At 65.6% G+C, this 114359-nt stretch carries 100 protein-coding genes and 6 tRNA genes (1 of these 106 running past the window's edge); 58 read left to right on the forward strand and 48 right to left on the reverse strand.

Annotation, left to right across the window (positions count from 1 at the left end; translation table 11 throughout):
- Positions 1 to 430 precede the first annotated feature (430 nt).
- Positions 431 to 1114, reverse strand: a complete 684-nt coding sequence (locus A3ES_RS0102155) for a GntR family transcriptional regulator (protein WP_020385127.1) — start codon at positions 1112 to 1114, stop codon at positions 431 to 433.
- 81 nt (positions 1115 to 1195) lie between these two features.
- On the opposite strand from A3ES_RS0102155, the gene A3ES_RS0102160 reads away from it, so the two are divergent.
- The 7 genes from A3ES_RS0102160 (at position 1196) to A3ES_RS0102190 (ending at position 11838) form a co-directional block, all read left to right on the forward strand.
- A complete protein-coding gene (locus A3ES_RS0102160; RefSeq protein WP_020385128.1) occupies positions 1196 to 3967 on the forward strand; it encodes a UxaA family hydrolase in 2772 nt (923 codons plus the stop codon).
- Positions 3968 to 4083: 116 nt separating this feature from the next.
- Positions 4084 to 4881 carry a fumarylacetoacetate hydrolase family protein gene (locus A3ES_RS0102165; RefSeq protein WP_237744835.1) on the forward strand — a complete coding sequence of 266 codons (798 nt, stop codon included), beginning with the start codon at positions 4084 to 4086 and terminating at the stop codon, positions 4879 to 4881.
- Positions 4878 to 6332, forward strand: a complete 1455-nt coding sequence (locus A3ES_RS0102170; RefSeq protein ID WP_020385130.1) for an aldehyde dehydrogenase (NADP(+)) — start codon at positions 4878 to 4880, stop codon at positions 6330 to 6332. Before A3ES_RS0102165 ends, A3ES_RS0102170 begins: the two co-directional genes overlap by 4 nt.
- A 37-nt stretch (positions 6333 to 6369) precedes the next feature.
- Entirely contained in the window at positions 6370 to 8247 is a 1878-nt protein-coding gene (locus tag A3ES_RS0102175; protein WP_020385131.1) for an IlvD/Edd family dehydratase, read from the forward strand.
- Positions 8247 to 9581: a nickel pincer cofactor-dependent isomerase, group 22 gene (locus tag A3ES_RS0102180; protein WP_020385132.1), complete on the forward strand. Its 1335-nt coding sequence runs from the start codon at positions 8247 to 8249 to the stop codon at positions 9579 to 9581. The genes A3ES_RS0102175 and A3ES_RS0102180 overlap by 1 nt, the downstream gene beginning before the upstream one ends.
- Entirely contained in the window at positions 9578 to 10453 is an 876-nt protein-coding gene (locus A3ES_RS0102185) for a U32 family peptidase (protein WP_020385133.1), read from the forward strand. The genes A3ES_RS0102180 and A3ES_RS0102185 overlap by 4 nt, the downstream gene beginning before the upstream one ends.
- Positions 10450 to 11838 (forward strand): FAD-binding oxidoreductase, encoded by a 1389-nt coding sequence (locus A3ES_RS0102190; protein WP_020385134.1) that lies wholly within the window; start codon positions 10450 to 10452, stop codon positions 11836 to 11838. The genes A3ES_RS0102185 and A3ES_RS0102190 overlap by 4 nt, the downstream gene beginning before the upstream one ends.
- A gap of 407 nt (positions 11839 to 12245) precedes the next feature.
- On the opposite strand, the gene A3ES_RS53675 is transcribed toward A3ES_RS0102190, so the two are convergent.
- A tRNA-Glu gene (locus tag A3ES_RS53675) sits at positions 12246 to 12318 on the reverse strand.
- A gap of 125 nt (positions 12319 to 12443) precedes the next feature.
- Between A3ES_RS53675 and A3ES_RS0102200 the strand changes: the two genes are divergently transcribed.
- Complete coding sequence (locus tag A3ES_RS0102200; RefSeq protein ID WP_020385136.1) at positions 12444 to 13253, forward strand: MBL fold metallo-hydrolase; 810 nt, start codon at positions 12444 to 12446, stop codon at positions 13251 to 13253.
- A 13-nt stretch (positions 13254 to 13266) separates the two neighbouring features.
- Here A3ES_RS0102200 and A3ES_RS0102205 read toward each other — a convergent pair.
- The 7 genes from A3ES_RS0102205 to A3ES_RS53685 form a co-directional block, all read right to left on the reverse strand.
- Positions 13267 to 13356, reverse strand: a tRNA-Ser gene (locus A3ES_RS0102205).
- Between the two features lie 145 nt (positions 13357 to 13501).
- A complete protein-coding gene (locus A3ES_RS0102210; protein WP_020385137.1) occupies positions 13502 to 14695 on the reverse strand; it encodes an RtcB family protein in 1194 nt (397 codons plus the stop codon).
- Positions 14696 to 14911: 216 nt separating this feature from the next.
- Positions 14912 to 14984: transfer RNA gene (locus A3ES_RS53680), tRNA-Gln, on the reverse strand.
- Positions 14985 to 15015: 31 nt separating this feature from the next.
- Complete coding sequence (locus A3ES_RS0102215) at positions 15016 to 15462, reverse strand: HNH endonuclease (RefSeq protein WP_020385138.1); 447 nt, start codon at positions 15460 to 15462, stop codon at positions 15016 to 15018.
- Positions 15463 to 15631: 169 nt separating this feature from the next.
- Positions 15632 to 15705 (reverse strand) — tRNA-Arg (locus A3ES_RS0102220).
- Between the two features lie 150 nt (positions 15706 to 15855).
- A tRNA-Pro gene (locus A3ES_RS0102225) sits at positions 15856 to 15931 on the reverse strand.
- A 237-nt stretch (positions 15932 to 16168) separates the two neighbouring features.
- Complete coding sequence (locus tag A3ES_RS53685; protein WP_157630276.1) at positions 16169 to 16312, reverse strand: hypothetical protein; 144 nt, start codon at positions 16310 to 16312, stop codon at positions 16169 to 16171.
- Between the two features lie 180 nt (positions 16313 to 16492).
- Between A3ES_RS53685 and A3ES_RS0102230 the strand changes: the two genes are divergently transcribed.
- Both A3ES_RS0102230 and A3ES_RS0102235 read left to right on the forward strand, forming a co-directional pair.
- The gene (locus tag A3ES_RS0102230) at positions 16493 to 16888 is read left to right on the forward strand and encodes an NUDIX hydrolase (RefSeq protein ID WP_020385139.1); all 396 of its coding nucleotides are present in this window, start codon (positions 16493 to 16495) and stop codon (positions 16886 to 16888) included.
- Positions 16889 to 16958: 70 nt separating this feature from the next.
- Positions 16959 to 17034, forward strand: a tRNA-Thr gene (locus A3ES_RS0102235).
- Between the two features lie 1532 nt (positions 17035 to 18566).
- Here the strand turns inward: A3ES_RS0102235 and A3ES_RS0102240 are convergent.
- Both A3ES_RS0102240 and A3ES_RS53690 read right to left on the reverse strand, forming a co-directional pair.
- Positions 18567 to 19340 carry a hypothetical protein gene (locus A3ES_RS0102240; protein WP_020385140.1) on the reverse strand — a complete coding sequence of 258 codons (774 nt, stop codon included), beginning with the start codon at positions 19338 to 19340 and terminating at the stop codon, positions 18567 to 18569.
- A gap of 116 nt (positions 19341 to 19456) precedes the next feature.
- On the reverse strand, positions 19457 to 19618 hold the full coding sequence (locus A3ES_RS53690; RefSeq protein WP_020385141.1) for a DNA ligase-like domain-containing protein: 162 nt from the start codon (positions 19616 to 19618) through the stop codon (positions 19457 to 19459).
- A gap of 411 nt (positions 19619 to 20029) precedes the next feature.
- On the opposite strand from A3ES_RS53690, the gene A3ES_RS0102255 reads away from it, so the two are divergent.
- From A3ES_RS0102255 to A3ES_RS0102270, 4 genes are all read left to right on the forward strand, one after another.
- Complete coding sequence (locus A3ES_RS0102255) at positions 20030 to 23440, forward strand: helicase-related protein (protein WP_020385144.1); 3411 nt, start codon at positions 20030 to 20032, stop codon at positions 23438 to 23440.
- Between the two features lie 160 nt (positions 23441 to 23600).
- Positions 23601 to 26363 (forward strand): DUF1156 domain-containing protein, encoded by a 2763-nt coding sequence (locus A3ES_RS0102260; protein ID WP_237744836.1) that lies wholly within the window; start codon positions 23601 to 23603, stop codon positions 26361 to 26363.
- Positions 26360 to 28036 carry a DUF262 domain-containing protein gene (locus tag A3ES_RS0102265; protein ID WP_020385146.1) on the forward strand — a complete coding sequence of 559 codons (1677 nt, stop codon included), beginning with the start codon at positions 26360 to 26362 and terminating at the stop codon, positions 28034 to 28036. The genes A3ES_RS0102260 and A3ES_RS0102265 overlap by 4 nt, the downstream gene beginning before the upstream one ends.
- A gap of 1 nt (position 28037) precedes the next feature.
- Positions 28038 to 31388 (forward strand): Swt1 family HEPN domain-containing protein, encoded by a 3351-nt coding sequence (locus A3ES_RS0102270; protein WP_020385147.1) that lies wholly within the window; start codon positions 28038 to 28040, stop codon positions 31386 to 31388.
- A 602-nt stretch (positions 31389 to 31990) separates the two neighbouring features.
- Here A3ES_RS0102270 and A3ES_RS0102275 read toward each other — a convergent pair.
- From A3ES_RS0102275 to A3ES_RS0102310, 8 genes are all read right to left on the reverse strand, one after another.
- On the reverse strand, positions 31991 to 32833 hold the full coding sequence (locus A3ES_RS0102275; protein ID WP_157630277.1) for a hypothetical protein: 843 nt from the start codon (positions 32831 to 32833) through the stop codon (positions 31991 to 31993).
- Between the two features lie 722 nt (positions 32834 to 33555).
- Entirely contained in the window at positions 33556 to 34251 is a 696-nt protein-coding gene (locus A3ES_RS53695; protein ID WP_157630278.1) for a hypothetical protein, read from the reverse strand.
- 120 nt (positions 34252 to 34371) lie between these two features.
- Positions 34372 to 35682 (reverse strand): hypothetical protein, encoded by a 1311-nt coding sequence (locus A3ES_RS0102280; RefSeq protein ID WP_026162489.1) that lies wholly within the window; start codon positions 35680 to 35682, stop codon positions 34372 to 34374.
- Between the two features lie 335 nt (positions 35683 to 36017).
- Entirely contained in the window at positions 36018 to 38099 is a 2082-nt protein-coding gene (gene fxlM, locus A3ES_RS0102285; RefSeq protein WP_020385149.1) for a methyltransferase, FxLD system, read from the reverse strand.
- Positions 38100 to 38117: 18 nt separating this feature from the next.
- On the reverse strand, positions 38118 to 39365 hold the full coding sequence (locus A3ES_RS45940; RefSeq protein ID WP_020385150.1) for a lanthionine synthetase C family protein: 1248 nt from the start codon (positions 39363 to 39365) through the stop codon (positions 38118 to 38120).
- Positions 39362 to 42454 (reverse strand): lantibiotic dehydratase, encoded by a 3093-nt coding sequence (locus tag A3ES_RS0102295; RefSeq protein ID WP_169501734.1) that lies wholly within the window; start codon positions 42452 to 42454, stop codon positions 39362 to 39364. The genes A3ES_RS45940 and A3ES_RS0102295 overlap by 4 nt, the downstream gene beginning before the upstream one ends.
- 103 nt (positions 42455 to 42557) lie before the next feature.
- Positions 42558 to 42719 carry an FxLD family lanthipeptide gene (locus tag A3ES_RS52300; RefSeq protein WP_020385153.1) on the reverse strand — a complete coding sequence of 54 codons (162 nt, stop codon included), beginning with the start codon at positions 42717 to 42719 and terminating at the stop codon, positions 42558 to 42560.
- Positions 42703 to 43068 (reverse strand): hypothetical protein, encoded by a 366-nt coding sequence (locus tag A3ES_RS0102310; RefSeq protein WP_020385154.1) that lies wholly within the window; start codon positions 43066 to 43068, stop codon positions 42703 to 42705. Before A3ES_RS0102310 ends, A3ES_RS52300 begins: the two co-directional genes overlap by 17 nt.
- A 346-nt stretch (positions 43069 to 43414) precedes the next feature.
- Here A3ES_RS0102310 and A3ES_RS54930 point away from each other — a divergent pair, with 346 nt between their 5' ends.
- Complete coding sequence (locus A3ES_RS54930) at positions 43415 to 43600, forward strand: hypothetical protein (protein ID WP_169501736.1); 186 nt, start codon at positions 43415 to 43417, stop codon at positions 43598 to 43600.
- Between the two features lie 158 nt (positions 43601 to 43758).
- On the opposite strand, the gene A3ES_RS0102320 is transcribed toward A3ES_RS54930, so the two are convergent.
- The 4 genes from A3ES_RS0102320 to A3ES_RS0102335 all read right to left on the reverse strand — a co-directional run bounded on the left by A3ES_RS0102320 (position 43759) and on the right by A3ES_RS0102335 (position 46494).
- Positions 43759 to 44148 (reverse strand): hypothetical protein, encoded by a 390-nt coding sequence (locus tag A3ES_RS0102320; protein WP_020385156.1) that lies wholly within the window; start codon positions 44146 to 44148, stop codon positions 43759 to 43761.
- A gap of 53 nt (positions 44149 to 44201) precedes the next feature.
- The gene (locus tag A3ES_RS53700; RefSeq protein ID WP_157630279.1) at positions 44202 to 44369 is read right to left on the reverse strand and encodes a hypothetical protein; all 168 of its coding nucleotides are present in this window, start codon (positions 44367 to 44369) and stop codon (positions 44202 to 44204) included.
- A gap of 245 nt (positions 44370 to 44614) precedes the next feature.
- Entirely contained in the window at positions 44615 to 45166 is a 552-nt protein-coding gene (locus A3ES_RS0102330) for a GNAT family N-acetyltransferase (protein WP_020385158.1), read from the reverse strand.
- The gene (locus A3ES_RS0102335; protein WP_020385159.1) at positions 45163 to 46494 is read right to left on the reverse strand and encodes a helix-turn-helix domain-containing protein; all 1332 of its coding nucleotides are present in this window, start codon (positions 46492 to 46494) and stop codon (positions 45163 to 45165) included. Before A3ES_RS0102335 ends, A3ES_RS0102330 begins: the two co-directional genes overlap by 4 nt.
- A gap of 190 nt (positions 46495 to 46684) precedes the next feature.
- On the opposite strand from A3ES_RS0102335, the gene A3ES_RS0102340 reads away from it, so the two are divergent.
- Positions 46685 to 47455, forward strand: a complete 771-nt coding sequence (locus A3ES_RS0102340; protein ID WP_026162491.1) for a GntR family transcriptional regulator — start codon at positions 46685 to 46687, stop codon at positions 47453 to 47455.
- Positions 47452 to 48111, forward strand: coding sequence for a YdcF family protein (locus A3ES_RS0102345; RefSeq protein ID WP_040453882.1), 660 nt, complete (start codon positions 47452 to 47454; stop codon positions 48109 to 48111). Before A3ES_RS0102340 ends, A3ES_RS0102345 begins: the two co-directional genes overlap by 4 nt.
- 238 nt (positions 48112 to 48349) lie before the next feature.
- Here A3ES_RS0102345 and A3ES_RS45945 read toward each other — a convergent pair whose 3' ends face one another.
- Complete coding sequence (locus A3ES_RS45945) at positions 48350 to 49267, reverse strand: SAM-dependent methyltransferase (protein WP_020385162.1); 918 nt, start codon at positions 49265 to 49267, stop codon at positions 48350 to 48352.
- Between the two features lie 503 nt (positions 49268 to 49770).
- On the opposite strand from A3ES_RS45945, the gene A3ES_RS0102355 reads away from it, so the two are divergent.
- Positions 49771 to 50667: a helix-turn-helix domain-containing protein gene (locus A3ES_RS0102355; protein ID WP_083933142.1), complete on the forward strand. Its 897-nt coding sequence runs from the start codon at positions 49771 to 49773 to the stop codon at positions 50665 to 50667.
- Here the strand turns inward: A3ES_RS0102355 and A3ES_RS52305 are convergent.
- From A3ES_RS52305 to A3ES_RS54935, 3 genes are all read right to left on the reverse strand, one after another.
- Positions 50664 to 50978, reverse strand: coding sequence for a DUF397 domain-containing protein (locus tag A3ES_RS52305; protein ID WP_083933144.1), 315 nt, complete (start codon positions 50976 to 50978; stop codon positions 50664 to 50666). The two genes, A3ES_RS0102355 and A3ES_RS52305, sit on opposite strands and share 4 nt — an antisense overlap.
- A gap of 301 nt (positions 50979 to 51279) precedes the next feature.
- Positions 51280 to 51486, reverse strand: coding sequence for a hypothetical protein (locus A3ES_RS45950; RefSeq protein ID WP_020385164.1), 207 nt, complete (start codon positions 51484 to 51486; stop codon positions 51280 to 51282).
- Between the two features lie 41 nt (positions 51487 to 51527).
- Complete coding sequence (locus tag A3ES_RS54935; RefSeq protein WP_169501732.1) at positions 51528 to 51704, reverse strand: hypothetical protein; 177 nt, start codon at positions 51702 to 51704, stop codon at positions 51528 to 51530.
- A gap of 342 nt (positions 51705 to 52046) precedes the next feature.
- Between A3ES_RS54935 and A3ES_RS0102365 the strand changes: the two genes are divergently transcribed.
- Positions 52047 to 53894, forward strand: coding sequence for a hypothetical protein (locus tag A3ES_RS0102365; RefSeq protein ID WP_020385166.1), 1848 nt, complete (start codon positions 52047 to 52049; stop codon positions 53892 to 53894).
- 21 nt (positions 53895 to 53915) lie between these two features.
- Here A3ES_RS0102365 and A3ES_RS45955 read toward each other — a convergent pair whose 3' ends face one another.
- From A3ES_RS45955 to A3ES_RS45960, 3 genes are all read right to left on the reverse strand, one after another.
- Positions 53916 to 54773 (reverse strand): inositol monophosphatase family protein, encoded by an 858-nt coding sequence (locus tag A3ES_RS45955; RefSeq protein WP_020385167.1) that lies wholly within the window; start codon positions 54771 to 54773, stop codon positions 53916 to 53918.
- Positions 54774 to 55151: 378 nt separating this feature from the next.
- Entirely contained in the window at positions 55152 to 56051 is a 900-nt protein-coding gene (locus A3ES_RS0102375) for an aminoglycoside phosphotransferase family protein (RefSeq protein WP_020385168.1), read from the reverse strand.
- Positions 56052 to 57569, reverse strand: coding sequence for an NsdA family TPR-like regulatory protein (locus A3ES_RS45960; protein WP_157630280.1), 1518 nt, complete (start codon positions 57567 to 57569; stop codon positions 56052 to 56054).
- Between the two features lie 446 nt (positions 57570 to 58015).
- On the opposite strand from A3ES_RS45960, the gene A3ES_RS0102390 reads away from it, so the two are divergent.
- The 14 genes from A3ES_RS0102390 (at position 58016) to A3ES_RS0102460 (ending at position 67498) form a co-directional block, all read left to right on the forward strand.
- Positions 58016 to 58210: a hypothetical protein gene (locus A3ES_RS0102390; protein WP_020385171.1), complete on the forward strand. Its 195-nt coding sequence runs from the start codon at positions 58016 to 58018 to the stop codon at positions 58208 to 58210.
- 1 nt (position 58211) lies between these two features.
- Positions 58212 to 58520: a hypothetical protein gene (locus A3ES_RS0102395; RefSeq protein ID WP_020385172.1), complete on the forward strand. Its 309-nt coding sequence runs from the start codon at positions 58212 to 58214 to the stop codon at positions 58518 to 58520.
- Between the two features lie 340 nt (positions 58521 to 58860).
- Positions 58861 to 60162, forward strand: coding sequence for a hypothetical protein (locus A3ES_RS0102400; protein WP_020385173.1), 1302 nt, complete (start codon positions 58861 to 58863; stop codon positions 60160 to 60162).
- Positions 60159 to 61382, forward strand: coding sequence for a metallophosphoesterase (locus A3ES_RS45965; protein ID WP_020385174.1), 1224 nt, complete (start codon positions 60159 to 60161; stop codon positions 61380 to 61382). Before A3ES_RS0102400 ends, A3ES_RS45965 begins: the two co-directional genes overlap by 4 nt.
- Complete coding sequence (gene dcd / locus A3ES_RS0102410) at positions 61379 to 61912, forward strand: dCTP deaminase (protein WP_020385175.1); 534 nt, start codon at positions 61379 to 61381, stop codon at positions 61910 to 61912. The genes A3ES_RS45965 and dcd overlap by 4 nt, the downstream gene beginning before the upstream one ends.
- On the forward strand, positions 61909 to 62445 hold the full coding sequence (locus A3ES_RS0102415) for a dCTP deaminase (protein ID WP_020385176.1): 537 nt from the start codon (positions 61909 to 61911) through the stop codon (positions 62443 to 62445). Before dcd ends, A3ES_RS0102415 begins: the two co-directional genes overlap by 4 nt.
- The gene (locus A3ES_RS0102420) at positions 62442 to 63569 is read left to right on the forward strand and encodes a glycosyltransferase family 4 protein (RefSeq protein ID WP_020385177.1); all 1128 of its coding nucleotides are present in this window, start codon (positions 62442 to 62444) and stop codon (positions 63567 to 63569) included. Before A3ES_RS0102415 ends, A3ES_RS0102420 begins: the two co-directional genes overlap by 4 nt.
- A gap of 357 nt (positions 63570 to 63926) precedes the next feature.
- Positions 63927 to 64964 (forward strand): serine hydrolase domain-containing protein, encoded by a 1038-nt coding sequence (locus A3ES_RS0102430; protein WP_020385179.1) that lies wholly within the window; start codon positions 63927 to 63929, stop codon positions 64962 to 64964.
- Between the two features lie 194 nt (positions 64965 to 65158).
- Positions 65159 to 65497, forward strand: a complete 339-nt coding sequence (locus A3ES_RS45970; protein WP_020385180.1) for a hypothetical protein — start codon at positions 65159 to 65161, stop codon at positions 65495 to 65497.
- Between the two features lie 55 nt (positions 65498 to 65552).
- A complete protein-coding gene (locus A3ES_RS0102440; RefSeq protein ID WP_020385181.1) occupies positions 65553 to 65912 on the forward strand; it encodes a hypothetical protein in 360 nt (119 codons plus the stop codon).
- Entirely contained in the window at positions 65909 to 66397 is a 489-nt protein-coding gene (locus A3ES_RS0102445; RefSeq protein ID WP_020385182.1) for a MerR family transcriptional regulator, read from the forward strand. The genes A3ES_RS0102440 and A3ES_RS0102445 overlap by 4 nt, the downstream gene beginning before the upstream one ends.
- Positions 66384 to 66722: a hypothetical protein gene (locus tag A3ES_RS0102450; protein WP_020385183.1), complete on the forward strand. Its 339-nt coding sequence runs from the start codon at positions 66384 to 66386 to the stop codon at positions 66720 to 66722. Before A3ES_RS0102445 ends, A3ES_RS0102450 begins: the two co-directional genes overlap by 14 nt.
- 3 nt (positions 66723 to 66725) lie before the next feature.
- Positions 66726 to 67064, forward strand: coding sequence for a YnfA family protein (locus A3ES_RS0102455; RefSeq protein WP_020385184.1), 339 nt, complete (start codon positions 66726 to 66728; stop codon positions 67062 to 67064).
- Positions 67061 to 67498: an ester cyclase gene (locus tag A3ES_RS0102460; protein ID WP_020385185.1), complete on the forward strand. Its 438-nt coding sequence runs from the start codon at positions 67061 to 67063 to the stop codon at positions 67496 to 67498. Before A3ES_RS0102455 ends, A3ES_RS0102460 begins: the two co-directional genes overlap by 4 nt.
- Here A3ES_RS0102460 and A3ES_RS0102465 read toward each other — a convergent pair.
- Positions 67476 to 68240: a sulfite exporter TauE/SafE family protein gene (locus tag A3ES_RS0102465; RefSeq protein ID WP_202806424.1), complete on the reverse strand. Its 765-nt coding sequence runs from the start codon at positions 68238 to 68240 to the stop codon at positions 67476 to 67478. The two genes, A3ES_RS0102460 and A3ES_RS0102465, sit on opposite strands and share 23 nt — an antisense overlap.
- Before the next feature lie 202 nt (positions 68241 to 68442).
- Between A3ES_RS0102465 and A3ES_RS0102470 the strand changes: the two genes are divergently transcribed.
- On the forward strand, positions 68443 to 68853 hold the full coding sequence (locus A3ES_RS0102470) for a YkvA family protein (RefSeq protein WP_020385187.1): 411 nt from the start codon (positions 68443 to 68445) through the stop codon (positions 68851 to 68853).
- A gap of 22 nt (positions 68854 to 68875) precedes the next feature.
- Positions 68876 to 69601, forward strand: coding sequence for a sulfite exporter TauE/SafE family protein (locus tag A3ES_RS0102475; protein WP_020385188.1), 726 nt, complete (start codon positions 68876 to 68878; stop codon positions 69599 to 69601).
- A gap of 591 nt (positions 69602 to 70192) precedes the next feature.
- Here A3ES_RS0102475 and A3ES_RS50915 read toward each other — a convergent pair.
- The 3 genes from A3ES_RS50915 to A3ES_RS50920 all read right to left on the reverse strand — a co-directional run bounded on the left by A3ES_RS50915 (position 70193) and on the right by A3ES_RS50920 (position 72839).
- Positions 70193 to 70633, reverse strand: a complete 441-nt coding sequence (locus A3ES_RS50915; protein ID WP_157630281.1) for a hypothetical protein — start codon at positions 70631 to 70633, stop codon at positions 70193 to 70195.
- Between the two features lie 29 nt (positions 70634 to 70662).
- A complete protein-coding gene (locus tag A3ES_RS0102490) occupies positions 70663 to 71820 on the reverse strand; it encodes a hypothetical protein (protein WP_020385191.1) in 1158 nt (385 codons plus the stop codon).
- A gap of 113 nt (positions 71821 to 71933) precedes the next feature.
- Entirely contained in the window at positions 71934 to 72839 is a 906-nt protein-coding gene (locus tag A3ES_RS50920; protein WP_020385192.1) for an AbiTii domain-containing protein, read from the reverse strand.
- Positions 72840 to 73078: 239 nt separating this feature from the next.
- Here A3ES_RS50920 and A3ES_RS0102500 point away from each other — a divergent pair, with 239 nt between their 5' ends.
- The 3 genes from A3ES_RS0102500 (at position 73079) to A3ES_RS0102510 (ending at position 76774) form a co-directional block, all read left to right on the forward strand.
- A complete protein-coding gene (locus tag A3ES_RS0102500; protein ID WP_157630282.1) occupies positions 73079 to 74338 on the forward strand; it encodes an MFS transporter in 1260 nt (419 codons plus the stop codon).
- 167 nt (positions 74339 to 74505) lie between these two features.
- Entirely contained in the window at positions 74506 to 75840 is a 1335-nt protein-coding gene (locus A3ES_RS0102505) for a GGDEF domain-containing protein (RefSeq protein WP_020385194.1), read from the forward strand.
- 475 nt (positions 75841 to 76315) lie between these two features.
- Positions 76316 to 76774, forward strand: a complete 459-nt coding sequence (locus A3ES_RS0102510) for a hypothetical protein (protein WP_020385195.1) — start codon at positions 76316 to 76318, stop codon at positions 76772 to 76774.
- 335 nt (positions 76775 to 77109) lie between these two features.
- On the opposite strand, the gene trxA is transcribed toward A3ES_RS0102510, so the two are convergent.
- The 3 genes from trxA to A3ES_RS0102530 all read right to left on the reverse strand — a co-directional run bounded on the left by trxA (position 77110) and on the right by A3ES_RS0102530 (position 80332).
- Entirely contained in the window at positions 77110 to 77448 is a 339-nt protein-coding gene (trxA, locus tag A3ES_RS0102520) for a thioredoxin (protein ID WP_020385197.1), read from the reverse strand.
- 17 nt (positions 77449 to 77465) lie between these two features.
- Positions 77466 to 78440: a thioredoxin-disulfide reductase gene (gene trxB / locus A3ES_RS0102525; RefSeq protein ID WP_020385198.1), complete on the reverse strand. Its 975-nt coding sequence runs from the start codon at positions 78438 to 78440 to the stop codon at positions 77466 to 77468.
- A 104-nt stretch (positions 78441 to 78544) separates the two neighbouring features.
- On the reverse strand, positions 78545 to 80332 hold the full coding sequence (locus tag A3ES_RS0102530) for a cytochrome c biogenesis protein CcdA (protein ID WP_020385199.1): 1788 nt from the start codon (positions 80330 to 80332) through the stop codon (positions 78545 to 78547).
- A gap of 414 nt (positions 80333 to 80746) precedes the next feature.
- On the opposite strand from A3ES_RS0102530, the gene A3ES_RS0102535 reads away from it, so the two are divergent.
- From A3ES_RS0102535 to A3ES_RS50925, 8 genes are all read left to right on the forward strand, one after another.
- The gene (locus A3ES_RS0102535; RefSeq protein WP_020385200.1) at positions 80747 to 81412 is read left to right on the forward strand and encodes a fasciclin domain-containing protein; all 666 of its coding nucleotides are present in this window, start codon (positions 80747 to 80749) and stop codon (positions 81410 to 81412) included.
- A gap of 199 nt (positions 81413 to 81611) precedes the next feature.
- Complete coding sequence (locus A3ES_RS0102540; RefSeq protein ID WP_020385201.1) at positions 81612 to 82361, forward strand: anti-sigma factor; 750 nt, start codon at positions 81612 to 81614, stop codon at positions 82359 to 82361.
- Between the two features lie 259 nt (positions 82362 to 82620).
- Positions 82621 to 82893, forward strand: a complete 273-nt coding sequence (locus A3ES_RS0102545) for a twin-arginine translocation signal domain-containing protein (RefSeq protein WP_020385202.1) — start codon at positions 82621 to 82623, stop codon at positions 82891 to 82893.
- A gap of 76 nt (positions 82894 to 82969) precedes the next feature.
- The gene (locus tag A3ES_RS0102550) at positions 82970 to 84349 is read left to right on the forward strand and encodes a DUF4331 domain-containing protein (protein ID WP_020385203.1); all 1380 of its coding nucleotides are present in this window, start codon (positions 82970 to 82972) and stop codon (positions 84347 to 84349) included.
- A complete protein-coding gene (locus A3ES_RS0102555; protein WP_020385204.1) occupies positions 84346 to 84798 on the forward strand; it encodes a hypothetical protein in 453 nt (150 codons plus the stop codon). The genes A3ES_RS0102550 and A3ES_RS0102555 overlap by 4 nt, the downstream gene beginning before the upstream one ends.
- Positions 84799 to 85006: 208 nt before the next feature.
- Positions 85007 to 85591: an ECF RNA polymerase sigma factor SigK gene (gene sigK / locus A3ES_RS0102560; protein WP_020385205.1), complete on the forward strand. Its 585-nt coding sequence runs from the start codon at positions 85007 to 85009 to the stop codon at positions 85589 to 85591.
- A gap of 7 nt (positions 85592 to 85598) precedes the next feature.
- The gene (locus tag A3ES_RS0102565; RefSeq protein ID WP_020385206.1) at positions 85599 to 86342 is read left to right on the forward strand and encodes an anti-sigma factor; all 744 of its coding nucleotides are present in this window, start codon (positions 85599 to 85601) and stop codon (positions 86340 to 86342) included.
- A gap of 590 nt (positions 86343 to 86932) precedes the next feature.
- The gene (locus A3ES_RS50925) at positions 86933 to 87718 is read left to right on the forward strand and encodes a GAF and ANTAR domain-containing protein (RefSeq protein WP_237744837.1); all 786 of its coding nucleotides are present in this window, start codon (positions 86933 to 86935) and stop codon (positions 87716 to 87718) included.
- A 214-nt stretch (positions 87719 to 87932) separates the two neighbouring features.
- Here A3ES_RS50925 and A3ES_RS0102575 read toward each other — a convergent pair whose 3' ends face one another.
- Positions 87933 to 88922, reverse strand: a complete 990-nt coding sequence (locus A3ES_RS0102575) for a ferritin-like domain-containing protein (RefSeq protein ID WP_026162498.1) — start codon at positions 88920 to 88922, stop codon at positions 87933 to 87935.
- Between the two features lie 599 nt (positions 88923 to 89521).
- On the opposite strand from A3ES_RS0102575, the gene A3ES_RS0102580 reads away from it, so the two are divergent.
- The 4 genes from A3ES_RS0102580 (at position 89522) to A3ES_RS0102595 (ending at position 92986) form a co-directional block, all read left to right on the forward strand.
- Positions 89522 to 90757 (forward strand): Nramp family divalent metal transporter, encoded by a 1236-nt coding sequence (locus A3ES_RS0102580; RefSeq protein ID WP_026162499.1) that lies wholly within the window; start codon positions 89522 to 89524, stop codon positions 90755 to 90757.
- 81 nt (positions 90758 to 90838) lie between these two features.
- The gene (locus tag A3ES_RS0102585) at positions 90839 to 91717 is read left to right on the forward strand and encodes a DUF4394 domain-containing protein (RefSeq protein WP_020385210.1); all 879 of its coding nucleotides are present in this window, start codon (positions 90839 to 90841) and stop codon (positions 91715 to 91717) included.
- Between the two features lie 55 nt (positions 91718 to 91772).
- A complete protein-coding gene (locus A3ES_RS0102590) occupies positions 91773 to 92330 on the forward strand; it encodes a sigma-70 family RNA polymerase sigma factor (protein ID WP_020385211.1) in 558 nt (185 codons plus the stop codon).
- Positions 92327 to 92986, forward strand: a complete 660-nt coding sequence (locus A3ES_RS0102595; protein ID WP_020385212.1) for an anti-sigma factor family protein — start codon at positions 92327 to 92329, stop codon at positions 92984 to 92986. Before A3ES_RS0102590 ends, A3ES_RS0102595 begins: the two co-directional genes overlap by 4 nt.
- A gap of 51 nt (positions 92987 to 93037) precedes the next feature.
- Here the strand turns inward: A3ES_RS0102595 and A3ES_RS0102600 are convergent, their stop codons facing one another.
- The 3 genes from A3ES_RS0102600 to A3ES_RS53390 all read right to left on the reverse strand — a co-directional run bounded on the left by A3ES_RS0102600 (position 93038) and on the right by A3ES_RS53390 (position 95124).
- Positions 93038 to 93667 (reverse strand): ferritin-like domain-containing protein, encoded by a 630-nt coding sequence (locus tag A3ES_RS0102600; RefSeq protein ID WP_020385213.1) that lies wholly within the window; start codon positions 93665 to 93667, stop codon positions 93038 to 93040.
- A 12-nt stretch (positions 93668 to 93679) separates the two neighbouring features.
- Complete coding sequence (locus tag A3ES_RS0102605) at positions 93680 to 94342, reverse strand: ferritin-like domain-containing protein (protein ID WP_020385214.1); 663 nt, start codon at positions 94340 to 94342, stop codon at positions 93680 to 93682.
- A gap of 68 nt (positions 94343 to 94410) precedes the next feature.
- On the reverse strand, positions 94411 to 95124 hold the full coding sequence (locus tag A3ES_RS53390; protein ID WP_157630283.1) for a class E sortase: 714 nt from the start codon (positions 95122 to 95124) through the stop codon (positions 94411 to 94413).
- Positions 95125 to 95284: 160 nt separating this feature from the next.
- On the opposite strand from A3ES_RS53390, the gene A3ES_RS45995 reads away from it, so the two are divergent.
- From A3ES_RS45995 to A3ES_RS0102625, 3 genes are all read left to right on the forward strand, one after another.
- Positions 95285 to 95497 carry a twin-arginine translocase TatA/TatE family subunit gene (locus A3ES_RS45995; protein ID WP_020385216.1) on the forward strand — a complete coding sequence of 71 codons (213 nt, stop codon included), beginning with the start codon at positions 95285 to 95287 and terminating at the stop codon, positions 95495 to 95497.
- 1 nt (position 95498) lies between these two features.
- Positions 95499 to 95819, forward strand: coding sequence for a sec-independent translocase (locus A3ES_RS0102620; RefSeq protein ID WP_020385217.1), 321 nt, complete (start codon positions 95499 to 95501; stop codon positions 95817 to 95819).
- Positions 95820 to 96046: 227 nt separating this feature from the next.
- Positions 96047 to 96967, forward strand: a complete 921-nt coding sequence (locus tag A3ES_RS0102625) for a ferritin family protein (protein ID WP_020385218.1) — start codon at positions 96047 to 96049, stop codon at positions 96965 to 96967.
- A gap of 5 nt (positions 96968 to 96972) precedes the next feature.
- On the opposite strand, the gene A3ES_RS0102630 is transcribed toward A3ES_RS0102625, so the two are convergent.
- From A3ES_RS0102630 to A3ES_RS0102640, 3 genes are all read right to left on the reverse strand, one after another.
- Positions 96973 to 98223 carry a site-specific integrase gene (locus tag A3ES_RS0102630; protein ID WP_157630284.1) on the reverse strand — a complete coding sequence of 417 codons (1251 nt, stop codon included), beginning with the start codon at positions 98221 to 98223 and terminating at the stop codon, positions 96973 to 96975.
- Positions 98224 to 98641: 418 nt separating this feature from the next.
- On the reverse strand, positions 98642 to 98977 hold the full coding sequence (locus tag A3ES_RS0102635) for a helix-turn-helix domain-containing protein (protein ID WP_020385220.1): 336 nt from the start codon (positions 98975 to 98977) through the stop codon (positions 98642 to 98644).
- Positions 98974 to 100071, reverse strand: coding sequence for a tyrosine-type recombinase/integrase (locus A3ES_RS0102640; protein WP_420323121.1), 1098 nt, complete (start codon positions 100069 to 100071; stop codon positions 98974 to 98976). Before A3ES_RS0102640 ends, A3ES_RS0102635 begins: the two co-directional genes overlap by 4 nt.
- 417 nt (positions 100072 to 100488) lie before the next feature.
- Here A3ES_RS0102640 and A3ES_RS0102645 point away from each other — a divergent pair, with 417 nt between their 5' ends.
- The 3 genes from A3ES_RS0102645 (at position 100489) to A3ES_RS53705 (ending at position 109142) form a co-directional block, all read left to right on the forward strand.
- Complete coding sequence (locus tag A3ES_RS0102645) at positions 100489 to 107100, forward strand: ATP-binding protein (protein WP_020385222.1); 6612 nt, start codon at positions 100489 to 100491, stop codon at positions 107098 to 107100.
- A gap of 165 nt (positions 107101 to 107265) precedes the next feature.
- Entirely contained in the window at positions 107266 to 108543 is a 1278-nt protein-coding gene (locus A3ES_RS50935; protein WP_083933148.1) for a PIN domain-containing protein, read from the forward strand.
- A gap of 224 nt (positions 108544 to 108767) precedes the next feature.
- Positions 108768 to 109142: a hypothetical protein gene (locus tag A3ES_RS53705; protein ID WP_020385224.1), complete on the forward strand. Its 375-nt coding sequence runs from the start codon at positions 108768 to 108770 to the stop codon at positions 109140 to 109142.
- A gap of 7 nt (positions 109143 to 109149) precedes the next feature.
- Here A3ES_RS53705 and cutA read toward each other — a convergent pair whose 3' ends face one another.
- From cutA to A3ES_RS0102670, 3 genes are all read right to left on the reverse strand, one after another.
- A complete protein-coding gene (gene cutA, locus A3ES_RS46005; protein ID WP_020385225.1) occupies positions 109150 to 109485 on the reverse strand; it encodes a divalent cation tolerance protein CutA in 336 nt (111 codons plus the stop codon).
- A gap of 118 nt (positions 109486 to 109603) precedes the next feature.
- Positions 109604 to 109882 carry a hypothetical protein gene (locus A3ES_RS53710; RefSeq protein WP_157630285.1) on the reverse strand — a complete coding sequence of 93 codons (279 nt, stop codon included), beginning with the start codon at positions 109880 to 109882 and terminating at the stop codon, positions 109604 to 109606.
- 313 nt (positions 109883 to 110195) lie between these two features.
- On the reverse strand, positions 110196 to 110447 hold the full coding sequence (locus A3ES_RS0102670; RefSeq protein ID WP_020385227.1) for a hypothetical protein: 252 nt from the start codon (positions 110445 to 110447) through the stop codon (positions 110196 to 110198).
- Positions 110448 to 110702: 255 nt separating this feature from the next.
- Between A3ES_RS0102670 and A3ES_RS0102675 the strand changes: the two genes are divergently transcribed.
- The gene (locus A3ES_RS0102675; protein WP_157630286.1) at positions 110703 to 111593 is read left to right on the forward strand and encodes a DUF2726 domain-containing protein; all 891 of its coding nucleotides are present in this window, start codon (positions 110703 to 110705) and stop codon (positions 111591 to 111593) included.
- A gap of 1064 nt (positions 111594 to 112657) precedes the next feature.
- Positions 112658 to 113059: a hypothetical protein gene (locus tag A3ES_RS0102685; protein WP_020385230.1), complete on the forward strand. Its 402-nt coding sequence runs from the start codon at positions 112658 to 112660 to the stop codon at positions 113057 to 113059.
- Positions 113060 to 113130: 71 nt separating this feature from the next.
- Here A3ES_RS0102685 and A3ES_RS0102690 read toward each other — a convergent pair whose 3' ends face one another.
- Positions 113131 to 114359, reverse strand: the end of a protein-coding gene (locus tag A3ES_RS0102690) for a hypothetical protein (protein ID WP_157630287.1). Its footprint extends 2053 nt past the window's final position; 1229 of the gene's 3282 nt are visible here — the last part of the coding sequence; its start codon lies beyond the right edge, outside the window; the stop codon is at positions 113131 to 113133.

Raw genomic sequence — 114359 nt, forward strand, 5'->3', positions numbered from 1 at the left:
AACCGGATCAACGTCAATGCCTACGAGGTGCCGCGGGAGATGCGCGAACGCCTCAAGCTCACCTACCCGGTCGAGCAGTTTCCCTACGGAGCCGCCGAGACCACCGAGAGCACCGACCTTGACCACGTCACGCCGTACGACTTCTCCGATACCGGGCCNCCGGGGCAGACCAGTATCGCGAACCTCGCCCCGCTGCGGCGCTACAGCCACCGGGTCAAGACGCTCGGCCAGTGGGCGGTCGAGCGCCTCGACGACGGCGCCCTGGAATGGACCACCCGGCACGGCTTCAAGTTCCGGGTCGACCACACCGGGACGCACGCGCTGGAACCCTAGGAAAATCACCTGAGGCCGGCAGGCAGCAGCACGCGATCGGCGTCCGGCGGAGCCCTCACGGGTAGCGGCAGGCCCATGCCGACCGCCGGGCCGGGTGTTACTGGTCGTAGACCTTGCGGAGGCGGTGGCTCATCGAGTTCTCGAGGTGGTCGGTCATGGCGGACTCGGCTGCGGTGGGGTCGCCGGAGGTGATGGCTTCGACGATCTGGCGGTGTTCGACCAGTACTTCGGGGCCGGTGTCGCGGTCGTAGTGGAGGCGGAAGATGTGCAGGTGGCAGTGGGTTCGCTGGAAAGCGAGCCGCACCTGCTCGCTCCCTGACAAGCCCGCGATCAGTGAGTGGAAGCGGTTGTCGTGTGCCGTGAGGGACTTGTAGCCGGCGTAGTCGACCGAGGTCGGCTCCACCGCCTTCGCGAGTTCGGCGCGAAGGCGGTCGCGGCCGGCATCGTCGATGAGTTCGGCTGCCCGTCGGGAAGCCCACGGCTCCAGTAGCAGCCGGAAGCGATAGAGATCATCGAACTCGGCCAAGCTCAGCAGCGGAGTCGCCCGGTACCCCTTGAGCGGCTCCTTGTCCGCCAGCCCCTCCGACTCCAGCCGCGCGAGCGCCTCGCGGACCGGCGTGGACGACACCTGGAAGTCCCGCGCCAGCCCGTCGATGGAGATCCGCGCGCCCGGCTGGATCGCGTGGTCCATCAGCATCGTCTTGATCGCCTCGTACACGTCGTCGGCCAGCATCTGCCGGCGCAGCAGCCGGCGATCCTGCGGCTCGAGTATCTGGTTCATCGGGCTCCCTTCTCCAGGGACTGGTCGTGCCCTTGACCCAGCCCGCGCAGTTCGGCAGGGTGGCACTGGTAATCATGCATCATGCACGATTCCAGCGCAGCCAGCCACCCGGAGGCGGAAACCTTGCTCAGGTTCGACGAGATCGGCGTACTGCCCGAGCCGGGCGACAACGTCGCCATCTCCTCGCGTCGCCTCGACGCGGGCACCGTGATCGACTTCGCCGGTACGCCGGTGCCGCTGCCGAACACCGTGCTCGAAGGCCACCGTTTGGTTGCCCGCCCGATCGCCACCGGCGAGCCGCTGCTGTCGTGGAACACCCCGTTCGCCCGAGCCCTCCGCGACCTCGAGGTCGGCGACTACGTCTGTACTCCGACCAGCCTCGCCGCCGTGTCGGCCAGGGGCATCGAAGGACTCCCTGCCGAGCCCAGTGCCAAGAACGAACCCCTCGACCCGTACGAACTCGACGAGTCGGCCCTCAATCTCGGTCAGCAGGTCACGTCGGTCGAGCAGCCCGGCACGTTCCTTGGCTACCCGCGAGAGCAAGGCCCGGCCGGCACGCGCAATCACGTCGTACTGATGGCGACGAGTTCTCGCAGCAGTGGTTTTGTCACCGAGCTCGCCAAGCGCTTCGACGGTGCTGAAGGGTTCGACGGCGTAGTACCGGTTGCTCATACCGAAGGCGGAGAGGACGGTACGCCGAACAACCTGCATTTCCTGCTGGCCACGTTGGCGGGGTTCGCGTTGAATCCCAACGTCGGGGCGGTGCTGATTGTCGAAACCGATGGCGAACTGGTGTCGGGGCAGGCGATCAAGGACTTCATGGCGGAGCAGGGTTATCCGCCGATTCGTGTTCCGCATGCGTACTTCACCCGGAAAGCTGGGTTCGAGGCGGACCTGACGGCTGCGGGCCGGTTGGTCGAGCCGTGGTTGCCGGTCGTTGCTGGGCAGGAGAGGCAGGAGGTTCCGCTCGCGGATCTCTGGATCGGCTTGCAGTGCGGTGGTTCTGATGCGTTCTCGGGGGTCAGTGCGAACCCGTTGTCGGGTGCTGTCGGGCGTGAGGTGATCCGGCACGGCGGCATCGCGGTACTGGCTGAGACCGATGAGCTGATCGGTGCCGAGGGCTACGTTCTCAAGAACGTCCGGGACTTGCCGACGGCCAGGAGATTTCTCCGGACGGTGCAGTCGTTCAAGGAACGGGTCGGCTGGCATGGGCATACGGCCGAGGGCAATCCGTCCGGTGGCAACGTATATCGCGGTCTCTACAACATCGTGCTCAAGTCCGTCGGGGCCGCGCGCAAGCTGGATCGCGATGTCCGGCTGGATCACGTGATCGACTACGCCGAACGGCTGCCCGGCCATGGGTTCGTCTTCATGGACAGCCCCGGCAATGATCTGGAGTCCGTCGCCGGCCAGGTCGCGAGCGGCTGCAACCTGATCTTCTTCACCACCGGGAACGGCTCGATCACCAACTTTCCGTTCGTGCCGACGATCAAGTTCGTCACCACGTCGACGCGGTACGAGCTGCTGCACGCCGAGATGGACGTCGACGCCGGCCGCTACCTGACCGGTACGCCGATGGACGACCTCACCGCCGAGACGTTCGATCTCACCGTCCGAGTCGCCTCAGGCGAACCCAGCGCAGGCGAACGCGCCGGCCACAGCCAGGTCTCCATCTGGCGCAACTGGCGCCAGAACGGCCCCCGCGAAGGCATCTCCATCACCCCCGACGGCCGCACTACCCGCAACCTCCTAGACCTCCCCGCCGAAGACCGAGACGCACCCCTCCCCGCCACCCCCCTCCCATTCACCACCCCCGCTTCTCTCGCCTTCGCGCCGTTAGGCGCGCTTCGCTTGCTGCGGGTGGACGATCGGGTCGTTCCCGAAGCAGTCGGCCTCATCCTCCCGACAAGCTTGTGTTCCGGGCAGATCGCTCTCCGACTAGCGGCACAAGCAGAACTGGAGCGATGGGCCGGCGACGCCGTCACGCGGATGGTCGCACTCCCGCACACCGAGGGATGCGGCTCCAGCGGCGGCGCCTCCGAGGAAACGTTCGCGCGTACGATGCTCGGCTACCTCCTCCACCCCAACACCCGCATGGCCCTCCTCCTTGAGCACGGCTGCGAGAAGACGCACAACGACTACTTCCGCGCCCGCCTCGTCGAGGCCGGCGCCGACCCGTCACGCTTCGGCTGGGCGAGCATCCAGGCCGACGGCGGACTCGACGCCGTCACCAACCGCGTCCGCGACTGGTTCGGCAGCTTCGACCTCCCCGCACCTGAAGAAACCCCGAGCACGATCGGCGAACTGACCATCGCCCTCGAAGCCCGCGGCCCACTCACCCCCGAGACCGCCGAGGCGCTGGCCCTGACCGGCCGCGAAATCGTCGCGGCCGGCGGCTCAGTCGTGCTCTCGTCCAGAGGCGCTCTCCTGGCCGACGAGACCTTCCGGTACGCCGCCTTCGGCTCGCCCGCCGCGGTAGGCCCGACGATTGCCCACGGTCAACGGTTCACTGCCAAGGGCTGGCACGTGATGCGGATGCCAGGCACCGACTGGATGGAGACCGTGACCGGCTACGGTGCAGGCGGCGTCCAGCAGGTGCTCGCACATGTTGCCAGCGGCACCTTGTCGGCCCAGCGGTTCGTCCCGGTGGTGGAGTTCAGCACAGACCCGGAGACAGTCGCGCAGTACGGTGACGACCTGGATGCAGTTGCCTCAGGCAATGCAGAGGATCAGGCAACGGTCGCGCTGGAAACCCTGGCAGCAGTGGCGAGCAGGCAGTTGGTCCCGAAGGCGGTTGCTTCCGGCAACGTCGGCTTCCAGATCACCCGCGGCCTGCTCGGCACCTCGATGTGACCTCGGCTCGAAAGGTGGAACCAATGCATTTGGTCCGGTACCAGCTCCCTGGACAACGGCCCCAGCCCGGCGTCCGAATCGGTGACACGGTGGCACCGGTTCAGGGGCTCACCAGTGTGGCGGAGCTCCTTCGCCTGAGCACGGAGGAGCTCCGCTCGGCAACCGGCCAGCTCGGCGACGGCGTACCGGTGTCCGAGGTGAAGCTCCTGCCGCCCCTCGACGGGCGCGGCGAGGTGTGGTGCGCCGGCGTCACGTACGAGCGGTCCCGCGGCGCGCGGATGGAGGAGAGCACCGAGCAGTCTGTCTACGACCGCGTGTACTCCGCCCCGCGTCCCGAGTTGTTCCCCAAGTCGCCAGCGTGGCGGCTCGTCACAGACGGCGAGCAGATCGGTATCCGCGACGACTCCGGCCACGACGTCCCCGAACCCGAGCTCGCGATCGTGGCGAACAGCCGCGGCGAGATCGTCGGCTTCACCGTCTGCAACGACGTCAGCTCCCGCTCGATCGAGGGCGAGAACCCGCTCTACATCCCGCAGGCGAAGGTCTTCGCCGGCGGCTGCGCGCTGGCCACCGGGATCCGCCCGGCTTGGGAGATCGAGGATGCGAAGAATCTCACCATCGACCTCGCGATCCGCCGCGACGGCGACGACGTGTTCACCGGTACGACGTCGACCAAGCAGCTGATCCGCGAGCTGCAGGACCTGATCGACGTCCTGTTCGCGCCCAACGAGTTCCCCGACGGCGTGATCCTCGCGACGGGGACCGGAATCGTGCCCGAACTGGACTTCGCGCTGCGGGCCGGCGACGAAGTGGCGATCTCGATCAGCGAGGTCGGCACGCTGACGAATACGGTGGCTATCGGCCGGGAACCATTTGCCTTCCTGGCAACGCAAACTCTGGAGGAGAACCGATGACCCCCGACACCACCCCAGCCGAGCTTGAGCAGGCTCTGAGCGACGCGGCGGCCGCAGCCGGGCCGCTGGCCGCGTCGGAGCCCGCAGTACGGGCCGACTGGATTCGTGCGACGGCTGATGCGCTGGATGCGGCCGTGGACGACCTGGTGCCGATCGCGATGCGTGAGACATCACTGCCCGAGGCCCGGCTGCGTGGCGAGGTCGCGCGGAGTAGCGGTCAGCTGCGGATGTTCGCCGACGCGCTCGCCGAGGGATCGTTGCTCGAGGTCACCATCGACACCGCCGACCCGGACGCCAAGCCGGTACCGCGGCCGGATCTGCGCCGGGTACTGGTACCGCTCGGGCCGGTGCTCGTGTTTGCCGCCAGCAACTTCCCGTTCGCGTTCAGTGTCTGTGGTGGCGACACCGCTTCGGCGCTCGCGGCCGGCTGCCCAGTGATCGTCAAGGCACACCCGGGTCACCCGGAGTTGTCGGTGCGGACAGCTGAGGTGATGATCGAGGCACTGCGAGTCGCTGGCGCACCGGCGGGGACGCTGGGATTGGTCCAGGGGTACGACGTCGGCGTGACCGCGTTGAAGGATCCGCGGATCACGGCCGCGGGGTTCACCGGTTCGGTGCCGGCCGGGAAGGCGTTGCACGAGATCGCGGTGACGCGGCCGGAGCCGATCCCGTTCTACGGCGAGCTCGGCAGCCTCAACCCGGTCTTCGTCACCCAGGCAGCAGTCGATGCCCGGGGCAACGAGATCGCGACCGGGTACGTCGGGTCGTTCACGCTCGGGGTCGGTCAGTTCTGCACCAAGCCCGGGCTGCTCTTCCTGCCGGCCGGCCACGGTCTGCAGGACCAGTTGATCGAGGCAACCGACGGGGTCGCGCAGGCGCCGATGCTGAACGACCGGATCGCGTCGGGCTTCTCGTCCGGGCTCGACCGGTTGCGCAAGGTCGACGGCATCCGGGTGCTGAGCGATGGCGGCGCGACACTGCTCGGTACGACGGTCGCCGAGTTGCTGGAGCGTCGCGAGGCGATCCTGGAGGAGTGCTTCGGCCCGGTGTCGATCGTCGTCGAGTACTCCTCGGTCGAGGAACTGACCGCCGCGGTCGAGGCCTTCGAGGGCAACCTGACCGCCACCCTGCACGCGGAGGAGGACGCGGACGCCGACCTGGCCCGCGCGCTCCTCCCGAAGCTGACCGAACGAGCCGGCCGAGTCCTCTGGAACGGCTGGTCCACCGGCGTCGCCGTCTCCTGGGCCCAGCACCACGGCGGCCCGTTCCCGTCGACAGTCGGCTCGATCCACACCAGCGTCGGCGTCACCGCCGCCCGCCGCTTCCAACGCCCCGTCACCTACCAGAACACCCCCGACACCGTCCTCCCCGCCGTCCTGCAAAACACCAACCCCGCAGGCATCCCCCGCCGAATCAACGGAACGATCACCACCGCCGAAGTTCCTCGATGACCACCCCACCGACCGCCCTCACCGCGGAGGTTTCCCCATGAGCGACAACCCGAGCGACCCCACCCCATCCACACCCGCAGACGCCGGCGCGGGCGGCGAGCCGACTCTCGAGAAGACCGGCCGCCCGGAGGGCGCTTCGCCAAGCACGGAGGGCGCGTCCACTCCGCCTTCCCCAACCCCCGCCGCCGCAGGCGGCGGGACCGGGCGGCGGAGCTTTGATCACTGGTTCGGGGAGAAGGATCGGAACGGGTTCATCCACCGGTCCTGGATGCGGGCTCAGGGGTTCTCCGACGAGGTGTTCGACGGGCGGCCGGTGATCGGGATCTGTAACACCTGGTCCGAGCTCACTCCCTGCAACGCGCACCTGCGCCGCCTCGCGGAGTCGGTCAAGCGCGGCGTCTGGCAAGCGGGCGGATTTCCGCTGGAGTTCCCGGTGATGTCGCTCGGCGAGACGATGTTGCGCCCCACCGCGATGCTCTTCCGCAACCTGCTCAGCATGGACGTCGAGGAGTCCCTCCGCGGCAACCCGATCGACGGCGCGATCCTGCTGACCGGCTGCGACAAGACCACCCCCGGCTCCATCATGGGCGCCGCCTCGGTCGACCTGCCGACGCTGGTGGTGACCGGCGGCCCCATGCTCAACGGCAAGTTCCGCGGCTGCGACATCGGCTCCGGTACTGCGGTCTGGCGGTTCACCCAGGACGTCAACGCCGGCCGGATGACGCAGGAGGACTACGCCGCCGCCGAATCCGGCATGTCCCGCAGCAACGGCCACTGCATGACGATGGGTACGGCGTCCACGATGGCCTGCATGGCCGAAGCGCTCGGTCTCCAGTTGACCGGCTCGGCCGCGATCCCCGCCGTCGACTCCCGCCGCTACGCGATCGCCCAGCAGGCCGGCCAGCGGATCGTCCAGATGGTCGAGGAAGACCTCAAGCCGAGCGACATCCTGACCCGCGACGCGTTCGCGAACGCAGTACGGGCCAACGCCGCGATCGGCGGTTCCACCAACGCCGTGATCCACCTGCTCGCGATCGCGGGCCGCGCCGGCGTCGACCTCACCCTGGACGACATGGACGAGTGGGCCCGCGGCGTACCGTGGCTCGTCGACCTGCAGCCGTCGGGCAAGTACCTGATGGAGGACTTCTACTACGCGGGCGGCCTGCCGGCGGTGATGCGTGAGATCCTCCCGCTGCTGAAGGCCGACGCGATCACCGTGACGGGCAAGACGATCGGCGAGAATGTCGCGAACACGGAGCGCACGGTCGACACGGACGTGATCCGTGCCGTCGGTGATCCGCTCGGCAGCGGCGCCGGAACCGCAGTACTGAAAGGGAATCTGGCCCCGGACGGTGCCGTGGTCAAGCAATCCGCGGCGTCCGAGCGATTGTTGCAGCATCGCGGTAAAGCCCTCGTGTTCAGCAGCATCGAGGAGTACGACCTGGCCGTCGACGACCCGGACCTCGACGTCGACGCCGACACCGTGCTCGTCCTCCAGAACGCCGGTCCCCGCGGCTATCCCGGCATGCCCGAGGTCGGCAACATGACGATCCCGCGCAAGCTCGCCGAACAAGGTGTCGAGGACATGGTCCGGATCTCGGACGCCCGGATGAGCGGTACGGCGTACGGGACCGTGGTCCTGCACGTCGCGCCCGAGGCGGCCGTCGGTGGTCCGCTCGCCCTGGTCCGGACGGGTGACTGGATCGAGCTCGACGTACCGGCGCGGACCTTGCATCTGGACGTCTCCGAGGAGGAACTGGCCAAGCGCCGCGCGGACTGGCAGGCTCCACCCGCGCCGACCGATCGCGGTTGGGCCCGCCTCTACGTCGACCATGTCACCCAGGCCAACCAAGGCTGCGATCTCGACTTCCTCGTCGGTCGCAGCGGCTCGGCCGTAGCCCGCCAGAGTCACTGATGTCGGGCGGCGTTCCGTCTGCTGGCGGGCCGTGGGGGCCTTTCGAGGCAATCCGCGGCCTGCGACCCGCGGGTGCCCTCCCGCAGGTCACTCCCATCCGCAGCCTGCTCCACGATGTCCCCACCGAGCAGGACCCGTACTCCGCTGCGCAGGCCGCCCTGGCACCGTTGGCCGCGGCAATCAAACCCGGAGCACGCATCGCGGTGACGGCGGGCAGCCGTGGCATCCACGACCTGGTGACCGTCGTCCGTGCGACTGTCGACTGGCTGCGAACGGCCGGCGCGGAGCCGTTCGTAGTACCGGCGATGGGATCGCATGGTGGTGCGACCGCCGAAGGTCAGCGGGAAATGCTTGCTGGGTTGGGGGTGACGCCCGAGTCCGTCGGTTGCCCGATCGAGGCGACCATGGAGACGGTTGTCCTCGGCAACTTGCCGGACGGGACTCCGGTGCATCACGACGCACTGGCGGCCAAGGCTGACGGGGTGCTGCTGATCAACCGGGTGAAACCGCATACGGACTTCCATGGACCGGTCGAGAGCGGGCTGGGGAAGATCCTGGCGATCGGGCTCGGCAATCATCAAGGCGCGGCCGCCCTGCATGCCGGCGGAATTCCGTTGCTCGGGTCATCCATCGAGGCAGCGGCCCGGATGGTGATTGCTTCCGGCAAGATCCTGGGTGGGCTCGCGATTCTCGAGAACGCCTATGAACAGACCGCCGCCGTCGCGCTGGTTGGTGCCGAAGGCATCGCGGGTGTAGCGGAGAACGCCTTGCTGGCGAGGGCTGGGAGTCTGATGGCGCGGTTGCCGTTCGACTCGCTCGACGTGCTCGTGGTGGACGAGATGGGCAAGGACAAGTCGGGTACGGGGATGGACACGAACGTGCTCGGGCGATGCTGGGTGCACGGCATTCCCGAGTTCGAGTCGCCGTCGATCGCCGCGGTGAGCGTGCATCGCTTGTCGGAGGCGTCGCACGGGAACGCGTCGGGGCTCGGGTTGGCGGACGTGATTCCGGCGTCGATGCTCGAGCAGATCGACCTGCGGGCGAGCTATGTGAACGCGTTGACCTCGGGCTCCGGGGGAGCGCGGCGATCCCGGTTGCCGATGGTGCTGGAGGACGACGCGGCCGCGGTACTGGGTGCGGTGACGATGAGCGGACGGCGGGACTGGTCCGAGTTGAGACTCGCCCGGATCAAGGACACCTTGTCGCCGAACGAGTTGATGGTGACGCCGGCGCTGCTGGCCGAGGTGGTGGACCGGTTCGATCTGGAGATCACCGGGACCGCCCGGGAACTGACCGATGCGACGGGATCGCTGACTGGCTGGGGAGAACGATGAACCTGCGGGAAGCCCATGCGCTACTGGCCGACCGGGGCCTGGTCACCCCGGCTCGGGACTTCGCCTCGACGCGGCGGTTCGGCGACGGGGCGCAGTACAAGGTGGAGATTCCGAGTTGTGAGGGTCCGGCCGTGATGCGGACCGTGCTCGACGAGGCGTCGGCGCGCGGCGTCACGGTGCATCGCGTCTCGCAGGGCAGCGGCGTGATGATGCTGACCGACGGTGAGATCGACGAGATGCTTGTCCTCGGCGCCGACCACGATGTCGAGGTCTGCCTCTTCCTCGGACCGCGCGGCGCTTGGGACACGGGCGGTCAGGCCAAGGTCTCGGCCGCCGTCGGTGGTGTTGCTCGCGGCAACGACATGGTTGCCGCGTCGCTGTGTGACGCGTATCGGGCGGTTGAGCTCGGCGTACGGAGTCTGCTGGTCGGCGATCTGGGCGTGCTGGAGTTGCTCGGCCTGCTGAAGAAGGAAGGCGAGCTGCCGGCCGATCTGGTGCTGAAGACCTCGGTGCTGATGCCGTTGCCCAACGCATCGACCGCAGCGCTGTACGAACGGCTGGGTGCGACCAGCCTGAACGTGTCGACTGATCTCCCGATCAGCGTGCTCGCCGAGATCCGGTCGGTGACGACTGTGCCGATCGACATGTACATCGAGGTACCGGACGATCAGGGCGGTCATGTGCGGTTCTACGACGTGCCCGACGTGGTGCGGGTCGCGGCGCCGGTCTACCTGAAGATGGGACTGCGCAACGCGCCGAACATCTACCCGGCCGGCGCTCACCTGGCCGCGACGTCTGAGGCGCTCGGGCGTGAACGCGTCCGTCGCGCTGAGCTGGTCTTGCGACTGCTGGCCGAACAGGATGAGGAATGAGCTCCGACTTGCTGGTCGCGCGGTTGCGGGCCTCGCTGGGGGAGAAGGGGGTCGTCACCGACCCCGACGTACTGGACAGCCATCGCAACGATCACGCGACCTTCTGCAAGGCCGGAGTACCGCTCGTTCTGGTGCGGCCCGCGTCCACCGCAGAGGTGCAGGAGGTACTGCGGGCCGCGGGGGAGTACGGCGTACCGGTGGTGACGCAGGGCGCGCGGACTGGGTTGTCTGGTGCTGCGAATGCGCTCGACGGGTGTCTGTTGCTGTCGACCTCGCGGCTGAACCAGATCCTGGAGATCTCGGTTGAGGACCAAGTCGCGGTCGTGCAGCCGGGGGTCGTGAACTCCGAGTTGTCGCGCGCCGTTTTGGACCAAGGGCTCTTCTATCCACCGGATCCGTCGTCCTGGGAGATGTCAACGATCGGTGGCAACATCGCGACCAACGCGGGCGGGTTGTGCTGTGTGAAGTACGGCGTGACCGGCGACTTCGTTCGTGGTCTGGAAGTGGTGCTCGCATCCGGCGAGGTGGTGCGTACCGGGCGGCGGACCGTGAAAGGTGTCGCGGGCTACGACCTGACACGGCTGATCGTGGGCTCGGAAGGAACGCTGGGTGTCGTCACCGAGGCGACGCTTGCGTTGCGGCCGGCTCCTGAGGCGGCGCTGACCGCGGCCGCCACCTTCCTGACGATCGAGGACGGGATCGCCGCGGCGGCTGCTGTGATGGCGTCGGGGTTGCGCCCCTCGTTGCTGGAGTTTCTCGACGGGCCGACGGCTCGGGCGATCCAGGACTATCGAGACATGGGGTTGCCCGCCGATGTGGGCTCGCTGTTGATCGCGCAGTCGGATCGCGGTCCTCGAGCGGCTGAGGACGTAGCTCAGATCGCCCGCATCTGCACGGCTTTCGGGGCAGTCGAGGTGGCTGAGGCCTCCGATGCGGAGGAGTCGCGGATGTTGCTGGAGGCCCGTCGCCTGGTGAACGCGGCGCTCGAGCCGCTCGGCGTGACGCTGGTCGACGACGTCGCAGTACCGCGCAGCAAGCTGGTGGCTCTGCTGAAAGGGGTCGCGGAGATCGGTACGAAGTACGACGTGCTGATCTGTTGCCCAGGGCACGTAGGTGACGGCAACATGCACCCGACCGTGGTCTTCGACCGCGACGACGCGGCAGCCGAAGCTCGGGCTCTGGAAGCCTTCGGCGAAGTGATGAACCTCGGCCTGGCCCTCGGCGGCACGATCACCGGCGAACACGGCATCGGAACGCTCAAGGCCCGCTGGCTGGAACAGGAACTCGGCCCCGTCGGCCTCGACCTGCACCGCCGGATCAAACAGGTCTTCGATCCCCAAAACCTGCTGAACCCCGGCAAGGTGCTACTGGACGACGCTGGCTGAGAACGGCATCGCACCACGGCGTGAAGGATTTTTGCCGCTCCGTGGCAACTATCCTTCACGCGAGTCTCCCTGCCTGGAGTCGAACCAGGGACCCAGCCTTCGGAGGGCCGGGCGTGCATCCGTCACCAGAGAGCTTCCCGGGTACGCCGCCGCGCTGGCTCGACGTACCCGGAAGCTGTCACTCGTCGACTGAGACGACACGCACCCAGTCGGAGCAGTCGCCTTCACACCACACGTGATCGCCCGAGCGGGCGATCCGATCGCGCTGAACATGCCCACAGGCAAGCTGCACGCGCCGCAGGGCGTGACCCTGCCGGACCGGAGCACCGGTCCTACCGCCAGGAATCTTCTTCCGCTTGTTTCTGAGATCGGCCATGGCCGGTCCTCCTTTCTTGCTGATTGATGAATGGAGTGCAGGAGACCGGATTCGAACCGGCGACCTTCCGGCTGAGAACCGGACGTCCTACCCACTAGACCAACGGGGCTTGCTGTGTGCACGTGCGATCCGGCGCACGGTAAGGCGCCGGATACGGTCGGTGGTCTTCGGCGCCAGGTGTTGACTCGTTGCCTTGGGCAGGCAGACCATCCGAAAAGGAGGGGACATCATGGAAATCCATCGGATCGGACGCGACGCAGTTGTTCTGAACGATCAGCTCGAGGTGCCGGGGCTCGGCTTCCTGGCGGTGAATGCCTTTGTCCTGCAGGCGGCTGAGCCGGTCGTCGTCGATACCGGGCTCAGCCTTCCCGACCGGAACTTCGTGGAGGTGCTCGGCTCGGTGGTCGACCCGGCCGACGTGCGCTGGATCTGGCTGACGCACCCGGACCGCGACCACACCGGCGGGCTCTTCGATCTGCTCGAAGCCGCTCCACAGGCGCGAGTGATTACGACCTTCGTCGGCGCGGGCATCCTCTCGACCCAGCGGCCGTTGCCGTTGGACCGGGTCTATCTGCTCAACCCCGGCCAGTCGCTGGACGTCGGCGATCGCACGCTGACAGGCTTCCGCCCACCCCTGTACGACAGTCCCGCGACCGTAGGCTTCTACGACGACCGATCGCAGATCTGCTTCAGCTCCGACTGTTTCGGCGCTCCTCTGCCGACCAGTGAGCTGGCTGGCGGCAGTGAGGTCAGGGACGTTCCGCGAGATGCGCTCCGCGCCGGCCAGTTGCTCTGGGCCACGCTCGACAGCCCGTGGGTGCACAACGTGGATCAGATGAGGTTCCTCGGCACCGTCGATCCTGTACGCGCCATGGATCCGTCGTTCATCCTCAGCACGCACCTGCCACCCGCCGCCGGGCAGACCGCGGAGTTCCTCGACATGCTCACCATCGCGCCGACCTCCGATCCGTTCATCGGCCCCGACCAGCACGCGCTGGAGGAGATGCTCGCCAGCTTCGAGCCCGCCAGCAGCGCGTAGTACGACAAGTTCGCGGTGAGGGCGAGATTCGAACTCGCGGACCAGCCAGCGGCCGATCGACGGTTTAGCAAACCGCTGCCCCTGCCATCAGGCGGACCTCACCTCGACCCGGCCGCCGTCTCCCCTGACGACGGCGGCCGAGACCCACCGAGGCTGTGGACAACCCAAGCTCCAGCCAGCCCCTCGCTTGTACGCTTAGTTATGAAGGAAGATGCGCACGACGGGCCACGCACACCGCCCCGACGGCATCAACCCTTGACGCAGATGACCTGCTTGAGGTGGGCGACGACCTCGACCAGGTCCGACTGGGCGGCGATGACCGACTCGATGTCCTTGTACGCCGCCGGCAGTTCGTCCAGCACGCCGGCGTCCTTGCGGGACTCCACCCCGGCGGTCTGGGCGATCAGGTCGTCGACCGTGTAGCGGCGCTTCGCCTCGTTGCGGCTCATCCGCCGGCCTGCCCCGTGCGAGGCCGAGTAGAAGGACTGCTCCGAGCCGAGCCCGCGAACGACGTACGAGCCGGTTCCCATCGAACCCGGGATCAGCCCGAGATCACCGGCCCCCGCCCGGATCGCGCCCTTGCGGGTGACGAGCAGGTCGAGCCCGTCGATCGTCTCCTCGGCCACGTAGTTGTGGTGGCACGAGATCGGCTTCTCGAAGGTGATCTGCTGCTCGAACGACTCCCGCACCGCCTGCATCACCAGGGCGAGCATGACCGCGCGGTTGCGCGAGGCGTACTCCTGCGCCCAGGTGAGGTCCTGGCGATAAGCGTCCATCTCCGGCGTACCGGCCAGGAACACCGCCAGATCGCGGTCCGGCAGATCGGCGTTGTGCGGCATCGCCTTCGCGATCCGCATGTGCCGCTCGGCCAGCTCCTTGCCGATGTTGCGCGAGCCCGAGTGCAGCATCAGCCAGACCCGGTCATCGTCATCGAGGCAGACCTCGATGAAGTGGTTGCCGCCACCCAGCGAACCCATCTGCTGGTGCGCCTTCTTCTCCCGGTCCTGTACTCCGTCGTGCAGGCTGGTGAACGATCCCCAGAACCGGTCCCAGCCACGATCGAGCCCGAGCTTCCGCACGCTGACCGGGTACTCATGCGCCCGGAAACCGACCGGTACTGCGGCCTCGATCCGCGACCGGATCTCCGCCAGGTCATCCGGCAGATCCGAAGCGGTCAACGACGTGAGCACACCCTCCATGCCACACCCGATGTCCACCCCGACCGCGGCCGGCGACACCGCCTGGTACATCGCGATCACCGAGCCGACGGTCGCACCCTTGCCCAGGTGCACATCCGGCATCACCCGGACGCCGTACACCCACGGCAGCGCCGCGATGTTCCGCAACTGCTGCAGCGCCTGCGCCCCGACCTCATGCTCCTGAGCCCACATCAGAGTGGAGCTCTTGGCCCCACTCAGCTCGACGGGGTACTGAACGTTCATCTCCCCACTCCTTTGTCTGGTTGCGGTGAGCCTGGGATTTGAACCCAGACATCCTGTGAAGGATCGGCCGTTTTCGAGACGGCTGCCGGTAGGCCTACGCTCGGCTTAGCTCACCTCGCGTGGAGATCCCGGGTGTCGAACCCGGTGAAGCGACCGTGCGAGGGTCACTCGCGTGCCGACGCGATCCCCGTACTGCGCTGGCGTACGCAGTACCAGCTGCCAGGGCAGGGCTCGAACCTGCGGGACCTCGGGTCAGAACCGAGGGTGGGATTCCATCACCCACCTGGCATCGCCCTGACGCGGCACCGGTGGGTACGGCGTCAGAGTGCTAACTCAGCACGCGAAGGGATCCACGGCTGCCACAGCAGTGGCATCCCGGCTTCCTCGGGCGTGCGGCAGCCCTTCTTCTCGTTGCACGAGGCGTGGGCGGCGACAGCGTTCAGCCACTCGCCGCGTCCGCCACGAGACCGCGGTACGACGTGGTCCATCGTCGTGGCGCCCACTTGGCCGCAGTACGCACAGCGGTACTTGTCACGCTTCAGTACGCCGGCACGCGTGTACTGCAGCCGTCCCGACGCGTAGCGCCACTTGGTGACGACGTACCGGACCAGGCGCAGTACGCGGGGAAAGGGGAACGGACCGATGCTGGCGCCGTCGTGCGCTTCCTCGACCACCGCGACCTCCCGGACGAGCATCCGGATGGCGTGCTGGACCGACACGACGTGGAGCTGCTCATATGAGGCGTTGAGCACTATGACACCGCTCATGCTTGGTTCCTCCTCTCCTCCAGTGTGCCCGACAGGTAGTTGCCGGGTCGGCTTTCACGGTGCGGCTCCAGGGACTCGAACCCTGAACCTTCTGGTCCTAAGCCAGACGCCTCTCCCAAACCTCCGGGGTCACATCCCGGTGCCTCGATCGCTTCAGCCTCGGACACAGCACGCCCGGCAGGACTCGAACCTGCAACCTCCTGCTTCGTAGGCAGGCACTCTCTCCAGTTGAGCTACGGGCGTACGCCGGCCCTGCGCCGGATCGACTGCGGATTTCCGGCGCAGGGCACGTACGTGGTCGGCGGCGGCTGGGCCAGATCCTCACCTGACGCGCCTGTCGCCGACCTGGTTTTGGCGCTCGCTCGGCCGGTAGCTGAGCTTGCTGCGGGCGCCTGGTCGAGCTGGGGAGACTCGAACTCCCGTTCCCCTCATCCCAAATGAGGTGGCCTGGCCGCTGGCCTACAGCCCGTCTCCCCGGCGCCCTTCATGAGGGGCGCCGGGGTATTGCAATGGCATATCCAGTTGTCAATTCTTCGAATTGCTGTTCGTGAACAGCAACAAAGCATCGGTGGAAGGAATCGAACCCTCATAGCACGGGTTTGGAATCCGGCTCGCTGTCCATAGCTCACCGACGTGGGGTGGAAAACAAAAGAGCCGCCTCGATCCGGGGTCTCCCGGGTCTGGCGGCTCCTGACGATCTGGATGATCAGTCAGGTGGACCGCCGTACGTCGGGCTCAGGCTCGCCGCGAGCTGGCGCGAATCGGCATACTGGTGCACGGATCGCAGGCAAGCAGGCGCGGCGTTGCGCTCTTCGCGCCACGCCATCCTGAACTCTTGCTTGCCGGTCACGGTGCTCTCCTAGTCTGTTGGTCCTTGCGGGGATTAGTTTCTCCCGCGGCCGTTGCCTAAGTCAATGCATTTCCCGAAACTTCTATTCCCCGGCATTTCTGCCGGCTCGCTCGTACGCCGGTACGACGGTGCCGCCCGCCCGCTGGTTCCGCCCTTTCCGGCCGATGCGAAGATGGCGGAATGATCGACAAGGTGGCCTGGATCGAGCTCGCCGACGGCCGTGTGCTCAGCACGAGATCCAAGGGCAAGGACACGTACTACCTCCCCGGTGGCAAGCGCGAGCCCGGCGAGTCCGACGTCGAGACGCTGGTGCGCGAGATCTCCGAGGAACTGTCCGCCCAGCTCGACCCGGCGACCGCAGTACACCTCGGCACCTTCGAGGCACAGGCCCACGGCCAGCCGCCCGGCGTCACCGTCCGCATGACCTGCTACACCGCCCAGTACTCCGGTACGCTCGCCGCCGCCAGCGAGATCGCCGAAATCGTCTGGCTCTCAGCCACCGACACCGCCCGGATCGCCCCCGTGGACCACCTGATCTTCGCCCACCTCCAAGCCGCCGGCCTCCTCCACCCCTGACCCGCCCCGGTATCCGATTCGGAATCAGCCCGCCCTCCCGCTACACTCTTGCAGCGGCCCTAGGGCCACCGCCGCCTTAGCTCAGTCGGCAGAGCGTCTCACTCGTAATGAGAAGGTCATCGGTTCGATTCCGATAGGCGGCTCCACCAAGGCCCCTCTGACCAGGCAAAACGCCTGAATCGGAGGGGCCTTCCCCATGTCCTGGGCGCGGCAGGTACGCACAAAAGTACGCACAGTCTCCGAAACGGGTACGTGTGGCCTGGTGGAACGCGGAGCTGAGGGCGTCCTGGCGTCCGTCCAGGGCCGGGTCCGGCGAGGAGCGACCGGTGCCGGACAGCTTCGGGAACGGCGCATCTCGGGCTTCCCTGGAGGCCTCGCTGAGAGGGGATGGAAAGCGACTCGACGCGGTTCGGCCTGGTAGCAACTCCGCTGGTCAGGCAAGGGTCATGCGGTGGGCAGTTGCGGTAGCAGGTCCCCTCAGTTGGTGAGTCTCGCACGCGCGTGCCGCCTGCGGATCTGCCGCCGGGGGCCTGGCACGGCAGTTGCTGCTCCTCGTAGCTGCTGGGCGTGTCTGGACCCGGATGGCGCGGTACGGCGTGAGCAGGTGGTCGGCCTGGTGGATGTCTCTTGTTTCGGAGTTGACGAGCGGCCGTGGCTCGTTCCGGCAAGTCGGGCAGGGACCGGATTTGGCGGCCCGGCAGCTGTGAACCGATCGATAGCGCCGGCTGTCGACGGCGACGAGACAGGCGAGGTGAAGCCGTCGGTGGGACCGGACAGGGACCCGTGTCAGTCCTGGTCCTGGGGTGGTCTCGTGCTAGACGCTGGGCGGACCCCGCACTGACCATTCGAAGCCGCCGCGGAACAGCGTACGAGCATCAGAATCGTCGGTGGTCCCGGAATGACCCGCCAGCGGCCATTTGGAGAGCCGAGGGAAGCCGTCAGCAAGACCGCGCAGAGCCCAGGACCAGTCCTGGTCCTCACGTGGTCTCGCGGGAGACCTTGAGGAGACCCGGCAAGCTACACCTCGAGCCGCAGCGGTACTGCTTACCGCGCCCAGATCCCCCGATGCATCAGTCAGGTCGACCTGCCAGCAAAGACGGCCGCGCTTGTGCCATACCCAGCGTCGCAGGTCATTAGATCGACTGCTGTACGGCCTGATGGCTGTTGCAGGTTTCGCCGCAGCTTGGATCGGCTGCGCTCGGCAATCGATGCTGCGACATACACGGCCGAGCAGGGCACGACGCGATGTAGAGCGTCCTGCGCGGACCTGGCCAGGGATGGGCGCCGTCTATCCGGCCGACCGTGACGGCCGTGACTCGCTCAGCTCGACACTCAGCTACTGGCCGCGCCTGCGTCTGACCTTGGTCGCCTGCTGCTGGACTGCGCCTTTTGTGTATGTGTTCACCTCACTGAGCACATGCACGATGCAGTCCAGCAGCGTCAGGCCAACGAGGAGAACTCGTTGCCAGCAGCCCCGGACGACCCTGGGGGATTGTCGACGGGTGCCGCGTATCAGGGAGAGGAGGAGCTCTTCCTAATAGACCAAGTTAGTCCAGACCGTTGTGTCGAACGAGTGAATTGCACCTTGTTGCAGGCGGCAACTTGCAACTGGTGCCGTGGCGTCCGACCGGGAGCGGTCGAAGCCGGCCGCAGGTCGCGTTACGACCAGGCTCGGCTGTCATTGTGCGGGGGGATCCTGCAGGGCGGCGAGCAGGGTGTGGGGTGTCCAGATGGGTTGTGCTCCGGGCCGGCCGGCGAGGTAGTCCGCGGCGCGAGCCAGTGTCCAGCCGTGGGCGTCGCACAAACCGGAGGCCAGCCTGGCGAGGTAGGCCGTTGACGGGGCCAGGGGTGCGACATCGGCTGCGGTCCAAGGGGCGGTGAAGGTGAGGACGGGGTGGCCGTCGAGGTCGCCGGTGTGCAGCAAGGTTTCGTAGCGGCCTGGGCCGAGCTGGGTTCTGCCGGTGGCCAGGACCATGGTGAGGTCGAGATCGTCGCCAGGCTCGCGGTACATCTCCTGGGCGACGATGTCGGCGAACTGGCTGCTGGTGATCAGATATGCACGCGCCGGTGCGGAGCCCGGTAGCGCGGGATCGTAGAAGGCTCGGCCACCGCCCCAGACCTGAGACTCGGTCGCGAAGTAGATCCCGCCAGGTAACGAGTGTCCGCGCGTCGCGGCCGCGGCGCGCGGATCCCGGCACCCGGGGTAGGCCCGGGAGCCGCCCTCGGGGGTACCGCCCGCCAGATAGCAGCCGAACCGGCTGGCGTTCATGTTCGATCCGTAACTGACGTACCAGACCCGCTCCGGCCGGGAGGCAGTGAGACGACCCGCTCGGTGAATGGCGGCCTCATTCTTGCGGAGGACGCGGCGCTCCTGGACCTCCTTGGCGGCCCGACCGTGACCGTCCAAGTCGGTCCCCGCCTGCTCGCCGTCGTTCTTGTCACTGGCCCCCATGAGCTCCAGTGTGAGCCATCCCGTAGGCGATGCGATGGCGGCCAGACAGAACACGGCGCGGCGGCTACTGATCTCAACGATTAAGGGGAGCACAGATGCTGAGCCGGCAGCCCGGGCTAGGGCAACTGACGACGGCGCCGATTGATGACATCGACATCGGTGCAATCTACCGCCAGGATGTCGAACACCTTGAAGGACGCCGGCCGGGTCGCTACTAGCTGGGTCAACTCGGCCGCGGCCGAGTTGACGTTGCGCTGCTGGAGCGCGTCGAAGTCCATCCGCCCCAGCCCACACCAAAAGGTCGCCGTCGAGCTCTCAGTCAACGCCGACCTGGCGAGTCAAGGCCTCGGCAATGTCGGGAAACTTCGCGCTGAATTCCTTGCCGTTGCACGACCACAGCGCAGCCTTCCCACCGGTCATGACAGCGCCAGCGTTGCTAGTCTCATTTCAACTTATACCGCGAGCCACCTGCCCTGACGAACCTAGAAGCATCGAGCGACACCACCGCATCCTCGCCGACGAACTCACCTGCGCGGCGCCCAAGTTGAACATCCACGCGAACCACCACCGTCACCAACGTCACGGCCAGCATCGATGAGTTGCCCGGCCCGACAATTTCGGCGGGGCACCTTGAAACTGTCGGTGTGTCCGAGTAACGTTCGCAGGCTGTCAATCAGGAGGTTTCGCGCGTGCTGCTCGAGGAGCTCAAGCCGGGTCTGCGGATCGATGGGCTGATCCCGGCGCAGGTCATCACGGTCATTGCCGTGCAGTGGCATGGGGTGGGGGCGCTGGAGCTGACCTATAAGACGGCGGCTGGCGGCCTAGGTCAGCAGGTCGTCTTCCGTGAAGATGAAGCCACGCTTGCGGTTGCCCAAAGCGGCAGCCGAGCTTTCGACGCGAGTGCCAACGACTTCAAGCTTGTCGCCGAGGCTCAGCGGATCTCAATGGCGGGGTTGTTCGACCCGATGCTTGCGGTCGCCACGAGCGACGTCCAGCCGCTTCCACACCAGATCCGGGCCGTGTACGGCGAGCTTCTCCCGCGCACGCCCCTTAGGTTCTTGCTCGCCGACGACCCTGGCGCCGGCAAGACGATTATGGCGGGGCTCTACATCAAGGAACTGCTGCTTCGTGATGACGTGAAGCAGTGCCTCATCATCGCTCCTGGTGGCTTGGTCGAGCAGTGGCAGGACGAGCTCTTCTTCAAGTTCGGGGTCCGATTCGATCTGCTCACCAACCAGCTGATCGATGCCCAGGCCAACTCCAACGTCTTCGAGAACTATCCGCTCCTGATCGCGCGCATGGACCAGCTCTCCCGCAGCGAGCAACTCCAGGCCCAGCTCAAGGAGACCGAGTGGGATCTGATCGTCGTTGATGAGGCGCACCGCATGGGTGCGCACTACTTTGGCGGCGAACTGCGCAAGACGAAGCGCTTCCAGCTCGGGGAGATGCTCGGTCAGATCACGCGGCACCTCCTTCTTATGACGGCCACACCCCACTCGGGCAAGGAAGAGGACTTTCAGCTCTTCCTCACGCTGCTGGACCGCGACCGGTTCGAGGGCAAGCAGAAGAAGAGCGCAGACGTCAGCGGCATCATGCGGCGGATGGTCAAGGAAGACCTCCTGACCTTCGAAGGCAAGAAGCTCTTCCCCGAGCGCATTGCCCAGACCGTTCCCTACGAGCTGAGCGCTATCGAGTACAACCTGTACGAGGACGTCACGCACTACGTCCGTGAGGGTATGAACCGAGCCGAGCGGATCGGCGGTAAACGGAAGAACACGGTCGGCTTCGCACTCACCGTCCTGCAGCGCCGCCTCGCCTCCAGTCCCGAGGCGATCTACAAGAGCCTCGTGCGCCGAACCGAGCGGTTGGAGCGCAAGAAGCAGGAGATTCTCAATGGCACCTACCGCGAGGCCGAACCGAGCGTCGACCTTGCTGACTTGGATAACGACGACTTCAACGCCGAAGAGATAGAAGAGATCGAAGAAGAGTTGCTCGATGCCGCGACCGCAGCGCGGACGGTCGAAGAACTTAATGCGGAGCTCATCGAGCTTGGGGAGTTGGTCAATACCGCGCGGCTGGTTCGCCAGGCCGGCACCGACCGCAAGTGGACTGAGTTGTCGAACATCCTTCAGGACAACGCACTGATCACCGACGCGAACGGCTGGCCGCGGAAGTTCATCATCTTCACCGAGCATCGCGACACCCTCGACTACCTGCGGGCCAAGATCGGATCCCTCATCGGCAAGCCTGACGCGGTGCGGGCGATTCATGGAGGCGTGCGCCGCGCCGAGCGCCGGCAGATCACTGAGGAGTTCACCAAGAATCGCGACTGCCAGATCCTGCTGGCCACGGACGCGGCCGGTGAAGGCCTGAACTTGCAGGCAGCCCACCTGATGGTCAACTACGACCTCCCTTGGAATCCCAACCGAATCGAGCAACGGTTCGGGCGCGTTCACCGCATCGGGCAGGAGGAGGTCTGCCGCCTTTGGAACCTCGTCGCCTCCAACACCCGCGAAGGCGAGGTCTTCACCCGCCTTCTGGAGAAGCTCGACCAGATGCGAGAGACCTACGGCGGCAAGGTCTTCGACGTCCTCGGCGAGGCCTTCAGTGAGACCCCACTGCGCAACCTTCTCCTCGAGGCTATCCAGTACGGCGAACGCGCCGACGTGAAGGCGAAGATGCATGAGGTCATCGACTCGACCGTCGGAGACGGCCTCAAGGGTCTCCTTGACGAGCGGGCACTCGCCTCGGAGCACCTCGCCGACGCCGACCTGCGGACCCTTCGGGCTGCGATGGATGAAGCGCGCGCTCGCCGCCTCCAGCCGCACTACATCGAACTCGCCTTCAAGGCGGCGTTCACGAAGCTCGGAGGTCGAATCGTCAAACGGGAGCAGGGGCGGTACGAGATCGCGAACGTGCCTCAGCACATCCGGTCTGCGGGTACAGGCCCCATCGCCACAAAGTACGACCGGGTCACCTTCGACCTCAGCCACGTGCAGCCTGGCGAGCTGAGCCGCGCCGATCTGCTTGCTCCGGGGCACCCCCTGCACGACGCAGTCATGGCGGAGGCCATCCGTAACTTCGGCGGTGCCCTCAACCAGGGAACGGTCCTCGTCTCGGCCACGCTCGACGAGCCTCAACTCCTCGTTGGTGTCGTCGAGGAAGTTGCCGACGCGACCAGCAACTCAGTCGCGCGCCGCTTCGGTTACGCCTTTGTCGACCACTTCGGCAAAGTCACCGCAGCCGGTCCCGCGCCATACCTCGATTGCGTCGCAGCACCGGCAGGGCCTGCAGCCGACGCCGTTCGCGAGCTTGGCTGGCTTGCGGACGCCGAGGACAAGGCCGTGAGCTGGATCATCGCCAATCATCTCCCCGAGTACCTCGCGGAGATTCAGCTACGTCGGCTGGCCGAACTGAGCAAGGCCCGCGACCTGGTCACCAAGCGCCTCAGTTCGGAGAGCGAGCGCCTCCTGCTCGACGCGGCCGTTGCGTCGGAGAAGGAACAGAACGGCGAGAAGGCAAGGGAGTCGTCGGACAGCCTGAACCGCAAGGCAGTCGAGCTGGACTCACGGCTGCGAAAGCGACTGGCGCTACTCGACCAGCAGCAGCTCATGTCTACCAAGCCGCCGCACATCGTGACCGCAGCGCTTGTGCTGCCGATCGGCATGCTAGAAGGGCAGATCCCGACTACCGCGCCGATCCACGCCAAGGAGACGAAGGAGGTCGAGCGCCGCGGCGTCGACCTGGTGATGTCCCGCGAGCGCGAGCTCAATCGGAAGCCCGTAGAGCAGGCCTTCAACAACCCCGGTTTCGACATTCTGTCCACCGACGCGAAGGGGGACTCTTACCGGATCGAGGTCAAAGCCCGGATCGATGGTGCTGACGACTTCTTCGTGACTCACAACGAGGTGATGACCGGAAAGAACGCGGTCCCGCGGTACCGACTCGCACTCGTGAAGGTCGATCCCAGAGGTAGCCAGCACGACGAAGTCAGGTACCTCGACGATCCGTTCGCCACCACTGACCTTGGCGACTTCGAGGCCACCGGCATACGCGGCGACTGGGCCAAGACCTGGGCGAAGGGCAGGTCGCCGTTCTGATGGTCGAGGGCCCCACGAATCACTCGAGTTCCATCCAAAAGCGTCGGGCCTCCACAGATAAGTTCATGCACACATCACCTGTCGCATCAGCGGCGGGGTTCGCCCGTCATCTCGGGCACGGAGGGTCGAGGAACTAGTGCACAAGCGCAAGCTAATCGAGGTGGCTTTGCCGCTGGAAGCGATCAACCGAGAGTCTGCTCGGGAGAAGTCAATCCGGCACGGCCACCCGTCCACGCTGCACCTGTGGTGGGCGCGTCGACCACTCGCTGCTGCGCGGGCGGTGCTGTTCGCGCAGCTCGTCGACGATCCGAGCGCCCGGCCCGAGGAGTTCCCGACCGAGGACCTCCAGCGCAAGGAGCGCGAGCGCCTGCACGAGCTGATCGAGCGGCTTGTCGTCTGGGAGAACGTGCGGGACGAGAAGCTGCTGCAGGAGGCGTACCAGGAGATTCTCAAGTCCACTGACGGCAACCCGCCGCCGATCCTTGATCCCTTTGCTGGTGGCGGTACGATTCCGCTCGAGGCCCAGCGCCTCGGTCTCGAGGCCCATGCCTCTGACCTCAATCCGGTGGCGGTCCTCATTAACAGGGCGCTCGTTGAGATTCCGCCGAAGTTCCGCGACCAGACACCGGTTTTCCCCGGCCTCTCGGAATCGCAGATCCGACAGTGGAAGGGTGCCGAGGGGCTCGCAGCCGACGTTCACGCCTACGGCCAGTGGATGCGCGACGAGGCTGAGCTGCGGATCGGCCACCTCTACCCGAAGGCGAGGCTGGCGGACGGCAGCAAAGCAACCGTGATCGCCTGGATCTGGGCGCGCACCGTCAGCTGCCCGAACCCGGCCTGCGGCATCCAAATGCCGCTCGTTCGCTCGTGGTGGCTCGGCAAGAAGAAGGGCAAAGAGGCCTACATCGTGCCTTCGGTCGTCTCCGACGGGGGAGAGCGACGTGTCGAGTTCGCGATCGGCCACGATCCCGCGGGCGCACCAAAAGACGGTGGCGACGGGACGGTCGCGCGCACAAGTGCGCATTGTGTTGCATGCAACGCATCTGTTCCCCTCACGTACATTCGGTCAGAAGGTTCGAATGGCCGGCTTGCCTCCCAGTTGATGGCGGTCGTTGCTGAGGGGAACCGACGCCGCAATTACGTGGCGCCAGACCAGGTTCAAACCGAGGCCGCACTAGTGGCCGGACCGGAGTCGCCGCCGTCTGGTTCGCTTCCACAACACAGTCTGAGTCCGAACAGCAATCAGACAATCAGGATCTACGGCTTCGAGGAGTTTGCGGACCTATTCTCGCCGCGGCAACTTGTCGCACTTACAACGCTGAGCGACCTTGTAGGCGAGGCCCGTACCAAGGTCATCGCCGACGGTGGCGGAATTGAATATGCGGGGGCCGTGGCGACTTACCTGGCATTTGCGATCAGCCGCAGCGCGAACAAGTCGTCGTCGCTTTGCTCGTGGGATAGTAGCCCAAAGATGGAGGCCGTCCGCGGTCTGTTCGCTCGACAGCAGATTCCGATGGCATGGGACTTCGCCGAAGCCAATCCATTTGGCGGTTCCTCGGGCGATTACATGGAAGACTTGAAATGGGTCCAGATGTCGCTCGAACGCGTCCCGGCAAGCCGCGGCGCGACGGTCCAGCAGGCCGACGCAGCAACGCGTGACTACGCCAATGTGCTTGTGTCCACGGACCCGCCCTATTACGACAACATCGGCTATTCGGACCTGTCTGACTTCTTCTACGTCTGGCTGCGGCGTTCGCTCAAGGGTGTCTACCCGGAACTACTCTCCACGATACTGGTGCCAAAAGTTGAGGAGCTGGTAGCAAACCCGCACCGGCACGACGGCAAGGTTGGGGCTCGCCAGTTCTTCGAGGACGGTTTTCGCTCGGTGTTCGCGGGCATTCGGAACTCGGTTGTTGCGGGTGCACCGCAAGAGACGTTCCCGATGACCGTGTGGTATGCATTCAAACAGTCCGACACGGACGAACTCGGTGAAGCGTCCACCGGCTGGGAGACCCTTTTAGAAGGCATGATCCAGTCTGGCTGGGAGATCACGTCGACATGGCCGAACCGCTCCGAACTGAGCAACCGAATGATTGCATCTGGCACCAATGCCTTGGCGTCATCGATCGTGCTTTCACTCCGCCCGCGCACGGACTCCGCACCGACGACAGACCGACGAGGATTCATCGGGATGCTGGAAAGCGAGCTCCCTGACGCTTTGAGAAGGCTCCAACAGGGCCAGATCGCGCCGGTCGACCTTCCACAGGCTGCGATTGGCCCTGGCATGGGGGTGTTCAGCCGCTTCAGTGCGGTGCTCGAGCCGGACGGGTCCAAGATGACCGTTCGGGCGGCGCTTGCGCGTATCAACGAGATTCTCGATCAGGTTCTCAACGAGCAGGAGGGCGACTTCGACTCGCCCTCGCGATTCGCGCTAGCGTGGTACCGACAGCACGGGTATGGCGTCGGAAAGTTCGGCGACGCGGACAACCTCGCGCGCGCCCGCAACACCAGTGTGGACACGATGGACCGTGACGAGATCCTCACGAGCCGAGCGGGAAGTGTGCAACTCCTTAAGCCGTCGGACTTGCCCTCGGCTTACGACGTACTGAAGGACAGCCACACCAGCAACTGGGAAGCCCTCCACCACCTGATCAAGGTCGTCGAGCGAGACGGCATCGGTCCGGCCGGTAACTTCCTCCAGGCAGCCCTCAGCCGACCTGACGGAACCGTTGGTGCGGACCTGGTCAAAGAGCTGGCCCACCTCCTGTTCCGCATCGCCGAGGGCAATGGTTGGACCAAGGACGCGCTCAGCTTCAACAACCTGGTCACCAGCTGGCCCGAGATCCTAGCAGTGGCGCGCAGCGCCAAGAAGCCACCTATCGAGCAGGGCGCGTTCGACTTCGGGGAGGAGGACCACTCATGAAGGATCTGACAGCCGGCGAATACGCCCTGCGAAAGATCTTCTCCAGCGACTATGAGTTCACGATCCCGGACTATCAACGGCCCTATGCCTGGGGCAAAGAGCAGGCCCTTCAACTGCTCGACGATCTAGAAGGTGCGCTCGCTCGTGACACCGACGAGCCCTACTTCCTCGGTTCGATTGTCCTCGTCAAGGCCGGATCCGACCCGCGGGCGCAGGTCATCGATGGCCAGCAGAGGCTCACCACACTGAGCATTCTCTTCGCAGTGCTCCGAGACCTGACCGGGAACCCGAAACTTGCTGCTGAGTTGGCCAAGGTGGTCGTCGAGCCCGGTGAGATTCTGGCTGCAACTCAGGCGAAGCCGCGGTTGACGCTTCGCAAGCGTGATGCCAAGTTCTTCGCCACTCATGTCCAAACTGAAGGCGCCACGGCGGGGCTCGTTGCCCTAGACGACGCGCAGCTGAAGACCGATGCGCAAAAGGCAATTCGCCACAACACCGCAGCACTCACAGAGCGACTCGCTGCCTGGGCCGACGACAAGCGCCAGCGCCTAGCCGCGATGCTGGGTACGCGAACCTTCCTCGTTGTGGTCAGTACACCGGATCTGAACAGCGCCCACCGCATCTTCAGCGTCATGAACGCGCGCGGACTCGACCTCACGCCTTCCGACATCTTCAAGTCGAAGGTGATCGGCGACGTGAGCGACCCAGATGCGGCCGAGTACGCCGACAAATGGGAGCAGGAGGAGGTCGACCTCGGCCGAGATGCCTTCGCGAACCTCTTCGGCCATGTGCGAATGATCTTCATGAAGGAGCGCGCCAGCAAGGTACTACTCCAGGAATTCGACGAGCAGGTGCTCAGCAAGTATTTGCCCGGCAAGGGCCGCGCATTCGTCGATGACGTCCTGATTCCGTACTCCGACGCCTACGAGCACCTGCTCACCCAGAACTATCCCGACGGCGGGAACTGGGCGCCAGTCAACAACTGGCTACGTCGCCTGATGCAGGTCGACAACGACAACTGGCAGGCACCCGCGCTGTGGGCGCTCAGGGAACACGGAAACGATCCGGCCTACCTGTCTGAGTTCCTGCGCAAGCTCGAGCGACTGGCCGCGAGCATGCTGTTGCGCCGCATCTACGCGACTCCTCGAGGCACTAGATACGGCGAGCTTCTCAAGCAAGTCGAAAGCGGAGGCGGGCTGTCGAGTCCTGCCTTCGAACTCACACCTGATGAGCTGTCGGAGACCCGGGATCAGCTGGCCGATCGCATCTACCTGGTCGCGCCGGTCCGCAAGTACGTCTTGCTGCGTCTCGACGATCTGCTCGCCAAACAGCCCGGTGTGAGCTACCAGCACAAGATGATCACTGTGGAACACGTACTTCCGCAGAACCCGAAGGACAACAGCGTCTGGAAGCAGGACTTCACCGACGATCAACGCGCGTACTGGACCCATCGGCTCGGGAACCTCGTACTACTCAACCGCGCCAAGAACAGCGAAGCCCAGAACTACGACTTCGCCAAGAAGAAGTCAAGCTACTTCACTAGCGCAAACGGCAGCGCCGTGTTTGCACTCACAACTCAGGTGCTCACGCATGCCGACTGGACCCCCGCCGTCATCGAGGCCCGCCAGACCGACCTCCTTGGCGTGCTTCACAAGGAATGGGAGCTGAGCTGACATGGCTCTAAGCAACCGCGATCGCATCGACCGCATGTTCCAGGTCCTGGCTCCGGCACTCGACGACTTCATCGCCTCTGTCGTCGGCGAGGGCGACCCCGAACTGGGCGCCGTCTGGACGAAGCTCGTGCAGGCTAAGGACGCCAAGAACGGCGCCTCGGCCAACAAGGCCTATGACGCGCTCGACCCCCAGGTGCAGTTCCGCATCCTCACCGAGGGAAACATCACCGGAAGCTTCAAGCCTGGCTGGTACCCGTTCAACCATGCGATCGGGCGCGCCGGCGAAACCTTCGCCAGCGAACTGCGGGAGGTGCGCAACGAGTGGGCGCACAACGGAACGTTCTCTGACGATGACGCCTACCGAGCGCTGGACACAGCTGAGCGGTTGCTCAAGTTGATCGGAGCGACGAGCGAGGCGGACGAGGTCCGGAACATACGACTCAACCTTCGTCGGGTGACGGCAGACAAGGACGACAAGAAGGTCCTCAAGGCCGCGGTCGACAATCCGGAGGCGTCGGGGTTGCGGCCATGGCGCGAAGTCCTGCAGCCTCACGACGATGTCGCTACCGGAAACTTTCACGCCTCGGAGTTCGCCGCAGACCTGTACAAGGTCGCTACTGGGGCCGAGGTCGACTCCGACTACGCGGACCCCGTCGAGTTCTTCCGGCGCACCTACCTAACTGAGGGGCTGCGCGACCTCATTGGGCGGGCCGTTCGGCGCCTTGTCGGCGACGGCAACGCCTCGCCGGTCATCAATCTGCAGACCAACTTTGGTGGCGGCAAGACCCACTCGATGCTCTCGCTGTGGCACGTGGCGGCCGGCCTGCCTGTTGGTCAGTTTCCGCAGGAAACCCAGGAGCTGCTGGCGGCCAACGGGTACGCAGGCACCCAGGTCAACCGGGTTGCCATCGTTGGCAACCATTTCAGCCCGTCGGGTGTTACGAAGGAGGACGGTACGCACGTCAACACGATCTGGGGCGAGCTCGCCTGGCAGCTCGGCGGTGCCGAGGCCTACGCCGTAGTCGCCCCGTCGGATCGCGACCGGACGCTCCCGGGAGATGCTCTTCACGAGCTTCTGGCCAAGTACGCACCTGCAGTCATTCTCATCGATGAGTGGGTCGCCTATGCACGATCACTCGTCGGCCGCGACGATTTGGCAGGCGGTACCTTCGACGACCAGTTCACCTTCGCGCAGTCTCTGACCGAGGCGGCCAAAGGCACCAAGGGTGTTCTGCTCGCGATCTCGATCCCGGCCTCGGAGGCCGGTGCGGACGGCACCAAGATCGTGGTGGGCAACGCAGAGGAGGTCGGCGGGACCAACGGACTCGAAGCACTCAAGCGGCTTCAGAATGTGGTTCGTCGAGTGGCCGATCAGTGGCGGCCAGCGTCTTCGGACGAGGCCTATCACATCGTCAAGCAGCGGCTCTTCAAGCAGCCGGACGCCGCCTCGCTCGCGGCAATCGGTGCAACCGCCAAGGCATACGTTGAGATGTACCGGAAGTACACCGAGGACTTCCCTCGGGAGGCGCGTGACTCGGCGTACGGGGACCGGATCAAGGCGACGTACCCAATACACCCTGAGCTCTTCGACACCCTTTACGAGGAGTGGTCGTCTCTTGAGCGGTTCCAACGTACCCGCGGCGTCCTGCGCCTCATGAGCACCGTCATCCACGCGCTGTGGACTGGCGAGGACGCCTCGCCCATGATCATGCCGGGCTCGATCCCGCTGGCGACGTCCAACGTGAACTCCGAACTGACCCAGTACCTCCAGGATTCTTGGAAGGCGATCATCGATGCCGACGTCGACGGACCGAACTCCGAACCGACTCGCATCGACAAGGAAAGGCCGCTGTTCGGGCAGCGAGCATTGACGAAGCGCCTCGCGCGCACGGTGTTTTTCGGTGCCGCGCCAACGATCGCGCCGGGCTCCGTACATAGGGGAATCGGCTCCCAAAGAGTCTTCCTTGGAACTGCAGTCCCCGGTGACGTGCCGGGAAACTTCCATGCCGCGCTGACTCAGCTCGGGGACCGTGCCACGTACTTCTACTCTGGCTCCGGGAAGTACTGGTACGACGTTCAGCCCAACATCACCCGTACCGCGAAGGATCAGGCGGAACGTCTTCACAAGGAGGACGTCTGGGCCGAGATCGTCGGCCGCCTTCAAAGCCAGGGTCGTTCGCGAGGTGACTTCGCGGGTGTTCACGTCTGCCCTGAGTCGAACGCGGATATCCCCGACACGGACGAGGCTCGCCTCGTGATCCTTCACCCGAAGGTCGCGCACAAGCGTAGTGCCGAATCCGCCGCGAAGGACTTCGCCCACAAGGCAACCGAGCATCGCGGCAGTGCGAACCGTACGCACCGCAACACGCTCGTGTATCTGGCCGCCGACGAGGCCCGACTCGAAGAGCTCGACAACGCTACCCGCGACTTCCTCGGGTGGACGCATGTCCTGTCGAACGAGGCCGACCTCGATCTGACCCAGAACCAGAAGAACCAGGCGTCGCAGCGCGCGGCGCAGGCAAACCAGACGGTGACCTCGCGCCTGCTCCAGACGTTCACATGGGCACTGGTGCCGACGCAGCCAGACCCTGGCGCGCCTTTCCTCGTCAGGGAGACCAAGATCGAGGGGCAGTCGGACGGACTGGCGGATCGTGTCTCCCGCCGGCTCGGCAATGATGGCGACCTGTCGACGCGTCAGGCTGCATCCACGATCCGGCTTGCGATCGGCAAGGTGCCACAAATCTGGACGAGTGGACACGTCTCGCTCGGAGCGCTGTGGGGCCTGTACACCCAGTACCCGTACATGCCGCGGCTCCGTGACCGCTCCGTGCTGGACGTGGGAATTCTCGACTTGCCGATGATTTGGCAGACGGATGCTTTTGCTCTTGCCGCTGGCTACGACGAGGCGGCAGGACGGTACATCGGACTCTGGACACCGGGGGACAAGGAGAGCGCTCCGGTCGCGATTGACTCGCTCTTGCTTGTGCGCCCCGACATCGCGCAGAAGCAGCGCGCGGAGGAGCCCGGGCCAGCGCCTGCTCCCGGTGCCGAGCCAGGCCCTGGCCCGAGTCCGCAGCCCGGTCCTGGTCCCTCGCCGACCCCGCCGAAGGTCGTGTGGCCAACCCGCTTCTACGGGGTCAAAACGCTCACCTCGGACAAGATCGCGCTTGAGTTTAAGAACATAGCCGACGAGGTGCTCGCTCACTTACGCTCGGGGGAGAACACGAAGGTGACCGTGCGGATTGAGATCGAGGCGACGGACTCCGAGGGCTTCAATGAGAGCCGCGCCCGGGCCATCTCCGAGAACGCGCGCACCCTCAAATTCGACCAGTCAGGCTTCGAGGAAAGCTGATCGACGAATGGCGCGATTCGCAAGGGAGCCGTGGAACCGCAGGGCTTTGGAGGCTTCGCCCTGGTCCTCCCCTGACTTGGCAAAAAAGTCCCAAGAAGACCTGAAAGTGGCGGGTTACAAGCCTCTGAAGGGACCACGTCTGGGGCCGAGCTGGATCGTCGTGTTGTGAGCGGTAGGCAAAGGCACAGCGCCGCCAGGTGAGCTCACCCGCGCTGCGTACGGAGCGCCGCCGGTTGCGTCGACTTGCAGGGTTGCTGTTGCTGGACTGCGCCGCCTTTGTGATGCGCGCCCGCCTCACCGGGAGCGCACCGACGACACAGTCCAGCAACTTCAGGCCAACGAGGAGAAACTCGTTGCCAACGGCCCCGGACAAAGTGGGGGATTGTCGACGGGTGCCGCGATGCCGGGAGAGCCCTCCCTCCCGAATTATCCAGCGTAGGCGTGACCACGGTTGAGATCGACCCGATTGCACGTACTGACATCTGGCCAGGACGCCGGTGATGGTGTGGTGGAGGAGTTAGTCGTAGAGCCGGGCTGTGACTTGCAAGCGTCCGCGTCGGCTTCTACGCAGCCGTGGCCGCTGGTGAGATCCTGACGGACCTTTACCGAACTGCGGCGGGGATCCCAGAGGTGGCCCTTAGACACAGTTCGGCCGAGCCCAGGCGGATCGTGCTGGCGACGCTGGCCTCTTCGATGCTCACGCCCACATCGGCCAGAGCAATGCCCGGCGTCACGAGCGGTCGGAGCAACGTCTCAGGTGCCAGCGCTCGATCCCAGGTCAGCTCCCAGCTGTCGCCTGCTCCGCGCAGGTCGAAGCCGCAGCCCCAACAGTTGCCGGGGAGATCGGGAAAGTCCTCGTCATCGGCATACAAGAACTGGCCGATACTCCAGCGGCCATCACGGCTACGGCACGACGACCGCGCCATCAGTGCTGCGAACAATCGCTTCGTGTCGTGGCTCATTGGTGACACTTCGCCGAGCGCAGTTATCTCCTCGGCCTCCAATGGCCCGCGTGCGGTTTCGTCTGCGATCTTGCGGTACCAGCCTGGCCCGGTTCCAGTCACCATCATCCGGCCGCCGGTAGGCAAATGCACGAACTCGTAGCCGTTCGGGCCATGGGGCAGGATCCTCAGACCTGGCAACTGAGGCCGGCCTGTTCTTTTCGGACCGAATGAGCAGGCCAGGTTGTCCGCGGCGCCGGCGTTGGCCATCACGAAGATGTCGTACTGCGCGCTGGCATCCCAGTCATAGCACAGCATTCGCGAGATGTTTCGTGGTCCGGGCGTGAATGCGAAGTAGAAGAGCAGCGCCCGCAGATCGAACTGGCCTAGGGTGCAGGTGTCCAGGCCGTGGGTGCCGTCGCGGCTGATGCCGCGGCGTGCCATTTCAGGGGTTTCGCCGGTATAGCGGCGGCGTCCGCGCGCCAGCCGTCCGCGATCGGGCATAAGCACAGTCCTCTCCCACCAGCCCGGCCAGGCGAGACACGTTGCGAGGGTGTGTGTGCCGTAGTGACTGGACTGGGTGACCACACCCTTTGGCCGTCCTATGGGTCTGTGCTCGCCGGGGAGCATCGCCCGAAGGCCTAACGGGCGTCCAGCACCCGCCAGCGAGGACTCTAAGCCCTCCCGGCGATTCACCCCCAGCAGGCCGCAGTACCCGGCGCGTCGGCAAACACCACCGACGTACCAGAGGTCGCAGGTTCAAATCCTGCCCCCGCTATCAAGGAAGGCCCTCTGACCAGGTAAGACTTCGGTCAGAGGGCCTTCGCCATTCTTGTCGGAATTTCGAGGCCACGGTCTAGGAAGTACGTGACTGAACCTCACCGGGGTTGACCTGAGGTGACCTGCCTTCGGCGTGCTGGCTCGTCTTGAGGCAATTAGACGCCGGCAATCGGAGCTCTCCTTGGCCACCGGGAGTCCGATCCTAGAGTGGGTAGCGGACCCCTCCAGGAGCTTGTTCGTTAGGCGATGCCGCCTCGGTATCTCACACCGCGCCCCGTCGCTGCCGCCAACACCGCGAGGCCGCGCGCGGGCGACTGCAGATCCTGTACGTCGCTCTCCGGATCGGTCTGAGACGAGCAGTACAAAGTCCGCCTGTTGGGATCGGCGATCGAGTGAACGTAGTCAGGTCACGGTATGGAGTTGGCCGTCGCAGCGCTGCTCGTCGTTCAGGTCTCCGGCTCCCTTCGGGCTGTGTGCCAGCGGTCGTTCAGGTCCTTCTTCCATCCCTTGGGAGGTGGCCATGTCACTCCCCATGCAGCGAGCTGTGCCCGGGTAAAACCGCCGGCGGCGGTACGCGCGGCTTCGATGTCATCCGGGGAGGGCAGATCCGGCAACCGTTCCCGCTCTGGTGAGCTCAGGAGGGATTCAGGTGTCGAAGGTGGGTGACGCCGATCGGCCGGCGAATCGGCACCGAGGCGAGAGTGGGGTGCCCGCTCGCTCGGCCCGTAGTTTGCGCCCTTGTGAATATCGACCAGGCCGACTGACTCGGGTATCTCGACCTCCGTGCGGCCGTTCCAACGTACCCACAGCGCCACCCGTCCGGCCTGGGCTTCGGCCTGGAGTTTCTGCAGCGACCACACCTTCCCGTGCTTGTCTATCTCGATCGCGACCGCAGGCTGTTGTGCGGGTCGAGTGCACACCAGATCCAGCCGTGCGCGCCGAGGCCCGGTTTGTGTCATGCGGGTGAGCTGCCCCCATGCCTCGTAGGCGACCATCCATCCTTGCGCGGTGGCCCAGCGCGCCGTTTCGCTGGTCACTAGCCTTGTTGCCTGCACCGCGGTCAATCCGCTCAGCCGCAGCGGGTGAAGGTGCCGGTACAGCGAAGCCGCCAACGCCGTCGTCTCATCGCGCGGTGAAGCCATGCATCCACGATAGAGCTGCGCTACCGGATGAGATGTAGTCGGCCGAGCCTCGACGACCGTGTAGCCGGCGCTCCGACGACCGTCCCGTTCTTACCACCCGTCGACACCGCATAGCCGTGATCACCAGGCCCACCAGTCGTCGGGCAAGCGGCCATCGTCGACCTTGTTCAGCTGGGGCAGACCGGTGTACGTGCGAAGTGCGTGGCCCATCTCCGGTAGCCGTGCCGCCGGCAGCAGGCGCTCCAGCGACAACCCCGGGAACTGGTGGTAGTTCAGGGCGCCTGGGTGGTCGGCCAGGGCGCGCAGAAAGGTCCGGCGGCCGGGCGACAAATCGCCGAAGGCCGGTGCCGGACTGGTGCCCTGCACGTCGAAGACCTTCTCCACGGTGGCCCCGGCGACCGTGTCGCACTGCCGGATGGTGACGTGCTGCAGGCACACCGCCACGGCCACCAGCACCTCGTCGATCGACATTGCGAGATCAGGTGCATCGTCGATGAACAGCAGTAGCGAGCGCCCCGTGTAGGCGTACAGGTTCCCGTCGTTGTGGTCCGTGTGCTGTTCCAGGCGCGGGCCATTTGCTACGTCGGCCAGCGTGCTGAACGCCCGCGCGGCTAGGGCCCGGTCCATGCCGTGAACGACGCGGAGCCTGGCTAGCGCCGTCGCCGCGGCCCAGCGCAACAACGGTTCTGGCGAGTCCATCAGTGAGCAGACCGGCTCGATCTGGTCTTCAGAACCGAGTAGCCCGATCCCCACCACGACCGTTGCCAGGATCTCGGGGACGAATTCGCAGTCCAGCCGGGCGACCAGGGCCGGCACAATCGACTCGGCCTCTTCGGGAAACCACGACACCAAGTAGGCGGCGTGCTGTCGCACCGGAAAATCCGGATCGTCCAGCAGATCCAGCACGAGCGGAAGCTCTCGGCGCACGGCATCGTAGGCGCGCAAGCTCTCCGACCGGCCGGCGATGGAACGCCCAGCCGCAACGAGATCTCGAACACTCAGCAGCCAGTCCCGCTTGCTCTGGCTCGTCTCGGCGGCGATCTCTTCGTCGAGCTCCCGCAGCTCGACCTCGGGCGGGGTGACGGAGGCGCGCCAGTCCGCCGCGTTGATTCCCATCGGCAGTTCGTACTCGTCGTCCCAGGCCACCGCTAAGAACGTCAGCAGCGGTAGCGCTTGCACTCGAGCCCACGGCGTGCCGGCAACAGCGATGCGCGCCAGGAATGGGACCACGAACGGAGTCGCCGGGTATCGGCTGCCCTGATGCGCGATGTTGTTCGCCAATCGACCGAATGCCTCGGACATGGCCGCGAGGTCATTGCCACAGATCGCGCGCAGATCGGCTGGGACATCCGTGGCGGGGCCGTAGGCATGATCGAGCTCGGCCCAGTCGACGTCGTCAAGTCCGGTGAGAACATCGATCGAGTCGGTCATGTACTGACCCTTCCATTTCGTAACGACAGAACCAGAGTCGTGGCTGCTGCGACGACGTCGGAGTGGCCGGTCGCTATCCGACAGGCGGATGCAACACATGTCAGGCGGGCGAGGTTGAATACGGGTTCGAGGGCGTGCCTTACACCTTCGGCGTCAAGGGGCTGGGCCTCTTGGTAGGTCTTATGTTGCTGCAGGCACAGGGTTTGGGCGAGTTCGGTTTGGCGGGCTTTCCGGATGGTGGCGGCGACGTCGTCAATGCGGGTATTGCAGGCTGGTCGCGGGCGGGCGACCAGCGGGAACCACCGCAGGGTGTCGGAGTGGTCCGTCCTGGAGGTCTATTGCCAGGTGATGGCGAGCTGGTTGTTGGGTTCGTCGAAGACGAACTGGCCGGTGAGTGCGGTGCCGTGTGGTGCGATGGCGAACTCGACGTCGTGGCCGCGGTAGTCCTGGTTCCAGGCGTTGATCTGTGCCGCGACCTGATCGGCTTGCTGGGCGCCTGTGGGGCCGTGGCCGATCACGCCGATCTCGTGGACTCGTTGTCCGTCGGTCTCGGTGGGGCGCAGGGTGAGATAGGCGAGGTTGCCTTCGCTGGCGGTGGCCCAGGAGCCCCAGCCGAATTGGGGACGGACGATCCCGGCTCGGGCGGCTTCGGGGTGGACTGGCATGCGGCTGAAGGCGCCCGGCAGGGTGCAGGTGAGCCAGAGGTCGAGGTATTCGAAGGATTCTTGGCCGGCCATGGTCACGCCGGTCCACACTTCGTGCGCGGGGGTGTCGAGGACGCCGGCGAGGCGGTCGGTGTCGGTGGTTTGTTCCTGGTTGAGCTGGAGTTGGACGGAGCCGTCGCTGGTGAGGTGGACGACGCGGCGGGGGTCGTCGGCGATGCCGCCGCGTAGCGGCATGAAGGTCGACATCTGACTGTTGGTGCTGCGCAGGATGTCGCCGTCACGGCGCAAGACGATCGAGCGAGAGACGCTGCCTCGGATCCGCAGCGGTACGACGAGGCGTCCGTCGGGCGCGAGCTGCTGGACCCAGGCGGCGGGCAGGTCCCAGGCGCCGACGGTGGCGATGATCTGGTCGTAGGGCGCGTTGTCGGGATAGCCGACGGCTCCATCACCACGGAAGACGTCGACGTTGCGGTGGCCGGTGGCGAGAAGGCCGCGGCGGGCACCGTCGACGATGTCTTGGTCGATGTCGATGGTCGTGACCCGGCCGGATGGCCCCACGAGGGTGGCCATGAGGGCTGCGTTGTAGCCGGTGCCGGCTCCGAGTTCGAGAATGGTTTGGCCGGGCTGGGCCTGCTGCTGCTCGAGCATCATCGCGACAATGGTGGGTTGTGACGCGGCGCTGATCGAGACGCCATTGGCGTCTTGCTTGGTGTAGACGGCGTCGTCTTTGTAGGCCTCGGCCAGGTCGAAGTCTGGGACGAACAGGTGCCGCGGTGTGGCGCGCAGGGCGGCTTCGATGGCCGGGGTGCGGACGGTGCCGTTGGCGACGAGCTGGTCGACGAGGGCCTCGCGCAGTTGCGTGGCGGTGTCGTTGGTCTTGGTGGGGGTCATGGGGTGGTTCACCTCGTTGACAGTAGTGGTGGCGACCGACAGAACCGGGGACGGTTCGTCGTCTTCGGGGTCGTGCATGACTGCGGCGGTGGCGAGCCGCGACAGGGCATTTTGGTCGGTGGCGGTGAGGCCGAGCCGGTTCCAGGCGAACAGGATGTGATGGGTGAGAACGGCGCGCAGGCCGCGCTGCAGCTGGCCTGCGGTGTTGAGCTCGGCCAGTGCTTGCCCGGCCGAGTGGAACGCGGTCAGCCAGTCGTCGGCCGGTGAGAGGACCTGGCCGGCTCCAGCGAGCCGGGTGATGTCGGCGCCGAGCAGCATCCTGGTCTTCTCGCGCTGTTCCGGCCCGACGCCCGGCGGGCTGTCGACCGGGCGCAACTGGGCGACTTTGGCCCAGACGTCGCCTTGCTCGAACCACTCGAGGTGTGCGCCGCGTAGGAGTGCCGTGGCCAGCAGCAGGGCGATCTCACGTCGTCCCACATTGGCGTGCACGCCGGCAAGTGCGCTGCCGGTGCCGAGGTAGTCGAGGGCGTGGACGCTGTCTGCGTGGGCGAGGCGGTGCGCGATCGCGATTCCTTCGGGTCCGCCGAAGGCGAGGGTTTCGGGTTCGTAGATCCCGCGTTTCCAGCCGACGGCGTGGCCGGCGGCGGTGGCATCGGCGAGCAGGCGCTCCACAGCTTTGGTGGCTGAATCAGGCGTGTGTGGCGGGATACGGATCCGCCAAGCGGGGTGCTTGCGCAGGAACCACCACTGGTCGACGGCTGCTTCACGCAGTCCGGGTGCGAGCACGGTGGTGCCTGCGTGCTCGGCACCGGTGCGGTCGGCGAAGGTGATCAGGTACTGCGGCCATTCGTCGGTGTCCACGGGGGTCGTCTTTCGTCGTCAGGTTGGTGCGTTGATCAGGAGGCTGGTGTCCCAGCTGGTTTTTGGCGCTGCTTGGAGCAGGTGGGCGCGGAGTGCGAGCGCGGTTCCGGTGGTGCCTTCGAGGAACCCGCGAGCCGTGTCCGGTGGTGCTGTGATCTCCGGGCGTGGCGTTCGTCGCCGGTCGGCTGCGGCCGCGAGCTGGTCCGCGACACGTGCGAGTCGGGGCGAGGTGCTGTCGGCGGCGGCGAGGCGGGCAATGTAGGCGGCGCCTGCCAGCCCGTGGCACAGCGAGTTGTCGGTGAGCAGCTCGACTTGGTGGGAGTCGGTGAGTGCGTCGACGAGTGCTGTTTCGGCGGCATGCTTCCAGCCGGCGTCCCTGGTGGCGATAGCGGCAAGTTGCTGAGCGCGGCCCAAGCCAGGAGTGCCGTAGCACCAGGACGGCCGCTGCGGGCCGCGTTGCTGGAGGCGGCCGGTGCGCAGTTCGGTGCGGGTGATCCAGTAAGGCCACCAGGTGCTGGTGGTCTCGGTGCGGTTCCAACAGGGGCCCGTGTCGGTGGTCTGCTGCCATCGGTCGAGCCAGTCCCGGACGCGGGCGATGGCGTCGTGGTGGCCGGCCACGGTGATGCCGCGGTTGGCGGCGAGTGCGAGCAGGGCCAGGGGCCCGCCGATGCCGTGCGCCATGCCGGTGTTGGCGTGGCCGCCGGGGTAGTCCGGGGATGGGTTGCCGCCGGGGTCGAGGTGGGTCCACCAGCCGGGGAGTTCGTCGCCGTCATCGTGGATGGGTTGGGTGAGCCGGACCAGGTAGGCGAGGACCTCGCGGAGCAGTGGCTGTGTGGGGTCGCGGCGCAGGAGGTGAGCGCCGAGGCCGGCCAGTCCGCGGATGGTGTCGAACTCGCGGAGAGCCGGCAGATGACGGGCGTCGATGCGGGCGTGTGCGGCCGCCAGCCGGGCTTGGACGATGGTGGCGACCAGGTTGTCGAGCATCGCGAGGGCGTCGTGGTAGCTGCCGGGGTGGTGCTGGTGTGCTCCGGCGATGGCGAAGGCGAGCGCGGGAGCGCCGTAGTACAGGTGGGTTTGCTGGGTGGAGGTGATTCCTCCGGAGCTGGCCACGGTGAGCGCCTGGTGGGCGGTTTGCCAGGTGCCGTGGCCTGTTGCTGCGCGCTCGATGTCGAGTAGCGCGGCACCGATGGCGCCGCCGGCCAGTGACTGCCGTGTCTGGCTGGTCCAGGTGGGACGCGGTGTGAGTTGTCGCAGCTGGCCGGTCATGGCTGGTTCTTCCGGCGTGCTGTCCAGGCGAGGGCAGCGGCACGGGCGAGACGCAGGCAGTGGGATTCGTCGGTGCGGTCGATCCCGACCGCGCGGATGTGGTGGACGTGCAGCAGCGACATCAGTACCTCGTCGAGATTGAGCTTGGTGTGCTCGAGTGAGGTCCGGTAGGTGCGTACGGCGTGATCCCGGCTGGTCCAGCTGTCGACGATCGCGAGCCCCGCAGCGGTGGCGCTCAGGCCTGCCCAGTCGTTGGTGGGGTCGGCGATCCGGACTGCGGTGGTGAGTACGTCGCGCGGCGGTGCCTGGTCAAGTTCGGCGTTGGCGTGGTCGGTGAGCCATTGCATGGCGGCCGCTGTGCTGCCGGTGAATGCGGCGGCGATTGCCACGAAGTTCGCGGCCGTGATCGCCTGTCGCGCAGGGGCGGCCGGCTGGCTGAGCTGGGTCAGGAGTGCTTGGGAGTCAGCCGCGAAGATTCGCTCGGCGTCGGCCAGTGCGGCGTCGCCGCCCCAGCGACCGGGTTCGGCGTAGTAGGGCGCGATCAGCAGGTCGCGGAGCAGACGCTGCTGCCGCAGCGATTCGGCCCACCGGCTGACCGCAGCTGACGCGGGACCGAACTCGTCCGGGGTGTTCAGGTGGAGTCTGAGGCGCAGGTGCGGCTGGGAGTCTTGGTAGCGGATGAACCACCATCCGGTCCCGGCTGGGAGCTCGCAGAGCAGCCGGGGGAGGTGGGCTGTGAGGATTTCGTCTTGGCGGGCCGGGTGGCCGTAGAGCTTGATCGTCATCCAGCACGACACAGCCGGCAGATACCCGTGGCCCGGCGCTACTACGTGCTGAGGGCCGGGTGTGGGGAGCGTGGTCCGGCGTGTGGGTGTGGTGGCGATCAGGGGTGCGACGATCTCGTGGGCGTGGCCGTCGAGCCACCCGAACGCCTCGACCGATGCCTGCTCGGTCAGGGTGATCGTGCGGCCGCGCGCGAGATCGGCCCGAAGCACGGCAACGTGGCTGATCTGGTCGAGGTCGAGCGGAAGCCGCTGGTCCCCACGGATGGCAAGGACCCTGACCGGGATACGCCGCTGCGCACGAAGCTCGGTGAGCCGCTGCGCCCAGACCTGCAGGTCGGTCTCGGCGGGCAGGTCGATATCGGTGATTCGCCAGGTCGCTGGAGAGATGATGAGGCGGCCGCGACGAAGTCTCGGCAGGTAGGGAAGCCCGGCAGTGGTACCCCAATCGAACTGGGTGACTACCGCGGTGTGGGCGCGCGGGAGCTCATTGAGGAATCGGGCGAGTGCCGGCGTGTGGGAGCGCAGCTCGATCGCGTTGAACTGGACAGGCTCGATCCAGCGGCCCCGGGAGATGGAGGCGAGTCGCAACTGGTAGCCGTCGGTCGCGACCGCGAGATCGCTGACCGGGATCGTTTCGGCAGCGGCCGGCCGGTGTTCGGCGACGCCGATCACGTCGGGCAGGACTTTCGGTGAGCGGGTGACGTGGGCGTCGGCGGCAGCCAAGGGTGGCGCCGACAGCTGCACCCGCAGTACGTCGCCTACGTCGGCACGAGTGAGTTCGTCAGCGAGCTGGTTTCGGTAGGTGGCGCCGAGCAGGGGAAGGAATCGTCCAGTGACGGTGCCAATGCCGCGCGAGACGCTCGTCACGGCTAGCTCGAAGGCACCCTGGTTCAGTGCCGCCGTTGATGCTGCGTGGAGCTGGAACGTGAGCTCGAGGTGTCGCGCCGCCCCGATCCCTTTGGCGCCACCTGGAGAGAGCTGATCGACGAGTTGTGGTGTCAGTTCGATCTCCGTGAGCTGGTCGACCGCGGCGGTCTGGGCCATTGTCAGGAGCTGCAGGTCCCGGTCGGTGATGGCGCGGGCTGGTTCTGGTGTGGCGGTGAGGTAGCCGTCGGGGAAGCCAAGCCCGGAGTCGGGGTCGACCAGGTCGAGCACGGGTACGAGGGTGCCGATTCCGTAGCGCTCGAAGAAGGCCTGCGCATAGCGGGTCCAGGCGGGCGGGCCGAAAGGTGAGGTGCTCAGTTCGGTGAGCAGCCCGGCGGCAGCCGAGACCTCTCGCAGTACCGCCGCGGGTAGTGCGACGTCGGTGTCGGCCCGGGTGTCCACGGCGAGTGGCCGCGGAGCAGCGGACAGGGCTGTCATGCGGCCGCCGAGGTCTGGGCGGATTGCGCTGGATGCCGACAGATCGAGCTGGTTGTGGGCGATGAGATCACGCTGAATGCACTGCAACTGCCGGAAGACCGGTGAGACGGCGTTGATTCCGGATGCCCCGGCGGCCGCGAGTACGTCGACCAGGTGCTGGAGGGCGTCGACGGTGGTCGCCGGAGCGTGCAGGTTGCTCAGCAGCGCCATGGTCTGCAGGAGCTGGGTCAACAACTGGTCGATCTGCTCGCCGCTGGCAGCGTCGAACTCGGCGCCGAGTTTGGCGGCCAGGTCGTCCCATCGGATGGGCTCGGCGGCCAGCTCGAGGGCTAGCTGTACGGCGCTGGTGTGACGCAGTGACATCTCGACGGTATGGCTAGGGTTAGCGGCTGCCTGCAGCGGCTGGAAGGGCACAACGAGCCGGTCGCCTCGAACAGTCACGGTGTTGTTGGCGACCACATGGAGGTGTGGCCGAAGTTCGGGTGTCCGTTCGAGATTCTCGACGACAGCGCTAAGCCAACTGGTGCCCGCGCGAGCGGTGGCGCGGTGGTCACGGCCGAGGCGTACCGCGGCAGCAGATCCGACGACGGCGGTGGAAACGCCCGCAGCCAGGCCGAAGGGTGTTGCCCGGCCGTGGAGCCGGGCGATGTATTGGACCAAGGACAGCCCGGCCGAGGTGACCTTGCGGTGTTCAGTTACCTGCCCGTCGATGACGGCGCGGGTGCGCGCGACGAGGTCGGGACTGGCGTGATCGAGGGCGCCGCTGATGGAATGCTGCTGCAGGACGGTGGCCATCCAGGTTCGCCAGATCTCAACATCGCTGGCTGCTACGCCCGTGAGCTGTGGCCAGGAGGGGACTGCGGAGGTGGGGAGCAGGCACAACCGGAGCATGAGCGCGTTCACCGGCCGGTAGGTGCGGTGGTCGAGCGTCATCGCAGTCATCTCCTGCAGGTAGGGAACAAGTACTGGAAAGGCGAACGGCTGGTGCCGGCCGGAAAGTCTGAGCTGTCGAACCGGCACCAGCTGTTCAGCAGAAGCTGACTGGTCAGCCCATGTTGGTGGCGCAGGCATTGGGACAGGTCGAGCCGCAGTTGTCGTCGGTGTTGCGGGCCATGAACGGCCCTGCGTCCGCGATGTCCAGGGCACGAATGTCCAGGTCGAAAGCCTGCTCCGGGCCAGTGCTGATGACCTCAGTGGTCGTGCGCATCGGTGTTCTCCTTCTGGTGAGGTGGATTCCGGCGGAATCGCCGGAACAACCGGCCGCGTTCCCGCGGGCCGGTGAACTGTGGTTTCCCTGCCGGTACACCGACGAGGTGGATCTCCTGTGCGCGGATCGTCCGGCCGCGGCCCGGCTCGATGACGGCCAGCTGCTTGCCTTGGGCAACCTCGTTCTCGATGAAGTCCAGAGCGGCAAGCCCGCGGCGCATGGTCTCGCTGAACGAATCACCGCACCGACCGCTGATTCGCCGGAGGAGGATCGAGGCATCCGCAGCCAAAGTGATAGGCACGACGTAGCACAGCTCTCCGTCGATCCAGCGGGGTTCAAGCTTGTTCATCGAGCAATGCCTTCGTGACAACGGGGCCGTGACGGCCGACGGACAAGTAGGGGGCGAAGCCCCCGGCGCTCGGGGGAGGCTCCTCGAACCAAAGCGAGACAGGGGTCTGGCAAAGGGGCGGGTCGAGGTGCCGGGGACTTCGATCAGGGGGAAGGGGACGGAACCGGCGGAGCCGCGGTCGGTGAGGAGTCCGGCCGTCCCCGGACGACTCTCGGGCTGAGGAACCCGCTGCCGGTCCCGTCCCTGCTCAGGGAAAGACCTCCTCGACCGTAACGCCGAGGCGTGCAAGCCGTTCGGGCTTGCGCTCTCCAGCCGGCATACCGCCGACCACGATGGGTGAGTCGAGATGAGCCTTTCGGGAGACGAGCACGCGGTACGGCGGGATGCGCTCGATGGCAGCCAGCAGGCTGCGGAATCCGAGACCGTCGTCGCCTGGGTGATCGACGTAGGTGGTGGTGAGCGTGAGCTCGTGCCGCTCGGCGTAGGCCCGGATGCGGACAGTTTCTTCGCCGAGGTCTGCGTTGCGCTGTAGCCCGGTGGCATCGACGTATCCGAGCGTCCATGTGTTGCTTGGGCGGTTTGTCGTGGGCCCTTGAGCGGGTCTTGCCGCTGCGCGGTCGCCAGCAGCGATGAGCGCTTCGACGGCATCCGAGTGGGGGCGTCGCTTGTGGGTCATGGTCTGCGCGCCGATCACATTCGTTGCCCGCTCAGCGGCCGGACCTTGGCCCGCGTGCACTGCCGGATCAGCTCTTGCCGAGTGCGATCTCCATGTCGTACGTCGGACTGGGCGTCGACGTGGGCGAGACTCGGTACGAGGATTTGCTGGGGGTTGTAGTGCTGGGCTGCGATCATCAGCACGCGGAAGCTCGATCCGCCGAGTCCTGGATAGTCCACGTAGGTGTGCCCGAGATCCAGCTGCATGTCCGCGGCATACTTCGCGATCCGCGCCCGCGCCTGGGCGACCGCCTTGGGACCGCGGCGAGACAGACTGGCTGCGTCGATGTAGCCGATGACGAACGGCCGCGGCCCTTGGCCTGGACTGGCCTCCGCGGACAGGATCCCAGCGTCGTGGGCAGCCATGACGATCGGTAGGAGCGCAGGACCTCGCGAACGAACCCGACTGCTGGCCACAATCATTCGCCCCTCGCCTCTGCGACGATCTCGCAGCCCATGCGAACGTAGGTTGCAGCCGCGATCATCGCCAGGACGGCTGTAGCCAGCTCGCTGTTCCACGACGGCGCCGTACTGATCAGCGCCGGGATGGCGGCCAGGTGCTCGACGATCCCCCCAAAAGACCTCAATGCCACTCCCCAGATCGATGTCCTGATGGATGCGGTCCAGCCGGCCAAAACTGCGGGTCTGGCCAGCTAGACCGACTCGGCGGCTCGACGACCACCTGCCGTCAGGATTGCGCTTCCCGGATGGGAATGGGGGGCCTAGTCAAAATCGGACTACCGTAGTCAAAATCTGACTACGAACTCAGGCCAACATGCATGCAGCCCCGGCCGCGAAGGCTGGGGCTGCAGGAGAATCCGACGCTGGACTGTCAGCTGAGCGGCTTCACCATGGCGTCGAATACTGCGGCATCAGGGAAAGGCTGGATGCGGCCGATTTGGCGGTACCCCCACTTTTCGTACGCGCGGCGTGCTGGGGTGTTGTCGGGCTTTACCAGCAAGGTGACTCGCTCTTCGTCTCTGTTGGCGAGCAGCGCGTCGTGCATGGCTTCCGCAAGGCCGCGACGTCGCCAGCTCTTACGCACAAGCATGTCGATGATGGCAATCGTCCGGCCCGACCGCTCAACCGCGACACCGTCTGGAAGAGGCTCGAGAGCTCCATTCCACCAGGCTGTATTGGCTGCGAGCTGATGACCGTAGACGCAACCTACTGGACCTTGTTCGTGTTCTGCCACGACGAGGCGGAATCCGGGGGCGGTAAGTCGGCGCGGCCAGGCGTCGATCATGCGGCCAAGCTCGAGCGGGCCTTTGTTGTGCGGTGGTGGAAAGAAGACATCGATGTAGAGTTCACGGACGATGTCGAGCTTCGTGGCAGCCTCCCCCGCATCGTAGCTACGGATCCTGATCCCAGGGAGGTCTCTCATGCGGCAGAAACCAGCCTTTCCACCTGGGCTACTAGTTCGCGTGCAGGACGGTAGTCCGTCTTGGCCAATACTGTGGCTGTCTTGCGCACTTCCGATGCGACACGCTGTGAGCCAGCAAGTGCCCCTGCGGTGAGAACGTATTCAGTGATGCTGATGGACTCATCAAACTGACCGCGCAGAGCAAGTACGTTGCCAAGATAGGCAGAATAGATCGAGTGGTTCCGCAGCCCCCTGTGCGGACTTGATGCTTGGGCTGCGTCACGTGCCGCTCGCTCGGCGGCCGCGAAGTTGCTGGTCGCCTTGGCACAATGCATTTCGTGTACGGCGAGGTCACCCTCGCCCCAGAATGACAGCCAAGCGGGGGCGTTGCCGTCTGCGCCTTGGTCCAACAGCCGACGCGCTTCGCTCATACAGTGGACGGATGCCGCGGTGTCACCGACCTTCGCGTGCCCAATGGCTTCCCGAGCTGCCAGAAGCGAGACCAGCTTCGGATGTGCAGTTTGGCCAGCGGCTTGTCTTGCGGCACGCGCTAGGCCGATGGCCTCATGTCCTCTGCCGGCTTCACGGGCGGGCACAGCCATCGCGGCCAATGCCATCACGCGTGCCTCGTCGGCACCGCCCCCGAGATCGGCCAGACTTCGGGCTTCGAGCCACCATCGCCGCGCGCTGTCGCGTCGGCTGGAATCGAATGCCTGCCAGCCGGCACGTACAGCAGCGATCGCCGTGACCTCGCGAAGCTTGTTACCGGTTGACGAGTCGTAGGAAGCGCGACCTACTGTCTGTTGCAGATGCTCGGCGATGCCGGCGGTTAGCTGATAGACGGTCCCGCCACCTTGCCGATCCTCCATCGCCTGCAGACGTCGCAGAGCTGCCCAGCAGTCCTCGATCTCGGAGATGCCGATGCGGCCGGCATGCGCCGGTTCACTGATCTGGGATGGCAGCATGCCTGCGGCGACTGCGGCGGCTACGTTCCTGAGAAGGTCTCTGCGACGCATGTCTTCACTGTAGGCGGGATCGTGTTCGCCCGGCTGGTTGGTGAGCAGCCCTAAGGCCTTACACAGATTGGCTAGAACCACGCTGTCGGTGTTCATTCCTCGCTCGGCACGCGACACGACGGTCTGCGATGCATTGGACAATCTGCCAAGTTCGGCCTGATCGAGTCCGAGAGCCTGGCGCCCGAGACGAATGATCTGGCCAAGGTCCCCGGCCATGAGAGCTGTGTAGCCGGCCCCGGAGTTCAGTGCGGCGATGCCTGACTGAGCCTGAGTCCAGATCGTCGGCGGAGGCACGACGAGAACCGTTGGCGAGCCAACTGTTCGCGCGGCCATGGTGCTTCCCCTCGGGTCAACGGTCGTTGATCGGGCTACGTGCACCCGGTAGAGCCTCTATTACACTAAGTTACAGGTACCTCTATTCAAGATAGTAGACACATCCCAGCGATAGGGGTACTCCTATCGCGAAAACTATAGGATCGGGTTCGTGGATAACCGCCAGCACGCGCAGCACCCCTGAGGCCCCGTGACGACTGGATACAGGGCACTTGCAGGCACCTTGCGTGACGCGATCTTGCACGGGGAGTACCCCGCTGGTTCGACGCTGCCGAGGCAGGAGGATCTGGCGGTTGAGTACCAGGTCAATGTGAAGACCGTCCGCAACGCCGTCGCCCTGTTGGCGGCGGAAGGGCTTGTGACTCCGGTTCGCCGCCGGGGGACGGTTGTTCGAGAACGACCCCCGATGCGTCGGCTGGGCGCCGAGCGGTACGCCAAGAGCAAGTGGAAGTACGGCAACCTCGTGGCGTTCGCTGCCGACCGCGAGGCTTCGGGGCAAGCCTGGCATCCGACCGATCAGACTCAGACCGTTGCGAGCGTCGAGGCTGACGCCGACGTCGCCGAGGCATTCGGTATCGAAGTTGGCGACGAAGTCTACGAACGGGCGCGGTTGGTCAAGGACGCAAAAGGCCATCCAACCCACACGCTCACCAGCTACTACCTGCCCGCAGATGTCGAAGGTACGCCGCTCGTTGATCCGACGCCAGGTCCGGCTGGGCGTGGAGGTGGCTTCGCAGTCTTGACCATGCAAGGACTGGAGCCGGACGGGATGACTGAGACCTTTCATGCCCGGATGCCGACGCCCGACGAGATCGACTTGCTTGAGCTGCCTTCGGGTGAATGCGTCGTCGAGCTGCACCGCCTGACCGCTACCGCGGAAGGCCGTGTAGTTGAGTTTGCTCGCGGGATTCATGCGGCGAGCCGCTTCGCCTGGTCGTACAGCTTTAAGATCCCAGAGTGAGACCGACTGTGGCGATACCAGCCGACCTGCTCGAGGCCACTGAGATCCTGTGGGATTACCACAACATGCACCACGAATTGCGACCGACCGATGTCGGTATCGGGCTCGGAAGCCACGATCTTGGCGTTGCGGACTGCGCGGCGCGGTTGTATCAGCAGGGCATGTTTCCACTGATTGTCTTCAGCGGGGCCAACGCTCCGACGACTGTCGAGCGGTTTCCTCGTGGAGAGGCCGTTCATTACGCCGAACGTGCCCGAGAGCTTGGCGTACCGGCCGAGGCGATCATCACCGAGCCTGATGCAACGAATACTGGTGAGAACATCGTTCTCACCAGGGCCGTCCTTGGCGCTCGGCAGATCGTTCCACAGGCGGTGACGCTGATTTCGCGGCCGTATCAACAGCGTCGCGCCTACGCCACGTGCCGCAAGGTCTGGCCTGAGGTCGAGGTGGTGTGCACATCGCTGCCGCTGACGCTGGTCGAATACGTCGAGTCGATCGGCGACGTCGATCGGGTGCTGCACATGCTGGCCGGCGACACACAGCGGATCGAGCTGTACGCCCACCGCGGGTTCGCGGCTCCGCAGCCAATGCCCAAACCGGTCAAGCAGGCGTTCGATGCGTTGGTGACGCGCGGATATACGGCACGGCTGCTCTAGCTTGAAGGGTGCTGGATCGATCCGGCGAGATGCGTGGCTGCCTCGCTGGTTGCGGCTGTTCATGCGCTCATGAATTGGAAAAATGTTGCCTGCGGCAAGCACCGTGCGAGAATCGAAATCCTGGAACCGGGCGGTTGTCGCCGGTGACGCCGAGTACACCGCGGTTCGCTGGGTAAGCCCTCGACCATCGGTGCCTCAGCGAGGGCGGGCCTGGCGGTGTCAGGTTTCTCGGGTTCATTCACGCCGGCTCGCCGTTGTAAAGGACTCGGCCGATGCCGCCGGCGATACCTGCGCCGCTCCAGGGTTCGCCCGGGTAGACCGAGCTGTAATTGGACTCGGGATTGCGCCAGCGTCGGCACTGAACGACGCCGGGATCCTGGATCTCCTGTCCAGGGAAGAAGGTCCTGATCTCGTCGAGCGTGCGGAACCGGCACCGGCCGGTCGCGTCTTTCATGATCGCTTCCAGAGGCCGGACGATGGTTTCGGTGTGCTCGTCCTCGGTGTCAAGGAAGTGCGAGATGGCCGTGTAGGAATCGGGCCTCAGTCGGTCGACGTAGGCAGCCATGATCTCCGCGACCTCCTCGACGGTTCCGGGGTGTTCATGAAGGACCGCGGTGCAGATCAGGCCGATCGGCTTTTGCCAGTCGAGGAACTCGTTGAGCTTGGCATTGTCCAGGATCTCTTTGGGCTGGAAGATGTCACCTTCGATGACCAGCACCTGTCCTGCAACGTCACGCAACGCACGGGTATGCGCGAGCACGATCGGGTCGTAGTCGACGTACACCACTTTCGAGCTCTGGTCGGCTCCGAGAACGCGGCCGTAGAGGCTCGCGGGGGCCGTGGGCGGTACAACGCTGACGTTCGCGGGCAGGCCCGAGCCGAGGTCGATGAACTGGGTGACCTTCGCGGATTGCAGTTCGGCGACCGCGCGGAAGACGAAGGCCTCGTTGGCAGCCACGAGCTGGCTGAACGCCCAGCCTGGGGCTACCTTGTCGAGCTTCTCGCCCAGGTCGCGCTCGGCCGGAAAGTTGTTCCTGCCACCAACAGAGGCCCAGTTCCACACCATCGCGCTGTGCGGGTACGTGAGGATGTCTTCCATCCCGACCGGCCAGCCGTTGCGGTCCCGTAGGTCCGGGGCGTGGGCATCTCTCGCCATTGTTGGCCTTTCGCAGGGTTCCAGGCATGAGCGCGTCGGCCGCGCTGTCGAATGTGGGTCCGGTGGGGAGCCCCTGGAGGTTTCCAGTGAGGTGACTGGTTCGGCCGGCCCTCACAGGGGGAGGGCCGGAGTGGTTCGCCAGAGGCTCCCAATCAGGGGCGACGGAGCCTGGGGCTCGTGGTCCGCCAGGCCGTACGAGCCGGGCGCTGGGAGCGCCCTGGCCTCGACTCCGTCGCCGGTCTCCCTGGCGGCGCACCTTCAGGGAGGCTTGGTTTCGTCCGCGACTACTGCAGCTGCCGAAGGGGCGGCGGTATAGGCCTCGTCATCGGTCTCCCTGTTCGATCACTGTCTGTGCCGGGCATCAGTGAAACAGTGATCGGAACACTTTGCAAGCATTTCATTTTGAAATGATTTCACTCTAAGGTGTGGATGGCGGAGGAGGCTGTCGCCGTGGATCCACGGGGGACCGTTGCTACTGTTTGGTCGCTCAGAGAGAGGGGCAGATGACGCCTTCAGTGACGCGCGTACCAGCAGCACGGCGGCTGCTCGGTCATCACCTTCGTTACCTACGCGAACGCGCCGGCGTGTCGGAGCAGGAGGTGGCCGACGCTGTCGAGCGATCGAAGATGACGTGGTGGCGAATCGAGAACGGTCAGACATCCATCCGCGGCAATGACATCGAGCGCGCCTGTCAGGCCATGGGTGTGACGAACGTTGAGATCATCGGCACGCTGACGGATCTGGCGCGGCAGTCCAAGGAGAGTCAGCGCGGCAAGGGCTGGATGGAGTCCTACGAGCCGACCGTCAGCGACAACTTCCTGTTCTTCGTGTCGCTGGAGGCAACGGCGGCGTCGATTAGTTCTTACGATCGCAACTACCTCCCCGGGCTGTTGCAGTCTCCGGGGTACATGCATGGACTGATGTCGACTGAGCGCCACACCGGACTCAGTCCGAGCCCGGATGACCTGGAGAAGCGGGCGGCGCTTCGGCTGAATCGGCAGGAGCTCGTGACTCGCGCGGACAACCCACTGAAGATGTTGTCGGTGATCCACGAGCACGCGCTGCGTCCGCCGTACGCTGGCCCGGAGGCGATGCGCGAGCAGCTCAACCATCTGCTGGCTGCCGGTGAGCGAGACAACATCTCGATCCGCGTAATGCCGGCCGATCGCGACCACGCCGGCGAGGCCGTCGGGCAGTTCATCTTGCTGGAGTTCCCGAGGTACGAGGAGGACCTGCAGTTCCCGGCCCACGTCTATGTTGACGGCTATGTCAGCTTCTATCTCACAGAGGAGGCTGACGAGGTCGAGCGCTTCACGGCCTCGTGGCCCAATATCTGGGACACCGCACTCGACGAGCAGGAAACCAGGGACTTCCTCACCCAGATGCTGGCCAATCTCTAGCTACAAGCCCAGCGTCGCCAGTTGCGCGCGGCGCTCCTCAACAAGGTCCGAGTTCGAGCTGGTGGCGTGGCAGCAGATGCTCGCGACTGCTCGACGTCGAACTCGCCATTCTTGGCGCCATCGAGGAAATCGTCCCACTCGCGCGTGGTGAACTGCAGTACCGGACCCGTTGGACCGTTCTTGCTGTCTCGAATTGCGACGCCTACACCAGGTCGATGGGCCACCTCAACGCAGTTGTTGGTCGCGTTGCAACGGCTGGACCTGCGAAAATCCAAGTCATTGAGGTCGGTCATCGGTGTCCTTCCGATCATGCGCTGGAGAGTCAGATAGCGGCTGATCTACGGGCCTGTACGCCGTCCCCGCCCGACTCGACCGGAGCGGGGACGGCAGGCCCTCAAGGGAGCCGCCCGATCCCGAGGGGGTGGAACGGCGAGCGACCGCAGCGGATGCAGTACGTATCGCTCGCCGGGTTTGGGGAAGGGAGTCCCGGCCGCGTCCGGGGGAGGCCCGCGACGGTGCCGGGCCGGGACTCCGGAACGGGACGGCTGATGCGACTGTCAGGCAGATGCGACGCCGCGCGGAGGCTCAGCCGCACCGTTGCTTGGTGGGCGGTCATGCCGGCCAGTTCGCGATTCCGGCGCCGACGCACTCATGGTCATCTGATGCGACGGCCTGGTCGATCCAGCGCACCTCGGTTGCACCGTCGTGCCCGTGGATCGACAGCAGGTCATCGATGCTGTCCCAGACCGCGGTGCAGGGTTTCGTGGACGTCCACCGCAGCGCTACCGCTCCGCAGCTGAACTCGATGCCCTCGGCCACGGGCCCGGTACCGCTGACTCCGGAGACATCGACGTGACGGATCAGCTCGAACCGCCTGGTCCGTGCCCGGGGAGCGCTCGGCGGGCTGTCGGCCGCTGAGTGAGGGGAAAGGTCGTCGGTGCTCGCAGCACCATGGCGATGCCGGACAGCTTCCACTCGAACAGCAGCGAGCTGTTCAGGATCCGGTCGATGGCGGCGACCTTCTCCGCCGATGTCATGCCGTGGCGGTTGCGCATAAGCGTAGAGGCCAGCGAAGGCGATCGAGTTCGTCATCGGCACGCGGCTTTCAGGACACCGGCGGCGTGACGCCACCGGCCTTGTTGTCGGCTTCCGGCATGCACGGCGTCATCTCCCCCTTGTGGCTGGTACGGGTTGACCACGGCAACCGGGAGCTGTGAGGGCTCCCGGGTTCCCGCGGCTGGCATGAGCCCCGCAGCCCCATCTGTTCTTGCTGAGCATCGATTCGTCGACGTCACATTCAGATGCTGCAGCTGTGACGGTTGAACAGCGAAGCGTGATGCCGCTGAACTTTCAGTTCTGTTAAGTTCTTCGCTGTGAGAGTGGCTTTCCTGTCGTTTCTGGAAGCTGTCCGCCGTGGTTCGGGACCGGTTGCCGCCGACTACGCCGGGTGGCTGGTGCCGCACGACCAGCGTGAGCTGTTCATCCTCGACGCCGCTGGAGCGGAGCGTGTCCGGCTGGCCGGCTGGGTGCGTGACGACCTCACCGATCGACTTTCGGAGATCATCCACAGGAGCACACAGGCCAAGCACCGCGACAAGCTGGCCGAGCTTGCCCGCTACTACCTCCGTCCCATCGGTACAAAGGATCGGACTGCAAGCCGGGCATCTCTGAGCAACTGGCGACATGACGGGGCCGAGAATGTCGCCGAAGAATTCATCGCGCGCCATGCCACCGGACTCGCCCTCCGCGTGTCAGGACTGCCCCATAAGGGTGAGCGTCTGAGTCTGGAATCGTTGTCCCGCGATCCTGCTGTGAGCTGGATAAGGCGACTGGCTCCGCAGGAACGCGACATGGCCATCTACCGAGGCTTGGCGGATGCAGCAGCCGAAGCAAAGTCCAAAGCGGACGCGAAGCTGCTAATCGGGGTCGCGCTGATTGCCGCTCGCCTCGCGCCAGAAACGAACCCCGAGCCCGCGAGCGACTACGACGGAACGACCTTGGCTGGCATGGACGGCCGTAGGTTCACACGGTCTCGGCTGGCGCTACCGTTGGTCCTGTTCTGCCTGCAACGCGCCGCTGTTGCTGCTCGACAACCAGGACGACTGGCCGATCAACGGACGGCGCTCATCGCAGGTCAGCGTCTCGTGGACGCTGCGGAGGGGCCACTGATACGTCCTGGACCGCTTTCGAGGTTGGACACTGAGAACATCTTCGAGCACGAGCTATTTGCTGACGGGATCGACTACGCGTGGCAGATGATCTCAACGAGTGACGCTAAGCCGATTCTCGCTAGCCTCACTCGATACGGAGCCCTTGCGTCTGGCATGTTGAACGACCGCGAACACCGCGAGCTGGCTCTGCTCAGCATGGGGGTCGCTCGACGGCATTCCGACCGACGAGCCCTCCATATTGAGCTCCACCATCCATCATTTCGCACCGACTCTGCAGATTCGGTCCTGTTTCAGCTGCGGTTTCGCCGGGAACGGCTCCTGCTGGCGAGCCATCACCGTCCGGGCCTGGATTGGCGTAACGAACTAACCAGGATGAACGATCTCCTGGTCGTGAGAAGGAGGCTCCTGCCCGGTGCCGAGGCGCGCCGCCTGGAGAAGGTTCAACTTCATGTGCGACAGGGGATTCTCCTCCGCCAAGCCCGAGAGCTCACGGCCGCTGGGCGGCCGATGGACACCGTCCCTGTCACTCTGACCGACGACCATATCCGCAGGGCTGTGCACGCAATCGATGACATGATCGCGTTGATGCAGACCAGCTTCCGCATCGCCGACGAGGATGGGGATGAAGTCTCTGCGGTCAATGCTCACCGCCGTAAGACCGAGGCGGACGGTGTGATTCACCTGCTGAGCCGAGTACCCCATCCTGAAGCGCTTGCGAGCGCCCGGCGGCTTCGACGCGACTTGAACCGCCTTGACGAGGTCCACGCCGATCAGCTGACCGATCTTCGCGCCGGCGCTACTACCCTATGGCTGCTTGCGATGGCCGACCAAGCTGTGCGCTACAACGAGATCCCGCAGGCCAGGCACTACCTCGGTGCCGCCGTAGCTGAGCTACCCGCAGGCATACCCCATCTAGCCATCCGATCTGCCAGCGTCGCTGTAGGCATCGGAGATGTCGAACTCGCCAAGCGGCTGGTAGAGCACGTGCCGCTTTCACACGCATGGCCTTCATACCTGAGGCACCTGGTCGAGCGGCTTGGGGCCATCGAACGCTAGAACGCCTTTGTCGTAACCGAACTAGCGCTTGGACCCTTCCACGACGATCTGCGCGGCCGCCGCATCTGATGCGACAAGCGTGCTATCGAAGATGGGCTCGGCAGCATCCAACGCGATGTCAATCGCGGTGCGCTCCCGGCCGGCACCGTCGCCCACATAGAGACCAGCCGCGTATGCCATGCAGATACCTGCGGCACCATCCCAGACCTTCTGCCGTTCACGGTAGAACAAACCGAATGATTCGAGTGCTGGGTCGGTGAATGGTGCGATGTCGATGCACGTCCTCACCATGTCCAGAGTCTGCGATGTCGCACGAACCTTGAGTTGGTACCCGTAAGCCGACAGTTCGCTCTCATACGGCCGCGCGCTCGTGCCGGAACTCCTCGTAACGGAAGCCAGTTGACGCTGGCCGGAAAGGGACGGACCAGATGCTCGCCTGCCATTAACCAGAATCGGTTCATTCCTGCCACTCAGGCTGATGCAAACAGGGCCACGATCGGGTCCGATTTCAGGTGCCAGAACGAACGCGGCCACTGGCACCTTGTTCTCAACGAGACAGACGACGCTGCAAAATTCTCGGCCGTTCTGATCAACAAATTGAGCTGTGCCGTCGATGGGATCGATGATCCAGAGCCGATCACTCGGTCCACTCCCGTGAAGTACCTCCGCGCCATGAACGCCCTCCTCCCCGATGATCAACCCGTCGGGGTCAACCGCTCGCACGCACTTGATGATCTGCTCCTGCACGGCCCCGTCTGCCTCTGAAAGCAAGGTGCTATCGGGCTTCTGCTCGACCCAAAAGGATCGCTTGGAACGAAAATCTGCGAGCATGGGCGTCAGGACGCCCTCCAGTTCCTGCCACAACGATGGGATGTCCACAGACGAAGTCTATTGGCCCATAGCTTGCGTACGCCGCGCACGGCCATGTCCGCGACAACGCTCTGTACCTCGTCCGCTCGGCCGACGCGCATCTGCGGTTCGGTGACGTCGAACGGCCTGTGCTGCCGCCGGCCAGGCGCTGGACCATATCAACGCTCCCGACTCGACACGCCCACCGCAGCACTTGCCGACTTCACTCAACCCTTAGGCCGTACCGCTCGGCGCGCGCTGCCTCCGAACTCGTGGCGCGCACGGACTAACCGACTGCTCCCGCTTCACGACCCGCCCCTGCCACGCGAAGGCGGGTCGACGTGTCGGTTACGCTGGTTCCTGCGCAGCGACCCGTCTTCGCAGAGCAGTGGGGCCCACCGGTGACGGTTAGAGCCGGTTCCACATGAGGTTGTCTTCGCCGCGTTGCAATTGCGCGATACGGGTATGTACTTCGGCGGCTGGGGGGCTGCCGGGTGCAGATTTGCGGGCATTCGTGGTGATCATGCGCAGTTCGCGCAGATCGCGCATGGCCTTGTATCCGGACCAGTCACGGATGTCGATGCCGTAGACATCGACGAATTGCGTGTACTCGTCGGGGTCGGGAAAGAATCTGCGGCAGTGGATTTCGATGGTGACCAGGTCCCATTCCCGGGGGCCGATGCAGGCGCCGTCCCAGTCGATGAGCGCGGTGCCTTGTTTCATCTGGAGTGCGTTGTGGTGCTGGGGGTCTTCGTGGATCAGACCTGGCGGTAGCTCGTAGTGGACGGAGGCAGCGGCGGCTGCTGTTTCGTCGCTGTATGTGGTGAGGAACTGCTGCTCTGGGGCGCTGAGGATGCGGCTGGACGCGATTGAGTTCCGGATGCCGTCAATGAGGTCGAGAGGCGGCAGATCGAGTGGTGGGGCGAGAGTGTGCAGAACCTTTAATGGATGACCGAGGTCTGCGGCGGTCACCCGGGGTTGGTCCGTCTGGTCGATGTAGGGCCAGAAAGTCGCCAGGCATCCGGCACTTTCCAACGGCTGCAGGTGAGGCGATGGTGGGACGGCGAGAATGTCTTGGCCCACAATCCAGCGGACGAGGGCCAGTGTCCGGTTCAGATCGTCGGGCTGTTCGCCGGGGCGAGCGATTTTGACGACGATCTCGCTCCGGGGGAGCAGGTAGACCGCGTTGGTTTGGTGACGGAGAAGGACCGCGCCGGCCGCGTCGATGCCGGCTTGGTGGCAGACGTCAGCGAGGACTCGCTGTGTGGTTTCGGGGGTAAAGGTGGTCTCGGTGATCAGCGAGGTCATTTAGGGGGCCGCGGTGAGCGCGAGCATTTCACGCAGATCGGCGGCTGCTGGCAGGGCCCGCGCGGTGCGGGGGAGGGCTGAGAGCACGTCGGTTCCTCGGGTGAGAACGATCTGGGTCCGGTGCCCGGCGGGCACCGCCTCCAGTGTCTCCTGTGTCAGTTCGCACGCGGCGACCGCGTCGCTGTTCGCCAGTCCGGCCGCTCGGTCGAGCTGTATGAGGGTGGGGTCGAGTGTGAATCCGGCACCTTGCTGCGAATAGAGCTGCAGTGCGCGGTCTTGGATTGGTTCGGCCCGTTCCGGCTCGCCGAGGTAGGTGAGGGCTCCCGACAGGTAGAGCAGCAGGCGTCGTTCCGGGAAGGTGAAGGCGTCGGTGCTGTCGGGGTCGGGTATCTGGTTGAAGATGTCTTGGGCTCGGCCCATGGCTTGTTCGGCCTGGGCGTGGCTGCCGAGTCGTGCCCAGGCGCGGCCTTCGGCTGCGGCTGCGAGGCAGGTCGCGGCGCAGGCAAGATCGCCCGCGATCTTCTGGGCTTCCTGGGCCAGGCGGATCGTGCGGGGGAGATCGCCGTAGTAGTACGGGAGCATTGCTTCTTGGGCGCGGATCTGTGCTCGCAGAGCGTTGTCGTGGGTGTCGTCGCCGGCGAGGCGGGCGGTGCGGTACCAGCGGTGGCTGTCGTTGGTCTCGCCGAGTTTCATGAGGCTGTCGGCGGTCAGGGTGGCCAGTTGTGCGGCGGCACCTGCAAGGCGCAGCCGGATGTGAGCGGTCTGGTTCTGCCTGGTGAGGTCGGCGACCCCCAGAAACTCGGTCAGCAGCGCGGCAAGCATCTTGTTCGGGGCATGGTGAATGTGGTCGCGGCGCAACTGTTCGACGGCGTCTTCGATGAGCTCCATCCGGGAGCCGTTGACCGTGCCGGCTGCCAGGACGTCGTCGGTGCTACGCCGTACCCGGTCGATCGACTCCAAGAGATGCGGGGGTAGCGGACCGAGGTCTTGGCCGGGCAGTTGGCGCAAGAGGTGTCGAATGTCGTGCTCGAGCGGCCCAGGTACATCGGTGTCAGCGCCCGAGGAGGCGAGCTCGTGCCTGGTCGGTGCCGAGGCCGCAACCGGCAGGGCGGTTTGCGCGCGCATCGCGGTCAGAACGATCCGGTCCCGCGCCGGCAGCTGGTCCAGTTCGGTCGCTGTCAGCAGTCGGTGCGGCTCGACGTCGTAGACCTGAGCCAGAAGCACGAGGTTGTAGATCGTCGGCGGTTTGACGCCCGGCCCCGGCATAGGCCACCGCTCAAGCTTAGAGATCGCGGTGTAGTCAGCGGCCGGCAGCGACTCGTCGGCTGCGCTGTATTGCGCCGCGACTTCACCCTGGGACAGGCCACAGGCGTGCCGGTACGACGCAAGGGTCCCGAATCCCCACCGGATACGAAACTCGGCAGCGATGTCATCGACCGTCATGCCCTGGTTCATGAGCTGGTGGCGCAGAGCCGTCCTCGCGGCTTTGTCGCTGCCTCGCCCCTGCGTTGTGCTCATCCCCGCCTACTCTCCGTCAATCTGACCAGATTGGGGTGCGTCAGCGGCAAAAGCAAGGTGGCTCTCACCAGGTTTCTGGGTGCAGGCGGCACATCTTCTGTCGCGCGCCGCTGGATTCACGCCTGAACCGGGGGCCCGTTGCCGTACCCAACAAATAGGTTTCCTGACCCCAGGTAATCGCCTGCAGAGCTCTGTTTACTCGTAGTTACTGCAAGAACACGAGTTGCGTGATCAGTTTCGACGCCGGTTGCTCTCACGACAGGCCACGGATCGCGCTGAACGGTCACCGCGCAGCCATCGGGCGCGCTGGCCGCACTGGACGGCAGGGGAGAAGACATGCACTTGTACGAAGCCGTATGCGGCGTGATGTACGTGCTCGGCGTTGTGGGTATGCGCGGCTTCTTGCGCGACGTAGCTGAGGATGTGAAGGACCTGTGATCCCGGCAATGGTCGACGGAGGCCGGCAGGACCGGCGCAGGGTCAGGGTCTGGTTCGGGGAGCACGTCATCGCCCAGTACATCGCCGAGCCGGCGCTGGCCGCCCGGTACGAGCAGGCTATGCGTCGGCGCTTCGCTGGGCTGAAGGTCACCAACGATCGCCTTGGTGCCACCGCGAATCCCTCGGCAGCAGGAGACAGTTGAAGTGACCGATCGCACCCGCCCGTTGCTGATCGGCTACTACGCGGAGACGTTCCTCATGTCGGCCGCCGAGAAGGAAAAGATCCGCCAGCGGTTCCTCGGGTTCGCAGAACGCGAGGGTTATGTCCTAGGCCCGATCGTTTGCCAGGAACTCGACCAGAAGTCGAAGTTCGAGCACCTGGTCGACCTGGTCAAGATTCGTGCGGTCGCGGCGGTCGTCGTCTCGAACCGCGCCGACCTCAGCGAATCGCAAGGTCACCGGCTGGACGCCGAGGCGAGAGCCCAGGTTTTGGTAGCACCGCCGCCGCCGTGATCCGACGGGGCCGAGTCGCCTGTCACTCCCGTGCCGCGCGGCTTCCTCGATCTGCGCCGGGAGACCCCTCGGTCCCGTCACCTACCGGAGTCCCCAGACCCGCCCCTCGATCCCCTGGCAATTGGGGCTGGGGACTCCTCGCAAGCCGGCTGGTGCACCCGTTGCCGCTCGAGCGCGGGCACCAGCCGTTCCAACCCTGGGGCGGCGGGCCCCAGCGTGGCCCAGCCGTCCCCCTGCGTGGAGTCAGGGCCCCAAGGGGGACGGCGTTCGGGCCAACGGCAGGGCGGGACTAGCCCCTGCATGGCAATGAACTTCAACACCCAGGCCCCGTGGAGGCTTTGTGACACTCGACTTGCAGACTCAACCCCGCACGACCGTGACCGTGCGGTCCGGCCGGCCGCTGGCGGGCACCGTGCGCGTGGACGGTTCGAAGAACGCCGCGCTGCCACTGCTGGCCGCTGCCGCGGCCGTAGGACGTCCGGTCCAGTTGTTCAATGTGCCGCGCAGCACGGACGTGCAGCTGATGGTTACGTTGCTGAAGGCAAGCGGTTTCGAGGTGACACGGCGGCGAGGTGGCCTCGAGATTGCGCCGAACCTCGGCGCGGTGATGCCGCCGGTGCTGCCGGAGGCGGCGCGGATCCGCGCGTCGTACTACCTGGTCCCGGTGCTGCTGGCCTGGTACGGCACTGCGAGTCTGCCCTGGCCGGGCGGGTGCCGCATCGGTGACCGCGGCATGGAACTGCACTTCGCCGTGTACGAGGCGTTCGGGGATGAGGTGCGGACCGATACCTCTGGGTATCGGGTGCGAGTGTCCGTCCCTGCGAAGTCGGTGACGGTTCGGCTGCCGTTCCGCTCCCGGGGCGCTAGCGTCTGCGCTGTTCTGCGTGCAGTGGCAGGGCGGCAGCGGCTGCGACTGGATAATCCGAATCTGTCACCGGAGTTCACCGGCATGCTGGCCGCGCTGCGCACCGCCGACTACGACATCACCGTCGACCAGGACGCGGTGATCGTGGAGCCGCTGCTTTCTTCGGCGAACTCGGAACTGGCGTGGACGGTTCCGGGCGACAAGATCGAGGCCGGAACGATCGCCGCAGCCATCGCTGCGACGGGCGGCACCGGCCGTATCGAAGGGGTCGACGGCTCTGGCCTGACCCGCTTCGCACAGGCACTGAACTGCCTTGGCGTACCGGCGGCGATCGAACCGGATGGGCTGCTGATCTCCGGTCCGGCGGTTCCGGTCCAGGGCTCGCTGGAGGCGATGGCCTCGCTGGATCCCGATGGTTTGGACGCGGACTTCGAACCCGGCTTGATGGCTCTGGCTCTTGGTTTCGCTGGGTCGCATGTGTTCGCTGACGACATCAACCCGGGCCGGCATGGCAACCTGCTGCCGCAGCTGGCCCGACTGGGAGCAGTCGTCGAGGAGCTGTCGCCGACGCGGTGCCGCGTGTCCGGGCCCCAGCAGCTGAGCGGCTCGGTGGTCGAGGCAACCGACATTCGCACCGGGTCGGCGCTGATCGTGGCCGGGCTGACCGCGACCGGTACGACGACCATCACGGGGTTGGATCAGTTGCGCCGTGGGCACCCGAATCTGCCGGGGAAACTCCGCTGGCTCGGCGCCGAGATTGCCGGGGACGAGCAGTGAAGCCCCGGATCCTGGACCAGATCGTCGCGACCACCGACTTCCACTCCAGCCTGGACCACGCGCAGTCTTTGGTGAGCCATCTGCACGCCCACCGGCCGCGTTCGCTGGTGGTTGATTGCGGCGACTTCTTCGAAGGCACCGGTTACTATCTGCTGGGCCGCGGCGACGTCGAGCGCCGGCTGCTGCTGTCGGCCTACGACGTGATCGCGCCTGGCAACCACGGCTGGAGCCACCATTTCGAGCCGAAGCTGCGCCAGTTGACGGTGTGCGCGAACGCCACGGACAGTGACGGGAGATGGTTGTTTCGCCAGTTCCGCAAGGCCCGGATCGGGAACCGCACGGTGGGCGTCACCGCGGTCATCAGCCCGCAGGCGTTCAGCGCGATCCCGATGGCCGAACGAGCCATGCACCGGGTTGTCGATCCGGCCGCGGCACTGTGGGAGCTGCGAGGCCGCAACCTCGATGTCGAGGACTGGATCGTGCTCTCGCACAGCGGCTTCACCGACGACCAGTTGCTGGCCGCCAAGTGCCCGTTCGTCTCGGTCGTGTTCGCCGGCCATTGCCACAGCCCGAAGTACGGCCCGCTACGGGTGGGGGACACCTTGGTCGTCAAAGGACCGGAGCTCGGCCGCGGCTACGCCATCGCCGAACCCACCCCGGACGGCTGGACCGCCCGTACCCTGTTGGCCGACTCTCCAACACCGGTCCCGCGGCAGTTCGCGCCGATCGCCGACCAAATCACCGGCCTGCACGGCCGACTGACTGCCCCCATGGGCGGCATCCTCGAGCACTGGCGCAACCGGCCGGTCGAACCACGCGAACTTCTGACCGCGGTGGTCGCCTGGCTGCATGACCGTCGCAGCGATCTGCCGGTGATCCTGAACGAGCCCGCGCTGCGCCCGGTCGAGCTGGGTAAGACCCTGACGCTGGCCGACCTGCTGGCCGCGGAGCCGTTCGCGAACGAACTCGTCTACGCCCCACTGCCATACCGCGACGGCGGCGTGCAGACGGTCATGCAGCAACTCACCGACCGCGCGGGCCCCCTCCTGACCTCGCCCGCCAAGCTGCAGCCACCTGTCCATACCGCGCTGATGACCGGCTACCTGGCCGAGACGTTCCAACTCCACTGCAACACACCTGCAGGACTGACGCTGGGCGGGGCGGTGTGCCACGTCCTGACCGGGACAGGCCCGTCCATCCCGAAAGGACGCACACCGTGATCCTCACCGGCCCTGAGATCACCGCCGCGGTCGCCGACCACCGGCTGCAGATCACGCCCTTCGACCTCAGCCAGGTGAACCCGAACAGCTACAACGTGAGCCTCGGCCCCACGCTGCTGACCTACACCAGCCCGGTCCTGGACTCGTGCGATCGCAACGTGACGACCTCGATCGAGATCGACGAGTCCGGGTTCGTCCTGCAGCCCGGCGAGCTGTACCTGGGCCACACTCTGGAACAGGTCGGATCGGACCAGTTCGTCCCGCTGCTGTTCGGCCGCTCCTCGGTCGGACGGCTCGGGTTGTTCGTCGAGATCACCGCGCCGATCGGAGACCTGGGCTTCCACGGCCAGTGGACCTTGATGCTGAGCCCGATCCTGCCGCTACGGGTCTACCCGGGGATGGAGATCGCCCAGATCATGTTTTTCGTGGCCGCCGGCGCGGTCGACCTCTACAGCGGTAAATATCAGGCCGCCACCGGGCCGCAGGCCTCGCGGTCGTGGTGGGACAACCGCCCGGTGGCGGTGTCATGATCCTCACCGGTCAGGCGATCGCCGAAGCTGCCGCCGCAGGCGAAATCAACATCGATCCTTTCGACCCAGCCCGGTTGTCGCCGAATGCCTACGACTGGCGCCTCGGCGACACCTTGTGGATCTGCAGCGGCGATCTCGATGCTGCCGTACCGACCGCAGTCGACGAGGAGATCACTATCCCCGGCGACGGCTATCTCCTGGAGCCCGGCGTCCTCTACCTCGGCCACACTCTCGAGAAGACGAGTTCCGAGCACTATGCCCAGTTCCTCAACGGCGACCGAACGATCGGTGCCCTCGGCATCTGGGTGCACGTGTCCGCCCCACTGGGCCATCTGGGCCATGGCATCCAGTGGACGCTGGAGATCCGGGTTGCTAAGCCCGTCTGGATCTATCCGGGCATGACGTTCGGAAAGCTCGTCTTCCTGCGGACCTTCGGTCGGGCCGCCAGCTACCAAAACCATGGGCTGAAGTACGCCGCCACCAGTGGCATCGACACCTCCCGCCTCTACGAGGAGATCGGCACCGGCCGATGACACCTGCAACGACCGATCCGACGCCGTACGTCGCGACCTGTCTCGATCTGCCCGCCGGCAGCCCCGGTGGAAGCGTCGAGCTGTTCCTCGACATCTACACCGGCCCCTCACCGCTGATCCGCGCCGATGCCTTCATGCTCGCCCCCGGCACAGGCAGCCCGCAGGTACCTGGCCTGAGCCAGCTGACCGTGGCAGGCAAGTGCCTCGAAGGGCCTGAGTTTCGGCGGTACGTCGACCGGCTGCGACAGGGTCTGGCCGAGCGGATCGACCCGGGCAAGATCGACATCGTCCACCTGCAGCACCTGGCCTTCGGAGGCACGCCGGCACTCTGCGCGGTGCTGCCTGACCATCCCCAGATCGCCTTGGTGCACGGCACCGATCTGTTGTTCGCCCAGACCCATCCCGACCAGCTGCAGGTGCTGCGCGACACGGCGCAGCACGCGAGCGCGATCGTCGTACCGACCGCGGCGATGGCCGACCGGCTCGTGGGACTGGCACCCGGTACCGACCGGGCGAAGATCCACCAGATTGCCTGGGGCATCCCGGACCATCTCCACGCCCAGACGCCGCCGTCCACGCAGCGACCCGTCGACGAACTGCGGCTCCTGTACGCCGGGCGGCTCACGAGCGAGAAAGGTGGGGACAACCTCATCCGTGTCCTGGCAGGAGTCGGCGGCATCCACCTCAGCATCGCCGCACCAGAAGGTGAGTTCGACGCGCTCGCTCCGGGACTGGACAGATCCGGGGTCCCGTTCAGCTATCTGGGCTGGCTCGACCGCCGCCGGCTCTGGGAGATCTTCGCCGACTACGACGTACTGCTGATGCCGTCGACCACCTTGGAGGCGATGGGCCTGGTCGCGCTGGAAGCGCAGGCGTGCGGGCTGCCAGTCATCTACCAGCCCGTCCCTGGGCTGATCGATGCGCTCGGTGATTCTGCGCTCGCCACGGACTTCACCGACGCGGCCTCGGTGACCAAAGTGATCGACCGTTTCAAGGCGTCGGCTGCGTTGCGCGCCGAGCTACGCGACCACGGTCGGGCGAATGCCGCCAGGTATCCGTTGTCTCGCACAGCGGCGGCACTTGCTGAGCTCGGTCGCCAGCTGACTAGTTCCTGCGGCACATGACCGCGCCAGATCAGGGATCGAGGACAAGGTGAACCGGAAGCGGATGACCGGCGCGGAGCGCGCCATTGCCTCTGCCGAAGATCCGGATGGCTACTTCGCCATGTGCCAGGCCGAGAGCCGGGCCGCGGCCTTGGCAGAGGTGCGTGCCATGGACCGCAGATGGGCGCGGCACCAGCGGGCTGTTGTTCTCCGTGTACTGGGTCTTCGGGCGTTGTGGCGGCTTGTTCAACGGATCACGCGCGGCTCCGGGCCCAGCTAGGAGAAGGGTCTTCTCGGCCGGTGAGGCCGTAGCAAGTGAAGCTGTCTCAGTCATTAGGGTGATCGCGTGCGATCACCCACTGCGGATAGGACACCTGCATGTTCAGCACTGACCGCGTCGAGGAGCTTCTCGAGGCCGGCTATCGCGACCAAGCCTATCCTGGTGCGGTCTGGAGCGTAGGTGGCCTGGACGGTGTCCGGAGCGCAGGAGTGGTCGGCGTACTGGATCCCGCGCAACCGGACAACCCGATGCTGCCCGACACGGTCTTCGACGTAGCCAGCCTGACGAAAGTTCTCGCGGTGTGGGCGTCTATCGGTGTGCAGGTCACGGCAGGACGACTGCGGCTTGACCAGCGGCTCGACGGGTTCTGGCCCGAGGTCACAGGGCGCCCGCTCGGCCAGGTGACGGCCCATCAGCTCCTGACCCATTCAGCGGGGCTTCCGCTGCGGGCAAACCTGAAGAACCTGTACGGCACCGACCCCGCGGCAATCAGGGTCGGTGTCTTGGCCGAGGCACTGCAGAGGCCGCCAGGCGAAGCAGTGGACTATACGGATCGCGCCGCGTTGGTTCTCGGATACCTAGTCGAGTACTTGTCGGGGCAACCACTCGATCGTCTCGTAGCGGACCGGGTCTGGGATCCGCTCGGAATGGACTCCACGCGGTTCGGGCCGCTTCCGGCCGAGATCGCGGCGCGTTGTGCACCGACCGAGTTCGACGCTGATGCTGGCGTCCGGATCAAGGGAACGCCTCACGACTACTCCGCTCGGCTGCTCGGTGTCTGCGGCATCGCAGGCGCCTTCTCGACCGCCGCGGACCTGGGCCGATTCCTGCAGTACATGCTGCAGGCAACCAGTATCCCGGTCGCCAGCTTCGGCGCCGGGTGGGTGACCGCGTCGCTGTCGGTCCAGACCGGCGACCTCGCTCCGCCGCGTGGTCTGTTCTGGCAGCCGGCACCCGGCAGCGCCCCGGAACACGATGTCTGGGTGCACTATGGCTTCACCGGTACAGCAATGTGGATCTCGCCCTCGCTCGGCCGCTGGGCAACACTGCTGACGAACAAGCTGTACTACACACGCAACCGCGACCCGCTCATGGGGATTCGCGATCAATTCCGCGAAATCGCCTTCGTACGATGAGCACGCTAGCTGCGACGGCGGCACCTTGTACAAAAGGGATCTCCGGATCTCGTCGCAGGGGTCGTCCGGAGTGTGGCGGCCGCCAATGGCGGTGCAGTGCAACTGGATCAGCCTGCGCTTCTTCGCAGCGGCGGGGCGGGTGAGCGGGCGACACGGGGCATCCATCGAGTGAACCGAGACGGGTCCCCGTGCCGATGAAGACTAGCGAACTGCGGGCCGAACTCGCGCGTCGCGCGGAGCTGGACCAGGAAGCCCGCAGCGCGGTGGCCGGCTGGTCAGACGACCCTCGAGTGGTGGGCGTGCTCCAAGAAGTAGACACCGACAACACTCGCTGGCTCCTTGAGGTCGTCACTGAGTCGGGCTGGCCGCAGATTTCCGAGGTCGGTGAGGAAGCGGCCTCCAACGCATGGCTGTTGGCGCAGCACGCGGACTTGCAGCCGGAGCATCAGCGCATGTTTCACCAGGGGATGGAAGCGGCCATGGCGGCGGGGGAAGCCGTCCCTGAACTGTTCGCCTATCTAGACGGCCTCTGACAGACCTGGGCGAAGACTTGCATCTGATACCTAGGTACAGGTTTACAGTCGAAACATGACCACAGAACCTCTCACCCTGTCTCAGGCCGACGACTGGGTCCCGCAGGCGTGCACACTTCCGACGGCCGAGCAGCCGCTGCGCATCGCCGAGTTCGACGACTTGTTCGCGACCAGCCTTCACGGTCTGGAACGAGTGGCGTCGACCCGGCTGCAGCTGCGCCTGGACGCCCGGACCGAGGCGACCACGCGGGATCTGACCGCCCGAGAGACGGGCTGCTGCTCGTTCTTCACCTTCGACTATGCCCCAGGCGCCGGTGGGGAGCTCCTGCTGGACGTGTCCGTGCCGCCCGCACACGTCGCCGTGCTCGACGCCCTGGCAGTTCGGGCGGCCGCGACCGCGGGACTGACACAGTGACCGCAACTGGCCTGCGCAGCGGCCAAGTCGCCGACGCTGCAGGCGTGAACCTGCAGACACTGCGGTACTACGAGCGCCGTGGCCTGCTGTCCGAACCCGACCGCAGCCCAGGTGGTCACCGCCTCTACTCGCCGGAAACGGTGACGGTGCTGCGAGTGATCAAGGCCGCCCAGCGGCTCGGGTTCACCCTGGAGGAGATCTCCGACCTGCTCGAAGCAGGCCGTCACCGGCACGGCCAGAATCCCGACGCAGGATTGCAGGCGCGGGCCAAAGAAAAGCTTGACGATGTCGAGGCCAAGATCGCCGACCTGACCGTGATCGCAGCATCGCTGCAGTCCGCTCTCGACGCCGGCTGCGACGACCTGATCGACTGCGCCCACAGCCCCACCTGCCCGCTGCCGTTCGCCGACCTGGCCTCCGACTCGCCATCCATCACGGTTCTGCCGCTGGCCGAAGGGCTGGTGAGCAACCGTGGCTGCTGCTGAACGCACCAAGGTGTCCAAAACCACCAAGCCCTGGCGGCTGGTCGGTGCGGGTGGTCTCGCGATCGGCGCCTGCGCGGTCTGCTGCGCCGGCCCAGTTCTGGCCGTCCTCGGCGGCCTATCGATCGCTTCGCTGGCAGGGGCCGTCTGGATCCCGGCACTGGCCGTCATCGCGGTGATCACACTGGCGGGGACGGTCTGGGTGCTGCGGAAGCGTCGACGTGCCACCTGCGCCACGCCGACCGAACCAGTCGACCTCGGCATGCCGGCAATGTCTGCACCGCCCCAGCCGAACCGAGATGCTGACACGCCACTGGATACCTTCTGACCCATGACGATCGTCAAGTCCATCGCGCTGTTCGTAATAGCCGCCATCGCCGAGATCGGTGGCGCCTGGTTGATCTGGCAAGGCTGGCGTGAACACCGCGGCCTGTTGTGGATCGCCGGCGGCATCCTTGCTCTGGGCGCCTACGGCTTCGTGGCGACGTTCCAGCCCGATCCGAACTTCGGCCGGATCCTGGCCGCCTACGGCGGCGTCTTCGTCGCCGGTTCTCTGGCCTGGGGCATGCTTGTCGACGGATTCCGCCCCGACCGTTGGGACCTGGCCGGCGCCGCGATCTGCCTGATCGGGGTCGTCGTGATCATGTATGCCCCCCGGAGCGTCTCGTGAGCACGCCGGCCGACCTCGCGGCGAACAAAGCCATCGTGCATCGCCTGGTCGACGAAGTGCTCAACGGCGGCCACCTCGACGTGATCGACGACCTCTACACACCCGACCAGGCCGCGGCGGCCCGGGAGTGGATCACACCGTTCCGGGCGTCGTTCCCCGACGTCCACATGGACGCCGTCGAACTCCTCGCCGAAGGCGACATCGTGATCGGGCGATTCACCTGCACCGCCACCCACACCGGCACCTGGCTAGGGCACCGGCCCACCGGACGCCGGTTCGTCGCCGTCGACGAGGTCAACCGCTACCGGATCCGCGACGGCCGCATCGCCGAGTCGTGGGCACTCGAGGACAACCTCGACAGACTCTCCCAACTCGGTCTACTGCCCACCAGCCCCGGGCCCGATCAACAGATCACTCGTGACGCCACACCTTGACCGACGACGCCAGCAAGAGCACCACGAGCAGCGGAACGATCACCACGCTCGGAACCACTCCTAACAGCAATCCTCCAAGCAGGGTTCCCGTCACGGAACCGGCAGTCATCGACAGCACGAAGCCTCTGTTCTGGCGCAAGATCTGGAAGCTCGCGTCCTGGGAGTAGCGGGCAAAGGCGACCAGCATCGTCGGCAACGAAACCGCCAAGGACAAGCTCCCGGCGAGCTTGATGTCGATGCCGTACAGCAACACGATCGTCGGGATCAGCAACTCCCCGCCGGCCACGCCCATCAGTGCCGCCACCACCCCGATCACAACCCCGGCGACCAGCCCCCCAACCAGCCGGACCACCCCGGGAAGGTCCAGCGTCCCGACCGGGCCGAGATGCGACGCCGCCAGAGCAGCAGCAATGACCACCAACAAGGCCCCGAGAACCTTGTACAGGGTTGCCGACCGCATCTTCGTGGCCCATGTCGCACCCACCCAGGCACCGACGAGGCTGCCCGCCAGCAGGTTCAGCACCACTGCCCACTCCGAAGCAACGTCCGCGATCGGGACCGCCAGCAGGCGCGCAGGGATCGCGGTGAGAACCACGATCAGGCTCATCGCCTTGTTCACGATCACAGCCTGCAAAGCTATGAACCCGAACAATCCGATCAGCAACGGCAGTCGGAACTCGGCCCCACCGAGCCCGATCATGCCGCCTAGCAGCCCTACGGCCGCGCCAGCCGAAAAGGCCAACGGCAGAGAACGGACGCCCCTGACCGGCTCCGTAGCCCGGACACCCCGCTCGACCATCGCCACACCCCAAGCTCGATCCGTCGAGCGTCACACTAGACGACCCCGACCCACACCCAGCAGCTCATCCTCCCGCCCAGGTGCCGACCAAACTTGACGAGTTCAGTGAAAGGGTCGTCGACTGAACCACGAAAAGGAGCCGGACATGTGGAAAGACGTACTGATCGGGCTCGGAGCGGCCGTCGTGGTCGCGTGGCTTGCGCTGGTGGTGGCGTTGCTTCTGGCACGCCCGAAGGGCAACGTGCTGCGGGAAGCGCTGCGGATCCTTCCCGACCTGATCCGGTTGCTGAAGGACCTCGCGACCGACCGTGCGCAGCCGCGCGGGGTGCGGATCAGGCTCGGCCTGCTGATGGTCTATCTCGCGGTCCCGTTCGACCTGATCCCCGACTTCATCCCCGTGCTCGGTTACGCCGACGACGCGATCATCGTGGTCGCCGTCTTGCGCGGCGTGGTCCGCCGGGTCGGACTCGAGCCCCTCCGGGCCACGTGGCGCGGGACCGAAGACGGCTTCAACGCGCTCTGCAAGGCCGCAGGCCTCACCCCACGCCCGTCATGATCTCCCGCGGCTCGGTCTCGTGATGCCTGACTGGTGGCAGGCGGTGCTGGTGTTGGCGGCGGCATTTGGGACCACGTTGCTGTCGGCGGTCGCGGGCTTCGGTGGCGCGGTGCTGTTACTGCCGATCTTCGTCGCCGTGTTCGGCCCTCGCGACGCCGTCGCCGTCCTCACCATCACCCAGCTCGTCAGCAACGGCAGCCGTGTCTGGTTCAACCGGCACGACGTCGACCGCCGCCTGGTCTCGATCTTCGCCGCCGGCGCGATCCCGGCCGCCGTCGTCGGGGCGCTGCTGTTGACCCGTGCTCCGGTTCCCGCGCTCACTCGCGGGATCGGGGTCTTCCTGCTCGCCATGGTCGCCTGGCGCCGACTCCGCCCGAGAGCTGCCATGGTCGGCGATCGTGGGTTCGCTGCCATCGGAGCTGCCTCGGGCTTCGGCTCGGCACTCGTCGGCAGCGTCGGGCCGATCGTCGCGCCGTTCTTCCTTGCCCGCGGACTCGTCCGCGGTGCCTACATCGGCACCGAGGCCGCCTCCGCGGTCGTCATGCACCTGACCAAACTCGTCGTGTTCGGCGCCGCAGCCCTCCTGACATGGCGCACTGGCTTGATCGGCCTGGCTCTCGTTCCCGCAGCCACAGCGGGAGCCTGGGCAGGTAAGGAGGTCCTCGACCGCCTCCCCACCGCCGTGTTCACCGGCCTCGTGGAGGCAGGACTGGTCGTGGCAGGGATCCTCCTGCTGCTCACCGGTTGATAGCCCCGCCATCTCCGACCGGGCTTGACTTGTTCAGTGAAGCCAGGCTCAGCTGTACGGAACACAGTTCACTGTTCGCGGCCAGGTCCTCGAAGTAGAACCGATCGAGGATCCTGACGGTTTGGCGGCGCGGCGGGCAGCGATGGGTATGGAGCCGTTCGAGGAGAACGAGGCGAGGGTGCGTGAGATCTGGAAGCGCGACCGCGCCGCGGATACGGCCGGTCCTGTCGGCGCCCCAGACTGAGCCTCGCTGGGTGCCACAGCTGCCAGTTGACGCGTTCGGCCTGTCTCAGCTGATGGGCGAGGCAGCGTTGGGAAGCCGGGGGGAGCGGCTGGGGCTAGGTCAGGATCCGGTGGGTGTAGCCCGCCTTGACGAGGCGGGCGTAGGCCTCGCCTGGTGTGGCGTCGGTTGCGGAATTGCGAAACCTCGCTCGGCGTAGAGCGTGATCCGCTGGGTCTCGCCCACGAGCATGTTGAGGACGCGGTCGGCGTCAGTGACGTACTCCTCGAGCGGGAGTTACTGTGAGGTGCAGACTGGTTCGACTTCGCGTCGCGGCGGAAGGCGATCCATGCGTCAGTGAGCCCGATCCGTCAGGTGCTGATGAACAGTGGCCGGTTGAATCGCGGCTCCTTGCGATGCAGGTACTTCGTCCAGCCCAGACTGGTCCAAAACCGATCCGCGTCCTCTGACAGCGCCGCGAAGGTCCGGCCAGGGTAGGCGGCCATCAACAGTTTCACGACGTCGGATCCGTGGCCGGACCTCCGCAAGTCCTCGCGGACCTCAAGAAACTCGATCTCTGCGAAGCCCTCAATAGGCGCCTCTACGCCGTATGAACGACCTACCGTGGACATGGGCTCGAGCTCGATTCTGGCCACCTCGCCATCTGACTCATCGCTGGCCGCGAACCACATGGTCGCCTTGTCGGTGAGCTCTCGCGAGTACCACCAATGCTCGGTGAAACCAGCCACGTCATCGAATGGAGGATTTATCCCACTCCCCGAAATTTCACGCCGCACAAGCCTTAATGCCATTGCTGAAGTGTCTCACTAGAACCGGTCGATCACGCGGACGCGTTTCCAACAATCAGTACCGCAGCGATGCCCAAAGCAAGTACTGCGGCAGTCACCAGACCGGCCGTCCGGAACCGCGGCCACCGATTCCACTTTAGCCCGCACAAGGCGAGCAGAAGCGCGGTGCACACAGCCATCCCTGTCGCTGTGATTTGAGCCCAGATCTGGTGTGTTGCCTGGATGACAGCCGGGACAACCCCGAAGAGACCTATGGCAGCAACGACGAACACGACGATCGGACTAGAGCCAGGGCTAGGAACAGAATCGGGAACTGAGGCTACTGCAGGCTCAGGATGATTCCGCTGAGGCGAATCCTCGGCATACTTTTTCGGTGACTTGATCGACTGCCTGACATCAGTGCTGTTGATCGCGACGTTCGAAGGGCCGTGAAAGTGGTTGGTAGTGACGCTGCTTGCAGAAGTCCGCTCAGCCGTCGGGGTACCGGATTGAGATGGAGACTCTGGGCCGAGCCTGAGTGCCCCGGCCAGCCGATTGTCAGTTGGCTGCGGGCCCGGTGATCCGACGGACTCCGCTCGCTGCTGGGCAGCCTCCTGGCGCTGGCGTGCATGCCAGTATTGCTCGATGGTTGTGACGTCTCGGTAGAAACGGATGTCGCGGTCGACGCTATATGTCCACAAACCATCGTTGTTGGAGCTGGACGACGTCCAGGGCTCGAAGGAGAGCAGCATCGCGGAGCGTCGGCCAAGCTCACGCTTCTCGTCTTCTGGCAAGTCCAGTTCGAGCTCCTCGAGTACCTGGTCGAAGGTCACTTCTACAGGCAGCGCTGGATCGCCCTTTCTGTACGAATCTGCGCCAAGACGCGCGCCTGTTACCACCACCTCAAGTACTTGGTGAGTGCCGGGACGGTTGGCGCATGCAATCACACCGGCGACGGTGAGCGAGAGCCTTCCGGCTGGATCGGCCCGCGCTCCGCCCTGCGGCCGGCCTCCGTGCATGAAGAGCGGCGGGATCTGGCCAATGAGTTCCGCGAGATCGACATCGGCGTCGCGGCTCAGAAGGGTTCGGTCGATCGCCTCGAACGTTGGCCAGTTGCTGGTGCGGTCGAGTTCCTCCCAGACAAGCTGAAGTAGCTCGGTTGCGTCGTTCGCGAGCGCGGGCAGGCGTGCCGCATCGGAGTCGTCAGTCATTCGACCAGTCGATTCGGAAAGCGACTCGGTGTGGTTTCAGCGCAGGCACGAGGTCAGGATACGTATCGGACACCGGGGGTACAGGCCCGGAGCGCCGCCATGCCGAAGGCTGGTCAACCGCCGAGGAATCCGACCGCAGCAGCCGCCACGGCGCCGCCGATTGCCTCAGTTCCGGCATCTTGGGCTACGTCGGCAAACCATCGACGCACTCGCACCCAACGTCCCTGGCCGGTCCCAGGATCTTCTTGGTCCTCTTCGGCTGCGGTACGGAGGTTGGTGATCAGGTCAGGTTTGACGCCCACATCCTGGAGATAGCGGACGAGATCTTCGAGGTCACCCCTGGCGGGTGGCTTGATCGTCTGCTTGACGCCCGAACTGCCGATCGCCACGTTCGCGGGGCCGTGGAAGTGGTTGGTGATGACCATCGCCGCGAGATTCTGCTCGGCGTCGGATGTATCTCCCTGGCCGGCATCTGGTACGACCTTCTCCAGCTCCAGGGCGAGGTCGAGTATTCGGTTGCGTACTGCATCGAGTACGCCGACCAACAGATGCCGGGAGACTGGGATCTTGGCCTCGACGAGGACCATGTCGCCGGTGACAATGCGCTGAACCAAGCCGCTCTGCACGAACTGGTTGTAGTTCTGAACGATGTTCGCGCTCCACGCCAAAGTGACGTTGTCCTGGGCAGCCATGCTTCCGAGCTCAGCAGCGGATTCGCGCAATTCAATCTCGAACAGGGAGGCGGCTTCGAGCTTTTTGTCCCAGCCAGAGCTGGGGATCTGCACATTTTGGAGTTCCCTGCCGAATCCGCCCATGAAGTGCCCCAGGACGTGCGCCTGATGTGGTCCGCGGTACGGCGGCAGCTCGACGTCAGCTGGGTAGCCGTTGAGCTCATGCTCGATCCATGCGGCGAGGAAAGCTGCGCGGGTTCTGGATGCCAGAATCTTGACCTGACGGAGCAGACTCGCGACGGACGCTTCACCGCTTGCTCCACTGATCAGGTCATCCAACAGAGTCATTCCGAATCCTCGTCTCTCCAGCAGCCACCGATAGCGGTCATGGGCGACTGGGCCGCTAGGGCCACTGCAGAGCGTAGTGCGACCGACGGACATCTTCGGCCTGCGATGCTTCCCGAGGCGGGCAGTCTCGCTTGCCCACGTTTGGGAAGACGGCAGCCCGGTGGCCGTGTCGCCTGTGCCGAATCCTGGTGTGTCGGCTTGCCCGAGCGTCGATCGTAATTTGCCGGTAGTTTGAATCGGTGACTCGCCGGCCCGCCCCGCAGCCCGGTCAGGATCCAGCGGAACCGAAGGCGACCTACCGCGACGTGTTCGCGGTCGCGGAATTCCGTGCGTTGTGGTTCGCGCAGCTGGCATCCGTGGCCGGGGATCAACTCGCCCGGGTGGCGCTTGCAGTTCTCGTGTTCGACCGGACTGGATCGGCTGGGCTGTCGGCGTTGACGTACGCCCTGACCTTCTTGCCCGACCTGCTGGCCGGGCCGTTGCTGTCGGGGCTGGCGGACCGGTTCTCGCGGCGCCGGGTGATGGTGGTGTGCGACCTGGCTCGGATGGCGCTGGTCGCGGCGATGGCGATCCACGGCATGCCGCTGTGGCTGCTGTGCGTCCTGCTGGTCGTGGCTCAGCTGTTCGCCGCGCCGTTTCAGGCGGCACGGGCCGCGTTGCTGCCATCGATCCTGACCGGCGAGCAGTACGTGAAGTCGAGCGCGGTGTCGAACATGACTTCGCAGTTTGCTCAGGTCGCGGGGTTCGTCGCCGGTGGCGCCTTCGTCGCCGCACTCGGGGCGCATCGGACGTTGCTGGTCGACGCGGCCACCTTCGCGGCCTCGGCAGCACTGGTCGGTTTCGGGATCCGTGACTACCCCCTCGACGGCGACCCGGCGCAGCGCCCTTCCTGGCTGACGCAGATCGCGGCCGGCGCCCGACTGGTGTGGAGTGATCGGCGTCTGCGGTACCTGGTAGCGCTGGCCTCGTTGATGGGGTTCTACATCACCGTCGAGGGCCTCGCCGCGCCGTACGCCGCAGCCTTGCCCAACGGTCCGGTCACCGGTGCGGTAGCGGTCGGCGTGCTCTTGGCGGCCAACCCGGCGGGCACGGTGACAGGGATGCTGCTGCTGACCCGGCAGGATCCGGAGCTGCGGGTCTGGCTGATCCGGCCAATGGCGATCGGAGCATGCGCGCCCCTGATCGGCTGTGTTTTCCAGCCGGGTCTCGTGGTGACGGTGCTGTTGTGGTTCGTGTCCGGCCTTTCCTCGGCCTATCAGTTGCAGGCGAACGTGATGTTCGTGCAGAGCATCCCTGACGGGCAGCGGGGCCAGGCGTTCGGCCTGGCCCGCACCGTGATGATCGTGGCCCAGGGGGTCGGGATCCTCCTGGCAGGGACGGCAGCGGACCGGTGGCGGCCCGCTTATGTGGTTGCAGCGGCCGGCGTGCTCGGAGTGATCGCCGCGGCCGGTGCAGCCACAGGATTCACCCGGGCACAGCGTGCGCACACGCCGGCCTGACGGGGCGGTTCGCGGGATCGGGAATAGGGGATGTCAGTGCCACTCGCCGTTGCGCATAGCAGACACCTCCTCCCAAGGGGGGCTCTCCGCATTGCCAGGTGACGGTGACATTCGGTGACGTGACGCTTACCCTGGCAGTGGGACCTACGTGAGGCGGGGGTTACTCCATGATCAGTATCCGGCATCGGCGGCCCGGCCGCCGCCGCCCGGACCGATCGCGCGCGCTGCGCAACTGGGAGCTGTGGACGATCCCACCTGTCCTGCTGAGCTATGTCCTGGCTGTCGACGCATTGGCTCTCGCCGCGCCAGTGCTTGCGTCCGGTGTTGACCCGATCGGATCGGTGGATCTGGTCAGGTTCGTGGCCTTGGCCGTGGGGTCCGCGGTCCATATCGAGGCAGCCAAAGGCATCGAGAAGCTGCGCGAGCTCGCGGCCGAGGGACTGCCGTACGTCAACCTCAAGGGAATGTGGACCTTCGCCGCGGTCTTGCTATTGCCTCCGCCACTGGCCTTCGCGCTGATCGTGTCAACCTACCTGCACTCGTGGCTGCGTTTGAACCGCGTCCGCGCTTACCGGCTTGTCTTTACAACGGCAACGGTTGTTCTCGGTTCAGCTGCCGCGGCGCTCGTCCTGCAGGCACTCTCTCCGGATGGGTATCCCGGCTTCCCCTCCGGCCCGATCGGTCTGGCCGTACTCGTTCTGGCAGGGCTCGCGTATTGGTTCGTTAACTACGGCCTCGTCATCGGCGCAGTGCTGCTGTCCAGCCCGGAGACCAAGGCCCGCGACATGCTCGGTCGGCTCACCGACCACTTCGTGGGTCTGGGCTCGCTCGGCCTCGGAGTAGCGGCGGCAGTCCTCCTCCTAGAGCAGCCGTGGGCGAGTCCGCTCCTGCTTGTTCCCGTCCTCGGCCTGCAGTACGGGTTGCTGGCTGGCCAGTTCCAGACCGCGGCCCGTACCGACACCAAGACCGGCCTGGTGAACGCGGCATTCTGGCACGATATGGCCAGCAAAGAACTCGAGCGCGCCACCAGTACCAACTCACCGGTGAGCTTGCTGTACGTCGACCTGGACTACTTCAAGCCCATCAACGACACTCACGGCCACGATGCCGGCGACAAAGTCCTACAGACCGTTGCCGCCGAACTCCAGCAGGTGCTTCAGGCTGTGGCCACCGAGCTCCAGCGAGCCACTAGGGCTGACGACCTCGTCGGTCGGCTCGGCGGCGAGGAATTCGCCGTACTGCTTCCCAGCACCAGCCCTGTTGACGCGGCGGAGATTGCCGAACGCATCCGGCGCCGTATCGAGGGCCTGTCGGTGCGAGTGAACAGCCAAGCAGGCCAAACCGAGGTCATCGACAACCTGACCTGTTCCGTCGGGGTTGCCACCTTCCCAGATGCCGCGAGTACCCTGCAGTTGCTCGTCGAAGCCGCTGACAAAGCCCAGTACGCCGCCAAGGACGCCGGCCGTAACCGGATCGTCGTAGCTCCCGCCAGTTCACGCTAACTGAACGATTCTCAGCCGGAACCCACGGGTCGAGGGCGATACTGCCGGGACCTTCACCCCGTGGGTTCGGTCCAACGGCGCACGGGATGGTCGAGTACTGGCGCCTCAGCAGTACCTACCACCGCGGGTAGCGGCGACGAGTTGCTGCACAGTCAGTTCGGACGTGCCCAGGTGCAGATCGGTCCGCCGTGGGTCGAGATCAAACTGAGACATTGCTCGAAACGGCCAGACCTGCGATCCAGGACGGCCAGGGCTGAGTCTGCGGCCTCAGTGGTTGCGGGGATGAGCAAGGCAAGTCGCCGGCTTCTTGAGGACGAACGCCAGCCGCGCCGCAAGCGCTCAACCCGGGCCGTCGGGGGCGGTGCGTAGCAAGAACGGTACGGTGAGTTGAAATGCGGCCTGTGCCGCTCGTTCGCGCGGCTGTTCCGGTCTTTGCCGGTCACTCGCCGTGTGAGACGTGAAGGAGTCAGATCGAATGGTCAAGACGCTCACCCACAAAAAGACACCGCTCGGCTTGACGCAGGGCCGGGCCTCGCTGGCTGAACCTGCGGCGGCAGCGATCTGCGACCAGCACGGTGCGGCGCTGTCTGCCTTGGCCGAGGTCGTGGCCGGTGACTCGGGCTCGGCGCAGGCCGCGGTAGTCGCGGTGATCGTGGCGGCGTTCCCGGCAACGACAATGGCGGTCCCGATGGCGCCGGTCGAGATGCGCCGACACCTCGCACGACGGGTGTACCGCCAGTGTGGCTCTGGGCTGGATGACACGGTCTCTCGGGCGGGCCGGGAACGCGTCGTGCTGGCTCTGGCACAACACGGCCGGCTGACCTATCGCGCTGCTGGCGACCTGCTGGGTTTGCCGGCCTCGGAGACCGCGCAGCTGTTGAACTCTGCGTTGCGGCGGGCATCAGCAACGACTGCGACGCCCTCCACTCAGTAACAGTGGAGAGCGTCGACGGTGTCGCTATGCGCTAGGTCCGCGCAGGGCGGGCCCTTGGCTGCTTCAGGTCAGTTGAAGATGCCGAGCAGGCCGTGGCCCCAGCCGCCGCCGTGGCCGCTCCAGCGCGAGCTGATCTCGACGTACAGGCCGACGACGATGTTGAGGCCGCTGTGGTAGTCCATGGTGTTCTCCTTGAAGCTTTGGGGGGAGGGGTTTTGCTTACACATCTACTTCGGCGCTGCGGCGAACCCGGATGGGTCATTCGCTTTATTTCTTGAGAGATTCCAAGCGCTCGGTTGTCATGGGCAACCGATCCCTCGTGAACTGAAAGTCGCTCAGTTGCCGAGCTCGGCGTAGGGCTGGAGGTCTCTGAGCAGTGCAGCTTTGGGCTTGGCGCCGACGATGGATTTGACCAGCTCGCCGCCGACGTAGACGTTGATGGTCGGGATGCTGATCACGCCGTACATGCCGGGGGTGGCGGGGTTTTCGTCGATGTTCATCTTCAGGAAGGTGATCTTGTCGCCGTGCTCGCCGGCCAGCGCCTCGAGGATCGGGGTGACCTGCTTGCAGGGGCCGCACCATTCGGCCCAGAAGTCGACGACGACGGGCTTGTCGCTGGCCAGCACGGCGGTGTCGAAGTCGGCGTCGGTGACATCGGTCAGTTTGTCGCTCATGATCGGGTCCTTGGGGGTCAGGTCAGGCAGGAGATGGGCTGGGTGGCTGCTTCGTATTCGAGGGTGGCCAGGAAGCGTTCGGCGTCGAGGGCTGCGGAGCAGCCGGTGCCGGCGGCGGTGATCGCTTGGCGGTAGGTGTGGTCGACCAGGTCGCCGGCCGCGAACACCCCCGGCAGATTGGTCCTGGTCGAACCGGACCGGACTAGGACGTAGCCCTCGTCGTCCAGGTGAACCTGGCCTTTGACGAGTTCGGAGCGGGGGTCGTGGCCGACCGCGATGAACAGGCCTGTGATCGGCAGTTCGCGGGTATGGCCGGTGACGGTGTCGCGCAAGGTGACGCCGGTGAGCTTGTCGTCGCCGTGGATCTGGGCGACTTCGGCGTTCCAGGCGAAGTCGATCTTCGGGTTGGCGAAGGCGCGGTCGGCCATGATCTTCGACGCGCGCAGTTCGCCGCGGCGGTGGACGATGGTGACTTTGTCGGCGAACCGGGTCAAGAAGGTGGCTTCCTCGATAGCGGTGTCGCCACCGCCGACGACGGCGATCTCGTGGGAGCGGAAGAAGAAGCCGTCGCAGGTCGCGCACCAGGACACGCCGTGTCCGGACAGGCGTTCCTCGTCGGGCAGGCCGAGTTTGCGGTACCCCGACCCCATGGTCAGGATCACGGTCTTGGCGTGGTGGACAGCGCCGGCCGAGTCGGTGACGGACTTGATGTCGCCGGTCAGGTCCACCGAGACGATGTCGTCGGCGACGAGTTCGGCGCCGAACCGCTCGGCCTGGGTCCGCATCTGATCCATCAGGGCGGGGCCCATGATGCCTTCAGCGAAGCCGGGGTAGTTCTCGACCTCGGTGGTGGTCATCAACGCGCCGCCTGCGGTGACGGAGCCCTCGAAGACCAGCGGCGCGAGCTGTGCACGGGCGGCGTAGACCGCGGCGGTGTATCCGGCCGGGCCGGAGCCGATGATGATCACGTTGCGGACGTTGGACTCGTTCATGAGGGGACTTTCTCGTTGCAGTGGACGTGGGATGCAGACCGGCCCGGAAGGGGGCTGTCACGGACCGGCCTGCAGCTGGAGGTGCCCGGTCTGGGCAGACCGGCTCAGCCGAAGCTGTAGGTGAAGGCGGACAGACCCGGGCTGTAGACGACGGTCATGGTCTTGCGTTGCTGGCCGGGCAGATCGACCAGCTGGTAGGCGTTCGGCGTACCGGAAACCTTGATCGTCTTGTCGGGCAGACCGGGGATCGAGACGGTGACGGTGCCTTCGCCGGACAGGACGTGGAAGACCTTGGCCGCGTTGAAGTTCAGCCGGCTCTGCGAGCCCTCGGTGGAGGTGACGCTCTGAGTGCCGACGACCCAGTTCCCGCCGAGGCTGTAGGTGTCGTCGGGCTGGGCCGCGTTGAGGCCGAAGGCGACTGTCTTGTTCGGGGTGAGCTTGCCGCTGCCGTTCAGGTTGGCTGCTCTGGAGTAGCCCAGGTAGGACTCAGGGGTGGTTCCGTCGGCACCGATCGTGTCGGCCTGGACGCTGCCGTCGACGGGATCCGGGAGCTGGACGTTCGGGTTCGCGTCCTTCAGCAGTTGGCGGATCTGGTCCTCGGTCTGGCCGTAGCTGCCTTCACCGAACTTGATCGACCGGACGGTGCCCCCGGCATCGATCAGGTACTTGGCCGGCCAGTACTGGTTGCGGTACTCGGTCCACGTCGCCAGGTTGTTGTCTTGGCCGACCGGGTAGGTGATGCCTTCCTTGCGGATGGCCGACTCGACGTTGCCGGCGCTCTTCTCGAACGCGAACTCCGGCGAGTGGATCCCGACGATCTCCAGGCCCAGTGACTTGTACGCCTTGTCCCACGCCAGCAGATGCGGTGTGGCGCGCTGGCAGTTGATGCAGGAGTAGGCCCAGAAGTCGACCAGGACGACCTTGCCCTTCAGCTCACCCAAGGTGGCGGGCTTGCCGCCGGGAGTGTTGAACCACTTCTGCGTTCCGGTGAACTCCGGCGCCGCGCCGCACATGGTCAGCTCGGCAGCGCCGGGTGTGCACTTGGCCAGTTCCTGGCCGCCTTGGCCGAGCGCCGGGGCGAGCACGCCTTGGACGGTCTTGTTCTCGGCGACCTTCTTCTCCAGCCCACTCGTGTACGACGGCAGCGAGCGCTGAATGACGTCGGTGATGTTGAAGGCCAGCGCGATCGCGAGCAGGATCATGACGATCCCGCCGCCGATCCGAAAGCCCTTCTGGTGGTTGCGGTAAGCCTTGACTCGTTGGGAGATCCGCGATCCGGCGGAGGCGAAGATCAGCAGCGGGAGTGCGGCGCCCATGGCGAAGGTGACCGTGAGCACGACGGTGCGCCAGCCGACGTTGCCGGTGGCACCGGCCACGGTGATGGCGGCCAGGACCGGTCCCGCGCACGGGACGTACAGGGTGCCGAGTCCGAGGCCGAGAACGAAGGCGCCGTTGTTGTTCTTGTTGATCTTCGGCAGCCGGTAGAAGGGCTTCTCGATCCAGTGACCGAGGGCGGGGAAGATCAGGCCGAGGCCGACCAGGGTCAGGATGGTGAGGCCGCCCCAGCGCAGGAAACTGTCAGGCAGGCCGAGCGCGGACAAGATGACGGATCCGGCCAAGGTGAAGAGGCTGAAGCTGACGATGATGCCGGCGATGATCTTCAGCGGGCGGAAGTCGCGCCGCGGTTTCACCGTTTCTGCGGAGTCTGGCTCCGCGACAAGCACGTCGCCGTCTGCCCCGCCGGCGGTTGCAGTCTTGCGGCCGCGCTTGCCGGGGGCTGTCGTTTCGGTCTTGGTTCCGGCGAAGAAAATAATCGGCAGCATGGGCAGGACGCACGGAGAGACTCCGGTGATCAGCCCGCCCACCAATCCGATAAAGGCCAGCGTCAACATGGGGTCGCTCCAACTCGAAAGAATTTCAACAGAGACACTCCCACTTCGATTCAAACCAGCTCCACGGATGGGCCGACAGCGGTATTTGTTTGATTACCGCGGCCTTACCTCAAATGTTTTCGGAGTTGCGCACCGCTCCCCTGGCGCCGGTGGCCTGTGACCTGAGGGTTCGTCCTGACGGGCGGTCGGCAACCCGTTGAGGGACGCCGCAGATGACCGTGCGGTAGGAGTGCTGAGAAATTTCGCCGGTGCACCCATCCAGGTCGGGGACAGCGCCGAAGTCCCGATGTCAGCTGCGAGACGCACAAAGCGACTCACCAGCAACTGGTGGCGACAACGCCGGGTAATTGACGGTCTTCGCCGGAATTACCAGTCGCCCCGGCTCAGTCACCTCACCGAAAGAGAGATCTCGTCATGTCCAAGACCATCGTCCGCGTCGGCCTCGCCGCGTCCGCACTGTCCCTGCTGTTCGTCACCGCTGCCTGTGGCGGCGGCAACGACGACGCCGGTTCGACCCCCTCGACCAGCACCTCCACCTCGGCTCCCGCCGAGACGCCGTCGGCCTCCGCCTCGATGGACAACGCGGCCGGCCTGGTCGGCCCGGGCTGCGCCGACTACGCCAAGGCCAACCCGACCGGCGCCGGTTCGGTCGACGGCATGGCCGCGGCCCCGCTGGCCACCGCCGCCTCCGGCAACCCGCTGCTGAAGACCCTGGTCGCTTCGGTCTCCGGCAAGCTCAACCCCAAGGTCAACCTGGTCAACACCCTCAACGGCGGCGAGTTCACGGTCTTCGCGCCGGTCGACTCCGCCTTCGCGAAGATCCCGGCCGCCACGATCGAGACGCTCAAGAAGGACGACGCCCTGCTGTCGAAGATCCTGACCTACCACGTCGTGGCCGGCCAGCTCGACCCGACCGCGGTCGTCGGCAAGCAGACCACCGTGCAGAAGGGCGCTGTCACCGTCACCGGCTCCGGCGACAACCTGATGGTCAACAACGCCAAGGTCATCTGCGGCGGCGTGAAGACCGCCAACGCGACCGTGTACCTGATCGACACCGTACTGATGCCGCCGGCGGCCTGACGATCCCGTCGACCGGCATCACCGGGCCGGTCTCACCAAGCCAGGACACCAGATCATGGTGACTCCGGCCCAGCAGTAAGCGGTGGTGCCTCCCTGGACAGGGAGGCACCACCGTCCCAGCTCCGCACCACCCCCACACGAGGACACGAAACGGCCCGACCGCTCCGAGACCGCGACGGCTCCAGGGAAGCGACACCACGTGACACTGACACCAGACATTCATGCCCTGACCGGCCCCTACGTCCTGAACGCGGTCGACGCCGACGAGCGCGCCGGCTTCGAGCAGCACCTCGCCATCTGCACCGACTGCACCGCCGATGTTCATGACCTCCGCGAGGCCGTCACCAAACTCAGCGCGAGCGTCGCCACGCAGCCACCGGCACGGCTCAAAGCCACGGTGATGGCAGCCACTGACCGCGTCCGGCAGCTTCCGCCCGTCATCCCCGCCCACGCTCATGGCCGGTCCCGTCACGCTCCCAGACAAGTCCTGCGGCGTTCACTGACCCTGGCTGCCGCCTTTCTCGCTATCGCCACCAGTGGAGCAGTCGCGCTCGACCAGTACCGCGCCAACGCCGAAACGACGGCCGTCAGCACCAAAGCCGCGACAATCCTCGCCCAGTCCGACACCCGAACCGTTCACGGTGCCGTCACCGGCGGCGGCCAGGCAACCGTGGTCATGTCCCAGCAGCAGGACGCGGCCGTCGTACTCGTCCGCGGCCTCAAACCTCTCACCGGCCGCAAGACGTACCAGCTGTGGCTCATCGACGGCTCACGCAACGCCCGGTCCATCGGTCTGACCGACGGAAAGTCCCCGCACCCGACCGTGGTGAATGGAGGCGTGGCCGGCAAGGTCGCCCTCGGCGTCACCATCGAACCACGCGACGGCTCCACCACTCCCACCCTGCCCAGCGGTGGTGTCCTCCAGCCAGTCGTTCAACTCACCACCTAGCCACCCGCCCCAGCACGAACGAGCCGGTCCCACCCGCAACCAGCGGGTGGGACCGGCTCTTTCGTGGCGTCGGGACGAGGACCGGTCCCGGAAAAAACGAACTTTCCACCCATCCACCCGCACAGCTGCACCGAATGGCCTCGTAGCTGTGGTTGTGACCCAGATCACAATACATGCGACTGGGTCGCATCTACAGCCGAGGTTTCGGGCCCCTGGCGCTCGCCGGGAGCCCAGGCAGGGATGAAGGAGAGGAACAGTCATGAGTGACGCAACACGGCGCGGTTTCCTGGTGTTCGCGGGAGCGGGAACCGTCGCAGCGGCCGGGGCGATCGCCGCGCCGAAAATCTTCGGCGAGCAGCCGGCCGACGCCGCGACTCAGCTCGAGCAGGCGGATCTGGCCGGCGCCGAGTCATTCGTCGTCCACGTCAAGGACGTACAGAAGGGCGAGATGGCGATCATGGTCGGCCAGCGCGAGGTGCTGATCACCGACCGGGATCTGGCCGCTCGTCTCGCGGGTGTGAGGACCGCCTGACCGTCCCGGACCCGGCAGGACCGTCGCTCGGCGGGCCTGTCTTCCTGAGCTCGCCCCCCTAACTGGAGGAACTTTCATGTCTTCGCATCGCGAAGCGCCGGAGATCTCGAAGGACCCGGTCGCCGACAACACCGACGTGTACGCGTTCGTCAGCCCGGACAAGCCGGACACGGTGACGCTGATCGCCAACTTCATCCCGTTCCAGAACCCGTTCGGTGGGCCGAACTTCTACGAGTTCGGCGACGACGTGCTGTACCAGATCCACATCTCGAACGGTGGTGACGGCAAGGCCGACATCAGCTACCAGTTCCGCTTCCGTGCCGAGATCCGGAACAAGAAGACCTTCCTGTACAACACGGGTCCGATCACGTCGATCAAGGACAGCACCTGGAACCGGCCGCAGTACTACTCGGTCACCCGGGTCGAGAACGGCCGCTCGCGGATCCTGGCCCGCGACCTTGCCGCGCCGCCGGTGAACGTCGGCCCGCGCAGTACGCCGAACTACGCCAAGCTGGCAGGCGAGGCGATTCACACCATCGGCACGAACCGCAAGGTGTTCGCCGGCCAGCGCGCCGACGGGTTCTTCGCCGACCTCGGTTCGATCTTCGACCTCGGTACGCTGCGTCCGTTCCAGGCGGCCCACCTGATCCCGTCCGCCGCGGCGATGGGCGTCAACGGTCTGCAGGGCTCGAACGTGCACACCATCGCTCTGCAGGTCCCGATCTCGGACCTGACCCGCGACGGCAAGAAGCCGACCGACGTGCTGGACCCGAAGTCGGTCATCGGCGTCTACGCCACCGCGAGCCGCCAGCAGTCGAAGATCTTCGACGTCCTGCTCGGGATCTCGCTGTGGCACGGTCCGCACAAGCAGGTCTCGCGACTGGGCAACCCGTTGTTCAACGAGGTCATCGTGCCGATGGCCGAGAAGGACAAGTGGAACAGCCGGCCGCCGTCGGAGGACAAGAAGTACGCGCAGTACGTGACCAAGCCGGAGCTGGCCGGACTGCTGCCGGCGCTCTACCCGGGTGTGTTCCCGAACTTGGCGGCCTACAAGAAGCCTCGCGCCGACCTCGCTGCGATCCTGCTGACTGGGATTCCGAAGGGCGTCGTACCGGGGTTCCAGAACTACACCGGTCCGGTGCAGGCCGACATGCTGCGGCTCAACGTCGCCGTACCGCCGGCGAAGACGCCGAACCCGCTCGGTCTGGTGGCGGGCGACGCGGCCGGATTCCCGAACGGACGAAGGGTTTTCGACGACGTCGTCACGGTCGAGATCCGGGCGATCGCCGGTCTGACGATCCCGTTGGTCGACCCATCGTACAAGCCCGACGGCGCCGCCTCGGCGGTCAAGGACGGGACGTCGAACACGAACTCCGACTACCTGAAGGTGTTCCCGTACCTCGGGACGCCGGGTGGCGGCTATCAGTCCAAGCCGGGTATCGCGGCTGCGTCATGACCGCGCCAGTCACCAAGCCGCTGACCAATGCCGAGGAGAATCCCCATGCGGGCAAAGGCTCCTCGGTGCTGCTTGACATTGGCGACGGTGTCGGCGCGATCGTGCTGACCATGCCGGCCGAGCTGGACGACGTCGAGATCGAACGGCGACCGGCCGGCTGGACAGCCGAGGAACCCTTGGCCGCTCGCCACCGGCGCAGCGACGAGCACGGTCATGGGCATGGTCACGGTCATGGGCATGGTGAGCACAGCCATGGTGAGCACAGCCATGGGTTCCCGCACGTGGCGGTCGTTCCCCGGTCATCGCCTGAGGGGGAGACGGTCTACTCGGCAGTCTTCTTCGACGTCCCCGAGGGCAGCTACGAGCTGTACGTGATGCCCGACGGCCCCGTCCAGTTGACCGTCGACGTGGTCGGCGGCAAGGTCACCGAGGCCGACTGGCAGCAGTAACCGGCCCGCCGGGCCGCAGCGGACCGTCGGGAGTGGTCACAGGGGCCACGCCCGCCGGTCCGTTCGCGCTCGAGCCAGCGCCCTGCTGGTCTGAGCGCAGCCGACGTCTGAGTGGCCGGATGGAGTCCAGCTCGCGCCGTGATAGAAATCAGCCACCGCTCACAGTTTTCGTCGAGCAGAGAGATTGACAGTGACCGAGCCCACAGCAGTGCCCTGGCCTGCTGGCCCACAAGAGCAGCGGTCGGGCGCCCTCGACAGCGAACTGATGACCCTGGTAGCGCGCGGCGACACCGCCGCCTACTCCCAGCTTTTCGACCTGGTCAGCCCTCGGGTCTACGGGCTGGTCCGGCGCGTGCTGCGCAATCCGGCCCAGTCCGAAGAGGTCACCCAGGAAGTGATGATCGAGGTGTGGCGCCTCGCATCACGCTACGACGCGACCCGCGGCACGGTGACCTCGTGGATCCTGACCATGGCGCACCGCCGCGCGATCGACCGGGTCAGGGCCGAACAAGCCTCCACCAACCGCGACCACGCCGTCGCGGTGCAGTCGATCGAGACCGACTTCGACCAGGTCACCGACACCGTCATCGGGCAGCTCGACGCCGAGCGGGTCCGCCACTGTCTTGGTTCGCTGACAGAGCTGCAGCGCGAATCGATCACGTTGGCGTACTACGGCGGCAACACCTACACCGAGGTAGCGACCCTGCTGGACGCCAAACTGCCCACCATCAAGGCGAGAATGCGTGACGGCCTGCTTCGGCTCCGCGACTGTCTCGGAACCGCGGAGAGGTAACGACCCGATGTCATCGACTGAATTCCATACCCTCACCGGCCCGTACGTGCTGGACGCTCTGGGCCCCGACGAGCAGGCCGCGTTCGAGCAGCACCTGGCCGGCTGCCCCGAATGCATCGTCGAGGTCGCCGAGTTGCGCGAAGCAACCACCAAGCTGTCAGCCGAGGTGGCGATGGCTCCGCCGCCGAAGCTCAAGGCCGACGTGATGGCAGCGATCAGCCAGGTCCAGCAGCTCCCACCGCTGGACCTCGAACCGGCGGCCGGTGCACCCGTCACGGTCTTGCAGCCGCGCCGGTTCACCCGGCGTTCCGCGCTGGCCCTGGCCGCCGCGGCACTGGCGGTCGCGACCAGCGGCGGTATCGCCATCGATCAGTACCGAAGCAACACCGCCACCCAGCAGAGGAACGACCAGATCGCCGCAGTACTGGCCGAGCCCGATGCCCGGACAGTTCACGGCGCCGTCACCGGAGGCGGGCAGGCGACCGTGGTCGCCTCGAACCGCAAAGACGCCGCGATCGTCGTCCTGCGCGACCTGCGGCAGCTGCCGGCTGACCAGACGTACCAGCTGTGGCTCATCGACCCTTCCAAGACAGCACACTCCATCGGGCTCGCAGGCCACGCGACACACGACCAGACCACGATCATCGCTAGCGGTGTGACCGGCAAAGTCGCCTTCGGTCTCACCGTGGAGCCGGCCGGCGGATCAGCAAAACCAACGATGCCCGCCGCCGCGATCCTCGCACTGGCCTGACCCCACACCCCAGACGCAGCCATAGGCGTGCTGCAACGCTGCTCGCAGCGATGTAGCGGGCAGGCCCCGCCCGGGCAACGGAGGCCTCGTGTTGAGCAGCCAGCACGAGGCACTCAGCGTCAGCGCGATCGGTGGCTTCGGCCAGCGAGCGGCACGGTGGCGTTGAGATCAGTTCCTCGATCCGCGCAGCAGTCGCTAATGTCGAAGTCGCTCGCGCGACTCTCCGACTCGTCTGCAAAGCAACCGGGTTCGACGGTACGGGCTGCTCATCGCCACCGCCGCTCGGACCTGGTCGCTGCATCAGGCTGTTGTTTGCTGTTGGCAACACATGGGTGCCGGTCAGCTGAGGGTGAACAGGGCGCTGGGCGGTGCTCCACCGTTTCAAGCCACCTGGCAATCGCTGGTACCGAGGGTGCATGGGCCGGTTGCGCGCCTACCGCGCGGTATGCGCGCGCTTTGGTCACGGTCTGCGGTGACCCGATGGCGGGAGTTGACAGCGGGCAGGATGCAAGGTGATGTGTCCACGCTGAAGTCGACTGGCTGCAGCGTCATAGCCTGTCGAGCTCCCGAAGATAAGGTAACAGCTTGTGGTGACTGAAGCCTTGGTGCCGGCCGAGGACGACGTGCGCCTGGCCGCGCTGCATCGGTACGACATCCTGGACACCCCTCCGGACGGTTCCTTCGACCGAGTGACCGCGCTGGCGGCCAGGTACCTGCGGGTGCCCATCTCGATCGTGAGCCTGGTCGATCGTGACCGGATCTGGTTCAAATCCCGCCAGGGCCTCGACGATGTCGAGCAGATCGACCGCGACCCCCGACTGTGCGCCTCCGCGATCCTGCAGGACGAGCCCTGGCACGTAGCCGATGCCGCACTCGACCCCAGAACACTGGTCAATCCACTGGTTACCGGGCCGCTGGGGCTGCGCTTCTACCTGCGCATCCCATTGACGACCTACGACGGGCACAATCTCGGCACGCTGTGCGTGATCGACCGCGAACCCCGTACTGCGACCGACGACCAGATCGCCACGTTGAGCGACCTGGCCGGCATGGTGATGGACCAACTGGAACTGCGCCTGGCCGCCCGGCGCATCATTGCCCTCGAGGAACAAGCCCGCCACCACGCCGAAGAATGGGCCGTCGCCGCCCAGCGAAACGCCGACACGCTCCAAGACGGCATCGCCAGCAACCGGCTGATCGGGCAGGCGCTGGGATTGCTGATGGAGCGTTTCGACCTCGACGCTGATCGCGCGTTCGTGGTGCTGAAGCGCTACTCCCAAGACAACAACCGCAAACTCAACGAGGTCGCGCTAGAACTGGTCACCACCCGCAAACTGCCGTCACCCGATGCGATACCGCGCCGCTCATCTCGATAGGCCCCCGCGCCAGCCACAGCGAGGTGGAGCTGCTTCGCCCGTGGCAGCCCGTGCAGAACGGGACACTGGTGTGTGATCGGATCTGCACTCAGCGAGCACCGGACGAGACCGCGCGTCGTCGGCATCTTGACCCAACGATGACCTCGCCGCAGGACGGCTCGCCGAGCGTGGGTGGCGGAGGCCGGCCGCCCGTGCGGCCGGCCCGTGAGGTTGGTCAGGCGTTGGCGCGGCTGGTGTTGATCTGGCCGTTGACGCCGGCGGGGAAGAAGCCGCCCTTGGTGGCCTTCTTCGGAGTCAGGTAGACGACGTTGAGGACCTGGTCGGCGCCGCGGCTGAAGGCGATGCCGTTGGCGTCGGTCGGCACGATGTTGGTCTTGCCCTTGTACTTCGTGCCCTGGTCGAGGTCCGCTTTGCCGTCGAGGCTGTCGCGTGCGTTGGAGATCGCCACCGAGGGGACCTCCAGGCCGCGGGAAACGAGCGTGGTGCGGATGTTGGCCGCGTGGTAGGCCTCGACGGCGAGGATGCCCGCTGCCGCTTCGAGGTAGGTCTTGTTGCTGATCAGCGGTGCCGCCCCCTTGTAGGCGGTGACGCCTACGTCTTCGAAGACGTAGGCGGCGAGCAGGAAGTTGTTCTCTCCTGCGTAGGCATCGAACTTCTGGCCGGGCTTGATCAGCCCGGCGGCCAGTGCTGCTGAGGTGAAGGCGGCGTCGATGTCGATCGCCGGGCGCGCGACCGCCGCCGTACCCAGAGCCTTACGCAGGAACCTCACGTGGGCGAGTTCGTCGGCGGCGATCTCCTCGGCATAGGCCTTGACGATCTTGGACTGGAACTTGACCTTGCGGCCGCCCTTGACCCCGCCCGGCTTGCCCTTGCCGTAGACCTCGGCGGCAGACAGGCCGTAACCACGAACCGCGCGGAGGTAGAACTCCGCCTCGAGGTACTCCAGGTTGAGCGCGAAGTTCAGTACGGCACCGTCGCTGGGCTTGGCGTAGTTGGGGTCCTTGTCGTGGCCGAGACCGAGGTCCAGTCCAGAACCTGCGGTGTCAGCGGCCGCTGGGTTGAGGACTGCGCCGGCGAGCAGGCCGCCGCCGGCCAGTCCGGCACCGACGGTGGTGACACCGGCGGCTCGGAGGAACTTGCGTCGGTCGACGCCGTTCTCCGCACTTCGGTCGATCGCGTTGCGGATGAAGAGCTTGTCGAACATGTTCGTCTCCAGAGTCGAGTTCCCACCCGGTCGGTCGACCGCGGCGGGCACAGCGAGCCGTCTCAAGGAGCGGTTGTCGGCGACCAGCCATCCGGACTCATTCGGTGCGGCGACGCGAGCGGATCGGTCAAGACCGCGTGTCGCCCGATCCGGAAACTCGTGAGGCCTCAGACCTATCCGCAGTGCTGAGCGTTCCGAAGTGAATGCCGGGAGCAATGTCTGCTGCGGGATGCTTTCTCCATAGCCCGGATCCGGGCAGTTTCGAACGGATCCGGACAGCGCCCCGTGTCCGGACTTGATCCCTGATCGGTCAGTTACCTCACATCGATCGATCACCTGTCTCACTGCCGCTCGTGCGGTGTTCTGAGTGCGCTGCCACGGACGGCAGTGAGACAACCTCCAGAGGGTTCCCCCGGTGCTGGCCCGAAAGGGTCCCCCCGTCCCGGGCCGGTACCGGGACGGCCGGATCCAGACCGTGCGATGCGCAGACCTCAAGCGGTCACCAGCGCCGGGGAAGCCTCCTTCCTGGCCACACCCATCTGGTGATGCGGTGGCTCCGAACGATTCACGTCCCGCCCCGTCGAGCGAGAGGCTGGCGCATGTATGCACCGGCTCCACTAAAACGTCAGCTGAACCGATCGGGTCTGGTGTTGCTCGGGCCGGCTTTCGTTGCTGCGGTCGCCTACGTCGACCCGGGCAACTTCGCCACCAATATCGCGGCCGGTACGACGTACGGCTATCTACTCTGTTGGGTGGTGGTCGGAGCCAACTTAATGGCCGTCCTGGTCCAGTACCTCGCGGCCAAGGCCAGCATCGCCACTGGGCGGACCTTGCCGCAGCTATGTCGGGAACAGTTCAAGCGATCCACCTCGACCGGGCTCTGGGCGCAGGCGGAGCTGGTCGCGATCGCCACCGATCTGGCCGAGGTCGTCGGCGGCGCGATTGCGCTGAATCTGCTCTTCGGAGTTCCGCTGTTGCTGGGCGGCGTGATCACCGGGCTGGTGTCGTTCGCGTTGCTGATCTACCAGTCGAAGCGTGGCCAGCGGCCGTTCGAGGCAGCGATCGTGGGACTGCTCGCGGTGGTGCTGATCGGATTCGTGGTGTCGACGGTGCAGTCGCATCCGTCGGGTTCGGCGGTCATCGGCGGCCTGGTACCGCGGCTGGAGGGCACCGACTCACTGGTCCTGGCCGCGGGCATGCTCGGCGCGACGGTGATGCCGCACGCGATCTGGCTGCACGGTGCGCTCGTCACCGATCGGCACGGTAAGACGCTGCGGTCGACGGTCGGGAAACTGCAGGTGCTCAAGGCAACGAGGTTGGATGTCGGGATCGCGATGGCGCTGGCCGGTGCGGTCAACCTGGCCATGGTCGTGGTCGCCGCCGCCGCGCTGCAGGGATCGGGCGCCAACACGTTGGAGGCAGCACATCAGGCGTTCGGCGACAACCTCGGCCGGATGCCCGCACTGCTGTTCGCCCTCGCACTGCTCGCGTCGGGCTTCGCCTCGTCATCGGTCGGCACGTACGCCGGATCTGTGATCCTGGAGGGCTTCTGGAAGCGCCACGTTCCGCTGGCAGTCCGCCGATTGATCACCCTGCTGCCCGCGCTCGTGATCCTCGCCATCGGGATCGACCCGAGCCGGGCGCTGGTGGTCTCGCAGGTGGTGTTGAGCTTCGGCATCCCGTGCGCATTGTGGCCGCTGGTTCGCATCACCGCGTCGAAGGCCGTGATGGGCGAGTTCGTCAACCGCTGGCAGACCACCGTGATCGCCTGCCTGGTGGCGACGGCGATCACCACGTTGAACGTCGTACTGATCGTCCTCACCTTGCGCGGTTGAAAGAACTCCACCAGCTGGTGAACGCGGAGCCGGACGGCGCCGTACTCACTCGCATCAATCACTGATTCGAGGAGCTTGATGATGAAGAGATCGTTGGCAGCCGCTGTTGCCTTTGGCGTCGTGCTCACCGCGGGCCTGACCGCAGTACCGGCCGCGTCGGCAACCGGTCGTGGTGCGGCCCCCGACATCTACCTGCTCGAAAGCAACGGGACCTTGAGCATCAGGGATTCGCAGCGGCCGTTGCTGGCCGAGCACCGGGTCAAGGTCCGCGGTCTCAAGGCGCACGACCGCCTGGTGGGCATCGACGTCCGCCCGGCCACCGGACAGCTCTACGCGATCGCCAAGTCCGGGCAGCTGTACACGCTGGACATCAGGTCAGGTCGCGCCTCAGCAGTCGGTACTGCGGCCGCCGGCGCGGTGGGCAGCACGGTCGGCTTCGACTTCAACCCCACGGTGGACCGGATCAGACTGGTCGCGAGCAGCGGCCGCAACCTCAGGCTGCATCCCGACACCGGCGCGGTCGCGGCGGTCGACGGCACGCTTGCCTACGCCGCGGGTGGTTCGGCACCCAAGGTCGCGGCGGCGGCCTACACGGACAGCTTCGCCGGCGCGACGACCACCGGCTTGTACGGTCTCGACGCTCGCCGCGACACGCTGGTCACCCAGGGCACCCTGCCGGGGACGACGCCTGCTGTGTCGCCGAACACCGGGCAGCTGTTCACCGTCGGCCGCCTCGGTAAGGACATCTCGGCAGTCAACGGCTTCGACATCAAGGGCAAGGGTCGCCAGGCCGGCTCGTACAACCCGCGCGACTACGACGCCATCGCCGCAGTACAAGGCGACTACGGCCTGTACGGCGGCTCGAAGCTGGTCCGGGTCGACCTGCGGACCGGCCGGACCACGCCCTTGCTGGCGCTCGGGCTGGGCGAGGTCGTGGGACTCACCTACGCCGCTCGCTGACTTCACGGGCCGCCGGGACATCCCGGCGGCCCCTGCCTGCGCGAGGAGACGATCAGTGCCAGGATCACCGCCACGGCGACCGCTGCGGACCGAGCACGACCTCAGCCGTGACGACGGCATCGGGGCGGCGTACTCCGAACACGGTGCCGAGCTGTACCGGTTCGCGCTGCGGCAGCTCGACGACGAAGGCGCCGCGACCGACGTCGTACAAGAGACCTTCGTCCGGGCGTGGCGAGCGGCTGATCGCTTCGATCCGTCGGTCGCGAGTCTGCGGGTCTGGCTGTTCGCCATCGCCCGCAATCTCGTGGTCGACGAGACGCGCCGCCGCGCTGCCCGGCCGGTGACACCGCAGCCGCCGGATCTGTTGACCGAGCTCGGTCCGGTCACGGACAACGCCGACGACAAGGCGGTGCTGAGCTGGCTGGTCGAGGAGGCCTTGCAACGGGTCAGGCCCGAGGCGCGTTCGGCCCTGGTCGAGACCTACCTGCGCGGCCGCCCGTACGCCGAGGTCGCGGCCGAGCAGGGCGTTCCGGTCGGTACGTTGCGCAGCAGGGTCTTCTACGGGCTGAAGGCGCTGCGCCTGGCGATGGACGAGATGGGAGTTGAACTGTGAACAGCGAAGAGCATCGCCGGCTGCGCGAATTGCTGGGCGCCTTTGCTCTCGGCCAGTTGACTGAGACCGAGCACACCGCAGTACAGGCCCATCTCGACGGCTGCGCGACCTGCCGTGCCGAACTGGCGACGATCGAGCCACTGGCCGACGCACTCGAGCTGGTGGACCCTGCTCGTTTGGACCGGCTCCCGGCCGCGCCGCCGTACTGGCTCGAAGAGTCCGTTCTCGCTGCCGTGAGGGCCGAGCCCAGGCGGATCCATCCTTGGCGCAGGCGGCTGGTGACGGCAGCGGCCGTCCTGGTGATCGGCGCGGCCGGTACCGGGTTGGGCTACGCGCTTGCTCCCGATCCACCGAAGATCCCGCTCGAACCGGTCCAGGTGACCACGGTGGCGGCCGGCGTACGGTCTACGGCGCAGGTGGTTCCGCACACCTGGGGCATGGAGATCAAGCTGGCCGGTACGGGCTTCGTCGCCGGCCAGCGCTACCACGTGACCGTAGTCGGCGTCGACGGCCGGATCGCAGCGGCGGGGGAGTTCATCGGTACCGGTACCAAGCCCATGCTGTGCAACCTGAACTCGTCCGTACTGCGGGCCGAGGCCCAATCCTTCGAGGTCCGCGACGAAACAGACCAGGTCGTGCTCAGAGGCCAGGTCTGAACAGAGCGGGCCGGTCTCCCTCAGGGAAGGCCGGCCCGCTCTGTGTTCGGGTCAGTAGGTGATCGCGGCAACCACCTTGTTCGGGTCGACGAGGAACGGCGCGACCGCCGTCAGCACGTCGGCTTTGGCGATGCCCTTCTCGAACGAGCCCTGATACACGCCGCCCTCAGCCTTCAGGCCGAGCAGGTTGCCGACGACCGCAGCATGCCTGGCCTCGACACCGAAGATGCCGGCCGCGGCCTGCAGGATCATCTTGTCCTTCACGAACCCTGCCGCCCCGAGATAGGCGCCGACACCCTTGTTCTCGAAGACGTGTGCCGTGGTCAGGTAGCTCTTCCGGTTCTCGAAGGCACCGCCGAAGTCGACCGCCGGCGCGCCGATCGGCGTACCGCCGAGCTTCTGGATCGTCGCCGTCAGCGTCGCAACGTGCGAGGCCTCGTCCGCGCCGATCTGCATCAGGTACTGCTTCTCCTTGCCTTTGACCAGATCGGCCTTGTTGCCCTGGCGGTAGAACTCCGCCTCCAGGTACTCCAGCGCGAGCGCGTAGTTCAGCACCTCGATGTCGTTCCTGAAGTCCTTTGCACTGGCGAGCGCGAATCCGTTGTTCAGGGCGCCGATCGCGACCCCGGCCGGAACCGCGGAGGCGTTGCCGTGGATCAGGTCTGCTGTCGTGTCTGTCATCAGCTGTTCCTCCTACTTTGCCAGAAAGGGCATGGCGGCCTTGAGGACCGGCCCCATCGGGAGATTGGCCTCGATCGGCGCTGGGAACGGGTTCCCGCCGGTGATCTGGGCGATGATTGCGGCGTGCCGGGACTCGACTCCGGCAATGGAGGCAGCGGCGCCCAGGATCTCAGGGCTCTTCACCAGCGTGACCTGCCCGTGGTAGGCCTTCACGCCGAGTTCCTCGAAGGTTCCGGCCAGTTTCAGGAAGTTGGCCCGGTTGGAGAACGTGCCGGCCGGGAACTTCACCTTCGGCTGTGCGACCGCCTTGCCGCCGAGGTCGGTGATCGTGGTGCGGACAGCCTTGACGTGGTCGGCTTCGTGCTGCTGGATCGGGTCGACCAGCTCGAGCTCGCGACCCTTCAGGAGGTTCGCCTTCAGGCCGGCCGTGTAGAAGGCGGCCTCGAGGTACTCCAGGGTCAACGCGTAGTTGAGGATGTCCAGATCGCTCGCGTTCGCGTCGTTCGCGCCGTAGCCACGATCGGCGGTGCCGAATGCCAGCGGGTCGCCGACCCGGGTCGCGACGTACGTGACGCCGACGCCGACCAGTGCGGCGTTGCGCAGGAAGCTGCGCCGGCTGTTCTCGTCTGCGAACTCGAGGACCGGACGGCCCCCGAAGATTGCCTTGATACCCATGACTCTCCTTGAAGCTTGCGAAGGTGTGCATCAGGTTCGTGCTGGGTTCAGGGGAACTATCGACCTCCTCAGCCGGCGCGCGCCTGCACGACGATGCGCTGGTAGTGGGCAGTGAGGGGATTGCAGGCGAACAGGGTGAGAACCCTGTCGCTCGCCTTGGTGGGCTGACGCAGTACGAACTTCACGTACTGCGACTCCGGCACGATCGTGGTCTTGAAGACCTTGTACGTCGTGCTTTTCGCGCCGACGGTGACCTTGATCGGATCACCGGGGCGGAGCTTGTCGAGATGCAGGAACGGCTTCTCGTTCGTACTGCGATGGCCGCTGATGACAGAGTTCCCCGCGACGCCGGGCAGCGGCGTACCTGGCCAGTGTCCGACACCCTTGACCAGTGCAGCCTCATCGACGCCGTTGTTCAGCTCGTCATCGAGTTCCAACCGGGGAATCGCGAGCCGGCCGAGCCGTAACTGCTCACCAGCCTTGGCCTTGATAGCCTCGATCGGTACACCGGCCGCCGGATTCTCCTCGCCCGGTGCGATCTGCGACTCGACCGGCTCACCGTTGCGAAGCTGGTCGAGCATTCGGTTCACCAACGCGTCCGGTTCCGGGCCACCAGTTGCGGCCACGGAGGGCTTCGCCAATGGCGTGATCACGCTCTGCGTACTACCGGCCGAACTCGCTTGCTCGCCGTCCGGCCCGAAGATCACCACGCCGGCTGCGACAAGAGCCGCGAAGCCGGTACTTGCCGCCAGCCACCGATAAATCGGTTTCCAGGTCTTCATACCGCTGACCATCTCCTCACGAAGCGGTGCATCAGCGATGGTTCGGAGGCAACCGGTCTGCGGATAGGTGACGCGGCAGTATTCGTCCGGCGGCTGACCCATCCCCACGCCAGAGGGCACCGAATTCCGAGTGACCGTTGATCAAGGAAATGGAGTCGACATGCTGACACTGCTCGGGATGCCGCAAGGGGCCGAATGGCTCATCATCCTCGGCATCGTGGTGCTGCTCTTCGGCTCCGCCAAACTCCCGGCCCTCGTCAAGCAACTCGGAAAATCGAAGAAGATCTGGGAAGAAGAAATCGGTCCGCGAGACAAGGCGGACGCCGAGCTCGCTGCAAAAACACGCCTGGTGGAGCGCGGTCCGGAGTCCTGACATGTTCGGCATCGGGTTGCCCGAGATGCTGGTGATCGGCCTGATCGCAATCCTTGCCTTCGGCCCCGATAGGCTCCCAGAGTTCGTCCGTACCGCGGCGCGCCTGCTCAACCAGGCGCGGGGCATTGTCGCCAACGCACAAATGGATCTCCGCGAGGAACTCGGACCGCAGTTCGCCGACCTCGAGACGAGAGAACTCGACCCGCACACCTTCGTGCGCAAACACCTCTTCGACGGTCTCGACGACGAGGCCACCACGAAGGTGGCACGAGAAGCCTGGCCGGTCGTATCGCTGCCGCCCTACGACAACGAAGCGACCTAGACCTACCCGTCGTACAGCGGGCGACCCGCGTCCGGCGCACCTTACGGCGAAGCGGACAGCCGCCGCCGGCTACCGGTCGCTGCGGCTGGTGACGTTTCTACCGCTATCCCGATGGGTGGCACCTTGTCGTTCGGAGCGTCTTTGGCTGCGGATAGGCGAGACCGGTGGTGATTTCCGTGGGTATGGGTCGCACCGATCCACTGCCTGCCCTGTCCCGAACACCAGGCATGACCTTTGACGTCGCCACCTACGCGGCCACCGCTCAAGCATTGCGGTGGGACGATCTGGACCTGGACGAGTTTCGCAGCGCTCCGCTGTCGCCCGATGCGCTGCGCTGCCTGCGCTACATGAGCGATGTCGAGACGCACACCGTCTGCTACCTGCGGGACCTACTCGTCACGCCCTCGCACACCGACCCCGAGGTCACCACCTTCCTCACGATGTGGAACTGGGAGGAATACTGGCACGGAGAGGTGCTCGACGACGTGCTCGCGGTCCACGGCGTACCGACCGGCCCCGAGCACACCCGGGCCCTGCGCAAGCGACTCGGCTGGCAGGACCGGATCTCACCGATCGTCCAATCGGTGATCGCGAACGTGCTGGGCGCCGATTTCGTGGCGACGCACATGACCTGGGGCGCGATCAACGAGTGGTGCACCCACGCCGGCTACTCCCGCTTCATCGAGGTCGAAGACAGCCCGATGCTGACCGAGATCCTGCGCCGCATCGCCAAGCAAGAGACCCGCCACATCTCCTTCTACAACAGCCAGGCCCGCGCCCGCCTGGAGAACAATCCCCGCGCCCAGCGCATCACCCGCTTCGCCCTGAAACACAAATGGGGCATCGTCGGCTCCGGCGTGATGCCCGCCGGCGACGTACGCCATCTACTGACCTACCTGTTCGGCGGCGCCGACGGTCTGGTCCAGGCGCGCAAGATCGACACCAAAATCGATACCCTCCCAGGTCTTCGGGGCCTGCACCTGGTCGAACGGGAACTACACCGCTACGGCATCATCGAGCACCCGTCCGGACTCAGCACAGCCGAACCCAGCCCGAGGCCACATCGGCGGCCGCATTCAGCAGCTGCTCGCGCAAACGGACTGACTAAAAGCAACCGCCTACGTCGGTTGTTCACGCTTCTCCGCTGAGATCTTCAAACACCGTCAGAACCTTCACAGGCAGTGTCGGCCGCCTCGGCGTCCGCACTTTCGGCTTGCAGTAGCTCGCGAGCAGCGGCGGCGTAGCGGATGGCGGTGGGCGCAGTGACGCCGAAGACGGCTGCTAGGTGGAGTGGGTCGAAGCCGCGGACGAGCGCTTCGTCGAGCTGTCTGTCTTGGCGAAGTCGTTCAATCGTGGCGGTGAGTCCCCGGACGGGCTGGTTGAGCCAGCTGGACGTGACCGGGCTCGTTTTCATGGCCGTTTGGCGGCTGATGATCAGGTGCGGGTTGGTGCTGCGTGGCCACAGCTTGGTCCGGTAGTCGAGCCAGTCCCTGATGGCCTGGTAGGTGAGGTCGTCGACGGGACGTGTGAGACCTGCGATGGTGATCCGCCGGTTGCCGAGGTCGACGTTGTCGAGCTGGAGGGTGCGGATGTCGCCGGTGCGGGCGGCGTGGACCGCGGCGAGGGTGAGAACGAGTCGCGGTAGCGGGGTGCTGGTGTCGTTGACCTTGGAGACGGCGTCGGTGATGTCGTCGGGCTGCAGCGGGATGAGGGTTCGGTAGCTCCAGATGCCTTTGGGGAGCTTGGTGGTGGGATCTCGGAAGATGGTGCCGGTGCGTTTGCAATGGCCGAACAGGGAACGCAGCGCGGTACGGGTCCGACCTTGCTTGTTGCCCTGGAGCGGGCTGGTGCCGTCGGCGCCGTTGAAGAGGTCGAGGAGGTCTTCGGTGGAGACTTCGCGTAGGTGGGAGTAGCGCTGAGACCATGCGGTAAGAGCCGGCAGCAGGGTGCGGAGGTAGCTGCGCACGGACTCTGGGGCGCGTGGGCGGCTGCGTGGTCCACCGTCGCGCAGCCGTAGGTGCCAGGCCGTGACGTCGTCGCGGATTCCGGGGGCGAGTAACGCGACCTTGCGCTCGAGCCAGCGGTCCTGCGTGGGGACTCGATCGTCGTCCAGGAGCCCGATCGCAGCGAGCACGGCGGTCGTGCGTTCGACCGGGATCCGGCGAGACCGCAGAGCCGGGAAGAGCTCGCTGTGCCGAACAGCCTCGCCGTGCTTGTTGGTTGACAGCACGATCACGAGACCGACGTTGACCTCGCGGAGCGCCAGCGGTGACCAGCCGCGGCGCTCGGCGAGATCCTGAGCTGTGTGGAAGGCCCAGTTCAGCCAAGGGTTGTCGGACTCGAAGTGGAAGTAGCGCCGATCGACTCGCTCTGGCAGTACGGCTCGGGTGTAATCGCGAGCCATGTCGAACAACCGCAGCTGCGTACCCCCGATACAGTGGCGGCTCGGTATGGTCAGCGGCGGGAGCCGCTGACCATACGTTCGCCGGTCGGCTGGCCGTGAGGGCTTTGGGTCGGTTTTGCGGGGGCGCTGCATGTGCGCGAAGAACAGTTGGTGGTAGCGGGTGTCGGTCATGTGTGGAGTCAAGCCCCAGTGTGGTGTGCCCCGCATCCGGTCGCTGGCACATACCCAGCACAATCGGCAAAAGCCCTTGCTGAGCGCGATCGTGCGCGCGCAACCGCCGCAGACCCCAACGGGATGGTAGAAGCTGAAGCGATGGCACGGGCTGCACCGGCGGCCTGGTAATCGCCCCCAGGCGAAGCAGTCCACGCAGCTCGACGGTGGTTTTCTGGTCAACCTCAAGTCGCCCTTCGGATCCCCGTCAGAGTGGTGGTAGGGATCGTCCGTCGCGGCGCTTGGGTGTTATGGCTGGCGACGCGCCGCCATGTCCGGATGCCTGCGCAGACGGCTTCTCTGCGTCGTCTGATTGCGCGATGACCTTGTCGGGCTCGGGGAGTAGCAGTTCGTTGACCGGGCATTGCAGCACGGCGCAGATCACGTCTAGGTCGTCGAGTTTGATACTTGCAGGCTGACCGGACCACAGGTTCGACATCTTGCCCGCGGAGATAACCAGGCCGTGATCTGCGAGCATCCGCTGCAACTCGCTGGCCTTCCAGATGCTGCGATTGGCAGCGGCGAGCCGCAGATTCCACTTCATGACAGTGTTCCTTCCTGGAGTCCGTTCAGTCGATCGGCGGCCCGCTGGCTGCCAGCGATCCAGGCGTCCTCGATCCGGGTTCGGTGGACGTGGACGTAACGCATCGTGGTGAGGATCCAGGAGTGACCGAGTAGCTCTTGGATTGCGAGCAGATCCATCCCCGACAGGTAGAGCTGGCTCGCGCAGAAATGCCTCAGTACATGTGGAGTGAGCTTGCCCGCCCAGGCCGGCAGGTGTGCCGCCGTCGCCTTGACCAGACCGCGCCGCAGTGCATCGTCACCCACCCGCGCACAGCTCCCGTCGAGGTTCTTGCGTTCGGACGGAAAGAGCGGCGCACCAGGCCGCAGGTGATCGTCATCGAACTGGCCCCAGACGTCCTCGATGAACCAGCGCAATGTACGGTCGGCGCCGTTGATCAATGGCACCAGCCGCTCCCTGGGCCCGCTGCCTCGGCTGCCTTTGCCCCAGCGAACGTGCAGCTTGCCGAATCGGCCCAGGTCCCAGCGCACATCGGCCAGATCCAGACAGCGGACCTCGTTGACACGCAGACCAACCTTCGACATCAACCGGGATGCGGCGAAGTCTCGTGCCACCGGAGCGAACTTTCGGCACCCGGCAAGTTCGTCGCGCCAGCCCCCGAACAGCGCTTCCAGCTCCAGCTCGGTCGGCGGTATCCGCAACGAGGCCGCGGTGACCGCTCGCGGCCGGTTCAGCTCGTCCAGCGGGCACTCGACCATCCGCCCTGTCAGCTGATGGATCTCGACCTTGTGTCGCAGCTCGAGATACTCGAAGAACACGCTCAACGAGCTGGCCCGGCTGGCCCGGGTCGTCTTCGGGCTGCTGCGCAGGACCCGCCCGAAGTAGGCGTCGGCGTCAGCCGGCTCCATCTCCCACAGCGGACGACCAAACCATGCCCGAACATGCTCCAGCCGGGCGACGTCGGCCTGGATCGATGAATCCAGCAACCCCGCAGACGCTCGCGCCAACACGAACCCAGCCAGGACATCGGTCTCGTAGCCAGCCAGCTCCTCCGGCCCAGCCAAACCACGGCGATCCCGCAGGTCACGAACCACAGCCAGGCTCAAGTCCCCCACCTTCGACTTCACTCGAGGCAGGAATTTGTCATTGCTGCCGATGCTTCTTCAGAATTACTGAAGCTGCATCATGTCGAGGTGCCATGGTCAGAGGCAAGGCAACACGCCAGGTCACAGCTACGCGGCCGCAACGAGCTTCAACTCCGGACTCGAGAAACCCACGGGATATTGGACTAGCTCCTACCGCAAGATCCTGACCGCGGAGGACGCACTCCACGAGTGACAGCCATGCATAGCTGCGGTCGCCTCCAGCAGGTCGGCTGGTGGCTGCGGCGTGCCTCCACAACGAGTGAAGCAGTCGTTCGACTTCTGCGTCGAACCCCGTTGCCTTAACCCGTTCCATCGGAACGGTCCGACTTTGTCGCCGCAGCCCGGCATGATGGAGCGAAACTGCTCAAGACGAACGGCGCGTACACCATGTCATCCACCTCATCAAAGGACCCGATCCCCAGCGACGGCGAACGGAACGCACTGGTTGGCTACAGCGCCCAGTTCGGGCTGGCAGCAAAGCTCGTCGAGCGCTATATACCCACGCTGGAGTGGATACGCGTCGCAGATCCCAGCGCGGGTGTGGCGGACGACTTCCAATTCGTTTCGGCAGGGCGCCGGCACGCGCTGCAGGTCAAGTGGTCACAGTTCCCGACCACGTTGAACTTCAGCGACCTGTTCGGCAGCGTCAAAGGAAAGCCATCTCTGTTCGCAGGGCTCGCGGGCGCCTGGAAGCGTATCCGCAAAGAGTGGACCGGACCCCTGACGGTTCATCTGTGCACGAACAACAGTCCCTCGATCGCGAAGCCAACGGCTGGCACTGCCCTGGCGACCGCTCTAGTCACCACCCGGCATTTCGCGGCGTTCCTGTCGCAGTCGTTCATCCCAGTGCGAGACGCACTCCGGCTCAACCCGACTGACGAGTGGTCACAGATCGCCTCCCACGACCTGGTCACTTCCTGGTCGGACACGTGGTTGGCCATCAAGGACGCCAGCGGGCTGGCTGAGGACGAGTTTGCGGACTTCCTCCGTGACTTCGATTTGGCCCTCATCCCACTCGACCACTCAGACCTGCTGCCGCCGCGCGCCATCAAGGACCAGAACCACCTCGCAGCGACCCTCCAGCAAATCGTCGTCGACCCCGCCAAAATCGTCCAGCTCAACCGATTTCAACTCATGGCCAGACTCGGCTGGTCTTTACGAACCCGCTACCAGAATCCACATCGCTTCCCTGTCCCCGATACCTACACCGCGAACAGCGCCGCACGCACTGCGCTCGAGGCTGCGATAGCCGGCCACTCGCACGGATACCTCGCAATCATCGGACCGCCAGGCTCCGGAAAGTCGACCCTCGTGGAGAAGATCTCCATCACCGGTCGCCTCATCAGGTACTACGCGTTCGTTCCAGATGCTCCGGACCCGTTAAGTGGTCGCGGCGAGGCACAAAGCTTCCTGCATGACCTTTCCCTGGCACTCGAGGAAGCCGGTATCTACCGCGACGGTTTCGGCACCGACATCGTCGGCCAACGAGAGGTGCTGTTCGCCCAGCTCACGCGAGCCGGCGATGCCTACGCCAAGGACGGCACCCGAACCACGATCGTCATCGACGGGCTCGACCACATCCCGCGCGAACAGAACCCGACCCGGTCCCTAATAGACGAACTTCCTCCCCCTGCCGCGTTACCTGCAGGAGTATGTGTCGTCCTAGGCTCACAGACCACCTCGATATTGCCCACGCCGGTCCGAGAAGCCTTGAAGGACGACCAGGATGGCGCGCGCGTCGTCGAGGTCCCACCCCTCTCGGACGACGAGGTCGAGTCGATCGCGAATCTGGCCGGACTGGACGACTGGCTGTTGCCTGGACAGATACGCGATCTGGTGGACGTCAGCGAAGGCCACCCGTTGGTGCTCACTTACCTGATCCAAGATCTACGCAGTCTTGAGACCGGGCCAGACGAAGAAGCACGTCGTAACGTCGCCGGGCACACGCTCACGGCCGCAGCCGAATACCGCGGTAGCATCGACCAGCGATATAGCCACTACCTCGGGTCTCTGGCGGAAGACGACGACGACGTCTTCGCCATCCTCGGAACAGTGTGCCGACTTCGGATCCCAATCGACCTCGAGTGGCTGGAGACCTGGGTCGAAGCCGCCGCAGTCACGCGGTTCGCAAACCTGACGCACACGTTCTTCCGCCGCGAAGACAATGAGTGGACCTTCATCCACAACAGCTTCCGTCGATTCCTGGTCGACCAGACCGCGATGGTCGGCGGCCAAATTCGCGACTCGAGGTCACGCCAACTTCACGAGCACCTCGCCGACCGGTGCGCCGCAAGCACGGACTGGCCCCAGTACCAAGATGAGGAACTCGGGCAGCGCTACCTCGCCGGACAGTTCCAGCAGGTCCTCGACGCCGCCACACCTGCGCATCTCCGTGGGAGCCTGATCGCGGGCCGACCCTACGGAGTCGTCCGTGACCAGGCCGTCGTCGTTCTTCGAGCCGCAGCAGAAGCTCACGACTACCGAGCCCTGAACCGCTCACTCATGTTCATCAACGAACTGCACCAACGTGACTACGTTATCGACGCCGACACGATGGCAAAGACCATGAGCTATGTGGACCCAGCGCGAGCTGTAGAACACGTTGTTCAGGGAAGAAGCCTCCGGATCGGGGCTCCTGCAGCTCTGGAGATCGCTGCCGGTCTGGCCGCAGACAACTCGCTTGAATCGGCCGAATCGATTGTACGCGCCGCCGGCGGGCTCCAAGGCCTGACCGCTGACCTGGGCCGTTCCCACGCGCGCCCGCACGAATGGAGGCCGAGCCTCGCAGACTGGGCCGAAGTCACCTGGTACCGCTCAGGACTCGACCGTGTACTCGACGAGTTGGACCACCTTCTTCCGCTCCCTGGACCGATCATCGAGGCAAACAGCACTGGAACCAGCGACGACGATGACGACCTCAGCATCAGTGCCGGACAGCCGATCGCAGATTCCGCCCAGGTAAGTGCCGGTGGGGACCAGGTTGGCGACGCCCTTGTGAAGGCGTCCGATGGACAGACCGGTGACCCGATCGATGCGGCCGATGAAGGCGATGCCGAGACGACCGATGACACCACCGAGGCCACGGACCCCGGCAGCACCGGGCCGATGGTTGGGGATTACCGGCGGAAAGCCGAGCACGAAGCACGCCTGGCGAGAGAAGCGCGGGCTGCGGTTGTATCGGCACGAAACGCGGTTCATGCCCGTTGCTTCGACCTCGCCGACAGCGTCCGCGACGGCGAAGCGTTGTCGCGCCTGGCCGAAAGGATCAACGCCGAGTCCGGTTTTGACTGGCGCGCGCGTATGCACGTCGTCGCCGCTCGCACGGCGAACCAAGATGGAGATCCCGTCGAAGTACTACGCCAAGTCCGGCTGCTTCTATCGATCGAGAGCCCCGTCAACCCTCAGTCGTCAGGCTCGAGCACAGCCGACGCAGCCAACACGGCCACCGAGCAGCCGGACGAGCAAGCCTCGGCTGACCCGCTCGTCGACGTCCTCCCCATGGCCGATGCCGACCACAGCGATCCCTCTATTGCCGGTGCTGCGGCGCTCGACGCTGACGACACGGAAGTAGACGACGAGGAGGCAACTCCTCCGAGGCACCGCCTGTCCCTCAATCTCCGAGTCACCGCAGCCAATGCGCTCGCGTTGTCCGGCCAGGCGCATGCTGAGGAGTTCCGTGAGCTCCTGCCACCTGAAACCAAACCAGCCTGGCCGGACTTTGGCGGTTCCTCGTACGGTCTGAGTACCTATCGGACGATTCAACTCGTGCTCCGCATGCGCGAGCTGCATCACCTGATCGGCATCTACGACACGATCCCTGCAGCCGGCCTCGAGGTCCCTGCCTCGGCAACCGACCCGGCCCGCACGAAGTTCGTTGCGGCAATGACCGATGTCGCCCGGCTCGAAGCACAGGCAATGGCGTCCTCGATGGGTCTCGCCGCGCTCCCCGATGTTCCGGCATTCGCGGAATCCGTTATTCGCCTCTTGGAAGTGCCGGAGGCAACGACACGACATTGGACGGGCTGGTACCGGATCCCGGAAGCAGGCATCGAGCTAATCGCCGGGTTGGTGCCGCTGGCGTACCGGTGTGGAGGCCAGACGCACCTCGACCGGATACTCGCGAAGTTCAAGGCCGCGTGGAAGCACCCTGAGCGAGCAAGCTACTGGCCTGCACGCAGACGCGTCGCGATCATCCGCGCCGCGGCCGCCTACGACGAAGCCATCGAATGGTGTCGCACAGAACTAGACAACGCCGAGGGACTCCTCGAGGGCGATCCTCACACCCGATCCGCCACCTGGCTCGAGTTCGCCAAAGCACGAGCCGACATCGCAGACCACCCGAACGCGATAGCAGCAGTCGGGCACGCCCACCGAGACGGGTGGAGCCCAGGACAACACGACGACGACCGCCAGCTGGTGACCTGGCTATCCTGGCTGACCGCGACAGCAGACATTGCCGGAATCGACCAGAGCGCTTTCCTGGAAGACGCCTGCATCTACGCCTCTCGTCTCGTCGCAGCGACTGGCGAAGGAGGCCATCAGGTCAGCGAAGCTGCCGGTGACCTTATCGCCGCGGTATTTCAGCGCGACGCTGGACTTGCCACCAGCATGGCCGAAACCTTGTGTGACCGCGGCGTCATCAAAGAACAAGACATGATCACGGCCCTCCTGCAGGGTGCAGCTCGGCGAACGGACGTCGCCCCGGAGCTGGTCGGATCCTTGCTGACTGAACTGCTCATGCCGCTCACGCCAGATACTCCGGACGACCTCGAAGAGACCCTTCTCGATCGGTGCACGAACACGGCGGCAATGACCGAACAGTTCGCGCGCGCTCGCTTGCTCTGGTCGGTTTCTACCCCTCGAACTGCCGACGAGGACACGACCCCGCCACCCCCAGCCGGGGCGACCATCACGGAAGAGGGCCCTGTCCTGCCGCTCGCCGCAGCCCTAGGCCAGATGCGGTCCCACAACGATCTCGCCGTCGCAGCAGACACAGCGCAACGCTGGTCGCGCTCGATCGAGCAGTTCACTGGAGCGGCTCATCGGCCGCTTGCGCTAGCTGTCCTGGAGCAGGTGCAGCGAATCCAGTTGGGCGACCTCGACGTGGCACGAGCTGCAGGGATCGCATCACGTGCCGGCGCGACGGACGAGGCCCGAGAAGCGCTCAGTCACGTCCTTGCCCGAACCACCCCCTTCGGTTGGAAGCGCAACTGGGATGGCGGAAGCCGCCTCAAACTGTTCGAGGCCGCGATCCGCGACAGCACAGACGACCTCGTCGACCTCGCAGCCCGCGACCTGGCCGGCCTGGTTGCGTCGAACGCTATCGCCGGAGACTTCTTCCCAGGCGACCTCAGACGCTTCGCTGAACTGTTCGGGGGGACGGACCTGGTCGCGCAGTGCTGGGCTGACATCCGTGACTACCTCGACGTCTTCGCGCCGGCTAACGAAAAGCTCGCTGGGCTGCAGCCCAACATCGCGGACCAGCCCGAACTTGAACTCATCACCTGGACGTCAAAATCCCTCGCCCACCCGGTCAGGATTATCGACTTCGGGGCCCGCCGAGTACTCGCCCACAACTACACCCAGCACCGAACCGATGTTGAGCTGGCTCTCGCGGAATCAGTTGCAGCCGGCGGTTGGTTTGCCGAGGCGGCTCTGCACGTCCTCGTCCGGGTCAGTGCCGAAACCGCTACCTCCACAGCAAACCCCACGACGTCCCAGACCACCCCTGCAGGTCTATCACCCGCACTGATAGCCGCCCTCCAAGAGGCAGCTATCAGTGATGATGCCCTCAACCGCCACCTCGCATCCCAGGCTCTGAGTCTCAACGGACTTCGACCTGCGATAGCTGCTACGGCCGACCTCCCGGCGTTCTACAGAATCGAACTGCCGCCACTACCCGAACGTGATGTGCCTGCCCTCAACCGAAATGGCGTTCCGTTCGTCGACACCACTAACCCGCAACAAGTCATCGCTCCCTACGACGAACTACTCGCCGGCGTCGCCGGCGCTGTCAGGATCGAGGCCAATACCCTGTACCACCGCGCGGCATCACTGGGACAAGCCAAACCCGATCGATGGACCGAGGGCGGCCACAAGGCACACTCTGAGCGGCTAACGAGAAGAGGCAACCGGCACTTCTATCGACCCTGGGCCTACATGATCGGCCGCCGCGCCAGCGCACGCGTCCTAGCAGAACTGATCGACGCCCATGTCCTGCCCCACGGGCTGCACTCCCCTTGGTTCGCCGTCCTCTTCGACGACATCTTGAACTGGATCACTCCACACCCACTCGACTACACGACGCCGTTGCCGTGGCGTTCACCCGAGGGAAAGGATTACGCCTCAAAGGAGTGGTGCGACGAAGCCCAACCGGCAGCCGAACACTACGCAGAGACATTCGCTGGCAACCACGTACTCAGCGAGAACTCCGAGTGGCGGTGGCTTACATGGGAGACCCCCAAGGAAATCCGTCGTGTACGAACCCGATACGGCAGACCCACCACAACACTCCTAACCACTGAGCCTGCATCTACCACAGAAATGACCGCCTACGACGCAACGGGCTACCCCGCCCTGCGCGACCTGACCTGGTCCCACGAAGAACTAGTCGTCCGCGGAAGCTCGTATGACTCTGACACCGAGCGCCTCCATTGGCTCGCGCTGCATCCCGCAGCCGCGCACGCTCTAGGTTGGATCAAAAGCGACACTACGTTCGAGTGGATCGGCGGCGACGGCGACTGGCGAGCCCGAAGCGTTTTCCGCATTCGAGGACAGCTCAGCCATCGGCCGCCCGCGAAGGCCACCTGTGCTGAGGTCTGGCAAGTCATCCTCAGCGACCAGGGATGGTCAGAACTGACCACGAGGTTCCCGAATCTCGAACGCACCGTCAAGGTGAACCGCGTGATCGAGGAGGACCAACGAAAGCAACGGGGCCGGGTCGAGTCGAGCGCTACGGCGACCATCGCTGACGTCCCCCACGTAGAGCCGCCAGTCTAAGTCCGCACGTCGAGCACATACCGCGACGAGTTGCGTCGTCGGCCCATCAGCGATGATCGATGCCCAGCTCGGATGCTGTTCCGTGTGCCAGCGGCCCGAGCTGCTCAGGGCTTCGTCGTGCAGGATGATGACTACGTACAAGGCGTGTAGCGCCAGGAGGTCGTAGTGCTTGTTGTACCAGACGCCAACGTACTCATGGCAGATCCCCTTTGCCGCGGCATCGCGTGGAAGATTGTGGCCCACGCGCCGTCCCGGTGGAATCTACGGGTGTTCGTCCTCGAGGCCATAGTTCGCGAAGCAGTGGCTGGCCACGCTCGGTCCGTTGTCGAAGGGCAGGCCGCACTGCGTCGCTGGTCGAGGAAGTTTCATCAGGACCGGATCTATAGAGATGCACTCCCGAGGCTCGCCCAGGCGGAAGAAGGCTACGAGCAGCAACTACGCCTCGCCCTTGAGCAATTGGGGGCAACGATCGCACAGCCGGCCGACATCCCTCACCTTCAGATCATCGACCGTGCAATCAATCGCCGTCGTCCGTGCGACGCCAAGGGGGATGGCTACCGCGACACCTTGAACTGGCTTACGGTCCTGGATCTGGCGCAGCGCCACCCGCACGAGAAGGTGGTGTGGGTCAGTAACGACAGAGATTTCACCGACAACGACATAACGGTGTTGCACCCGCACCTCATCGAAGATCTCGATGAGCGCGGCCTGCAGGGCCGCGTCCTCTTGGCCAATACGCTCGCCAACGTCGTCTTGGCGACCGCGGCTGAGAACTTCAGCCAGCCGGTCACCAACCTGCGAGACCTGCTGGAGCAGGTTGAGTACGAGACTGTCGTCGAGCTCGTGCTGAGTGAGATTGCGGGTGAGGCGCTGGGTGCTCATGTTGATCCTGCGAGTTGTGCACTACCGCTGGCGTCCTACGACGCAGTGCTCACAGGCTTCGTGCCGCCCGCCGCGTTCGTCAGTCTTGAGGTGAAAGGCTCCGACGCTGATGGCCAGGCGATCGCCGAGTTCGCCGTAACCATGCTGTGCAAGGTCACCTTCGCTTCAGGCGTGCCACCACGTGACGACGAGATCTACGAGGGACCGTTCACCACTTCGAGCATCACCAAGCCGCTCGTGATCCGGGGCCTCGTAACCCTTGGCGCCTCATATCGGAGACCTGACGGTGTAGAGGCCATTAGCGTGACGGCGCCTCCTAACGACCCAGGCCATGCTGCCTGGCAGCTCGTGGACTTCAGTTCGGGAGCCCAGGCAGTTACTGAAGTTGTTACCAAGGATTGGCGGCAGCGCCTTCAGAGCCGAGGGCTGGCCGAGCTTGATTCGCAGGTCCTGCAGGCCGCGGTTGCTGAGCTGGCCGAACCGATGTGGCAGCGGTTTCAGGCCGATTCGCTCGCTGAGCCCCCGCAACACGACCAGGAGCCGGAGACCCGCAGCTCCTGACGTCGGGTGCCGGCGTGTCCCTTCGGTTAACCCCTGTGAGCTGCTTGGGTCGTTGGACCGCAGCGCGGGCCACAGAACATGCGGTCAGCTCAGCTGGCATCAAGGTGGTGGCAGAGGTCCCGAGACTGATAGCCGCCAAGGACACCTCCTCCGGCTGCAGCCCAGAAGAGGCGCGAATCGGGCAGATGGCTGCCGAGAGTGTGCCAACTCGGCCCAGGATTCTCTTGCCGCAACGACATGAGACCGGCCGTCGCGAGTCCGCCACGCTGAAGATCTTCGCGTGTGTAGGGCTGCTCGACCCAGCCCAGTCCACAGGGCCGGCAAATCCGGTAGTCCACGGCGAAGGCAAAGTCGCCGTCCGGTTGTGCAGGATCGTTGGCGGCGCGCTCTCGCCAGCCACGGCGCTCACCGGACATGGTGTCTTGCCAAGGGCTGTTGAGCCGTGGAGTCTGCGGCCAGCCCGCAGCTCGCCCGAGGCGCCCGCGACTGACTCGTTGGAGGAGATCACGGACCGGATGACGACCGGAAACACGGGCGACAAGGTCCGTCGATGCGACCAGTTGGCGCACTACGCCCGCCCGCTCCGGATCGAGTTCTGATCTGGAGCTATTCACCGTGCGAGTCCAGATCGATGGCACGATGGATCGAAGTCTCGTAATCGGCAGCGATCGAATCAACTCGCACGCCCGTCACCTGCGGCTGGTCGCGCGTGTGCTTGTCCAAGAGCAGATCGTGCAGGCCGTCGAGTCGGTTCTCGATAGTGATGAAGGTAAGCCGCCACTCCTCGATCTCGACATACGAACCTTGGCGCCACATCATCGTCGTCGCCGGTCCCAGAATCTGCCCGCTCGCTGCGAGCCCGTCCTGCACGGCGAGGCGGGCCAACCTCACGGCGTCATCGCGGGTATCTACCGCCGTGTAGACCTGCCAGGTCGTCGACATCATCGCTCCTGTTTATTGTTGAAATCCATCTATGCGTCGCTACTTTCGTACGCGCACCGCCCGGACCACCGCGATCTTTGTGCCGGACATAAGCGCTGGTGCCGTTATCGCTGACTGATCACTCGTGATGATCGGCAAGCTCGGGCGCCGTGCCGCGTGGCCGCAGCCCGAGCCGTCGGCGAGCTTCGTCGTGCGGGATGGCGACAGCGTTCCCGGAGGCCTTGAGGGCGTCCCATGCCTGGAACGCGCGGGCGTCCTCGGCCTCGGTGACCACCCGTTCCATTTCCGCGTTGGCTTCGTCCGCGGGGATCCACCTGGGTCCTCCCCGGCCGAGGATAGCGGCGATCTCGGAGTATGCCTCGGTGTCATCCGTGGGGTCTGGAGTGTCTGTCGGCATCGGACCATGATGCCCCGAAAACCCCGGCCGGACTCGAGCCTCACCTGGAGATGCGTGGTCGAGATTGATGTATCTCGGGCTTGACCCGCCGAATCGTCACTTTGCTGAGCAGGCCCGAGATGACGGTGATCGTTGCTAGTTGCAGGTCAGGGTCAGGGCCGTATCGACGATCGCCGCTCGGTCGATGCCGTGGATCTTGTATGCGTCTGTCAGGTCGGAGGACTGGCCGAACTCGGTGACGCCGAGGTCCGGGTGCGGCCGCCGCGCAGGCCGGCCAGGACGGCGAGCGCGCGCGGGTGACCGTCCATGACCGTCACCAATGGGCCGGGGAAGCTGCTGGGAACAAGGTCGACGCGATGTCGCTGCCGCGTCCCTGTGCTGATCGGAAAAGCAGATCAGGGCTTATCAAGCAGATCACGACGGCATTGATCCCTAGCTCGGTGAGCTTGTCGGCTGCTGCGATGACCTCCGGCATGATCGCGCCGACACCGACCAGCGGGGCGTCGTCAGCGACGGCGGGGCGCAGCGTCAGGCGGTAGCCGCCGGCGGTGGCGCCGATTCCCACCGCGTCGGTGGAGAAGTCGACCGTGTCCGGGTCTTCAGTCGACTGGGGTAGGACTGCAAACCGCCTTTGGTACGCAGGGTCGTCATGTACTCGGCCTCGAGATCTCCGAGCAGATAGTTGATCGCGTGCGTACGGGGGAGACATGAGCCCGGCTGTGTTGGGCCGTGCCAACCACCAATGAACCCGCTGATCCTCGTGTCCGTCTTGCGGTCCTGGAGCCGGCAGTCGGCGGCCGGGACGGCTATCGTGCAGAGCGTGCCGGGACTACGGAGGATCCTCACCGACGGTGAATCGAAGGTTGACCGTGTCCTCGACGAGTACGCGCGTGACAACGGTTACCGCTTGCTCCTCAAGCCTCGCTTCCGCGACATCCTCGACGTCGACGACATGCGCCTGACCGGGCGCGAGCGGAACTTCACCTTCACGGCACACTTCGACTTCGTAGCCGCCGACGCCGCAACCGGCCTGCCGATTCTTGCGATTGAGTACGACGATGCGCGCCATCGGACGGATCCGCAGCAGCTGGAGTGCGACAAGATCAAGGATCGGCTTTGTCAGGCCGCTGGTCTGCCTATGCTGCGGGTCGATAGCCAGTTCGCCCGTCGCGAGGGCCGTTGGCGGGTGCTCGGCTACATCTTGGAGATGCACGAGGTCGGCAAGGCTTTCCACGCGGCCCAGCAAGCTGGGCAGGTTCCGTGGGACGAGCCTTTCATGCACAACCTGATCATCGACACGAGCAACTCCAGGCGTCCGACATTCACCGGCCTCGATCAGGCTGCGTTAGAGCGGCTCAGCGACCTGCGCGCTGCCGGTGTGATCGGGCGCTACGGGGGGTGGTGGCGCGACGTCGACGGACAGATCGAGGCGTGCTGTGTGCTCGATCTGCCGAACGGCCAGTTCATCTCCTCGCTGGTCTCGATCCGCAAGTTCGCGATCGAGGGCATCTCGGCTCACGCGGTCGCCGACGAACTAGCGACCGCCGAACTCGGCTGGCTGATGCAGCGCTACGAGGCCGGGGAGCCGGTCGCGCTCAGCGCCCAGCAGGGCAATGCGCTGCTGGATCGGCTCGGACGCGACATTCGTCGTGCCTGGTCTCCAGAGGGCTGGATGATGCGCTGGGGCTCGATGCCGTCATCGGAGCCCTGAGGGCGACAGGCGACGCCGAACTCGACCAGGGCGGAGTACGTCGGCATAGAAGACGGAGGTAGGGCGGAGGACGTTGTCCTTGACGGAGTACTGGCCCATGCGCCAGAGGGGTGCGCTGTAGGCGTGGACGGTGACGGAGCCGGGGTCGCGGACTACCAGGGCTCGCTGACCGGTGCTCCGTGCTGTGCCAACGTCGAGGCTGCAAGTCAGCTGCGGGGGTCATGCTAGTACCGCGTTCCGCCTGCCGCCTTATACCTGGCCAACGCCCGGTTCGCTTGACTCGGCGGCTGCGATTCAACTGGTCGAAGGTGTGCCTGTGCGAACCAGGCCTCTACCGACTCGGTGCGCTTCGGATCAGGCACGTACACGACTCGCGCAGCCCATCCTCCCCCGTTGGCCGCGCGCCACTCGTGGATCAATCCAGGGCACCACCGCTCGGACTCGCCGACGCGCGCGCGAACCCAGCAGTGCCGCTGCCGGTTATCCGGCGGCGGCTCTGGAGGTGTGTAAACGCGACCTCGCGTCCCCATGGACTCATAATAGAACAGGGGTTCGAAACGCCAGTAGGTGGCCGTTCAGCAGGCCGTGTTATGTCGCAGGCCGTCAGCAGGCTGGGCTGTTGGGCGTTGATGGTCGTAAGAACGGCGCCGACGGTTTTGGTCCGCGGTCACTGCTCCTCGTCCATGATGAGGGGTGTGAAGCCTCCCAGCGCCTGAGGCGATAAGCACATCGTGCAGACCGCGAGCCCCTCCTCTACGCACAACAGCAGGTCGTCGCGACTGCGCCCGGTGTGAAAATCACCTGTGATGTGATCTCGAGCCGGTGATACACCGCAGTAGGGGAGTAGGTCGCCGGCGCGGACATACAGGTGGTGGACAAGGCTCGAGGGCATGGGCCACATGGTGCCATCTCTCGTCGCCGGTTCGCGCACGGGCAACAACCACCTCGTTCCGACCCTGTGGCGACGCGCTGTGGGCTCCCGAAAGTGTGCTTGTGAAACAATGGCATCGCAGAGCAGCGGGCCACGGGGGCGCGCGCCGAACAGGCACGAGGAGGCCGACAGCATGATCGCAACGAGCGTCCGACTCCGCAGACAGGCCCTGAGGGTTCCGGGCACGGCGGTTCTAGCGGCTGTTGCACTCGTGCTAGCCGGCTGCAGCAGCTCCGACGGTCTGAGCGGCGAGTACTACGACAAGGACGGCCAGCTCGTGATCAAAGCGAGTTCAGTCTCGTATTACGAGTTTGGCTGCGACAAGGCCCGAAAGGGCGAAGCGGTCATCGACAGCGAGCCGACGTCGTCCGGTGAGCTCAGCAAAGAAGGCGACCAGGTCATCTGGGCGAACGGCAAGGGCACCGGCAAAGTGACTACGAGCAAGAGCGGTGACACCGTCGATATCGACGGGAAGCAGTACACCAAGATGGACAAGGACAAGGCGCTGCAGTCGTACCAGCCAATGTGTAGCTGATAGCGATCTGAGGGCAGCGGCCCCAAACAAGAAGAACCCCTTGGAGCTTTTTGCTCCAAGGGGTTCTTCAGTTACTCACTCGACGAGTCCTTCCTCCTGTCCCGGCGCTTCGGTACCTCCGGGGCGGGCCGCGCTGGCTTGTCTTGCTGGGCCGGCTGCGGTGCGGGTGCGGATTCCCGGATACGGGGAGCTGAGCCCGGTTTCCTGACTTGCTGCGGGGATGTGCTCATAGGTGAGCTAGGTGCGCGCTCGACATGTGGTGAGCGTGTGGGACGGGGGATGCGCGGCGACTCGCCCTTGCTGGGCATCGTCGTTGCTTTGCTGTTGCTCGGACCAGGGCCCTGTGGAGGCATGCTCGGGGGCCTGCTAGCGCCGTCCGGCTGGCCGTGGGCGTTGCCCGCCGAGCTGTCGTTACTTCTGCCGTTGGGCCTGCTGATTTTCTGAGCTGTTGATGGACCCGTCTGGCCAGGGGATCTGCGATGGTTCCGGTTCTGTGGTCCGACGCCCAGATCTGTCAGGCCGCCTTGGTGAGTGACGGTTTCGGCGAGGTCGCGGTCTTTCTGTGAGCGATTGGGGCGCGTGCCTGGCTTGTTGTCGCTGGTCGCGATCGGTGAACCGGTGTCAGCCACGGATGAGTGGCTGTCACCGGTCCTGCCGTTACCTGCACCGTCGGTGCCGTTGCGCGCATCAGCTCCACCGGCGCTTCCGGTCCCTCCGGCACCGGCCACATCTGCCCCAACTGGCAACTCGCGGCCCGAAGCCGGGCCGCCGCGGCCGCCTGGAACTCTGGGGCCAACAGGGTTGCCTGCGGGTCCGCCGTCGCCGGGCGGGAGCATCGGTCCGGGCGAGCGGCCCTCGAGTTCGCCTGGACCACCGCCAGTAAGCTCGCCCCGCTGCTTGCCTGCTAGCGACAGGCCACCGTTGGTGCCGCCGGCATTTGTCGTGGCCCTGCCCGGCTGGCCGGTGTTGGTGGGCTTATGAGGACCTGTCTTCGGTGGCTTGCCGCCCAGTTTGCCCATCATGCCGGAGGCCGCGGCCATGCCTGCCCCCGCGCCCAGGCCGTTGGCGATCGCAGGCATCAGGCCGCCGTTGCTCTGCCTGGGCGGGGTGGTCGTGTCCAGAAACTTGTCGACCAGTTTGGTCACCGCCTCGTCGAGTGCCTTGAGGACCGTCTTGCGTACCCGCAGCAGGGTGAAGGTCACCCCGATGATGAGGATGATCGACACGACCGTCATCACGACCACGGCGATCGAGCCGAGCACCGGGTTGCTGAAGATGTTCGCGAAACCGCGGCCTGAGC

This window comes from Kribbella catacumbae DSM 19601 (assembly GCF_000372465.1).
In the GTDB taxonomy this organism is placed as follows: Bacteria; Actinomycetota; Actinomycetes; order Propionibacteriales; family Kribbellaceae; genus Kribbella; species Kribbella catacumbae.

What these genes read in the sequence shown, in the direction of transcription:
- A3ES_RS53390 (WP_157630283.1), bottom strand. Translation starts at nt 95,124, where the DNA reads ATGAAGACCTGGAAACCGATTTATCGGTGGCTGGCGGCAAGTACCGGC.
- A3ES_RS0102685 (WP_020385230.1), top strand. Translation starts at nt 112,658, where the DNA reads ATGATCGCAACGAGCGTCCGACTCCGCAGACAGGCCCTGAGGGTTCCG.
- A3ES_RS0102240 (WP_020385140.1), bottom strand. Translation starts at nt 19,340, where the DNA reads ATGGGGGCCAGTGACAAGAACGACGGCGAGCAGGCGGGGACCGACTTG.
- A3ES_RS0102160 (WP_020385128.1), top strand. Translation starts at nt 1,196, where the DNA reads ATGCACGATTCCAGCGCAGCCAGCCACCCGGAGGCGGAAACCTTGCTC.
- A3ES_RS0102555 (WP_020385204.1), top strand. Translation starts at nt 84,346, where the DNA reads ATGACCGCGCCAGTCACCAAGCCGCTGACCAATGCCGAGGAGAATCCC.
- A3ES_RS0102375 (WP_020385168.1), bottom strand. Translation starts at nt 56,051, where the DNA reads ATGACCTCGCTGATCACCGAGACCACCTTTACCCCCGAAACCACACAG.
- A3ES_RS0102210 (WP_020385137.1), bottom strand. Translation starts at nt 14,695, where the DNA reads ATGAACGTTCAGTACCCCGTCGAGCTGAGTGGGGCCAAGAGCTCCACT.
- A3ES_RS45970 (WP_020385180.1), top strand. Translation starts at nt 65,159, where the DNA reads ATGAAGACTAGCGAACTGCGGGCCGAACTCGCGCGTCGCGCGGAGCTG.
- A3ES_RS0102550 (WP_020385203.1), top strand. Translation starts at nt 82,970, where the DNA reads ATGTCTTCGCATCGCGAAGCGCCGGAGATCTCGAAGGACCCGGTCGCC.
- A3ES_RS0102545 (WP_020385202.1), top strand. Translation starts at nt 82,621, where the DNA reads ATGAGTGACGCAACACGGCGCGGTTTCCTGGTGTTCGCGGGAGCGGGA.
- A3ES_RS53710 (WP_157630285.1), bottom strand. Translation starts at nt 109,882, where the DNA reads ATGCCGACAGACACTCCAGACCCCACGGATGACACCGAGGCATACTCC.
- A3ES_RS0102440 (WP_020385181.1), top strand. Translation starts at nt 65,553, where the DNA reads ATGACCACAGAACCTCTCACCCTGTCTCAGGCCGACGACTGGGTCCCG.
- A3ES_RS0102530 (WP_020385199.1), bottom strand. Translation starts at nt 80,332, where the DNA reads ATGTTGACGCTGGCCTTTATCGGATTGGTGGGCGGGCTGATCACCGGA.
- A3ES_RS0102230 (WP_020385139.1), top strand. Translation starts at nt 16,493, where the DNA reads ATGATCGACAAGGTGGCCTGGATCGAGCTCGCCGACGGCCGTGTGCTC.
- A3ES_RS0102475 (WP_020385188.1), top strand. Translation starts at nt 68,876, where the DNA reads ATGCCTGACTGGTGGCAGGCGGTGCTGGTGTTGGCGGCGGCATTTGGG.
- A3ES_RS0102390 (WP_020385171.1), top strand. Translation starts at nt 58,016, where the DNA reads ATGGTCGACGGAGGCCGGCAGGACCGGCGCAGGGTCAGGGTCTGGTTC.
- A3ES_RS0102280 (WP_026162489.1), bottom strand. Translation starts at nt 35,682, where the DNA reads ATGACCGACTCGATCGATGTTCTCACCGGACTTGACGACGTCGACTGG.
- A3ES_RS0102510 (WP_020385195.1), top strand. Translation starts at nt 76,316, where the DNA reads ATGGTCAAGACGCTCACCCACAAAAAGACACCGCTCGGCTTGACGCAG.
- A3ES_RS0102645 (WP_020385222.1), top strand. Translation starts at nt 100,489, where the DNA reads ATGTCATCCACCTCATCAAAGGACCCGATCCCCAGCGACGGCGAACGG.
- A3ES_RS45995 (WP_020385216.1), top strand. Translation starts at nt 95,285, where the DNA reads ATGCTGACACTGCTCGGGATGCCGCAAGGGGCCGAATGGCTCATCATC.
- A3ES_RS0102310 (WP_020385154.1), bottom strand. Translation starts at nt 43,068, where the DNA reads ATGAACAAGCTTGAACCCCGCTGGATCGACGGAGAGCTGTGCTACGTC.
- A3ES_RS0102585 (WP_020385210.1), top strand. Translation starts at nt 90,839, where the DNA reads ATGAAGAGATCGTTGGCAGCCGCTGTTGCCTTTGGCGTCGTGCTCACC.
- A3ES_RS0102625 (WP_020385218.1), top strand. Translation starts at nt 96,047, where the DNA reads ATGACCTTTGACGTCGCCACCTACGCGGCCACCGCTCAAGCATTGCGG.
- A3ES_RS0102635 (WP_020385220.1), bottom strand. Translation starts at nt 98,977, where the DNA reads ATGAAGTGGAATCTGCGGCTCGCCGCTGCCAATCGCAGCATCTGGAAG.
- A3ES_RS0102420 (WP_020385177.1), top strand. Translation starts at nt 62,442, where the DNA reads ATGACACCTGCAACGACCGATCCGACGCCGTACGTCGCGACCTGTCTC.
- A3ES_RS0102600 (WP_020385213.1), bottom strand. Translation starts at nt 93,667, where the DNA reads ATGACAGACACGACAGCAGACCTGATCCACGGCAACGCCTCCGCGGTT.
- A3ES_RS0102505 (WP_020385194.1), top strand. Translation starts at nt 74,506, where the DNA reads ATGATCAGTATCCGGCATCGGCGGCCCGGCCGCCGCCGCCCGGACCGA.
- A3ES_RS0102170 (WP_020385130.1), top strand. Translation starts at nt 4,878, where the DNA reads ATGACCCCCGACACCACCCCAGCCGAGCTTGAGCAGGCTCTGAGCGAC.
- A3ES_RS0102335 (WP_020385159.1), bottom strand. Translation starts at nt 46,494, where the DNA reads ATGGCCGCGCGAACAGTTGGCTCGCCAACGGTTCTCGTCGTGCCTCCG.
- A3ES_RS0102320 (WP_020385156.1), bottom strand. Translation starts at nt 44,148, where the DNA reads ATGGCTGCCCACGACGCTGGGATCCTGTCCGCGGAGGCCAGTCCAGGC.
- cutA (WP_020385225.1), bottom strand. Translation starts at nt 109,485, where the DNA reads ATGTCGACGACCTGGCAGGTCTACACGGCGGTAGATACCCGCGATGAC.
- A3ES_RS0102415 (WP_020385176.1), top strand. Translation starts at nt 61,909, where the DNA reads ATGATCCTCACCGGTCAGGCGATCGCCGAAGCTGCCGCCGCAGGCGAA.
- A3ES_RS0102275 (WP_157630277.1), bottom strand. Translation starts at nt 32,833, where the DNA reads ATGCCCGATCGCGGACGGCTGGCGCGCGGACGCCGCCGCTATACCGGC.
- A3ES_RS0102175 (WP_020385131.1), top strand. Translation starts at nt 6,370, where the DNA reads ATGAGCGACAACCCGAGCGACCCCACCCCATCCACACCCGCAGACGCC.
- A3ES_RS0102535 (WP_020385200.1), top strand. Translation starts at nt 80,747, where the DNA reads ATGTCCAAGACCATCGTCCGCGTCGGCCTCGCCGCGTCCGCACTGTCC.
- A3ES_RS0102180 (WP_020385132.1), top strand. Translation starts at nt 8,247, where the DNA reads ATGTCGGGCGGCGTTCCGTCTGCTGGCGGGCCGTGGGGGCCTTTCGAG.
- A3ES_RS0102580 (WP_026162499.1), top strand. Translation starts at nt 89,522, where the DNA reads ATGTATGCACCGGCTCCACTAAAACGTCAGCTGAACCGATCGGGTCTG.
- A3ES_RS45960 (WP_157630280.1), bottom strand. Translation starts at nt 57,569, where the DNA reads ATGAGCACAACGCAGGGGCGAGGCAGCGACAAAGCCGCGAGGACGGCT.
- A3ES_RS0102575 (WP_026162498.1), bottom strand. Translation starts at nt 88,922, where the DNA reads ATGTTCGACAAGCTCTTCATCCGCAACGCGATCGACCGAAGTGCGGAG.
- A3ES_RS45945 (WP_020385162.1), bottom strand. Translation starts at nt 49,267, where the DNA reads ATGGCGAGAGATGCCCACGCCCCGGACCTACGGGACCGCAACGGCTGG.
- A3ES_RS0102215 (WP_020385138.1), bottom strand. Translation starts at nt 15,462, where the DNA reads ATGAGCGGTGTCATAGTGCTCAACGCCTCATATGAGCAGCTCCACGTC.
- A3ES_RS0102265 (WP_020385146.1), top strand. Translation starts at nt 26,360, where the DNA reads ATGAAGGATCTGACAGCCGGCGAATACGCCCTGCGAAAGATCTTCTCC.
- A3ES_RS0102355 (WP_083933142.1), top strand. Translation starts at nt 49,771, where the DNA reads ATGACGCCTTCAGTGACGCGCGTACCAGCAGCACGGCGGCTGCTCGGT.
- A3ES_RS53690 (WP_020385141.1), bottom strand. Translation starts at nt 19,618, where the DNA reads ATGGACTTCGACGCGCTCCAGCAGCGCAACGTCAACTCGGCCGCGGCC.
- A3ES_RS0102490 (WP_020385191.1), bottom strand. Translation starts at nt 71,820, where the DNA reads ATGACTGACGACTCCGATGCGGCACGCCTGCCCGCGCTCGCGAACGAC.
- A3ES_RS0102630 (WP_157630284.1), bottom strand. Translation starts at nt 98,223, where the DNA reads ATGGCTCGCGATTACACCCGAGCCGTACTGCCAGAGCGAGTCGATCGG.
- A3ES_RS0102565 (WP_020385206.1), top strand. Translation starts at nt 85,599, where the DNA reads ATGTCATCGACTGAATTCCATACCCTCACCGGCCCGTACGTGCTGGAC.
- trxB (WP_020385198.1), bottom strand. Translation starts at nt 78,440, where the DNA reads ATGAACGAGTCCAACGTCCGCAACGTGATCATCATCGGCTCCGGCCCG.
- A3ES_RS0102200 (WP_020385136.1), top strand. Translation starts at nt 12,444, where the DNA reads ATGGAAATCCATCGGATCGGACGCGACGCAGTTGTTCTGAACGATCAG.
- A3ES_RS0102185 (WP_020385133.1), top strand. Translation starts at nt 9,578, where the DNA reads ATGAACCTGCGGGAAGCCCATGCGCTACTGGCCGACCGGGGCCTGGTC.
- trxA (WP_020385197.1), bottom strand. Translation starts at nt 77,448, where the DNA reads ATGAGCGACAAACTGACCGATGTCACCGACGCCGACTTCGACACCGCC.
- A3ES_RS0102155 (WP_020385127.1), bottom strand. Translation starts at nt 1,114, where the DNA reads ATGAACCAGATACTCGAGCCGCAGGATCGCCGGCTGCTGCGCCGGCAG.
- A3ES_RS0102190 (WP_020385134.1), top strand. Translation starts at nt 10,450, where the DNA reads ATGAGCTCCGACTTGCTGGTCGCGCGGTTGCGGGCCTCGCTGGGGGAG.
- A3ES_RS0102455 (WP_020385184.1), top strand. Translation starts at nt 66,726, where the DNA reads ATGACGATCGTCAAGTCCATCGCGCTGTTCGTAATAGCCGCCATCGCC.
- A3ES_RS52300 (WP_020385153.1), bottom strand. Translation starts at nt 42,719, where the DNA reads ATGCGCACGACCACTGAGGTCATCAGCACTGGCCCGGAGCAGGCTTTC.
- A3ES_RS0102620 (WP_020385217.1), top strand. Translation starts at nt 95,499, where the DNA reads ATGTTCGGCATCGGGTTGCCCGAGATGCTGGTGATCGGCCTGATCGCA.
- A3ES_RS54930 (WP_169501736.1), top strand. Translation starts at nt 43,415, where the DNA reads ATGAGCCTTTCGGGAGACGAGCACGCGGTACGGCGGGATGCGCTCGAT.
- A3ES_RS50920 (WP_020385192.1), bottom strand. Translation starts at nt 72,839, where the DNA reads ATGACTCTGTTGGATGACCTGATCAGTGGAGCAAGCGGTGAAGCGTCC.
- A3ES_RS0102430 (WP_020385179.1), top strand. Translation starts at nt 63,927, where the DNA reads ATGTTCAGCACTGACCGCGTCGAGGAGCTTCTCGAGGCCGGCTATCGC.
- A3ES_RS0102330 (WP_020385158.1), bottom strand. Translation starts at nt 45,166, where the DNA reads ATGAGAGACCTCCCTGGGATCAGGATCCGTAGCTACGATGCGGGGGAG.
- A3ES_RS0102470 (WP_020385187.1), top strand. Translation starts at nt 68,443, where the DNA reads ATGTGGAAAGACGTACTGATCGGGCTCGGAGCGGCCGTCGTGGTCGCG.
- A3ES_RS0102605 (WP_020385214.1), bottom strand. Translation starts at nt 94,342, where the DNA reads ATGGGTATCAAGGCAATCTTCGGGGGCCGTCCGGTCCTCGAGTTCGCA.
- A3ES_RS50915 (WP_157630281.1), bottom strand. Translation starts at nt 70,633, where the DNA reads ATGGCATTAAGGCTTGTGCGGCGTGAAATTTCGGGGAGTGGGATAAAT.
- A3ES_RS54935 (WP_169501732.1), bottom strand. Translation starts at nt 51,704, where the DNA reads ATGACATCGGCGGAGAAGGTCGCCGCCATCGACCGGATCCTGAACAGC.
- A3ES_RS0102295 (WP_169501734.1), bottom strand. Translation starts at nt 42,454, where the DNA reads ATGACTGCGATGACGCTCGACCACCGCACCTACCGGCCGGTGAACGCG.
- A3ES_RS45940 (WP_020385150.1), bottom strand. Translation starts at nt 39,365, where the DNA reads ATGACCGGCCAGCTGCGACAACTCACACCGCGTCCCACCTGGACCAGC.
- A3ES_RS53695 (WP_157630278.1), bottom strand. Translation starts at nt 34,251, where the DNA reads ATGGCTTCACCGCGCGATGAGACGACGGCGTTGGCGGCTTCGCTGTAC.
- A3ES_RS52305 (WP_083933144.1), bottom strand. Translation starts at nt 50,978, where the DNA reads ATGATCGGAAGGACACCGATGACCGACCTCAATGACTTGGATTTTCGC.
- A3ES_RS0102270 (WP_020385147.1), top strand. Translation starts at nt 28,038, where the DNA reads ATGGCTCTAAGCAACCGCGATCGCATCGACCGCATGTTCCAGGTCCTG.